The organism is Paraburkholderia monticola (assembly GCF_001580545.1).
Taxonomy (GTDB): domain Bacteria; phylum Pseudomonadota; class Gammaproteobacteria; order Burkholderiales; family Burkholderiaceae; genus Paraburkholderia; species Paraburkholderia monticola.
Genome location: NZ_LRBG01000022.1, coordinates 403,699 through 517,998, shown reverse-complemented (window position 1 = coordinate 517,998; position 114,300 = coordinate 403,699). Strand labels below are relative to the sequence as shown.

Sequence of the window (114,300 nt, the reverse complement as noted above, 5' to 3'; positions counted from 1 at the left end):
ATAACGCGCGGCATCCGCGTCGATGCGGCTCGCGTCGAACGGAAACTCGATGCCTCGCGGCACGTCGCGCGGCAGGCGCTCGAGGAGCGCGCGGAATGCCGCGTCATCGTCGGCCGGCGCCACGGCGAAGCGACGCGCGCCCTCGCCCGTCGTGGTCTTGCAATGGATGTATTCGACGTGCGGCGCAAGCTGCGCGGCGATCTCCAGCGGCGCGACGTCGAGCCACGCCCAGTTGCCGGTATCGAAGGTCATGCCGAGCACGCCCGCATGGCCTTCGCGCGCGAGTGCGTCGAACAGGCCGATGAACTGCGCGGGCGCACCGCCCTGCGCCAATTGCCCGTTTTCGACGACGAGTCGGGCAGACGCGTTGCCCGTGGTGTCCGTGGTGCCCGTGGTGTCTGCCCTGCTCGCGACCTGCGCGGCGATTGCCGCGCCCTCAGCCTTCCCAGCGAAGCCGCCGAGTTGCAGCTTGACGAAGCGCGCGCCGAGCGCGGCTGCTTCGTCGAGCGCGAGACGCAGGGCATCGGTGTCGAGCTGGCCGTCAGCCGCGTACAGCGATGCCGGTGTCGAAAACACCGACCACAAGCCGAGATCGGCCAAAGCCGCGCCGAGCGCACGCAGCCGTTCCGGATGGGCCTCGGCATCGCTCGCGAACAGCTCGCGGCGCACCTCGAAACCCGCCGCGCCGGCGCGCCTCGCGCGCTGGGCCCATTTCAGATGGCCGTCGGCGCGCACCGCGTTCACACCGAACGCGCTGGCGACGATCACGATCTCGATTGCATCAGCCATGTTGAATTCACCCAATTCTGTCGTGAAACCCGCGTTTGGAACCGGTTCCAAACATGCTTCGAAAAAAAGCGCCGAGGCGCTGCGATGTGCGAATAGTGCGCGGGACAGCCATCTAGCACCATAGAGGAAATCCCCAGGCGCGCCAGGCATGCGGCGAGCATGACGCGGGACACGCCTGCCAGACCCGTGCGCGGTGTGCATCCGGATTCGCGCAGGCTACGGGCTGCCTAAGCGAGTCAAGCGCCCTCGCCTGCGATACACATCGCCAGAAACTGCTCGACCACCCGCGACGGCGCACTCGCATGCGGCACCAGAATCGACAGGCGCCGCGTCAGCGGCTGCGGGCTCAGCGATAGCATGCGCAGCGCGCCGTTCTCGTGCCGCATCGACATCGCCGACACGAAGCCGACGCCCATGCCGGCCCGCACGGCCTCCTTCACCCCTTCGACTCCCGCGATTTCGAGCGCCACGCGCATCGGCACGCCCGCGCGCGCGAACTCGCGCTCGACCGTCTGCCGCACGCCCGAGCCTTCCTCGCGCAGCACCAGCGGATACGCGCCGAACGCGGCCAGCGCGATGCGCCCTTCGCGTTCCGCCTCGGCGAGCGGATGCGTGCGCGGCATGATCGCGACGATCTCGTCCTCGCGCCAGGCATGCACGGCGGTGTCCGGCGGCAGATCGGCGCCCGCGGGACCTTCGATCATCGCGATATCGACCGAACCGAGCGCGCCGACGATCTCGGTGGTATTGCCGTTGGCGGTATGCACGATCACGTCCGGATAGCGGCGATGGAATTCGGCGATCAGATACGGCAGCAGATAGCTCGCCGGCGTGGTGCTCGCGCCGATCCGCAAGGTGCCCTGCTCGAGTCCGCGCAGCGCGTCGCGATAGGCATGGGCCTGCCGCCAGGTGTCGCGCAGCCGCGCCGCATAGCTCGCGAGCTGCTCGCCGGCCGGTGTCAGCCGCACGCCGCGGCCATCACGCTGATACAACGGCTCGCCGAACTCGTCCTGCAACTGCCTGAGCTGGCCGGACACCGCCGGCTGCGACAGATGCAGCGCCACCGCCGCCCGGCTGATGTTGCGATGTTCGGCGACGGCGGCGAAAGTTATAAGCTGGTCCGGGGTCATTTCGATTAAATATCCATTTAGCCGATACTTTACATTCTAAATCATGATTTTTCATATCGATATATCTAATTTAGGATTAGCCCCGTTGCAGTCAGTCATACATTCAGGCACCCGATCATGTCCACACCCACCGTCCCGCTCACCGCCGCCTCTCCCGCGTTGTCCACGCGTGGCCAGCTCAACGGCGTGCTGTTCGTCGCGCTGTTCGCCGCCGCCGTCACGCGCATCGCATCGATTCCGGCGATCGCCGGCCTCGGCCTGAGTCCGCTGATCGTCGGCATCGTCGCCGGGGCGATCTATGGCAACGCGCTGCGCGACGGCATGCCGGCCAGCTGGGCGGCCGGCGTCAACTTCTCGGCGCGCAAGCTGCTGCGCATCGCGGTCGCGTTCTTCGGTCTGCGCGTGAGCCTGCAGGAGATCGCCCAGGTCGGCCTGCCGGGTCTCGCGGAGTCGGTGCTGATCGTCGTCAGCACGCTCGTGATCGGCACCTGGGCCGGCATGAAAATCATGAAGCTCGATCGCGACACCGCGCTCCTGACCGCAGCCGGCAGCGCGATCTGCGGCGCGGCCGCGGTGCTCGCGTTCGAATCGACGCTGCAATCGAAGCCGCACAAGAGCGCGATGGCGGTCGGCAGCGTGGTGCTGTTCGGGACGTTGTCGATGTTCCTGTACCCGGTGCTGTTCAACGCCGGCTGGCTGCATCTCGACACGCTTGGTGCGGGTCTGTTCTTCGGCGGCACGATCCACGAGGTCGCGCAGGTGGTCGGCGCGGCGAGCAACGTGAGCCCGGAAGCGACGCACATCGCGACGATCGTCAAGATGACCCGCGTGATGCTGCTGGTGCCGGTGCTGCTGGTGGTCGGCCTGTGGGTGAACCGTGCGGCGCGCCGCAGCCAGGACGGCAACGCGGACGGCGCCGCCCCGCGCAAGCTGGCGATCCCCTGGTTCGCGCTCGGCTTTCTCGCCTGTGTCGTCGTCAACTCGCTGCATGTGCTGCCGGAAAGCACCGTCTCGACGCTGAACATGATCGATACCTTCGTGCTGACGATGGCGATGACGGCGCTCGGCATCGAAACGCGCGTCTCGCAGATTCGCGAAGCCGGTCCGCGCGCGCTCTCCACCGGCCTGATCCTGTACGTCTGGCTGTTCGCCGGTGGCCTCGGCATCACATGGCTCGTCCAGCACCTGTTCCACTGAGCCGCCGGCTCCCCCGCCTTGTCGCACACCCCGCCGCGCGCGGGGTTTTGCGCTTTCTGGCGCACCATCCGGGCCGATCACACGGCATACTCGTTGCTGCGAACTTTGCTCCCGCAACCCGCCCGCGCGCGAGCTCCGATGGCAGCGGCGAAAACGCCATCCGGCGGCGCGCCCGGGCGACCGGAATGAGGATCGATCGATGAGCCTGGAACTGTACTACTGGGATGGCCTGCAAGGCCGCGGCGAATTCGTGCGGCTCGCGCTGGAGGAAGCCGGCGTCGACTATGTCGAGGTCGCGCGCGGCAAACGCGCGAAGGGCCAGGGCACACAAGCGATGATGGCGGTGATGCAAAGCCCCGACGAGCCGTATCCGCCGTTCGCGCCACCGTTTCTGAAAGACGGTGACCTGGTGATCTCGCAGACCGCCAACATCCTGTTCTATCTCGGCCCGCGACTGAATCTCGCGCCGAAGGTGGACAGCCTGCGCTATGTCGCGAACGGCCTGCAACTGACGATCGCCGACGTCGTCACCGAAGCGCACGACACCCACCATCCGCTCGCGAGCGGCCTCTACTACGAGGATCAGAAAGACGCGGCGAAGGTGCGCGCGCACGATTTCATCGGCGAGCGGATTCCGAAGTTCATGTCGTACTTCGAGCGCGTGCTCGCGCAGAATCCGGCGGGCGAGCGCTTCATGGTCGGCGACACACTGACCTACGTCGATCTGTCGATGTTCCAGTTGATCGACGGTCTGCTGTACGCATTCCCGCGCGCGCTGAAGCGCTTCGGCGAGCACTATCCGCGGCTCGCCGCGCTGCACGACAGCGTGATCGCGAGGCCGAACATCGCCGCGTATCTGGACTCGGACCGGCGCATCGGTCATAACGAAAGTTGCATCTTCCGGCACTACCCTGAGCTCGACGAGGCGGCGACTTGAAGCGCGCCGCCCTGCCCTGTCCGCCCGCCGCCGCGCGCCCGCCATTCGAGGCGGGCGCGCGGCTGTTGAGCGGCGGTTTTTTCAACCTTCCTTCACGCCCCGTACCGTCGACGTGCTTTCATTCCTGCTGAAGCTGCGCACCCGCGCCCAACGCCTGTTCCGTCTCTCCGAAGCGCACACGATGCTGGTCTGGTCGGTCGTGGTCGGCATTGCCGGTGCGTTCGCCACCGTCGTGTTTCGCCGCTGCATCGAACTGCTGCAACTGGCGATGACCGGCCGCTCCGGCAGTTTCGTCGAACTGGCGCGCAGCCTGCCGTGGACCATGCGCATCTGGCTGCCGGCCGCGGGTGGTCTCGTCGCCGGCGTGTTTCTGCTGATCGCGCGGCGTCACGCCGACCCGAACACGCACACCGATTACATGGAAGCGGTCGCGATCGGCGACGGCGTCGTGCCGGTGCGCCTGAGCCTATGGCGCAGCGTGTCGTCGCTGTTTACGATCGCGAGCGGCGGCTCGATCGGCCGTGAAGGTCCGATGGTGCAGCTCGCGGCGCTCGCCTCGTCGCTGATCGGCCGCTGGGTCCATTTCGATCCGCCACGGCTGCGCCTCTTGGTCGCGTGCGGGGCGGCGGCCGGTATCACGTCCGCTTACAGCGCGCCGATCGCCGGCGCATTTTTCGTCACGGAGATCGTCCTCGGTTCGATCGCGATGGAAAGCTTCGGGCCGGTGCTGGTCGCAGCGGTCGTCGCGAACATCACGATGCGCGAGTTCGCCGGCTACAAGCCGCCCTACGAGATGCCCGAGTTTCCGGCCGTGACCGGCCTCGAAGTACTGCTGTTCGTCGCGCTCGGCGCCTTGTGCGGCGCCGCCGCGCCGCAATTCCTGCGGCTGCTCGATGCATCGAAGGCGGCCTTTCGCAGGCTGTCCGTGCCACTGCCGCTGCGGCTCGCGCTCGGCGGTCTCGTGGTCGGCGTCATTTCGGTCTTTGAGCCCGAGGTGTGGGGCAACGGCTACAGCGTCGTGAACTCGATCCTGCATTCGCCGTGGACGTGGTCCGCGCTCGTGCTGGTGCTCGTCTGCAAGCTCGCGGCGACCGCGGCGACGGCCGGCTCCGGTGCGGTGGGCGGGGTCTTCACGCCGACGCTGTTCGTCGGCGCGGCGGTCGGCTCGCTGTTCGGCCAGGCCATGCACGCGTTGTGGCCGCATGCGACCTCGGCCGCTTACGCGTATGCGATGGTCGGCATGGGCGCGTTCCTCGCGGGGGCGACCCAGGCGCCGCTGATGGCGATCCTGATGATCTTCGAGATGACCTTGAGCTATCAGGTCGTGCTGCCGCTGATGCTGTCGTGCGTGGTCGCGTATTTCGTCGCGCGCGCGATCGGCAAGACCTCGATGTACGAGATCACGTTGCACCGCAATCGCGAGGAGCAGGAGCGCTCGCGGCTGCGCGCCACCCAGATGCGCGAGCTGATCCGCCCCGCGCAGACCGTCGTGCCGCCGAACGCGACCGTGCACGACATGACGCGCGTGTTCCTCGAATATCCGGTCAAGTACCTCTATGTCGCGAACGACTCGGGCGCGTTTCTCGGCGTGGTTGCGCTCAAGGACATCACCTCCGATCTGCTCGAAGAGCGCGACACGTCGAGCAAAACCGCCGCCGATTATCTGCAGCCGCATTTCGACGTGCTGACGCCGGACATGTCGCTCGGCGTCGCGTTGCAGCACTTCATGGCGTTTCAGGGCGAGCGCTTGCCGGTGATCGAAAGCACCGCGCATCCGAAGCTCACCGGTGTCGTCTACAAGACCTCGCTGCTCGATGCGTACTTCCGCATGAATCCGTCGCGCTAGGTCTTTCGCCTGCCCTCGGCGGCCGCGCGCTTCGCGCGGCGCGATGCAAAGCGCCGCGGATTCTCTACAATGAACAGACCGTCGGCCCTTCATGCGGCCGGCACGCGTCACGCCAGCGTGGGCGCCGCGACGGCGCCCACCTTATCGTCGAAGCTAAGGTCGGAGCGAAGATGAGCGAACCGTCTACCGAGGCCGTCCGCCGCGATCAGGCCGGCTGGATTTTCGTGCATATCGAAGGCGAGCCGTACGATCGCGGCGAGCAGCACGGCCAGTTACTCGCCGACGAAATCCGCAACGCGATCCGCACCGCGCGCTATCTCGCGAAATGGGACACCGGCGAGGAGTTCGACACGTTCGTCAACGCCGCGACGAGCCAGTTCGCGAGCAAACTCGACACCGAATTCGCCGACGAAATCCAGGGCATCGCCGACGGCGCGAAGCTGCCGTTCGCCGAGGTGCTCGCATGGAACGGCTACATGGATCTGCTGCAAAGCTGGTGGCCGACCCACGCGGCGCAGCAGCAGCCGCAACTGGGCGCGAAACTGTGGCGCGGCCGGCGCGGTCACCACTGCAGCGCGTTCATCGCGACCGGCAACGCGACGCGCGACGGCCGCATCGTGATGGCGCACAACTCGTGGGACCGCTATGCGGCGGGCGACGCGTTCAACGTCGTGTTCGACATCGTGCCCGAGCGCGGCAACCGCATCCTGATGCAGGGCTTGCCGGGCTGCATCTCGAGCCTGACCGACTTCTGGGTCACGGCGGCCGGCCTGATGATCACCGAAACGACGATCTCGAACTTCGCGGGCTACAACGCGGCCGGCGCGCCCGAGTTCTATCGCTCGCGACGCGCGTCGCAATACGCGAACAGCATCCAGGAATGGTGCGACATGTTCTCGCTCGCGAACAACGGCGGCTACGCGAACAGCTGGCTGCTCGGCGACACGAAAACCGGCGAGATAGCGCGTTACGAACTCGGGCTGCACTATTCGGGCTTCGAGACCACGAAAGACGGCTTTTACAGTGGCTACAACACCGCGACGGATCTGAAAATCCGCAACCAGGAATGCACCGGCGAAGGCGAGGACTATACCGACGTGCGCAAGAACGGCGCGCGGCGTCTGCGCTTCATGCAGCTCGAAGAAATGCATCGCGGCAGGATCGACGTCGAGCTGGCGAAACAGATGATCGCCGATCATCACGACGTCTATCTCGATCGCAACGACAACCCGTGCTCGCGCACGATCTGCGGGCATCTGGAACTCGACGATGCGCGCTTCGGCGGCACCGATCACGGGCCGTTCAATCCGTGGGGCGCGAACGACGGCAAAGTGGTCGATAGCGAAATGGCGCGCGAGATGGCGTTCACGGCGCGCTGGGGTCATCCATGCGGCCGGCCGTTCGACGCGCAGGCGTTCATGAAGCGGCATCCGCAGTGGAACTGGCTGAACGGCTATATGCGCGACCGACCGTCGTGGCCGTGGACGCGCTTCGACGTACTGCGCTAAGGTGCGGCCGACGCGTGAGGCCGGTTCGTGCCATCATGGAATCTACAATACGGTTTTGTCGCAAATGGGCGCGCTTTGCAGTATTTGCCATCTAAGATGGTAAAGAGCATGGGCCACGACGCGCCACGTGGCCGGTGGCTTGCACCGTTCTTTCGACGCGGGACGGCACAGGGTTTGCTTCATTGTCAGCGCCGCATGAGCTTAGGAGGTCGGGAGATGAAAACCTCGACACTGTTGACCATGGTGACGCTGTCCGCCTCGTGCTTTGCCGCGCCGGTCCATACCGCGTCGGACAGCACGGATTCCCCTTTGCTGGCCCAACGCGCAAACGCCGCGCCGGTCGCGCCACCTGCCCCCGACGTCTCGAGCACCGACGCCAGCCGTCCGCAGCAATGGGAGCATATTGCGTTGCCGAAGTCGCGGCATCTGGAACGCAGTTTGACCGGACAGCACGAGCATCTGACCACCTGATTGCGGGCGCGACGGCGGGCAGCGGCGCAGCCGCGATGGTGCGCCGGCTCGATTTGCGGCGGCTTCGATGGCGAGGGGATGGCGATGCGCGGGACGGCGAGACACTCACCGCGACGGGGCGCTGACCTTTCGCGGCGGCGATAACAACGTGACTAACTTGAGCTCGACAGGAGCACGCGCATGACGGCCTCGGACATCCCCGGCGAATCGATCGACCTGCAGATCGCCGATCTCCTCAGCGAAGTGCACTTTCCGACCAACAAAGATGCGCTCGTCGACGCCGCGCGCGAAGCCGGCGCGAGCAACGAAGTGCTGTCGATGCTCGATGGCATGCCAGAGCAGGATTATGTCGATATCGAGTCGGTCACGCGGCTGATCGGCGGCAATTATGGGCCGGGCTTAGGGATTTGAACCCGGATCTGAACCGGGCTCTAGCTGCGACTCGACTCACACCTCCACTGTCACACATCAACCCACCCGTCAGAACTGCGACGCCGCAATTCGCGGGCGCGGCACACGCGCCACACGGCGCGTCGTGCCGCCGCTCCCGAGCGGGTCGTCGGTGACCTCGGGCGCGCTCAGATCATCAGTTGCGCTCACCTCCGCCACCGCCCGCCTCTGCGCCGCGCCGCGGGCATCGCGCGCCGACCCGCTTCCCGGCTGAAAATGTTCGACCAGATGGTCGATAAACGTGCGCACCTTCGCCGGCAGATGCAACCGGCTCGGATACGCAATGGTGATTTCGATGGGCGGCAGACTGTATTCGTCGAGCAGCCGCACGAGCCGCCCGGCCGACAGATCGCGCCCGATCAGGTAGCTCGGCAGAATCGCCACGCCCATTCCCAGCAGCGCGAACTGCCGCAGCATCTCGGTGTTGTTCGCCGCGATCGCGTTGCTCGGCCGCACCCGCACTTCGCCATCCGGACCGGTGAACACGCGTTCCTCGCCGCCGCCCTGTTCGGTCGGCCGGCTCAGGCAGGAATGTCGGAGCAGATCCTCCGGACGCGTCGGGGTGCCGTGTCGCGCCAGATAGTCGGGCGTCGCGCAGACCGTCATGTAGCCCGTCGTCAGCCGTCGGGTGACGATGCTCGCGCTGCGCATGTGCCGCGCGACCAGAATGCCGACGTCGAAGCCCTCTTCGACGAGATCGACGTGGCGGTCGGCCAGCGTGACATCGGGCACGACGTCCGGGTAGCGCTGCGCATACGACTGCACGACCGGCGCGAGGCTATGGAGTCCGAACACGACTGGAGCGACGATGCGCAGCGTGCCGACCGGCTCGTGATTGCGCGCCACCACCATCTGCTCGACGCCTTCGAGATCGGCGAGGATGTGGCGTACGCGCTCCAGATAGGTCGCGCCGGATTCGGTCAGCGAGAGACGGCGCGTCGTCCGGTTCAGCAGTCGCGTACCGAGCCGCGCTTCGAGATCCGCGACGTGCCGCGTGACGACCGCGGTGGACAGATCCAGCGCGCCCGCCGCGCCGACGAAACTGCCCAGGTCGGCCACCTTGACGAACACGCGCATCGACTGCAGTTGATTCATGGGACGACTCCTGCCTCGGTAAAGCCGGGCCGGCGCACCGTTGGCGCCTGTGTCGACCCGCGCGACACGGGGTCGTGCGGGGCTGCCCAACGCTACCGATTCTAGCCATCCGACATGTCCCAACCCTGACCCAGACATGACATTCCGGTCAGATTCCACGCCCCGTGTCAGTCGCGCCACTATTGCGGCGTCTATTGTGGATTTTGGCTAGGTATAAACCCTAGTCTATTGGTAAAATAGCGGGCAAAGGACATTCCCGCTCTACCGCCATGCCACATCGTTTTCACATTCTGGAAAAAATCGCGTTTTCGCTGGTTTGCTGGTCGGCCGCCGCGAGTTCGGCCTATATCGGCTACGAGCGCTGCCCGGACATGAAGGTCGCGCTGCACGCCGGGGAGAAGATCCTCAGCTATGGCGGTCAATACGCGTTCGCCTGCGCGGCACCGGCCGCCGAGATCTGCGCGCAGTTGCCGACCGACTGATTTTTCCCGCTTTGCCGTATCTGACGCGCGATCCGCCCGGGTCGCGCGTTCGCGCGTTCGCGCATCTGCGCCTCGAGGCTCGAGGTTCCAGGTTCGACGCCGCCCCTCACGCATCGCGCCCAAACACCACGCGCGAGAAAAACCCCGCCAGCACCATTTCGACCATCTCCGCCGGCACATTCTGCGGATCGACCGTGTAGAAAAACTGCACCCCGTCGCACAGCCCCATCAGACCGATCGCGAACTGCTCGGGCGGCATCGACATCGGGGTGCCCACGCGCTCCGAGAACTCGCGCACATAAGCGCTCAATTGCTCGACCTTCTCGTGCATGAACGCGTTAAAGCGCGGCCGGAAGCGCCCGTCGCGCACCGCGAGCAGCTTCGCTTCGGCCCACAACAGAAAGCACTTGTTCTCACGATACAGCGAGCTGTAGTAGCGCAGCACACGCGCCTCCATCTCCTCACGCGATGCCGCGTCATCGAAGATCGCATGCAGGCCCGCCTGCATCGCTTCGTGATCGCGATGTAACAGCTCCAGAAACAACTCGCTCTTGCTGCGAAAGTTCGAATAGAACGCGCCGCGTGTATAACCGGCGGCCGCCGCGATGTCCTCGACGCTCGCCGCGACGAAGCCTTTTTTCATGAAAATCGCTTGCGCGGCATCGAGCAGGCGCTCGCGCGTCTGGTCCTTGCTTTGCTCTCTTGTCAGTCTTTGACGTTTCATGGCAGCCAGTCTAGCACCGGAAAGAATTCAAATTCACTCGCACATCCAGATACAGGAGTGTATTAGAATGCATTTCGTCATTCAAAGCCATACCTGTATGCCATTAGCATGGCGCGGCATGCGGGTCTTCGCTGGCGGGCCGTGCGGCTTGCCGTGTTCGTTCGCTGTCTCCAGTTGGGGCTTATTGTGAAGCGTCCCGGTTCTCGCGCATCGTCAGCGATGCGCCAGCAGTCTTCCCCATCTCCACATCGCGGTTTCTCCCGACAGACGTGCGCGCTGGCGCTGGCCGGCGTGCTCGCGCTTGCGGCCTGCTCGAAGAAGGAAGCCGCGGCGCCCGCGCCGCGCCCGGTGGTCGCGCTCGCCGTGCATGCGGACGGCCACCCGTTGCAGGCGGCTTCCCTGCCCGGCGAAGTGCAGGCACGCTACTCGACGCCGCTGTCGTTTCGGGTCGCCGGCAAGATCATCGAGCGGCGCGTGCGGCTCGGCGATACCGTGAAAAACGGCGAAGTCGTCGCGCTGCTCGATCCGGCCGATGCCCAGAAAAACCTCGCCAGTACCCAGGCGCAACTCGACGCCGCGCAGCACAACCTCGTCTATGCGCAGCAACAGTTCGAGCGCGACAAGGCGCAGGCCAAGGAAAACCTGATCGCACCGGCGCAGTTCGAACAGACCACCAACGCGTATTCGTCCGCGCTCGCGCAGCGCGATCAGGCGCAGCAGCAGGCGGCGCTCGCGAAGAACCAGCTGCAATACACGACGCTCGTCGCCGGTCATGCGGGCGTCATCACCGCCGAACAGGCGGACACGGGCCAGAACGTGTCGGCGGGTCAGGCCGTCTACAACCTCGCCTGGAGCGGCGACGTCGACGTGCTGTGCGACGTGCCCGAGAGCGCGCTCACCGCGTTCGCGGTCGGCCAGAACGCGAGCGTCACGCTCGCCGCGCTGCCGGGCCGCAAGTTCAGCGCGCGCGTGCGCGAGCTGTCACCGGCCGCCGATCCGCAAAGCCGTACGTGGCGCGCGCGTCTGACGCTGATCGATGCGGGCTCCGACGTGCGCCTCGGCATGACCGCCGACGTCACGCCGGCCGTACCGCTCGCCACGGCGGCCGCACAGCACGGGGTGTTCACGCTGCCGGTCACGGCGCTGTTCCACGAGGGGCGCGAGCCCGCCGTGTGGGTCGTGCGTGCCGCGGACAATACGCTCGAGCTGCGGCGCGTGACGGTCACGCGCTACTACGAGCGCACGTTCATCGTCAGCGCTGGCCTCAAAGATGGCGAAAGCGTCGTGCTGCAAGGCGTGCACACCGTGAGCGCCGGGGAGAAAGTCCGCGCGATCGCGCCGCTGCATCCCGAGGACTTTGCTTCATGAGCACGCCGCACGAAGAGGGACGCTTCAATCTGTCCGCGTGGGCGCTGCGCCATCAGGCGCTGGTCGTGTTCCTGATCGCGCTGGCCACCGCCTTCGGCATCCTCGCGTACACGCGGCTCGCGCAGTCCGAAGATCCGCCCTTCACGTTCCGCGTGATGGTGATCCGCACGTTCTGGCCAGGCGCCACCGCGCGCCAGGTGCAGGAGCAGCTGACCGACCGCATCGGCCGCAAGCTGCAGGAAACGCCTTACATCGATTTCGTGCGCAGCTACTCGCGTCCCGGTGAATCGCTGATCTTCTTCACGATGAAGGACTCGGCGCCGGTGAAACAGGTGCCCGAGACGTGGTACCAGGTCCGTAAGAAAGTCGGCGATATCGCGGCGACCTTGCCGCCGGGCATCCAGGGCCCGTTCTTCAACGACGAATTCGGCGACGTCTACACGAACATCTACACGCTCGAAGGCGACGGCTTTTCCGCCGCGCAACTGCACGACTACGCGGACCAGTTGCGCTCGGTGCTGTTGCGCGTGCCGGGCGTCGGCAAGGTCGATTATTTCGGCGACCCCGATCAGCACATTTACATCGAGATCGCGAACACGCAGTTGACCCGGCTCGGCATCTCGCCGCAGCAACTCGGCCAGGCGATCAACGCACAGAACACGATCGCGCCCGCGGGCACGTTGACCACCACGGACGATCGCGTGTTCGTGCGCCCGAGCGGCCAGTTCAACGATGTCAACGCGCTCGCCGACATGCTGATCCGCATCAACAATCGCACGTTCCGCCTCGGCGACATCGCGACGATCCGGCGTGGCTACGACGACCCGGTCGTCACGCAGATGCGCTTCGGCGGCAAGCCGGTGCTCGGCATCGGCGTGACGATGCAGCCGGGCGGCGATGTGATCCGCCTCGGCCGCGCGCTCGATCAGCAGATGACGCAACTGCGCGCCGCGCTACCCGTCGGCTTGCATCTCGTCGAAGTATCGAGCATGCCGCACGCGGTCGCGCGCTCGGTCAACGACTTCCTCGAAGCGGTCGCCGAAGCCGTGGCGATCGTGCTGATCGTGAGCCTCGTGTCGCTCGGCGTGCGCACCGGCATGGTCGTCGTGATCTCGATTCCAGTGGTGCTCGCGGTCACCGCGCTGTGCATGTACCTGTTCGACATCGGCTTGCACAAGGTGTCGCTCGGCACGCTCGTGCTCGCGCTCGGGCTGCTCGTCGACGATGCGATCATCGCGGTCGAGATGATGTCGGTGAAACTCGAGCAAGGCTGGAGCCGCGCGCGCGCCGCGGCCTTCGCTTACACGAGCACCGCGTTTCCGATGCTGACCGGCACGCTCGTGACCGTCTCGGGCTTCCTGCCGATCGCGCTCGCGAAGTCGAGCACCGGCGAGTACACGCGCTCGATCTTCGAGGTCTCGGCGATCGCGCTGATCGCGTCGTGGTTCGCGGCCGTCGTGCTGATTCCGCTGCTCGGCTATCACATGCTGCCGGAGCGCAAACGGCACGCACATGAGCCCGACGACCACGAGCACGACATTTACGACACGCGCTTCTACACGCGCTTGCGCGGCTGGATCGGCTGGTGCATCGAGCGACGCTTCGTCGTGCTCGCGATCACCGTGCTGCTGTTCGTGCTCGCGATGGCCGGCTTTTCGCAGGTGCCGCAGCAGTTCTTCCCCAGTTCGGACCGGCCGGAATTGCTGGTGGATGTGCGGCTGCCCGAAGGCGCGTCGTTCGATGCCACGTTGCGCCAGGCCCAACGCCTCGAAAAAGCGCTGCAGGGTCGTCCCGAGATCGATCACACGGTCAGCTTCGTCGGCACGGGCGCGCCGCGTTTCTATCTGCCGCTCGATCAGCAATTGCAGCAGCCGAACTTCGCGCAGTTCGTGATCACCGCGAAGTCGGTCAAGGATCGCGAGAAGCTCGCGCAGTGGCTCGAACCGGAACTGCTCAACAATTTTCCGGCGATCCGCACGCGCCTGTCGCGCCTCGAAAACGGGCCGCCGGTCGGCTATCCGGTGCAGTTCCGCGTGAGCGGCGACGACATCGCGACCGTGCGCGCGATCGCCGAACGCGTCGCGGCGACCCTGCGCGCGAATCGCGGTACGCGCAACGTCCAGTTCGACTGGGACGAACCGGCCGAGCGCTCGGTGCGCTTCGAGATCGACCAGAAACGCGCGCGCGAGCTCGGCGTGACTTCGGAGGACATCTCCAGCTTCCTCGCGATGACGATGTCCGGCTACACGGTCACGCAGTATCGCGAGCGCGACAAGCTGATCAGCGTGGATCTGCGCGCGCCGCGCGCGGAACGCGTCGACCCGTCGCAGCTGACCGCGCTCGCGATGCCGACGCCGAATGGCCCGGTGCCGCTCGGCACACTTGGGGCTCTGCGCAACGACCTCGAATACGGCGTGATCTGGGAGCGCGACCGTCAGCCGACCATCACCGTGCAGTCGGACGTTGCGGCCGGCGCGCAAGGCATCGACGTCACGCACGCCGTGGATCGCGCGCTCGCCCCGATCCGCGCGTCGCTGCCGGTCGGTTATCGGATCGAGATCGGCGGCTCCGTCGAGGAAAGCGGCAAGGGTCAAACGTCGATCGTCGCGCAATTGCCGATCATGGTGATCGCGGTGCTCACGCTGCTGATGATCCAGCTCCAAAGCTTCGCGCGGGTGCTGATGGTCGTGCTGACCGCGCCGCTCGGCCTGATCGGCGTCGTGCTCACCTTGCTCCTGTTCGGCCAGCCGTTCGGCTTCGTCGCGATGCTCGGCGTGATCGCGATGTTCGGCATCATCATGCGCAACTCGGTGATTCTCGTCGATCAGATCGAGCAGGACATCGCCTCGGGGCACAAGCGTTTCGATGCGATCGTCGGCGCGACCGTGCGGCGCTTCCGGCCGATCACGCTGACCGCCGCGGCCGCCGTGCTCGCGCTGATCCCGCTGTTGCGCTCGAACTTCTTCGGGCCGATGGCAACCGCGCTGATGGGCGGCATCACGAGCGCGACGATCCTCACGCTGTTCTATCTGCCCGCGCTGTACGCCGCGTCGTTCCGCGTGCGCGCCGACGAGCGTGAGCCGCACGCGCCATCCGGTTCCGGCGCCACGCACACGGGTAACTGAGCATGAGCACCAGCATGACTACTGCCGCCCTTTCCCGCCGCGCGCGCTTCGACGCGCTGGCCCGCGCCACGATCGCCACCAGCATCGCGAGCCTGACTTGCCTCGTCGGCGCTTGCTCGTTCGGGCCCAACGGCGACGCGCCCGCGATGCCGCAGCCCGCGCACTACGGCGCCGAAGCGCTGCCGACGCAAACCGTGCCCGCGCAAGGCGTCGCGCAGCAGTTCGTGAGCGGCGCGCAGCCGGTGCCCGAATGGTGGAAGCTGTACCGCTCGGACGCGCTGAACGCGTTGGTCGACGAAGGCCTGCGCAATAGTCCGACGCTCGCCGCGACCGACCGCAGTCTCGCCGCCGCGCGCGAGCAGTTGCGCGCGCAGGTCGGCAGCTCGCTGCTGCCGAGCATCGACGCCGGTGGTCAGGCCACCCGCAATCGCGCGCTCGCGATCCCCGAGATCGGACCGAACACGTTCCTGTACAACGTGTTCGTCGGCCAGTTGCAGGCGCACTACACGTTCGATCTGTTCGGCGCCGCCCGACTCGCGAACGCGTCTCTGGCCGCGCGCGTGAACGTGCAGGTCTACCAGCTCGATGCGGCACGGCGCGCTCTGGCCGCGAACATCGTGACCGCGACGATCACGAGCGCGGCGCTGCACGCGCAGATCGATACGACCGAGCGGCTCGTCACCCTCGCCAACGATCAGGCGCGCGATACTCAACGACGCTTCGAACTCGGCGCGGTATCGCATGCGGACCTGATGAATGCGCAACAGAGCGCGGCGAGCGTGTCGGCGAGTCTGCCGGCGCTGAAGCAACAGTGGCTGACGACGCGCCACGCGCTCGCGGTGCTGCTCGGTCGCACGCCCGATGCCGCGCCCGACGATATCGATCTCGCGCAACTGCATGTGCCCGAGCAGGTGCCGGTCGTCGTGCCGTCGGAGCTGTTGCGCACGCGGCCCGATATCGAGGCCGCCGACGCCGCGCTGAAGGCAGCCGCGGCCGATGTCGGCGTCGCGACCGCGCAGATGTTCCCGAGCCTGTCGCTGTCGGCATCGATGGGCCAGGGCGGTTTTAGCTGGCCGGTCGCGATGTCGGGTGCGGGGGCGATCTGGAGCATCGGCGCGTCGCTGTCGCAACCGCTGTTTCATGGCGGTGCGCTCCTCGCGCAGCGCCGCGCGGCGCAGCACACGTACGAGGCGAGCGTGTCGCAGTACAAGCAGACGGTGCTGGCCGCGTTCCAGAACGTCGCCGACACGCTTGCCTCGCTCGAACACGACGCGCAGTCGCTCGATGCCTCGAACGTGGCCGCGCGCTCGGCGCAAGCTGTGTTCAACGACACCTCGGCGCGCTATCGGCTGGGCGCGCTGCCGGTCGCATCGACGCGTTCGAGCGAGCAGCAATGGCGCAATGCGCAGCTCGACGAGATCCGCTATACGAGCGCGCGGCTCACCGATACGGCCGCGCTGTTTCAGGCGATGGGGAATCCGCCGGTCGATCAGGGCGGGACGCCCGGCGCTTCGGGGGCGACTGTTCCTGCTCCGGCTTCTGCTTCTGGGTCTGTCGGTTCAACGAACACAACCGCGTCCAACTAAGACAGAACCTATCAGTTCGGCCCCACCATTAAGCACGATAAGACCTGACGCTCGGGCAACGGAGAATTGCTCCAGTCGGCCAGGTTTCTCTTCTGGAATCCTTCCACGGATGGATACATTGAGTGCTGCGTTTTTTAAGGCGAAAAGCAATTCGTCTGTGTTCGGCGCCAAAATTCCGTTCGAGCACCTCGTATCGCACGGGCTTGCATACGCTGAACGCCGAATTCCATTCGATGGTTTTGGCGCGTACCACGAGCGCCCCTGAACATGCTCGGCCTATACCATCAAACTTGCCTGAAAATGGTTTGTTCGCAGCGGTCGCGCTGATAACGAAGCTTCCGACCAGGAGCGGAAGTATTCCCTTCATTGCGTACGTGTGGGCCCGCACGACCTCAAGGGTGTTCATTGATCGCTGAATCGTGCTATCAGATTCTTGCACGCTTGAGGCGCCAACGAACGTGCCCATATTTCTGAGCTCCTGAACTCAGGTTCAAGACGAGCAAGCGCCTCTGTGAGCCATTGCGACCGGTCTGCTTCGAGAGGCAGGTGGTCGGTCTCAGATCGAATAACAACGAAGGCATCAAAGTCGGGATCACGATCAGCAACCCCGTCTAACTGATTCTTAAGAGCGAGTATCTGCGCTGCTCCCTCAAGAAACGATAGATCGCCAGCTAACATGGCCTGTGCCATTGCCACTAAACGGCGGCGGGTCAAGATTTGATTTTCGTTCATTTCACACCGTCGTTTATTTCGCATCTCGAGTACGGACAAGGACATGAGTGTGTCGCCGTTCTAATTGAAGTCATTGCCGGGACCGGCAGCGACCAAATAGATATCGTGCGACACGATTGTCCGTACATGGGCGACGGCCCAAAACCGCGGCCAACCAAACCTGGGATTCCGTACGGAATGCAGCGCACTTATCCCCAGTTCGTGTTGATGAGCCTGTTGAAAACTATCTGAAAAATGGGCTAACGCATTGAGCGTGCGAGGATTTGTCGATGAGGTGCGAAATCGCACAGCGTGTGCCGCATAACGGCTTTGTTCGTCGCGCAAGCGCCTGGGATCCCTCAACGTTATCCCCAGTTTGTGTTGACAGACTTGTTGATAACCCTGGGGCGAAGCGCCTAAGTGCTTGAAGCGAATAGCTTTGTCATGCGCGTCACGCGAGGAAGCAATTTCGGGGCAACCGAGTCAATGAAAGGTCAGTTCATGCGCCGGCAGAACAAATATGCGTGGTCGTTCGTCAAGTGTGCCCGCCCGCGGCAGCCTCGATTTCTGCGGTATCCCACCGACCTCGGCGCGTTGCTTCGAGCAGCATGCCAAGCGTCAATGGGACCAGCGGCACGCGCCTGAGCCGTTTCGAGAACAGCCCGAGGAATGACGATAGCAACGCTTGCCCCTCCGGGCTGAAGTATCGACGGAACGGGAAACCACCGACGTCGACGTGAAACTCCTTCGCCCAGTTCTCGATGAACTCCGCACCGTCCTGTCCCGTCACCCCGAGATCCTGCTCCAGGCGGGTCTCCGGCTTCAGCTCCAACCGCCCCCCAAACAGTGGCCGGCCCAGTTCTTCCCGGGCGAACGCTTCAAACTTCACCCAAGTATCGTCGCTCATCCCAACACCCGATCCGCCGGTTGAACGAGTCTGTTATAAGCCCTGATCGATTGGCGCAGAATCTGAAATGCCTCGGCCGCCATGAACGCCTCGCCGACGATCGGAATAGTGCGACCAACCCACGCGCCCAGGTTTCGAGTGAATGCAATTTTCATCCCCCGCAAACCGACACCCGTAATCATCGGCAAGCGCATCGCAACGCGATTCGGCAAAACACGCCGTGACACCATCGATGCAACGGACGTTCCTTCGGTCGCCCCGGCGACCTTGCCCGATACCGGGACGTCTGCCTGACCAAGCAATATCGCCGCCACGGCCGCCAGATCCGTCAATCCAAGCTCCCTGCGCGCCTCCTCCAGAGTGACATAGAAGAAAAGTTCAGGGGGAGTCAGGCCCGTGTGTATCCCGTATGTGTAACGATTGTTGCCCATTGCTCTTCCTGTTATGAACCCAGCGCGCGACGCTTTGCCGGGTCTTGCGCTGTAGACCGTCAAATAGTCAGCCAAACTAACAGGCAGCGGGGGGACAAGGAATGGGCGACGGATGATTTTCAGGCGCCGATGCGATCGCGCACGGATCGCGCAAGAAAAGATCAGGTCAGGAATCCGACCAGGAGGGGTCAACACGTGCGCGGCCTGCCGAAGCCCACCGCGCACGCACTGCAAAAAACATCAAGGCTTGTTCGACTCGAACAGATCCATGATCTGCTTCTTCTCGGTCGTCGACACGCTCGGCGGCGGCACCACCGGCGGCGTCATGCCGGCCGGTCCGACACCGCCTAGCGCGTCGGTCGCGCCGGCCATCGGATTGCCCGAATCGAGACCGATGCTCGCGACGAAGCCTTGCCCCGGCAACCTGTCGCTGAAGAACAACTCGCCATCCACCACCGTCACGCCGTCGGGTTGCTGCGGCTCGGCCTGCGGCACGCCGCGCAGCGCGCGCTGCATGTACTCGACCCAGATCGGCAGCGCGAGCTGTGCGCCGAATTCGCGGCTGCCGAGACTCTTCGGCTGGTCGTAGCCCATCCACGCGACCGCCACCAGCGTCTGCTGATAGCCAGCGAACCAGCCGTCCTTCGCGTCGTTGGTCGTACCGGTCTTGCCCTGCAAGTCCGAGCGATGCAGCACGTTGGTGCCCGCGCCCGTCCCCGCGGTCGCGACCGAATGCAACAGGCTATTCATGATGTACGCGTTACGCGGCTCGAGCGTGCGCGGTGCGTCGCGTCCAGCGACGAGCGGCTGCGCGCGCGAGATCGCGACGCCATGCGCGTCGGTCACTTCGGCGATCAGATACGGATTGATCCGGTAGCCGCCGTTCGCGAACACCGAGTACGCGCCCGCCGACTGCAACGGCGTGACGAGGCCCGCGCCGAGCGCCATCGGCAGATACGGCGGAGTCTTGTCGGCATCGAAGCCGAAGCGTTGCGTGACGAAGTCCTGTGCGTACTTGGTGCCGATGAACGAGAGGATGCGGATCGACACGAGGTTCTTCGACTTCTGCAACGCGAGGCGCATCGGCATCGGACCGTCGGGCTGGTCGTCGTCCTTCGGTTCCCACGCGTCGCCGCCCGGCGTGCTCGGCGGGAAGTACAGCGGCGCGTCGTTGATGATCGTTGCCGGACCGAGGCCCTTTTCGAGCGACGCCGAGTAGATGAACGGCTTGAAGCTCGAACCCGGCTGGCGCCAGGCCTGCGTCACGTGGTTGAACTTGTTCTTGTTGAAATCGAAGCCGCCGATCAGCGCGCGAATCGCGCCGTCCTGCGGCGTCAGCGACACCAACGCGCCCTCGACCTGCGGCAGCTGCGTGATCTGCCAGTTTCCCTTGTCGTCGGCGACGAGGCGCACGATCGAGCCCGGCCTGATGTGCAGCGTCGCGTTCGCGCGCGCGCTCAGCGCCGCGGCGACGAAGCGCAAACCGTCGCCCGAGATCGTCACCTGGGTGCCGTCGACCAGTTGCGCGACCACCTGCTTCGCGCTCGCGTCCGTCACCACGGCGGCGATGATCTCGCCGTTGTCCGGATGATCGGTCAGCGCGTCGTCGATGGTCTGGTCGCGGTCGTCGCCCGGCTCGGGCAGTTGCACGAAGCCTTCCGGTCCGCGATAGCCGTGGCGTCGCTCGTAGTCCATCACGCCCTTGCGCACCGCGCGATAGGCGGCGTCCTGATCGGCCGAGTCGATCGTCGTGGTCACGTTCAGACCGCGCGTATAGGTTTCATCCTTGTACTGCGCGTACATCATCTGCCGCACCATTTCGGCGACGTATTCGGCGTGCACGCTGTATTCGTTGCCCGGATTCTTCGTGTGGATCTCTTCCTTGATAGCCTCGTCGTACTGCTGCTGCGTGATGTAGTTCAGTTCCAGCATGCGGCGCAGGATGTACTCCTGACGGATCTTCGCGCGCTTCGGATTGACGACCGGGTTATACGCGGACGGCGCCTTCGGCAGACCCGCGAGCATCGCGGCTTCGGCCAGCGTGATGTCCTTCAGGTCCTTGCCGAAGTACACGCGCGCGGCCGCGGCGAAACCGTATGCGCGCTCGCCCAGATAGATCTGGTTCATGTACAACTCGAGGATCTGGTCTTTCGTCAGTGCGCGCTCGATCTTGTACGCGAGCAGCATCTCGTAGACCTTGCGCGTGTAGGTCTTTTCGCTGGAGAGGAAGAAGTTGCGCGCGACCTGCATCGTGATTGTGCTCGCGCCCTGCGACGCGCCGCCATGCGCGAGGTCGGCGAAACCGGCGCGCAGAATGCCGACGAAGTCGACCCCGCCGTGTTCGTAGAAGCGGTAGTCCTCGATTGCGAGTACCGCTTTTTTCATCTGGTCGGGGATGTCCTGGAAGCGCACGAGGCTGCGGCGCTCCTCGCCGAATTCGCCGATCAGCACGTGATCGGCGGTATAGACACGCAGCGGCACTTTCGGACGATAGTCGGTCAGCGCGTCGAGCGACGGCAACTGCGGCCCCATCACGACCAGCGCATAGCCGACGATCAACGCGCCGACCACGACGAGGGTCGCGATCAGGCCGACGAACCACAGGACGAGCGATGCGCCGATCGAGCGGCGGCCGCTGCCGGCGTCGCGCGAAGCGGCGTTGCGTCCAGGCGTGCGTTGGTGGGAGTCCCGGTCTTCACCGGCTGGAGAGTTCGAGGAATGCGGTCGTTTGATGATTGGCATGACTGGAATATTGGGCCCGCAACTGCGCGCCTGTCTGCACGCGCTCGCGGCGCGCGCATGGGTCGTGTTCGACATCCTGGCCGGGACGTACGTCGCCCTGCGGACCTTGCCCCCGGCCGGCCGCACGGCACGCCTCGGACCATGTCCGGCGCAACGTAACAGCGCATTTTAAAGAAATCGGCCGCGCTCCAACGCAGTTTTTTTGTAAGAATTCCCTTCGCCGACCGCCTTTTTCCAGTAAGGGTCTGTAATTTCGCGCAACCTGCGGCGCAGCGTGCGCGCGAAGCGCGGCTTATGCGGGGTTATCAACATTTTCTGTTGAAAGGTTTGTGGACAAACCGCCCGCAAACACTACAACTCATTGATGTCACGGGATTTTCGCGCCGCGCCTGTTCCGTGGCGGCGCAACTCGTCATATGATGAACCCCGCGCGAGCGTCCCTCGATGCGAGCGACGGGGACCCAGCGGCGGATTCCAAAGGCAGTTCCGAAGACGCGTTCCGACACCGTATCCGGAGCCACGCGCCGGCCCGCCCATGCCAACAAGACTGCGAGGCGATCATGTCCAAGCCCAGCGAGCGCATCGTCGTATTCGTCACGACCGCGCAGAAACGTGCGATCACCGCGACCGCGGAGGATCTGGGCATCAGCGTCAGCGAACTGATGCGCCGCGCGGTGCTGAGCTTCGGCGCGACCAGCGAGCAGGTCAAGGCCGCGAGTATCGTCGACCGGCTGCGCGCGCCGCGCGCGCCCGATGCGCTGAACGCGGCGCTGCAGCGCGTCGCGCGCGGGACGCGTCATGCACGTGCCACGCTGCCGGTGTCGTTGCAGGCGCACGAGACTGATCGCGCGGATGCGCCTGGCAACACCGCTGCGTCCGACGCGGCCGCGGGGGCGACGGATGCCGATCAGCCCCCCGCTCCTCTGCTTCCCGCGGGCGTCGCCGCCGCGCTCGCGGCCGAGCAGGACGAACAGGCCGCGGCCACGGCCGAAGCCGTCGCGCGTCTGACGGCAGCGCGAGCCGCCGAAAACGCGGAAAACGCGGAAGCGGACGCCATCGACCATGCGGCGTCGAAACGGCAGCCGGGGCGTCTGCGCAACTCGTTGAAGCGCCGCAGCGCCGACAAGGCCGCCGAAGACGACGAACCCGACGGCGATCCCAGCCCCGAAGGCAGCCGCTACGCGTGACTGCGGCGTGACGGAAAGTTACCGTTCATCGAGCCGCGATCATCGCGTTCGAGCGTCTGGTCAAAGGCATGCAACGCGCCTGCTGTTGCATATCGTTACATCAGTGACATGCGCGTGAATCGCCGTTCGATATCGCCAGCGAACCCGCGCAAACAGTGGCTTTTTCCGCATCGCGCGCATCCTCGGACAGCCCCATCGTTTAAGCCATCTTTAAGACAGCCGATGGTGTAATATCCGCCGTCAAGTCCATACCCGTCGCGGCTTTCCATCATCTACACCAACCTCGATCCGGCATTGCGCCCCAACAAAAACGCTCCGCGCTATTGCAATTGGCAAGTCCGTCCCGAACTCCGGTCCGAACGTTGCGCAACGCGCGCGGCGGCGGCGTAAAGTAGCAGTAGTTCAAGGCAGTCAGGCGTGCACGCATCGTCGGCGCCGCTTACATTCTCTGGAGGTTTTCATGTCGCTTTTTGACAGCATTTCGCGCACCGTCAAAGGTCTTCTAAACGATGCGGCCGACTCGGTGCAGGATCCATCGCGCGACTCGCGCCAGATCGTGCGCGAACTCGACGACAGCATCGGCAAGGCCGAAAACTCGCTGATCGAGATTCAGGCGCAGGTCGCCACTCAGCAAAGCAAGCGCGATGTTGCCGCGGACAAGGCGAAGAAGTATGAAGACGGCGCCCGCCGCGCGCTGCAGTCCGGCGACGAAGCGCTCGCGCGTGAAGCGCTCAGCGCGCAGGCCACGGCCGAAGCCGAACGCGATGCGCTGACGAAGGAACTGACTTCGCTGGAGCCGTCGGTCGCGCAACTGAAGAGCCAGATCGACGACATGCGCACGCGCCGCAACGACCTGAACGCGCGCTCGAATATCCTGCAGGCCAAGCAGCAGATCGCGCAGGCGAAAGATGTCGCGGCCACGGCGCTCGGCGGCATCGGCGGCAAGAACCTGTCCGAGGATTTCCAGAAGCTCGAAGACAAGGTCGCGCTGTCGAACGCGCGTTCGGACGCACGTCTGAACTCCGCCGACGAGAAAACCGGCAAGGCGCTCGACGACAAGCTCGCCGACCTGAACCGCGGGCCTTCCGTCGACGATCGCCTCGAAGCGCTGAAAAAGCAGCTCAATACACCGGCCCAATAAATGCGGGAGAGGTGTACCGTGAGGTACACGCCGCAATCGCGACAGTAGTAGCAGTAGCAGTACATGTCGGTGCGCTCGCGGCTGAGCGCACCGGCATACCGGCCGCCACAAGCAGCCACCGCAATCGACTGATGGAGACGGGCGCAGCGCGCCCGGTCCGCAAATGAAAAAACTTTTCGCAACGGCTTTCGCTTCGCTGCTGCTGGTGTCGGCCGCGGCGTTCGCGGTGCCGACGGCTCAGCAGATCGAATCGGCGATGTCGCAGGGCAACTGGCAGCAGGCCGACGCCGGCCTCACCGAGGTATTGCAGGCCCATCCGAACAACGCTCGCGCGCACTATCTGTACGCCCAGGTGCTCGATCGTGAAGGTCGTTCCGCCGAGGCGCTCGCGCAGCTGCAACAGGCGAAGACGATCGACCCGCAGATCCGCTTCACCGACCCGAGCCGTTTCGCGCAAACCGAAGCGCGCCTGCGCAGCGACGCGCAACGCGCGGGCGGCAACGTTACCCGTCACGCCGCGAATCCGTTCGCGCAGCAGAATGCGCCTGCTGTGCAGCAACAGTCGGCGATGGCGTCACAAGCGCAACTACGGCATGGTCCGGGGGTAGGTATGTGGATCGGTATCATTGTTCTGATCGCGGCGATCGCGCTCGTGCTGCGCTGGACTTTGCGCCGCGCGCGCAGCCAGGAAGATACGCGCGCCGACGAGGATCGTCGTGCGCAATTGAAGCGCGCGACCGAGATGCTCAACACCGTGCGCTCGCTCAAGCTCGACGTGAAGCTGTCCACCGCGCCGGGTCACGAGTTGCTCGAGAAGGACGTCGAAGCGACTGAAGAGCAGTTGCGCGGCGCCGTCGAAACGCTGTCGAACGGCAAGAATCCGTTGCCACCCTATGCACTCGACGAGTTCGACCAGCGTATCGCCAGCCTGCGCGCTCGCGCCGACGGCCGGCCCGATCCGGCCGCCGCGTCCGTGGCGACCGGCCAATCGTCGTACGCACAGGAAGCCGAACGCTTCGGCAGCCCGCAGCCGCCTTATCCGCAGCAGGGTCCGTATCAGCAGCAGCCGCAGGTCATCGTCCAGCAAGGCGGTGGCATGGGTGGCGGCATGGGCGGTCTGCTGACCGGCGTGCTGCTTGGCGAAGCGCTGAGCCACGGGCGTGACCGTGTCGTGGAACGCGACGTGATCGTCGACGACGACGAACTGCGCCGTCGCGGCAACGACGCTGGCAACGGCGGCGGCCTCGACTTCGGTCAGGGTTCGAACGACTGGACCGACAACGGCGGCGGTGGCATCGACATGGGCAGCAACGACGATTCCGGTGGCTGGACCGATACCTGAGCGATCCACATCGTCAGTTTCCGCTGCACTTCAAAAGACAGGCTCCTGCACGGGGCCTGTTTTTTTGTCTGCCGGTTTTGCATTGCGCCGGCGCTGACCTCACGCCCGCGCAGACTCCGCCGCGCTGCCCTCGTGCTGCGCGAGCACGGCCGCTCCCGCAAATAGACGCACGATGAAACGCTCCGCGTAATCGATCAACGCGTCACGGCGTGCGGCATTCGCGTCGAGATATTCGGCGGATAGATGAAAGAGTTGCAGCACGATCTGCGTGCAGACTTCGTCGACGGTTTCGCGCGCGAGTCGCGGCATCAGCTCGAGCTGCACGACGTCGTCCGCCATTTCCGCCGACACCTCGTGCAGATTTGCCCGCACCGCTTCGCGCAATGCCGGCGAGGTGCCGTGGTATTCGGCAAGCGCGCTCAGAAACGCCTCGCGGTTCGCGAGCGCAAACGCGAAGAACGCGACGCATGCGCGCCGCGGCACGCCTTGCGCCTCGTCGTGCGCGGCAAGCCAGCGCTCGCGCCGCAGCATCGGCCGAAGCCGCCGGCTCACCGAGGCGACGGCTTCGCGCGCGAGTTCGTCGAGCGCGCTGAAATGGCGGTAGAACGTGTTCGGATTGAGCCCGGCCTCACGCGCGAGCTCGCGCAAGCCGAGGCTCGCGAAACTGCGGCCGCCGGCGGTCAGCCGCAACGCAGCTTCGATCAGCTTGCGCTTGCCTGGCGGCAACTCCGCGTCGGCGACGGAGGCTGCGTCGGGAACGGTGGTCATCGTGCTTTCAATCATCGCGCGGAAGACACGTTTAATCAGTGCACTCTAAACGATCTTGACGCGATGTGTACAGTTGTCTACCCTCGCTTCACCCGCCGCTTTCGCCCCTGCCGGAGACCATCGTGACGTCCGCCTCCTCCGCTTCATCCGCCTCGCCGCGCATTGCGATCGTCGGCAGTGGCTTTGCCGGGATCGGCATGGCGATCCATCTGCAGCAGATGGGCATCACGTCGTTTACGGTCTACGAGGCCGCGAGCGGCATCGGCGGCACGTGGCGCGACAATACCTATCCAGGCGCTGCCTGCGATGTCCCCTCGCATCTCTATTCGTTTTCGTTCGAGGCGAATCCGGCGTGGTCGCGCGCGTTCAGCAGTCAAGCCGAAATTCTCGCGTATCTGCAGCACTGCGCGCGCAAGTACGACGTCGATCGCTATGTGCGCTGCAACGCGAAGGTCAGCGCCGCGCGCTTCGACGAAGCGCGGCAGATCTGGCTGGTCGACCTCGACACGAACGGCGCGCGGGAAACCATCGAGGCCGACGTGCTGATCGCCGCGAGCGGTCCGCTGTCGCGTCCGGCGCTGCCGCGCATCGCCGGTCTCGAACGGTTCGAGGGCAAGCTGTTCCATTCGGCGCGCTGGGATCACGCCTATCCGCTCGACGGCAAACGCGTCGCGGTGATCGGCACCGGCGCGAGCGCGATCCAGTTCGTGCCGAAAATCCAGCCGCGCGTCGCGCATCTGGACCTGTTCCAGCGCACCGCGCCGTGGGTGATGCCCAAGCGCGACAAGCCGATCGGCCCGCGCGCGCAGTGGCTCTTTCGCACGTTGCCGTTCACGCAGCGGTTCGTACGCAGTGCGATCTATTGGCAGCTCGAATCGCGCGGGGTCGCGTTCGTCGTCAATCCGAAGCTGATGAAGAGGCCGATGAAGTTCGGCCTCAGCTATCTGGCGCGACGCGTCAAGGACCCGGCGCTGCGCGCGAAGCTCACGCCGAACTACCTTCTCGGCTGCAAGCGCGTGCTGCTGTCGAGCGACTATTACCCGGCCGTCTGTCAGCCGAACGTCGAGGTCGTGACGAGCGGGATTCGCGAAATCGTCGCGGATGGCATCGTGACGGACGACGGCGTGCATCACCGCGCGGATGCGATCATCTGCGGCACCGGCTTCCAGGTCAACGACGTGCGCGCGCCGTTCGAAGTGACCGGCCTCGATGGCAGCGACCTCAGCGCGCTATGGCTGCGCGATGGGCCCGAGGCCTATCTCGGCACGAGCATCGCGAACTTCCCGAACTTCTTCATGATCGCCGGCCCGAACACGGCGCTCGGCCATAACTCGATGATCTACATGATCGAGTCGCAGCTGCGCTACATCGTCGATTGTCTGCGCGTGCTGCGCAAGCAGAACGCCCGCACGATGACGCTGCGCGCCGACGTGCAGCGCGATTTCAACGCGCGCCTGCAGCAGGAGATGCAGCACGCGGTGTGGACGACGGGCTGCCATAGCTACTATCAGACCCGGAGCGGCAAGGTCACCGCGATCTGGCCAGGCTTCACGTTCAGCTTTCGCAAACGTACGCGGCGCGTGCGGCCACAGGATTATCGCTTCGCGCGTTGAGTCGGCTGACCCGTTCGCGGGCTGGCCCATGCACTACCCGCCGCCGCCCAGCAGCTGCAACAGCTCCCACAGAAACTTCACGATCATCACGATCAGTTCCCACAGCCGATAAAGCGGCTCCCAGTCCAGCACCTGCAGAAGGGACGCGATCATGGCGCTCGTCGCAAGAAGTGAAGACCGCGAGTCATGGTTCGATCAGGTGGTTCGAGCAGGCGCGACGCCTCAAACCGCCATCACGGCCCGCTTGCGTTCCGCGCGCTGCATGAAGAAGTTCGCCGCGACGACGCCAACGGTGACGACCGCGATGAACAGCGTCGCGAGCGCATTCATCTCCGGGTTCAGGCCGAGGCGCACACGCGAGAACACGACGAGCGGCAAGGTCGTCGAACCGGGACCGGACAGGAACGCGGACAGCACGAGGTCGTCGATCGACAGCGTGAACGACAGCAGCCAGCCCGACACCAGCGCCTGCGAGATCAGCGGCAAGGTCACCGAGAAAAACACCCGCAACGGCGTCGCGCCGAGGTCGAGCGCGGCTTCCTCGAGCGACGGATGCAGCTCCCGTACACGCGACTGCACGATGATCGCGACGTACGAAATGCACAGCATCACGTGACCGATCCAGATCGTGAAGATGCCGCGTTCGGCCGGCCAACCGATCCAGCGCGCCATTTCGATGAACAGCAGCAACAGCGAAATGCCCTGAATCACTTCGGGGATCACCAGCGGCGCATTGATCATGCCGGTGTACAGCGTGAAGCCGCGAAAGCGCCCCATGCGCGCGAGCACGAAACCGGCCCACGTACCGATGATCACCGACGCGAACGCGGTCAGCAAGCCGATCCGCAACGACAGCCACGCCGACGTGATGAGCTCGTCGTCGCTCAACAGCGCCACATACCAGCGGATCGAAAAGCGCGTCCACACCGTCACCAGTTGCGATTCGTTGAACGAATACACGACGAGGCTGACGATCGGGATATACAGAAACAGAAAGCCGATGCCCAGAGCGATCAGCTGCAGCATGCGATTCGGCTTCATTGGCGGCCCTCCTCCAATGCCTTCGCCTGCGCATGCTGGAACAGCGCCATCGGCACCAGCAGCAGCACCACCATCGCGCACGTGACGGCGGACGCCATCGGCCAGTCGGCGTTGTCGAAGAACTCATTCCACATCACGCGGCCAATCATCAGCGTGTTGGCGCCCCCGAGCAGCTCAGGAATCACGTATTCGCCGACCGCCGGAATGAACACCAGCAGGCAGCCCGCGACGATGCCGTTCTTCGACAGCGGCAACGTGATCTGCCAGAACGCCTTCCACGGCTTCGCGCCGAGGTCGTACGCGGCCTCGAGCAAGGTCAGGTCCATTTTCACGAGGTGCGCGTAAAGCGGCATCACGAGAAACGGCAGATACGAATACACCATGCCGATATAGACCGCCGTATTCGTGTGATACAGCTCGATCGGCGAATGGATCAGCCCGATCGACATCAGGAAATTGTTCAGCAGCCCGTTGTTCTTCAGAATGCCGATCCATGCGTACACGCGGATCAGGAACGACGTCCAGAACGGCAGCATCACGGCCATCATCAGCAGATTGCGGGTGGCCGGATTCGAGCGCGCGATGTAGTACGCCATCGGATAGCCGATCAGCAAACACAGCACGGTCGATATCGCCGCGACCACGACCGAATTCACATAGGTCGCGAAGTACAGGCTGTCGGTCAGCAAGAACGCGTAGTGCGACAGATCGAGCGTGATGTGCAGCGCGCCTTCCGCGAAGGTGACGATCTGCGTGTAAGGCGGAATGCCGAGCTGCGAATCGGCGAAGCTGATCTTCACGACCAGCAGGAACGGCACGAGGAAAAACAGCAGCAGCCAGATGAACGGCCCCGCCACCACCGCGGTCTGGCCGGTGAGCTTCAAGCGCCGCGCCGGCCATCCGAAAAACGAGGAAAGCGCTTCTTTCATGACGTCAGCACCACGCCGGCCGATGCGCTCCAGCGCACGTACACTTCGTCGCCCCAGGTCGGCGGATCGATCTCGGTGAGCGCGAGGCTCGTCACGTTCGCGATCACGGTCTTGCCGCCGTCGAGCTTCACGTGATACAGCGAATAGCCGCCCATGTACGCGATATTCGTGACGACGCCCTTGCCCCAGTTGTACGCGCCCTCGGGCGGCTTGCGCGTGAGCGCGATGCGCTCGGGCCGCACCGAAATCGTGACCGGCATGCCGAGCGGGCCGGTGATGCCGTGATTGACGTGCAAATGGCACGGCAGATCCGGCGTTTCGATGAACACGTGATCGGGTTCGTCCTCGATCGTACGGCCTTCGAACAGATTGGTCGAGCCGATGAACTCCGCCGAGAAACGGCTGTTCGGATACTCGTAGACTTCATGCGGCGTGCCGAGCTGCACGATCTGACCTTCGCTCATCACGGCGAGGCGGTCGGCCATCGTCATCGCCTCTTCCTGATCGTGCGTGACCATCATGCAGGTGACGCCGACCTGGTCGAGAATGTTGACGAGCTCGATCTGCGTGCGCTGGCGGATCTGCTTGTCGAGCGCCGACATCGGCTCGTCGAGGAGCAGGAGCTTCGGCCGCTTGACGAGCGAACGCGCCAGCGCGACGCGCTGCTGCTGGCCGCCCGACAGCTGATGCGGCTTGCGCTTCGCGAAGCGGCCCATCTGCACGAGTTCGAGCGCATTGTGCACGCGGTCTTTCAGCTCGGCCTTCGGCACGCCTTCCTGCTTCAGGCCGAACGCGACATTCGCCTCGACCGTCATGTGCGGGAACAGCGCGTACGACTGGAACATCATGTTGACCGGCCGGCGATACGGCGGCAGTTGCGCGAGGTCTTCGCCATCGATCAGGATCTTGCCCGAGCTCACCGTTTCGAGCCCTGCCATCATGCGCAGCAAGGTGGACTTGCCGCAGCCCGAACTGCCGAGCAGCGCGAACAGCTCGCCCTTCCTGACCGTCAGGCTGACGCCTTTGACCGCGACAGTCTCGCCGAACTTCTTCACGACGTCGACGATCTGGATGAACTGCTCGGCTGCGTCGCCCGTAACGGCGTTCGGGCCCGTCGACGGCACGGCCGTCCCGGCCAGCGCGCCCGGCTGGTCACTACTCATCATAATGCTGCTTCACTCCGGCGTTTGACGAACAAAGCCCCCGGTGATCACCGAGGGCTTCATGATGCTGCTTATTCGTTGTAGATTGCCGCGCTTAGCGGCCGGACTTGAACTCGGTCCACAGCCGCGTTTGGAGCCGCTGGATTTCCTGCGGCAGCGGCTTCAGCAGGAACAGCGTCTTGATGGTTTCCGGCGACGGATACACGGCCGGATCGTTCGCGACGTCCTTGTCCACGTATTTGCGCGCTTCCATATTGACGCTCGGGTAGTACACGGCGTTGGTGATCGCGGCGTGCACCTGCGGTGTCTCGATGTAGTTGATCCACTCGAGCGCGGCTTCCTTGTGCTTCGCGTCCTTCGGAATCGCCATCACGTCGAACCACACCGGCGCGCCGCCCTTCGGCACGAAGTACTCGATCTTGTACGGCTTCTTCGCCTCGACCGCGCGATGCTTGGCGATCACGACGTCGCCCGACCAGCCGTACGCGAAGCAGACGTCGCCGCCGACGAGGTCGTTGATATAGCCCGACGAGTTGAACTGCGTGATGTACGGGCGGATCTTCTTGAGCATTTCGAGCGCGGCGCGGTAGTCGGCCGGGTTCGTGCTCATCGGGTCCTTGCCCATGTAGTGCAGTGCGGCCGCGAACATCTGGTCCGGCGCGTCGAGCACCGACACGCCGCAGGCCTTCAGCTTCGAGATGTTTTCCGGCTTGAACAGAATGTCCCAGTTATCGAGCGGCACGTCCTTGCCGAGGATCTGCTGGACCTTCGTCACGTTGTAGCCGAGGCCGGTCGTACCGTACGCCCAGGGCACCACGTACTTGTTGCCCGGATCGGCGCCGGCGACGAGCGCCATCAGCGACGGGTCGAGGTATTTGAGGTTCGGCAGCTTCGATTTGTCGAGCGGCTCGAAGATGCCCGCGGCGATCTGCTTGCCCGCGTAGTTGCTGGTCGGCACGACGATGTCGTAGCCCGAGTTGCCGGTGAGCAGCTTGGCCTGCAGCGTGTCGTCGCTGTCGTAGTTGTCGTACTTGACCTGGACGCCGGTCTGCTTCGTGAAGTTCGGGATCGTGTCCTTGGCGATGTAATCGGACCAGTTATACACGTTGAGTTGCGTATCCTTCGCAGCGGCCGTCAGCCACGGCGCCGCGCACAAGACAAGCGCTGCCACCTGCCCCACTATCCGTTTGTTCATCCCGTTCTCCGATCCTGTCGTCCCTCAGCCGCGCCGTCGCGCGCACGGCCCCCTGAAAACCCCGAAAACTACCACCAATTATTGCCCGCTCCAAAAAAGAACCCGGAGCTGTCGCGCAAACGGTACAGGCTCTGCCCGCACCCTTGCAAAATGGGCGCAATTTTAACGGGTTATCGGCGCGTGTCTACCGAAAAATACGCGTGCCGCGCTCGCGCGTTTTACGTGTTGCGTGCGGGCCGCGCGGTTTTGTCGTGTCGCTGTCAACTCGTTGTCAGGTCGGCGTCGGCCCGCATTCCGGTGGTGCGACGCCAGGACCCGCGCGGGCGCGCGACGGTGCCTGACGATGCCGGGCTGCGTCGGCATCCGGCGCACCCTTTTCGGGATGCAGCGTCGCCGCGATGGTCAGAATGCTCCTATCATGGTCTTTTGATGCGCGCTGCGCGATAGCGTCGCGCGACGGCCGCGCCCATGCAATGGGCATGTGACTTGCAACAGGATGCGTTTCCGGGCAGCTCAGGCACGATGAATACCAATCCTTTCGCGATGCGTCCCAACCGGCGCCGGCGTCTGCCGGCCGATCCGACGCGTCCGGCGCACTGGTTCTCGTTCCTCGGCGCCGGCGCGCTGATCGCGGTCGGCTATATCGATCCCGGCAACTGGGCGACCGCGCTCGGCGCCGGCGCGGGCTACGGCTACAGGCTGCTCGGCATCGTGCTGCTGGCGAGCCTGATGGGGATGCTGATGCAATGGCTGTCGTCGCGCCTCGGTGTCGTGACCGGGCGCGATCTTGCCCAACTGTGCCGCGAACGCAATGGTCGACGCGCGACCCTGTTCCTGTGGCTGACCAGCGAAGTCGCGATCATCGCTTGCGATGTCGCCGAGGTGGTCGGCAGCGCCGTTGCGTTGCAACTGCTGCTCGGCGTGTCGCTGACGGTCGGCGTGCTGATGTCGGCGGTCTGCACGTTCGCGCTGCTCGCGCTCCAGCAGAAAGGCGGCCGCAGGCTGGAGGCGGTGATCGCCGCGTTGATCGGCTTCGTCGGCCTGTGCTTCGTCGTGCAGCTCGCGCTCGCGCGGCCCGACTGGCACGCGGCGCTCGCCGGCACCGCGCCGAGCATCGAGCTGATCAGAAACGCGGGCATGCTGTGGCTCGCGGCGGGCATCGTCGGCGCGACGGTCATGCCGCACAACCTGTATCTGCATTCGGCGCTCGTCAAGCATCACGCGCCGGACAGCAGCGACGCGCAGATCAAGGTCGCGCTGCACGTCGTCAATCTCGATACCTTCGGCTCGCTGGCGTTCGCGTTCGTGATCAACGCGGCGCTGCTGATCGTCGCCGCGGCCGTGTTCTATGCGAGCGGCCATCGCGACGTGACCGATCTGGCCGATGCGCATCGACTGATCGCGCCGCTCGTCGGCAACCGCTGGGCCGGCATCCTGTTCGCGGCGGCGCTGCTCGCGTGCGGGCTCAGCGCGACCGTCACCGGCACGCTGGCCGGACAGGCCGTGATGGAGGGCTTCTTGCGGCTGCGGCTGCCGCGCTGGAAACGCGCGCTGCTCACGCGCGCGCTCGCGATCGGGCCGGCGCTGTTCGCGGTGGGACTGTTCGGCCAGCATGGCTCGAACCAGTTGCTGGTCGCGAGCCAGGTCGTGCTGAGCCTGCAATTGCCGCTCGCGGTCGTCCCGCTGATCCGCTGTGCGTCCGATGCGACGCTGATGCGCGGCTGGCGCGTGCGCGGCCTGCCGCTCGCGCTGGCGTGGCTGTCGGCGGCATTCATCATTGCGCTGAATGCTGCGCTGTTGTGGCAACTGGCGGTCGGAGCGTGATGGCCCGCGTCGGGGCGATTCGCGCGTACTTCGCATGACGCTGACCAGCGCGTCGCAGACGCGTGCCGCGCATCGGTTAACATAGCGGGACTTTGCCTCCCCGCTCCAAGGTTTCCGATGACTTCGAATCTCCACGATCTTCCCGACAGCCCGTGCATCGGCGTGTGCTCCACGCTGTTCGACGAGGTCTGCAAAGGCTGCGGCCGCACCGCCACCGAAGTGTCCAACTGGGTGTTCCTCAGCGACGAGGAAAAGCGTGCGATCTGGGCCCGGATCGAACGGGATGGCACGGCGATGCGGTTTCAGAACGACAAGGTGTGAGCGTATTCGTCGCGCGCATGGCGGGTCGAGGTTGCTCGCCACCCTGAAGAATGCCGGGACTTGCCCGGCATTTTTTTGCTTCGGAAAACTTCGACTCCATGACCGCCGCCCGGGACTTCGTTCAGTGCCTCGCCGAATGGCGCCCAATGGCCAACGTGTTCAATCCATGGTCGCAGACCGATGAGCGCGATCAGCCCGGCATCGACGCACCACTGATTCGCCGGCAACAGCTTGCGGCCTACCTGCAAGCGCGCCGCACCAGCGTCAAGGTGATCCTGATTGCCGAGGCACTGAGTTGCCGCGGCGGGCGTTTCACCGGCATCGCGATGACCTCCGAGCGGATTCTGCTTGGCAACGATACGAAGCTCAACGGCTTGACCATGGGATCGGAGCGTAGCCCGCTACCAGCCCCCTACCTGCCCGGTGCGGCCGCCCGCACCAGTTGCCCCGCTGCGCTGTCGCGAATGACGGACCGCGAATACGGTGTCTATGAGAGAACCGCCTCGGTCGTCTGGCAGACGATGCTCGCCAATGGCTTCGGACCGACGGAGTTCGCGCTATGGAATGCGTTCCCGTTTCATCCGTTCGCGGACGACGATATCGAGAGCAACCGCCGCCCATCGAATCACGAGCTACAGGCGACGGGCCAGATTCTGACTGACTTCATCGACCTCTTCCCTCGATCCGTGAAGTTCGTCGCGCTTGGGCGGGAAGCGGAAAGCGCGTTGCGAAGTCACCCGATGCAGCCTCCACACGAACTCATGAGGCACCCCACGGCGAGGGCGGCGAAGCCTGCGAACGGGGCGGTTCCTGGACAGGCTCGCCCGATGGGCAAGCTGGATGAAGTCATTCGAAGGCTCGCGCTGGGCCGGTGAATGAAAAAAGTCCCACGCCGGCAGACTGCCGGGGTGGGACTTTGGGGATCGCTGAAGAGCAGCGACCAGCCGCTTACTGCACGCCCTGACTCGTCAGGAAGTCCTCGTAGTTGCCGCCGAAGTCGTTCAGCGTGCCATCGGTCTTCACTTCGATGATGCGGTTCGCGAGGCCGCTCACGAACTCGCGGTCGTGCGAGACGACGCCCATTCATGTTCAAAATCAAACACTTGGAGAACATGAATGGCCTCAATCAGCGTGCGTGGGACAAAATGGCAGGCAAAGATTCGTCGCAAGGGACAGCCGCAACTGTCCGCAACGTTCTCGACCGAGAAGGAAGCGCTCCGTTGGGCAGCGGAACATGAGAAGGCCGACACCGGGCCGACAGTGGGCGATCTCTTCAGGAAATACGTTGCACAGGTGGCCCCGCATCGTAGGTCGGGAGAATGGGAGCGTCGGGTTCTGCAACGGATGCTTAAGAAGGAGAAAGCCCTATGCGCCGTCCCGGTCGCCGCGTTCGGTAAGCCGCACCTTGCGGAATGGCGCGACCGGCGAGTCACCGAAGTTCTTGGAAGCACGGTTGGCCGCGAACTCGACGCCATCTCCTCAGTCTGCAAGGTAGCTATTGATGAATGGGACATGGGGCTGTCTGCGAACCCCGTACGCGGGCTGCGTAGACCTAAGCTCCCGCTGCCGCGTGATGTGCGCCTCTTGGCGGGTGACGACGAGCGGCTGATCGAGAAGGCCATCGACTTCAACCGCGAGATCGCTCCGGCCATCATCCTCGCCATCGAGACAGCCATGCGTCAGGGAGAGATAGCGAAGCTGCGATGGGAAAACATCGACGTGAAAGCTCGTACTGCCCTCCTCCCGATGACGAAGAACGGTACCGCGCGCAAGGTGCCGCTTTCCACTCGCGCAGTCGAGGCGCTGACGTGGTGCCCGCCCCCGCATACGGGCCGCGTGTTCAAGCTAACGCAGTCAGCCATGAAGTACGCCTTCAGCCGAGTGCGAGAGCAATGCGGCCTCGGTAACTTGCACTTTCACGATCTGCGCCATGAGGCCGCGAGCCGCCTGTTCGAAAAGGGGCTGAATGTCATGGAGGTGGCAACGATCACCGGGCACAAGAACCTGAAGCATCTCCAGCGCTACACCCACCTACGCGCTGAAGACTTAGCCAAGAAACTCGACTGACGGCCCTGCTGTAATCTCCGCTGCGGGCCGCACCTTTAAGCATGCGCGGCTCGCGTCGGCTTCGCCTCGCTCGGCTGACGCCCGCGCGCAACAGATGGCGAATTCTCCATGGCATACTGTATCCGCCGAGTGGCGGCGGCAATGACCGGCCTGCACCTGCACCCACTAAATCATGGAGTCAGGTATGGGTACTATTCAGAAGCGCCCCAACGGGTCGTACACAGCCAAAATTCGCCGCAAAGGTTTCCCCGGACTTTCACGCACTTTCCGCACAAGCGACCAAGCCGAAGCATGGATGACCGAGCAAGAAGCGGCCATCGCGAAGCGGGTTGCAGACATTTGCACCGTCGAGACGCAACAGCGCATCGCCGCGCAGTGCGATCAGAAGTACCGCGTGTTCGGTGATCTAATGCGCCGCTACCTTGAGGAAGTGACTCCTCACAAAACAGCATGCGGCGAAGAAGCCATTCGCATGCGCGGTTTGCTCAAACAGTCCATAGCTGACTGTCCCTTGGAAGGTCTGACAGGAGTCCGTGTTGCTCAATGGCGTGATGAGCGCATGCAGCGTGTCAGTGGCTCAACGATGAATCGCGACAAGAGTTTGCTTGGGCACGTCATCGAAATAGCGCGTGGCGAGTGGGACATGGACTTCAAAACGAATCCGTTCCAACGGGTCCGGGGTGCGCCGCAAGGGTTACCTCGCGAACGTCGTTTAAGCCGTGCCGAAGAAACTGCGCTGATGGACGCGTGTGAAGCGACAAAGAATCCGTACGTGCTGCCTATCATCGTTCTAGCGCTCGAAACCGCGATGCGTCGAAGCGAGATAGTAGGACTTGAATGGGAGCGAGTGCATCTCAAGGAGCCGTCCATACAATTGACGCGGACAAAGACAGGAAGGTCAAGGGGTGTCGCACTTTCGAGCCGCGCAGTTTCAACCCTTTTGACGCTTCGCCCGCCACACGATGATCCTAAAGGTGCCGTGTTTCCCGGCCTCACTCCGAACGCGCTGAAGCTGGCCTTTAGGCGTGCCGTCGAGCGCGCCGGAATCATCGACTTTCACTTCCATGATCTGCGCCATGAAGCTACGTCTCGCCTGTTCGAGAAAGGGCTGTCTGTTATGGACGTCGCCAGTATCACTGGGCACCAAGACATACGAATGCTGCACCGATACACCCATTTGCAAGTACGCGATCTTGCCCGCAAGCTCGGTTAGCAGTGAGGATGCAGGTAAGGCAGCGGCTTCTCACGAGGCCGCTGCCGCGCCACGCTTAAGGTGTGAAGTCCATCGCGCCAGTGCCGGATTGGTAACTGCCCAAGTCTCCGACCTTGCGCTGCTGGTACGCCGCGTCTAGGCGGTGCTTGTCCATCTGTGCGCCGACATCACGAGCATCGACGTAAATCTTCGCGTTGCTGCCGTCGCCCTTCGTCATCATTAGCATCATCCTGCCGTTGCCCATGTACATGCCGTACTGCCCGCTCCACTTATCAGCGTCGAAGTTCGACATGTCGCCGCCGTTCTTCGCGATCTGTGCCGTCAGTTGCTGCTTCACGATGTCGTTCAGCGCGTGCTGGTACAGCGTCGAGGTCTGCCCGTTGGCAGCGCCGCCGTTCTTCGCCACGAAGTCTTGGAAGCCGTTGCCCGGACCCCACTTCGCGCGATCCTCTGGCACGTACGTTCCCGGCATGAGGTCGGCGTTACCGAGGTACTGACGCATAGCTGACTGCGCCGCGTCGTCCTGCGACATCGACGGGAACGCCTTCATCTTCTGCGCCATGATCGGGCCGATCTCGTTCGACAGGTTGCCGATAGCCGCGTCGTTCAGGTGGTAGCCGTCAAGCTGACCTGACTTCCAGAATTGCCACGCGCTAGGGTCTTGCCCCTTGACGTACGCAATCGCGGCCTTCTTCTCCAGATCGGATGGCTGTGCGTTCTTGCCCAGCGCGATCTGCTGGCGGGCCGTGGCCATCTGCTCCGGGTCGCGGAAGTCCTGCACCGTGTCGAGGATAGCGAGCGCGCCCTCGGCCTGATCCCCGAAGTACGCCTTCACCGCCTGCACACCACCCGGACCATTGCGGAGGTTCTGCGCGATGGTGAGCGCCGACACTTGGCTGTTGGTCGCGGGACCATCGCCGTCGAGCAGGCCAGCAGTCTGCCGCTGGATGGTCTTCTGAAGCGCCGGGACCAGCAGGCCGGACTTGGCGTTCTGCGACGCCTGCGGCCAGAAGGCTTGCTGTGCAGGTGAGTCGGTGGGCTGCTGCACGGCGTTGTTGTAGATCGAGTCAAGCTGCTGATCCTTGACCCACGACGGATACGTGCCCTCGTACGCCTTCATGCTCGCGCCACCGTCGCCGCTGGTGAATGAGTTCGTCCACGCGGCCTGCGCCTGCGAGATGTTCTGCTGACCGAGCAACGCCTTCTGCGCGCCGAGCGCGCGGCGCTGGTTGTTCTCGTCCATCTGTAAGAGCGTCTGACGCATCTGCGTCTGCGTGAACAGAGGCGTGGCGTCACCGTTCTTGAGCTTCCACTGGTCGTTCATAGACTGCATCGCCTGAATCGCCGCCGCGTGGTCTGCCGGTGTCGAGCCGTACGGACTGATGCCCTTCGTCAGATGGAACACGAGCCCATCGCGGCTGTCTTGCAGAGACATGTTAGCGGGGTTCTTCTGCGCGGCCTGCGCCTCCAGCAGCGGAATCTTGTCCGTCAGTTCCGCCTGCATCTGCGGGTCCATCTGCTGATACTCAGGCATCTCCTGAATAGCGCGCACACCCTGCCAGTTACCATTCGTCGCATTCGAGATCGTGATGTCACGCAGCGCGCGTTGGTACGCGTTGGTCGTCATGTTGTCCGGCTTGGCCAACTGCGCACGGTAGTCCGCGTGCGCGGCGTTGATGTCATCGTCCGTCGCATTAGGACTTGCCGCCAGCGTGGACTGCATGGCCTTGGCCGCACTCGTCCCCATGTTCGCGAAGCCGTTGTAGTTCTGCTCCTGCGTGTACTGCACGTACTGCTGCATGTGCTGGTCGAGCATCTTCGGAAGCTGCTCTGCGAGCTTCTGCTGCACCATCGCATCGGTGAACTGGTCGCCCGTCGTCGGTGCTTGGCCCATCTTGTCCACGAGGTACTGCCGCACCTGATCGGGGCTGCGCTCGCGCAACTGCGGCATCGCCTGCATGAACTGCGTCTGCGCGTCGTTCATCGCGGCGTTGATGTTGAACATCTGCGCGCCCTGCACCGTGGCGTCGGGGCCGTAAATCTTCGTGTACCACGGCTGGTCGTTCTCGATGTCGATAAGCGACTTGCCCTGCGCCGCTTGGGCCATGCCCTCGGCGTACTGCTCCTTCTTCGCGCGGTCGATGTACGGCTGGATCATGCCCTGCGTCAGCTTGTTGAAGCTGTCGATGTCGATGCCCGAGCCGAGCACGCCCTGTCGCCGCTCCGCGTTGGCGAACGCGTTGATGTCCGTGCCGCCCTGCGCCATCGGCCCGCTGGATTGCGAGCCGCCGCTCACACCGCCGTTGAAGGTGGTGTTGCTGAAGCCCCCGCCCGCGTTCTGTTGTACAACTACACCGCCGTCGCTGTCGAGGCTGAAATTGATACCCATGTTCGTGTTCCTTTAGTCTGTTGGTTAGATCGACCATCCAGCCCGCCGCAGCAGGATCAGGAGGTCGGGGTGCTGTTCGCACAATTGAAAGATGCGCGAGCCGTGGACCGTGCGAAAGTCCGGGTTGTCGATGTGATGCGCGAGGCACCGCACGCTGAGGCGTCCCGTTGGATACTGCCGTGCGCTCCACTCGCCGCTGCTGTACTCGATGTATTCGCCCGCAGCTTCCCGCTTGCGCTCGGCGTTGCGCGCGAGCCACCCATCGCGGGACAGCTTCGCAGGAGGCAGCGCAATGCACCGACCCTTAGTGCCCGTTTTGAAGCCACGACCGATCTGTGTGCAGTCATAGCAGGCCACGTCATAAACGCGCCTGCGCGAGCCGCCACACTTCGCGCATTCCTTTCCGTCGAACCAAGTGCGGCCAGCGATCAGCGCGTCGATTCGCTGCGGGTAGATGGTCTGCTCGCGCAGAGCCCGAGCGAATGCATGATCCGCTTTCGCTGCGGCGCGGTGCGCGCGCGTCAGCTTCGACGCGTATGGTGCAACTTGCCAGAAGCCGCGTGCGCGAGAGTTACGTGCGCCCGTGGGCTTCACGGTTTGCCTCAGCCATGCGCTTGAGATGCTTCGCTCGGTTCCTGCGGTGGCGCTCGCATGCAATGCATCGACCATTCGCCGTCAGGCGCTCGCGGGTACCGCAGCGTGGATGCGCTGCGCCGAGGTAGCGGCTATCGTCACGGAGGAATGCGGAGAAGCGTGCAACGCCAAGCTCGGCCTTTAGTCTGTCGTGATAGGCCGGATCGGATTGCACCCGAGCCCGGTCTGTCGGCAGGACGCGGGTCAAGGTGTGTGCCATTACGCAGCCACCTTCATCGCGGCTTCGACGCGGGCGTGAATCAGCGCTCCACGCACTGTCGTAAGCACAGCGGTCTGCGAGGTGCCGAGGCGGTTCGCAATGTCGCCCACGCGATCCGCGCTAAGGAATGAGGCGATAATCTCGTCGCGTTCTGCTTGGGTCAGGCTCTCATAAGACATGGCTCGGTGTACATCGGCAGCGTGGCAACCCATGCGCTTCGCGGTATCGTTGAAGCGCTCGGTATCGAAGCCGATGCGGGACGCGCGGATTTCTTGTGCGGTCAGAAGTTTCATTCAATCTCTCGTATGGTAGGTGCCCTGCGGCGCGCGTACGGCGCTCGCAGCGGCTTGGGTCATGTTCGGTAACGCGAAGGGGCGGCTCGCCCCGCCCACGGCATAGCGGGCCTGTACAGCGTTAGTCGCGGTAGCCCCGGTTCACGTCGCGCACGTTGCGCAGCAGGGCATCCAGCGGCGTATCCGCGCGCCGCAAGACATCGAAGGGGATAAGCTCCGGGCGTCGGGCCACTGCGGCCAACAGAACGCGGCTCTGATTCGCCAGCGGGGCCGTGAACGGTGCGCCCTTGTACAGGCCGTGGACGTTGTAGGTCGGGAAGCCAGCGCGGTTATGCGTCGCGTCGCCGCTTACTGTGTTCTCAATCGCAGTGATCTCGTACTCGTCCACCTGCCGCTCGAAGTCCGCTCGCCGGATTCCTTCGAGGTTGTCGTTGAGGAACGCGGCTTCTGCCTCGGCTGCGCGAAGCACATCCTTTGCTGCCATAAGGCGGGTAAGCTGCTCGACAAGCGGGCGGGCTTCAAGGATCGCGCACGACAATTCCCGAAGACGTGCTTGTGCTGCATCGGTACTGATCGGGAGTGCGAATTGTTCTAGCTTCTTTGCTGCCATGTGGTGCTCCTAGTGATTGGTCTGTTGGTAGATGCCGTGGTGCGCCCACGGCGTGCTGCGCTACGCGTGCCGCCGCTCGGATGGGCCGGGCGTGCCCTTGCCTACACGCGCTCGCCACTCGGCGGCGTGCTTCTCTTGCCGCTGTTCAGCCAGCCGTACGGACAGCACGGTTGATGCCTTGCTTGCTGCGCGCTTTTCGCTGTCCGTCAGTAATTCGAGGCCAGCAAGAGCCTGATCGCGAGAGAGCACATTCATCACCAGTCGATGGCGTTCGACGGGTTGCCGAGCGGATTGTGCAGAGTCGGGTCCACAGGGCCGTGCATCGCACCGCGCCGTACGCCACTAATCCACGCTGCGGCTGCATCAGCCGCACTCCAGCCTAGTGCGATGGCTGCGCCAATAATGTCATTCGGCAGCTTGCCCGTTACCCGCGCCATCGCCGCAGCGTCACGCGGGTCAAGGGACTCGAGGCGCACCGTGCGCACCTCACCGTCCGTGTCGTTGTAGCTAACTGTGCGTGATCTCAGCAAGTGCGTCTCACCCTCGTACGTAGTGGCAATGCTGTTCGCAATCGTAATCGTCATGCTCTGCTCCTTTGATTAGCGCAAGAGGTACGTCGCAATTGCGAACCGGGCGCTTCGTCCGCGATAGTCGCTACCCGTTACTGGATGCCGTTCACTAGCCCAGTGCCAGCGACGAAGGATTCACTCGCGCCAGAATGCACAAAGCCCGCTCGCGGCGGGCCTCGTTCAGCTAACTAGCGATTATCGCCGCCGCTCAGTGCGCAATCATCGCGGCCTCGGCCACGTAAGCCGGTGCTCGTCCGCAGTCGCCTGCGTACTTGGCACGAATCAGTGCTTCCTCGGCGCGGTATCTGTCGCCAGCCGCCCCGGTCTCTTCTGCTCGCGCCTGCCATGCCGCAGCACCCGCCCAAGCCGCGCGGATCGCACGGAGCGCCTTTTCCCGGCTGCTAACCCTCGCCGCCCACGGCTTACCTTGGAGCATCCAGCCTTCCGTATCGGCCACGGTCCCGGCCTCTGCCAGCGCCTCGTATCCAGCTTCCCCGATGTCTGCAAGCTCAGTGGCCCGGTCCTCATAGCCGAGCAAGAACGAGAGGCGGGCATGCTCGTTATTCCATTCCGGGCACACACTGCCCGCGACGAACGCCCATGCCATCGCGCAGTGCTCGGCCATGCTCGACGGTCGGCACGCGGCATTCTTCTCTTTCAGCGCCCACGTCCAATCCGTGTCCGCGAAGAACGCGCCTTCCTCGTACGCGCCTGCGTGGACTTCCCCGCTGTCGATGTCAGCAGCGATACGGTTAGCTTCGTTGTTCAATGCGATGTTCGTGTTCATGATGGTCTGCCATAATGTGCGGGCGCGCTGGCCCGCGTGTGAGTTGGTTGCCCGGTCGATCCGCCAAGACTGTCCGGGTTGCTACGGTGTGCGGTGCCAGCGCCTTACTCTGCCGCCTCCTCCCTGCTCACCTTCAGAATGGTGTTCGGCGCTACGCCGTATTGCTTCGCCAGCGCTCTAGCGCTCGTGTCGCCTGCTGCTAACGCTGCCCGAATCTCGGCCTTCTGAGCGTCCGTGAGCGCGTCCGGTCTGCCACCCTTGCGACCCTCTGCACGGGCACGCGCCAGCCCCGCATGCGTCCGCTCAATCAGCAGATCGCGCTCGAACTGCGCCACTGCTGCTAGGACTGTCATGTGCAGCTTGCCTGCTGCGCTCGTAAGATCGACGCCTTCAAGCGCCAAGCAATGCAAGCGGACGCCCATTGCCGCCAGCCGCTCGACAGTCGCCAGCACATCGCTCGTATTGCGGCCTAGACGATCTAGCTTCGTCACGATCAGCTTGTCGCCATCGTCCAGCTTGTGCTCGACCAACGCCTTGAACTTCGGTCGATCCATCGCCGCAACGCTGCCACTGATCGTCTCCTCCACCGTGCGTTTGGCGTCCACCGTGAAGCCCTTGGTCTTCGCCTCATGTAGCTGGTTGGCCGTGGTCTGCTCGCCCGTCGAGACTCGGGCATAAAGGAATGTCCGACTCATGTTTGCGTCCTGTTCAACAAAGGTGTTCACATACTGCATGTGTTCAACAACTCTGTCAACGGTCTTTTTGCACACGCTCGCGGCGCTGTTGCATGTGTGCATCATTCGGTCGTTTATTGAACAGAATACGGGTGGCTCGGCCCTCGCGTCCGCGCCGCCTAAACGTTAGCTGCCAGTAATTGCCGCCCGCTCGCCCAATGCTGGCGGGCTTGTCCGTGCCTGTCGCGTAATTGAGGCTGCGGCCACCGCCACTCGTCGGCCAGCCCGTCACCAGCCATGCGCCGTCTGCCACCCACTCGTCACGGTGCCCACGCCACCCTCCGCTGGCTGGAAAGATGCGCGCAGGCGCCTACGGGGGCGCACGGGCGCGTGCGTGCGGCTTAACTCCCCGCGAATAAGCGCATCAATTTTGGGTTCGGCTCTGCTACGATGCCTCGCAAATAACCACAAGGGGGCCAAATGAAAGCCGCGCTATCTGTATCGTTGTCCGCTCTCATGCTCACGGCGTGCGTCTATGTTCCAGCGGAATACACGGCTGGCCCGGTGCACGGCGATCCCAAGAAGATCGTAGAACGCATCATGTATGAGCAACCTGAAAGCAAGCGTCCGCAGTACGTCGAAGTGCACGACGACTATCTGGAGTTCGGTGAGGGCTCACCGCCTGACTTGCCTATTTGCGGCTCTGTTGCAGCCGCGATGTTCACGGGTGGAATCTCGTGTCTGGTCCATCACGGACAGGACATAAATAAGAAGGATGTAACGCGGCTGTACTACCGCACGATGGTCGAGGCGAAGCTTCTGGATCGCACTTCTCTGAAAGGGCATTGGTACATCGTAGAGCCCCGCACAGCGCAAGGGCGGAAGCTGGCCGACGTGTACGTGGCTGACCGGAAGGACGCGGAGAACTTCATCGACGCCCTGATGGCTCTGCATGCCGCTGTACCGGCCACGGAGTAACGGCGCACGTGCTGTACGTCCCCGCGAATAATCGCAGCAAAAACGGCAAACCTAGGGAATTCCCTAGTGTAAATTTTACTTTTGGAGAGGTAGGCACGGCCGCCGCACATGGTATAGTGTGCGCACCGTCTTAGGACACAAGATCTAGTGTCCTTGGATGGGGGTCGCTCGCAAGGTCTCGAACACCCTGCGAGCGGATCAGCGGCTCCGAGAGCACGCCTGAACGCCGGAATTGTAACCGCCAGGGCAATCCAGCCCAAGCTCAGTTACAACTTCGTCTGCGCTCGAAGTCGCTTCATTCAACTGAAGGGCTTTAGTCATGAGCAAAGCAAAACCCAATACCCGTCCAGTGGACCGTAGTTCTGTTACCGGTCGGTTCGTAACTGAGCAGTACGCAAAGACACACCCGCGCACAACGGAGCATCAGCACGTGCCGCTTCCTAAGCCGCCCAAAAACGGCAAGTAACCAACCAAACGGGCCGCCCTTGCGAAGGGGCGGCCTTACAAGCAGTCGGAGCGTACGCGGTGTTTGACTGGATTAAAAGCAACTCGCAATGGCTATTTGATGGTATCGGTGCTGCGTTAGTAATGGCAGTGCTTGGATGGGTAGTTAGCTTCGTGTTCCGGCGCAAATCGCCTTCCGGGCAGCAACAACGCGGCGGAAAGAACTCAATCAATGTGCAAGCCGGTCGGGATGCAAACCTCGGCAATGTGAATAGGAACGATTAGGGCTATGCTGAACGGTCGGCAGGATCAGCAAGGAGGGGACAACGCAATCAATGCGCAAGCAGGGCGCGACGTGATTGTGCAAGGCGTGACGTATACCGAGGCACGTCAGATTGCCGTAGACGTGTATCGAGCAAATGCACTTGAACTGCAAGGCATTGCACAACGCATCGCCAGCGAACGCGCAGAGCATCTGGTAGACCAATTCTTGCAGAAGATGCAAGCGAATGGGTTCGAGCGCATCGAGCAGGCCGCTAATCCTGATTTCCAGCACACGCTCTTCGAGGCCCAAAAAGCGTATGCGCGGACTGGCGACGAGGTGACAGAAGCCGTATTGGTAGATTTATTAGCGGCACGGGCTGGCGAGTCTTCTAGAAGCCTTCGCCAAATTGTTTTGACCGAAGCCGTAACGGCAGTTTCTCGGTTGACGCCCTCGCAGATCGACCTCGTGACATTGATGTTCATGCTGCGGCACTGCACCACCAATGGGCTCCTACATCGTCAGCAGATTCTCCTCCCCATTGCTCAAACCCTGAGTCTCACGTATGCCTTACCTGAGACAAACACGGCCTATTCGTATCTCGTGTATGCGGGAGTCGCAACAAACACGGTCATGCAAGCCAACCTGCAAACGGTGCTCAAACATTCGTACCCGGGATTGCTGTCGAAAGGATTCGAGAGGTCCGCAGTCGAAAGCCTCATTACTGCGGAACCGGCGATTGAGCAAATGCTTATGCCCTGCGACGGCGACGCTACGCGTTTGCAAGTGCGCGGGCAAAACGAAGCGGCCATCACTGCTGCGTGCAATCGCCTTGGAATCTCGGAGCATGCTCGGTTTAATCTGAACAGAATGCAGCAAAGCTCCGTAATGCCGGACGACGAAATACAAGCCGTATTGACGCCGCTGGGGGAACCCGCAAGCAGACTCATTCGGCTATGGAATTCGACTGAGATTCAGCAGCATTCTCTTACCGCTGTGGGTCAAGCCGTTGGCCACGCGAATGCGTCGCGTCGCGGGTTGCTGGTCGCCAATCTGAGCGTGTGGATCAACTGACTTTGGAGTCCGCCCGCAAAGTTACGTGCAGGTCCGTTCTGCGCCCGATCAGCCATTGTCCCAATGGGACAAATCCGTGGGACAATGACGTCACATGAATGGGCGCTTCGGGACGCTTACTGCACGCCCTGACTCGTCAGGAAGTCCTCGTAGTTGCCACCGAAGTCGTTCAACGTGCCATCGGTCTTCACTTCGATGATCCGGTTCGCGAGGCCGCTCACGAACTCGCGGTCGTGCGAGACGAAAATCAGCGTGCCTTCGAACTTATCCAGCGCGATCTGCAGCGACTCGATCGACTCCATGTCCATGTGGTTGGTCGGCTCGTCCATCAGCAGCACATTGTGGCGGCCGAGCATCAGCTTGCCCCAGATCATGCGGCCCTTCTCGCCGCCCGACAGCACCTTGACCGACTTGCGGATATCGTCCGCATTGAACAGCAGACGGCCGAGCGTGCCGCGCACCATCTGCTCGTCGTCGCCTTCCTTGCGGTACTGGTCGATCCAGTCCATCAGCGTGACGTCGCCCGGAAACTCTTCGTACGTGTCCTGCGGCATGTAACCGATGTTCGCGTTTTCCGCCCACTTCACCTTGCCGTGATCGAGCTGCAGATTGCCGAGCAGCGAGCGCAGCAGCGTGGTCTTGCCCGCGCCGTTCTCGCCGATGATCGCGATGCGCTCGCCCGGCTGCACGCTGATGCTGAAGTCGTTGAAGATCGTGCGGTCGTATTTCTTCGAGATGTCTTCCGCGACCACCGCGATGTTGTGCAGCTTCTTCTCGAACTCGAAGCGGATGAACGGGTTCTGCCGCGACGACGGCTTGAATTCCTCGATCTTGATCTTGTCGATCATCTTCAGACGGCTGGTGGCCTGGCGCGCCTTCGACTTGTTCGCCGAGAAGCGTCGCACGAAGTCCTGCAGGTCGGCCACACGCTCCTTCGCCTTCGCGTTGGCGTTCTGCTGACGCTCGCGCGCCTGCGTGCTGGCGAGCATGTAGTCGTCGTAGTTGCCCGGGTAGACCTTCAGCGTGCCGAAGTCCATGTCGGCCATGTGCGTGCAGACCTGGTTCAGGAAGTGCCGGTCGTGCGAGATGATGATCATCGTCGAGTTGTACTGGTTCAGAACATCTTCCAGCCAACGGATCGAGTTGATGTCGAGGTTGTTGGTCGGCTCATCGAGCAGCAGCACGTCCGGCTTCGAGAACAGCGCCTGCGCGAGCAGCACGCGCAACTTCCAGCCCGGCGCCACGTTGCTCATCGTGCCATTGTGCAGATCGATCGAAATGCCGATGCCGAGCAGCAGTTCGCCCGCGCGCGCTTCGGCCGTATAGCCGTCGTACTCGGCGAACTTCGCTTCGAGCTCGGCCGCGTGCATGTAGTCGTCGTCGGTCGCATCGGGGTTCGCGTAGATCGCGTCGCGCTCGCTCATCGCGGCCCACATTTCCGTGTGGCCCATCATCACGACGTCGAGCACGCGCACGTCTTCGTACGCGAACTGGTCCTGGCGCAGCTTGCCGAGGCGCACGTTCGGCTCGAGCATCACATTGCCCGAGCTCGGCTCGAGATCCGAACCGAGAATTTTCATGAAAGTGGATTTACCGCAGCCGTTCGCACCGATCAGGCCGTAGCGGTTCCCTTCCCCGAATTTGACCGAAATGTTCTCGAAGAGGGGCTTCGGCCCGAATTGCATGGTGATATTGGCAGTAGACAGCACGGCGCGTCCCTTTGAATGTGATATCGGCGAAAAACCCACTATTTTAGCAGGTTTGAAGATTTCATCCCGAGACTTCGTCCGGCGCGGCCCGCGTCACCCGCCCGAGCCGCTGCGCGGCGTCTGCAGAATGTCGATGAAGGCCGAAAAATCCGCGTCGGCGAGCCCCATCGCGGCACCCAGTCGCAGCAATTGCTGCACGGTCGACGCGACCGGCATCGGCGTACCCGTCTCGTAGGCCGTCGCGGCGACCGTGTCGACGTCCTTCTGGAACGTGCGCAATGCGCCGATCGGCGCGAGGCCGCTTTGGGTCATGCGCGGTACGAAGGTCCGCAGCAGCACCGAATCGGCCCAGCCGCCGGCGAGCGCCTCGGGCAGCTTCGCGGCGTCGATGCCGCTGCGCTGCGCGAGGCTCACCGCCTCGGCGATCGCGGCAACGGTCGCCGTGACGATCGCCTGGTTGCACAGCTTCGCGGTTTGCCCCGCACCGACGTCGCCCATGTGCGTGACGCGCGCCGCGTAAGCGTCGAGCAAGGGGCGTACCGCGGCGAGATCGCTGGCGGCGCCGCCGGCCATGATCGCGAGCGTGCCGGCCGTCGCGCCGGCGACGCCGCCCGAGACCGGCGCGTCGATCCAGCCGATGGGGGCCGCGCTGTCCGCCGCCCGCCGCGCCAACGCACGCGTCGCGGCCGGCGGAATGCTCGAATGATCGACGATCCAGCGCAGGCGGCGCGACGCGGCTGGATGGCCGGCCCCCGGACGGCCGGCCCCCGGACGGCCGGCCCCCGGCTCCCCATCGAGCAACCCGGCCGGGCCGAACACGGTCTGTTCGACCGCCGCCGCGTCGGCGACGCACAGCAGCACTGCGTCGCAGCGCGCGGCCAGTTCGCGCGGCGTATCGACGACGTGCGCCCCCTCGGCCCGCAAGGCCTCGGCCTTGGCCCGCGTGCGATTCCACACATGCACGGTATGTCCCGCGCGCAGCAAATGCCGGATCATCGGCGCGCCCATCAGACCGGGGCCGCAAAAACCAGTTTCCACGTTCGAACCTCGTCGGCTATCAGATTGAATGGATTATGTTGCGTGCTCATGATAACGGCCGCGCCAGGCGGCGAGTTCGCGCGATACCGGGCATGGGACGTGCGGCACCAGCAGTGCTGGCGGCAACGTCTGATCCGCCTATACTTTTTTCCATGCGCGTTTTTCGAGCAGCGTTTTCCCGACCAGCGACGCACACCAAGGAGGACTTTCCATGTCAGAGCACGTTTACAAGAAGATCGAACTGACCGGTTCGTCGAAGAAATCGATCGACGACGCCATCACCACCGCGATTGCCAAGGCGTCGAAAACGCTGCGCAATCTGCACTGGTTCGAGGTCACGGAAACGCGCGGCCAGATCGAGGACGGCAAGGTCGCGTACTGGCAGGTGACGCTGAAGGTCGGCCTGCGCATCGAGGACTGAGCGGCAGCGAAAGCAGCACATAAAAAAGCTGCGTCCAACCGAGGCTGGACGCAGCTTCTTCAACATTACGCCGTCCGCGGCGGCAAACACCGCGGGCAAGTCAACGCGATTTACTTCGGCAGCGAGCCGTCCACCCCCTCGACATACCAGTTCAGGCGCTGCAACTCCGGATCGGTCAGCGTCTTGCCTTCAGGCACCTTCACCGTACCCGACTGATCCTTGATCGGACCCGTAAAGACGTCGCGCTTGCCGCTCGCGAGCTCGTCGCGCTTCGCGGCGACCTGCTTCTGCCCATCGGCCGGAATTACCGAGGTGTTCAGATCCTCGAGATTGACGGCCTTTTGCGGCAGGCCCCACCACACCGGATCGTTCTTCCACTTGCCGTCGAGCACCTGCTGGATCACCGCGGTGTAGTACACGCCCCAGTGCGCGACCACCGAACCGAGATGCGCGTCAGGACCGAACTTCTTCATGTCCGAATCCCAGCCGAACGCGTGCACGTGTTTCTCCGACGCGGTCGCGAGCGTGGCGCTCGAATCGGTGTTCTGCAGCAGCACGTCGGCGCCCTGGCCGATCAGCGTCTCGGCGGCCTGCTTTTCCTTGCCCGGATCGAACCAGCTGTTGATCCAGATCACCTTCGTGTGCACCTTCGGATTCACCGAGCGCGCGCCGAGCGTGAACGCGTTGATGTTGCGCACCACTTCCGGAATCGGCACCGACGCGACGAAACCGAGCGTGTTGCTCTTCGTCACGTAGCCCGCGGCGACGCCGGCCAGATACGCGCCCTGGTACATGCGCACGTCGTAGGTACCGAAGTTCGGCGCCTTCTTGTAGCCGGTCGCGTGCAGGAACACGGTGTCGGGGAAGTCCTTGGCGACCTTCAGCTGGAAGTCCTGGAAGCCGAAGCTCGTGCCGAAGATGATCTTGTTGCCCTTGTTCGCGAGGTCGCGGAACACGCGCTCGGAGTCGGCCGACTCGGGCACGTTCTCGACGCGCGTGATCTTGATCTTGTTGCCGAACTTCGCCTCGGCTTCCTTCGAGCCCTGATCGTGCGCGAAGGTCCAGCCGGCATCGCCCGGATTGCCGAGATAGACGAACGCGACGCCCGGCACATCGGCGGCCTGCGCGGTTTGCGCGAGCGGCGCGGCCAGTGCGAGCGACGCCGCGCCCCACGCGAATGCGGTCAGCAGATTTCTTCTCTTCATTTTCTTTCCCCTGTCGTGATGAGCGAATAGTGTTGAGCGGATCGATAAGAACGTGTGTTGCCGGGGGTCGCCTGGTGTCGCGTCAGCCCGCCGAGAAAAACGGCTTGCCGAGCGACGCCGGCGCATTGAGCCGGATCGTGTTCGGATTGCGCGAAATCAGCGCGAGCACGACGATCGTCGCGACGTACGGCAGCATCGCGAGGAACTGCGTCGGCACCGGCACGCCGATCGCCTGCGCGTAGAACTGCAGACCGGTCACCGCGCCGAACAGCAGCGCGCCGATCAGAAGACGACCCGGCCGCCACGTCGCGAATACGACGAGCGCCAGCGCGATCCAGCCGCGGCCCGAAGTCAGGTTCTCCTGCCACAGGTGCAGATTGACGATCGAATAGTAGCCGCCGGCCAGTCCCGCCATGCCGCCGCCGAACGCAACCGCACCATAGCGCACGCCGACCACCGGAAAGCCGACCGAGTGCGCAACCTGCGGCGACTCGCCGACCGAACGCAGCACGAGCCCCGCGCGCGTGCGATACAGGAACCAGCCGATGACCGCGAACATCAGGAACGCGAGGTAATCGAGCGGCGTGAGGGTGAACAGCGCCGGGCCGAGCACCGGAATTTTCGACAGACCCGGGATGGTCCACGTATCGATCGTCGCGCGCACCGCGGCCGACGTGTACGGCTTGCCGACATACGCGGACAGCCCGATGCCGAAGATCGTCAGCGACAGGCCGGTCGCGACCTGGTTGGCGAGCATCGTCAGCGTGAGGAACGCGAACAGCAGCGACATCGCGAGACCGGCGCCGATCGCGGCGAGCACGCCGAGCCACGGGCTGCCGGTGATCGACGTGACCGCGTAGCCGCTCACGGCGCCCATCAGCATCATCCCTTCCACGCCGAGGTTGAGCACACCCGATTTTTCGGCGACGAGTTCGCCGGCGCCCGCGAACATCAGCGGGATCGATGCGGTGATCGCGCTCGACGTGAGCGCGCTGGCTTGCTGGATATCCATAATTGGCGAGCTTAGTGAACCACTGCGGCCGAGCGGCGCCGCACGCGGTAATTCACGAACAGGTCGGCGCCGAGCAGGCAGAACAGCAGCAAGCCCTGGAACACGCCCGAGAGCGCCTGCGGCAACTGCATCGAGGTCTGCACCGCTTCGCCGCCGAGATACAGCAGCGCCATCAACAGGCTCGCGAGCACGATGCCAAGCGGATGCAGCCGACCGACGAACACGACGATGATCGCGGTGAAGCCGTATCCCGGCGACCACGTCGCCTGCAACTGGCCGATCGGACCGGCGATCTCGCCCATGCCGGCGAGGCCCGCGAGGCCGCCGCTGATCAGCAGCGAGGTCCAGATGGTTTTCTTGTCGGAGAAACCGGCATAGCGCGCGGCGAGCGGCGCCAGTCCGCCGACGTTCATCCGGTAGCCCGCGAAGCTCTTGCGCATGAACAGCCACACGAGCGGAATCGCGATCAGCGTCAGAAAGATCGAGGCATTCAGCCGCGTGCCGCGCAGGAATTTCCAGTGCCAGTCGCCGTACAGCACCGGATACAGCGCGTCGCCGCTGAACATCTCCGAGAGCGGAAAATTCATGCCCTGCGGGTCGCGCCACGGCCCGCTCACGAGATAGATCAGCAGCTGCGTCGCGACGTACGTGAGCATCAGGCTCACGAGAATCTCGTTGGTGTTGAAGCGGCTCTTCAGGAATGCGGGAATCGCGGCCCACGCCATGCCGCCGAGGACGCCGGCCACCATCATGGTCGGCAGGATCCACCAGCCGCTCGCCTGATCGAAATAGATCGCCACGCCGCTCGCCGCGATGCCGCCGAGCAGCATCTGCCCTTCGGCGCCGATGTTCCACACGTTCGCGCGATAACCGATGGCGAGACCGAGGCCGATCAGGCACAGCGGCGACGCCTTCAGCAGCAGTTCGGACCAGCCGTTGACGCTGGAGAGCGGTTCGATGAAGAACGCGTGCATCGCCTGCAACGGGTCGCGGCCGACGAGGCCGAAGATCAGGAAGCCGATCGCGAGCGTCAGCAACGCGGCGATCAACGGCACGGCGAGCTGCATCGTGCGCGACGGCGTCGTGCGGGCTTCGAGTCGATAAGGAAGCATCATGGGTAGCGTGGGTTCGTTCGGGTTCTATTCTTCAGGGTCCGCAGTCGCGTGCGTGGCTAGCGTTTCGGCTGAGGGCGTTGCGAGCGGGCTCGCCGCGGGCGCCACCTCGCCTCACGCATGCGCCGGCTGGTCCGCCGCGGGCGCCGCGCCCTCGCGGTCGCCGAACAGCCCCGCCATCCAGCGGCCGATTTCCTCGGCGTTGGTCGCGCCGGTCGCGCGCACCGGCGAGAGCCGCCCGCCTGCGAGCACCGCGATCCGGTCGCAGATATCGAACAGCTCTTCCAGCTCTTCCGAGATCACCAGGATCGCCACGCCCCGTGCCGACAGATCGAGCAGTTGCTGCCGGATGAACGCGGACGCACCGACATCGACGCCCCACGTCGGCTGTGCGACGACCAGCACCTTCGGCGCCTGCAGGATTTCGCGGCCCATGATGTATTTCTGCAGATTGCCGCCCGACAGACTTTGCGCGAGCGCGTCGGGGCCGCCGCAGCGCACGTCGAACCCGTCGATGCAGCGCCTGGCGAACGCGCGCATCGCGCCCGCCCGGATCCAGCCCGAGCTCACCATGCCCTGCCGATGCGCGGTCAACAGCGCGTTGTCCGCGAGGCTCATCGCCGGCACCGCACCGCGGCCGAGCCGTTCCTCGGGCACGAAGCCGAAGCCGAGCGCGCGCCGTCCGCCCGCGCCGAGGCGCGCGGCCGGCTTGCCGCAGATCGTGATCGCGTCGGCCGAAAGACTGCGCCTGTCCGCGCGTTTTTCTCCGGACAGCGCCGCCAGCAGTTCCGCCTGGCCGTTGCCCGACACCCCGGCAATGCCGAAGATCTCGCCCGCATGCACGCTGAACGACACGTCGCGCAACGACGTGCCGAACGGATCGTCGCTCGCCACCGACAACTGTTTGACGGCGAGCAGCACCGCGCCCGGCTTGTGCTCGCGTCGCGTGTAGTCCGGCAGCGAATGGCCGACCATCAACTGCGCGAGCGACGCATGCGTCTCGTTCTTCGGGCTCACGTGACCCGTCACGCGACCGCCGCGCATGACGGTGGCGGTGTCGCACAGTTCCTGGATTTCGTCGAGCTTGTGGCTGATGTAGAGGATGCTGCAGCCCTCGGCCGCGAGCCGGCGCAGCGTCGTGAAGAGCTTGCGAACCGCCTGCGGCGTCAGCACCGAGGTCGGCTCGTCCATGATCAGCAGACGCGGATTCTGCAGCAGGCAGCGCACGATTTCGACGCGCTGCCGCTCGCCCACCGTCAGGCTGTGCACGTGCCGCTGCGGGTCGATATCGAGCCCGTAGTCGGCCGACACCTCGCGAATGCGTTTGGCGAGCGTCTTCAGATCGAATGGTTCGTCGAGCGCGAGCGCGATGTTTTCGCCGACCGTCAGCGTCTCGAACAGCGAGAAGTGCTGGAACACCATGCCGACGCCGAGCTTGCGCGCGGCCGCCGGGCTCGCGATCTCGACCGTCTCGCCTTCCCAGCGAATCTCGCCGGCGTCGGGGCGCACCGCGCCGTAGATGATCTTCATCAGCGTGCTCTTGCCCGCGCCGTTCTCGCCGAGCACCGCGTGGATTTCGCCGGGTGCGACGACGAGCGTGACGTCGTCGTTGGCGCGCACGGCCGGGTACTGCTTCGTGATGCCCGTGAGCGCGAGCCGGGGCACTGCCCCGCCGGTGAATTGCGCGCCGCCGCTAAGTGGAGTGTCGCTCATGAGATTCCGTAGTGCGTTCGTGACGATCCGTCACCACAACCGGATGACGATACCTAATTCGACCCACTCAGTCGAGTTGCCAAAATTGCCGCAAACCCGCGCCACTGCAAGCTCTGCGGGTATGCCTCTCTTGACGCCGTTTTTCGTGCATATTAAAACGCATATACCCCCACGCCCGTTCGATCAGCCAGCACATATATTTCGGAGAGTCCATGAGCCAGCAACGCGAGGCGATCGACACGTACCTTCTGCGCGTGTTGCACACGTTACTGATGGAGCGCAGCGTCACGCGCGCCGCCGTCAAACTGAACCAGTCCCAACCCGCGATCAGCGCGGCGCTGCGCCGTCTGCGCGACATCACCGGTGACCCGCTGCTGGTACGCGGCAAGTCCGGCATGGTGCCGACCGAGTACGGCCTGCGCCTGCTCGAACCGGTGCAGAACGCGCTGCGCGAGATCGAGCGCATCAAGTTCCAACAGCACAACTTCGATCCGGCCACGTCGATCCGCTGCTACCGGATCGGCTGCCCCGACTACCTGAACGTGCTGTTCGTGCCGACGGTCGTCGAACGTTTCCGCCAGGCCGCGCCGAACGCGACGCTCGAATTCCATTCGCTCGGCCCCGCGTTCGACTACGAACTCGCGCTCGAGGACGGCAAGCTCGACATCGTCGTCGGCAACTGGCCCGAGCCGCCCGAGCAGTTGCATCTGTCGAACCTGTTCGTCGATCAGATCGTCTGCCTGATGAGCAACACGCATCCGTTCGCCAAACGCGGCGGCCTCACGCTCGACCAGTACCTGAACGCACCGCATCTCGCGCCGACGCCGTACTCGGTCGGCCAGCGCGGCGCGATCGACGTTCACCTCGCGCGCGAGCGCTTGAAGCGCCACGTGGTCGTCACGCTGCCCTACTTCAATCTCGCGCCGTACGTGCTGATCAAGTCCGATCTGATCTTCACGACGACGCGCCTCTTTGCCGACTACTACGCGAAGTTCCTGCCGCTGACCGTGGTGCCCGCGCCGCTCGACTTCCCGCCGATGCAGTACTACCAGCTGTGGCACGAACGCGTGCATTACTCCGACGAAGTGCGCTGGCTGCGCAGTCTGGTGGGCGAGGCGACCCGTACGCTGATCGACAAGCCGTGATGACCTGCCGGCGCCGCTGCGGCGCCTGCCGCGCTCAAGCCGCCGCCTCGTAGAGCTGCCGCGCCAGCCGGTTGTGCCGCTCGATCACCGGCCCGAGTTCGAGCGTCGCCAACTGCCCTTCCTTCACCACCACCTTGCCGTCGATCACGCTATAGCTGACCTGCGATGGCGCGCAGAACACCAGCGCGGCCACCGGATCGTGCAGCGCGCCGGCAAAGTGCGGCTGACGCAGATCGAACGCGACGAAATCCGCCGCCATGCCGGGCGCGAGCGCGCCGATGTCGTCGCGATTGAGCACCCGCGCGCCACCCAGGGTCGCGATTTCGAGCGCCTCGCGCGCGGTCATCGCATCGGGCCCGAAACCGACCCGCTGCAGCAGCAGCGCCTGGCGCACTTCGGCGACCATCTGCGCGCCGTCGTTCGAGGCCGAGCCGTCGACACCGAGCCCCACCGGCACGCCCGCGAGCCGCATGCGCCGCACCGGCGCGATGCCCGAGGCAAGCCGCATGTTCGAACACGGACAATGCGCGACACCGGTCCCTGTGCGCGCGAACAGCGCGATGCCCGCGTCGTCGAGTTGCACGCAGTGCGCATGCCATACGTCGTGGCCGACCCAGCCGAGATCGTGCGCATACTCGGCCGGCGTCATGCCGAACTTCTCGCGGCTGTACTCGACGTCGTTGACGTTCTCCGCCAGATGCGTGTGCAGCGACACGCCGTACTGGCGCGCGAGCAGCGCCGAATCGCGCATCAGATCGCGGCTCACCGAAAACGGCGAGCACGGCGCCACGACGACGCGCAGCATCGCGTAGCGGCCGTCGTCGTGATACGTCTCGATCAGACGTTGCGTGTCCTTCAGGATGTCCGCTTCGCGCTCGACCACCGAATCGGGCGGCAGGCCGCCGTCTTTCTGTCCCACGCTCATGCTGCCGCGCGCCGCGTGAAAGCGCATGCCGATGCGCTGCGCCGCGGCGATGCTGTCGTCGAGGCGGCTGCCGTTCGGATAGATATACAGATGGTCGCTCGAGGTCGTGCAGCCCGACAGCAGCAGCTCGGCCATCGCGGTCAGCGTCGATACGTCGATCATCTCGGGCGTCAGATTCGCCCACACCTTGTAGAGATTCGTGAGCCAGCCGAACAGCTCGGCGTTCTGCGCGGCGGGAATCGCGCGCGTGAGGCTCTGGTACATGTGGTGATGCGTGTTGACGAGGCCCGGAATCACGAGGTGGCCGCGCAGGTCGAGCACTTCGTCGGCCGTGGGCGGCAATTCATCCGTCGGCCCGACCGCGACGATGCGGTTGTCCTCGATATAAAGGCCCGCGTCGCGCAGTTCGCGCCGCTCGCCATCCATCGTGACCAGCACGTCCGCGTGCTTCACGAGCAGCGTTTTGCCGGGCTCTTTCACTACCTGATTCATCGTCATTCGTCTCTCCGCCTGATTGCCTGCATGCAAAGCCGTTCGAACGCGATGCGGCGGCACGCTCACCGTGCCGTCGCGTTCGCTTGAACGCCGTTGGCCCGGTTACCCAGCGTGATTCGCCGTCTTCGGGGTTGCCCGCGCCAAAGGCCTGCCTTTGCACGGGTGTTTCGCGCCGCCGGCATCAGCGAACCGTATCGGGTTCGCGTCGGCCGCGTCGCACAGCGCTTACCTTCGGTAGCCAAAATCCCGCTGGCAACACGCGCGGTTGCGATACCCGGGTTCACACCGCCAATATAGTGGCGCTTTTTTGGCGCCGGTAGGATCGGCCGACGAGCCCGCGCGCGCCGCGCGGCTTTCGACTGGCTGTCCATCATGCGCGAACTATTATCTTTCTTATCGGTAGCGCGCTGAACGGAGCATCCTTCTTACAATGGCTGCCACGGCGCTCGCTTCAAATCGCCGACGGGTATGTAGCCACTGACGTGGAGCCTCGATCCGCCGCAAACGTAATGGATCGGGCCGCCGCCGACACCTCGCATTCACACAAGGACAATTGCGAATGGGCAAGCTCACTACCCACGTGCTCGACACCGCGAACGGCCGTCCCGGCGCAGGCATCAAGGTCGAACTCTTCGCGCTCACGGGCGACACGCGCCGCGCGCTCAAAACTACTCACACCAATCACGACGGCCGCTGCGACGAGCCGCTGCTCGAAGGCGACACGCTCGTCGCGGGCGAGTACGAGCTCGTGTTCGCAGCGGGCGACTACTTCGCCTCGCTCGGCACGAAGGTGCCGGAACCGCGCTTCGTCGATCGCGTGGTGCTGCGCTTCGGCGTCGCCGATGCCAACGCGCACTATCACGTGCCGCTGCTGGTGTCGCCGTTTTCGTACAGCACGTATCGGGGCAGTTAGGTCGCCCCTCAAGCGCCCCGCGATACCCATAACAACTTGCGCGCTGCGTTGTTTACCCCGCAGTCGGCGCGATGACCGACGCCGTCGACCGTCATCGCGCGTACAACGAATCAGAAGTGGAGGAGTTTCATGGAAGGCTTTATCACCGACTGGTTGAATCTCGCGATTCGCTGGTTCCACGTCATCGCCGCCATCGCATGGATCGGCGAATCGTTCTATTTCGTCGCGCTCGACAACAGCCTGAAGCCGCCGACCGATCCGAACCAGCGCCGCCGCGGCGTGTTCGGCGAGCTGTGGCACGTGCACGGCGGCGGCTTCTACAACATGCAGAAGTACACGGTCGCGCCGCCCGAAATGCCCGACGACCTGCACTGGTCGAAGTGGCCGTCGTACACGACGTGGATGTCGGGCTTCGGGCTCTTCACCGTGCTGTATCTGTTCTCGCCGAGCACCTATCTGATCGACAAGAACGTGCTCGACATGGGCCCGGTGGTCGCCGTCGCGTCCGCGATCGGTTTTCTCGCGGCGGGCTGGATCGTCTACGACTCGCTGTGCCGCGTGCTCGGCACCCGCGACAAGCTGCTCGGCATCTGCGTCGGCGCCTATGTGCTGATCGCGGCCTACCTCGCCTGTCATATCTTCGCGGGCCGCGCGGCGTATCTGATCATGGGCGCGATGCTCGCGACGATCATGTCGGCCAACGTCTTCTTCGTGATCATTCCGGGCCAGCGCAAGATGGTCGACGCGATGTTGAAGGGCGACACGCCGAACCCGATCTACGGCAAGCGCGGCAAACAGCGCTCGGTGCACAACACGTATTTCACGCTGCCGGTCGTGTTCGCGATGCTGTCGAACCACTACGCGATGACCTATACGCATCCGTACAACTGGGCGGTGCTCGTCGTCATCATGCTGGCCGGCGCGCTGATCCGTCAGTTCTTCGTGATGCGCCATCGCGGCCAGGTCCTGTGGTATCTGCCGCTCGCCGGCGTCGCGCTGATGTGCACCGCGCTCGTGTGGACGATGCCGCGACCAGTCGTGGCGCAGGCGCAAGCCGCCAACGCACCGACGCTGAAGGTCGCCGACATCGCGCCGGTGCTGCAACAGCGCTGCGTGGCCTGCCACTCCGCGCATCCGACCATGATGGGCAGCGCACCGGCCGGCGTGCTGATGGATACGCCGGACGAGATCTCGCAGAACGCGCAACGCATTTACCAGCAGGCGGTGACGTTGAAGGCGATGCCGCTCGGCAACGTCACGCATATGACCGACGACGAGCGCATGAAGATCGCCGCCTGGTTCGAAGGCGGCGCGGCGAAGTAAGGGTGTCGGTAGAGGCTGCAAGGTGAAATAGCGGGCTTGTCGCGTGAGCGGCAAGCCCGTTGTTGTTTTTGTGGATCGATACATCATTTTGTAGCCTATCGGCTACAGAATTGGTCGAAAATGCAGAAAATGTAGCCCTGGAGGTACAAAAAACAAATCGGCTTCTTGTACCTCTTGGGCTACAATAAATATCAGATTCGTTGAATTTGATGCCCTGAGGCTACAAATGACCAACCTTGCCGATGTCTCGGACATGCTCAAAGCCGTACGACGCGACAGCAACCTTTCGCAGGAAGAGCTGGCGCGCCGTGCGGGCGTTGCACGCACGACCGTCGCACGGATGGAGACGCTCGCCAGGAACGATATGAGCGTGTCCGTGCTCGTGCGCCTGCTCGAAGCCGCCGGCTACGACCTCAAGTTCGTCGCGCACGGGCATGGGCGCACGCTTGAAGACATCCTCGCCGAGCAGCGCAGCCCGGACGCACAGCCATGAAGCTCGACGTTCAGGTGCTGGGCAAAAACGTCGCGACGCTGTTTCGCGAGCGCGATGACTATGTCCTCAAATACAACGGCGACGCGAGCGCGGCCGACTTCGTCAGTCTGACGATGCCGGTGCGCGAAGAGGCCTGGCGCTGGCCGCGCGACCTGCATCCGTTTTTCCGGCAGAACCTGCCCGAGGGCTATCTGCTGAATCTGATCCGCGAGCAGTTCGGGCCGCTGCTCGATGGCACCGATCTGTCGTTGCTCGCGGTAGTCGGTTCGATGGGGATTGGGCGGGTCACGGTCACGCCCGAAGGTGTCGCGCCGGGCACCGAACTCCAGGCGCTCGACGTTCAGGACATCTTGCACGGCGACAACTCCGCCGAGCATTTCGCGCAACTGGTCCGTGAATATGCGCGAGCGGCTATTTCGGGTGTCGTGCCCAAATTCATCGCGCCGGAGAAGCAGCCGGCCGCCGCGTCGACAGCATTACAGCTCGGCAAGCCGACGCTTCGAACGAGCCGTCACATCGTCAAAGGTTCGGACGACAACACGCCCTTTCTCGGCTTCAACGAGTTCTATTCGATGCGTGTGCTGGAGCGGCTCGGGGTCGCGCCCGTTGCCCGCACGCAGATGTCGGACGATGGCCGTGCGCTGATCGTCGAGCGCTTCGATGTCGACGCGCATGGACTGCCGGCGTACGGCGTGGAAGACCTGTGCGGCCTGCTCGGCTTGCCGCCGCACGAAAAATACAATTCGACCAGCGAGAAAATGCTCAACGCGGCCAGAGCGTATCTGCTCGATCGCGACACGATGCGGGTGCAACTCCAGCAGCTCGGCTGGCATCTGCTGACCAACTACGTGGTGCGCAACGCGGACTGCCACACGAAGAACGTCGCCCTGTTCTATACGTCGGTCGACGATGTGGCGTTCACGCCCGTCTACGATGTCGTGACGACGCAGGCTTATCCGCGCTTCGCAGCCAATCCGCCGGGCTTGCCGATCGACGGACGCAAAACCTGGGCGGCCGGTAAGACATTGGAGAGATTTTTCAACACGCGCATGGGCATCGCGCCGCGCCAATACGCTCAGATGGTCGAAGCGCTGTGCGACTCGGCTGCCGACGTCGGCCATGAGTTGATCGAAGCGGCACGCAACGAACCGCAGTGGCGCACGGTCGCCAAGCAGATGCTGCACGCGTGGGACGACGGCATGACCGCGCTGCGCTCGCCGAAGAAAAACCCTCAATTCAAGGGGCTCAAGCCGGCGATCGAAGCAGCGGGATTTTCGGCTGCCGAGCCGCCCGAACGGTCGAGGGAGGTGATCGGGCATTCGCCGCTGCTGGGCCGAAGACATTGATCGCTACCATGCAAAAAGCCCGCGACATAAGCTACGTCGCGGGCTTTGCTTTTCAACCACCACGCTACCGGCGACCCGGCAGCCGCCTTGCCATCAAACCGCCACCGCGCTCAATGCATCTTCGGTGAGCCACAGCGACTCCGCCAGATCCTGCTCGTTCAGATTGAGCCCCTCCCCGCCACGATCGACGACGACGAAGTCGCTCACCTCGCCCAGCGCGATCAGCGGATGGTGCCACACGCCTTTCGCATAGTTGACGCCCTGCCAGCCGCTCGTGACGAACGCGCGGAGCCGCGTCGCGTCGAGCTCGCCCGCGGGGGCCACGACGACCAGATACGGCTTGTCGTTCAGCGGCACGAACGCCTGGCTGCCCAGCGGATGACGCTCGAGCATCTTCACTTCGAACGGCAGCGTGCGCGGCTGGCCACGAAACAGATTGACGAGCGTGCGGCCGTGCTCGTCGGTCACGTCGACTTTCGCGAGGTCGTGATAGCGGATCGTCGTGCCGAGATTGATCGGAATCTGCTTCGCGCCTTCGAGTTCGATCACGTCGCCGAATGCGGCGAATGCTTCCTTCGTCAGCGGTTCGATAGCGAGCGTTTTCATTCGAGCGTACCCCACAGACGCAGACGCGACACACCGCCGTCCGGATAAATGTTGAAGCGCACGTGCGTGACGGGCCCGAGCGCCGCGATCTCGCTTTCGAAGAAATGCTGCTTGTCCATCTGCAGTTTCTGTTCGCCGAGCAGCACCGGCCAGAACATCGCCTGCGTGACGAGCGAGCTGTCGGTGCCCCCCTTCACGTACGCGGCCTGGATCGAGCAGCGATCCGGATAATTGCCCTTGAAGTGCGCGGTGTCGACTTCGATCTTGCGCATCACGCCCGGCTGCGCCAGCGCGATGATCGCCCAGTCGTTGCCCGGCTCGCGACGACGACGCGTTTCCCAGCCGTCGCCCATGTTCACGCCGCGGCCCGGCATCAGCAGCGTCGAGGCCGCGCCGAAGTGCTGGTTGTTTGCGCCGACCAGATACGCGCCGTTTTCCATCGCGGCGAGATCGAACTGCTCGGTGCGGCTCGCGCCGGCCCAGTCGACGTGCGGCTGACCGTACACACGCAAACGCGCGATGCCGCCGTCCGGATAGATGTTCACGCGCAGATGCGTGTATGCGCTCGCGTCGCCGACTTCGAGGTAGTGATGGCTATTGCCCTGCAAGGTCGTGGACGGCACGATCTCGGTCCATTGCGTCGACTGGTTCGGCTCGCCATCGACGACGCGCGCCGCTTCCACCGACGCCGCCGGCGGGAAGTTGCCGGTGAAGTGGCTGGTGTCGAGATCGAGCCCCTTGATCACGCCCGGCCGCGCGAGCTTGACGACGCACCAGTCGTAGCCGGTGGTGCGCTTGCGGCGCGTTTCCCAGCCGTCCATCCACTTGCCGTTGTTGTCGTACTTGCCCGGAATGAAGACGGCCGGTTCCGGATTCAGCATGCGGTCCTTCGACGCGAAGAATTCGTCGCTGGCCTCAAGCGCCTGCGCGCCCAGACGCGGGTCCGCCAGGTTCACATAACGGCGCGTGAATTCCGGTGCGTTGGGGTCGAGAATCGGAAGTGCCATCTTAGTCGTCCTTGATATCGATTGGTGCGGGAAAAACGTTGCGGCTCGTTGCCTGACGTGATGCGCGGACTGTGCATCATGCACGTCATGCGCCGATCAGGTCGTCGAGCCGGAAACGTGCAATGCGATAGATCTGATCGAGGCTCGCGCGCATTTCGTCGGCGCGGCCATTGTTCACGCGCGATTCGAAGTTCGCGATGATGCCGTGGCGGTCGTACCCGCGCACCGCGAGAATGAACGGGAAGCCGAATTTCTCGCGATACGCCTGGTTCAGCGCATGCAGCTTGTCGAACTCTTCCTGGGTGCATTGGGCGAGGCCCGCGCCGCTTTGCTCGCGGGTCGATTCGGCGGTCAGCTCGCCGCGCACCGCCGCCTTGCCGGCCAGCTCCGGGTGCGCGTTGATCAGCGCGAGCTGCCTGTCTTCGCCCGAGGTTTCGACGATCTGCGACATCCTGCGATGCAGCGCGTCGATGCTCGCGAACGGCCGCTCCTGCGCCGCGATTTCGGCGACCCACGGCGAGTGCTCGAAGATGCCCGACAGCGCCGCGACGAACGCGTCGGTCGAGATGCTGTTGAGTTGGTCCAGGGTGTATTGCATCGCCTTCATGCCGCAGCCTCGCGGTTGTCTTGTTGGTAAGGATGAGTTGCGTGCCAGTGCCGCGCGATATCGACGCGCCGTGACACCCACACGCGATCGTGCTGCTCGATGTGATCGAGAAAACGCTGCAGCGCGCGAAAACGCCCCGGCCGCCCGAGCAGCCGGCAGTGCATGCCGATCGACAGCATCTTCGGCACTTCGTCGCCCTCTTCGTACAGCACGTCGAACGCGTCGCGCAGGTAGGTGAAGAAGTGGTCCGCGGTATTGAAACCTTGCGGGGAGGCGAAGCGCATGTCGTTGGTATCGAGCGTGTACGGCACGATCAGTTGCGGCACGGTCTTGCCGCCCGCTACTTCGACGTCCATCCAGAACGGCAGGTCGTCGCCGTAGTAGTCGGAGTCGTACAGGAAGCCGCCGTATTCGGCGACCAGCCGATGGGTGTTCGGACTGTCGCGGCCGGTGTACCAGCCGAGCGGTCGCACGCCGGTGACGCGCTCGATCGCCTGCATGCCGTGGCGCATATGCTCCGCCTCCTGCTCCGGCGACATGTCCTGATAGTGAATCCAGCGATAGCCGTGGCACGCGATCTCATGGCCGAGCTCGACGAACGCCTGCGCCACCTCGGGATGCCGCTCGATCGCCATGCCGACGCCGAACACCGTCAGCGGCAGGTCGCGCTTTTCGAATTCGCGCAGGATGCGCCACACACCGGCGCGCGAGCCGTATTCGTAGATCGACTCCATGCTCATGTGCCGCGCCGGATACGCGGCCGCGCCGACGATCTCCGACAGAAACTGCTCGGAACCCGCATCGCCGTGCAGCACGCAGTTTTCACCGCCCTCTTCGTAATTGAGGACGAATTGCACCGCGATGCGCGCTCGCCCAGGCCAGTCCGCGTGCACCGGGTTGCGGCCGTAGCCGATCAGATCGCGTGGGTAGTTCGGGTCGAATGGCATGGTTTGACGGATGCGTAGTGACGGGACCAGGAATTCGCGTGAAGCTCGGGCTCGGCCCCCTCGGCGACGGCGGCGGGATCGGTCCGTGCAAGCGCTCGAACGACGGCTTCGGCGGCGGCCGCAGCCGCCGCATCGAGTTGAGCCAGTGTAGCGAAAACACCCCGGCGCGCCCATACAGCGGGGCAGATAGTGCGTGTTACAGCGAGTGTATGTGCGCGTCCGCCGACTCGGCGTTTACCCGCGGCGCGCCGGGGCTGAACGACGCGAGCGCGCCGTCGTAGCGCTTCGCCAGCGGCCGCGCGTAGTCGCCGCGCTTGGCCGTCGCGAGACGCAGCGCCACCAGCGCCTCGGTCCATTTGACGGCCGCCGTCACGCCTTCGATCACCGGCGCGCCCAGCGCGTCCTCGATCTCCCTGCAAAGCTCGGCCATGCCCGCGCAACCGAGGACGATCGCGTCCGAGCCGTCCTCGGCGAGCGCGCGCCGGCATTCGTCGAGGATGATGCGGCGCGCAGCCGAGCCCGGCTTGTCGAGATCGAGTACGGCGACGTCGGTCGCACGCACGTTGCGGCAAAAGCGCTTCATGCCGTAGCGCTCGGCCAGATGCCAGGCCATGCCGCAGGTGCGGGCGAGCGTCGTGACGACCGAAAAGCCCGGCGCGAGCACGCTTGCGGCGTGCATCGCGGCTTCGGCGATGCCGATCACCGGGCCGCGCGCGAGTTCGCGGGCCGCGTAGAGGCCGGGGTCGCCGAAGCACGCGATCACGTAGCCGTCACAGCCCTCCTGCTCGCCCGCCGCGACTTCGGCGAGCAGACCGGGCGTGGCGAGCGCTTCGTCGTAATAGCCTTCGATCGACGGCGGGCCCATCGTCGGATTGACGGCGATCACTTCGGTGCCGGGCGCGGCGACTTCGCGCGCGCAACGCCCCATCGCCTCGGTCATGCGGCGCGTGGTGTTCGGATTGATCAGTTTGATACGCATGGCGACTCCTGTTCGACTCGTTATTGCAGCGGCGAAAGCCCAAGACGCTCAGCGTGTGAGCAGCCGATAGAACAGCGCGCCGAGTCCCGCGCCGATGAACCACGAGAAATTCGCGCAACCGTCGAGCCCCGGCACCATCACGCAGATCACCGCGATCAGCGCGGCCGGCAGCAACGCGGCCACTGCCCGATAGTTGACGCCGTTGCGATACCAGTACGAGCCGTTCGGCGCGACCGTGTACAGATCGTCGAGCACGATCTTCTGACGCTTCACGAGGTAGAAGTCGACGATCAGGACGCCGTACAAAGGTCCGATGAAGCTGCCGAGCACGTCGAGCGTGTAGTGGATCACGGCCGGATTGTTGAACAGGTTCCACGGCGTGATGAAGATCGACGCGACGGCCGCGAGCATGCCGCCCGCACGCCAGCTGATCAGGCGCGGCGCGACGTTCGAGAAGTCGAAGGCCGGCGACACGAAGTTCGCCACGATGTTGATGCCGATCGTCGCGATCGTGAAGGTCAGCGCGCCGAGAATCACGGCCATCGGATAGTCGATGCGGCCCACCGTTTCGACCGGGTCCGTGATCAGCTCGCCGAATACCGGCAGCGTGGCCGCGGTCGTGATCACCGTGACGAGCGAAAACGCGAGGAAGTTGACGGGCAGGCCCCAGAAATTGCCGCGCTTGACGCTGCGAAAGCTCTTGCCATAGCGCGAGAAGTCGCCGAAATTCAGCATCGGCCCGGAGAAGTACGACACCACCAGCGAGATCGCCGTGATCATCACCGGCACCACTTCCATGCCGTGATATTTGACGCCACCGAGGTTGATGCCGATATTGCGCCAACCCGCGCGATACACCATGTAGCCGGCGAGAATGAACATCACCACGTACACGGCCGGCCCCGCGAAGTCGATGAACTTCTTGATGGTCTCCATGCCGTGCCAGAACACCAGTGCCTGCAGCACCCACAGCAGCATGAAGCCAGCCCAGCCGATCGTCGACAGACCGAACAGGCCATGCCGGTGCACGTCCGCATAGGGTAATAATTGCGGCATGAACTTCAGCACGACGATCACGAGCGCGCTCGACGCGAGATAGGTCTGGATGCCATACCATGCGACCGCGATCAGGCCGCGGATCACCGCCGGCACATTCGCGCCGAGCACACCGAAGGTCGCGCGGCACGCAACCGGATAAGGCACGCCGTTCAGTTGGCTCGGCTTGGCGATCAGGTTGCACAGCACGTTCACGAGCGTGATGCCGATCAGCAGCGACACCAGCACCTGCCAGCTCGTCAGGCCGAGCGCGAACAGACTCCCCGCGAACACGTAGCCGCCGACGCTATGCACGTCCGACATCCAGAACGCGAAGATGTTGTACGCGGTCCAGTTCTGCGCGCGTAGCGGCGCGAGGTCCTCGTTGTAGAGCCGCTCGCTGTAGCCGGCCGGCATCGACGGATCGGCGTCACTCGTACCGTCCGGGTAGTTGGAGATGGGGTGACTGCCTGGCGCTGCACTGAACTGAGCCATGATTCCTCCTTTGGATTGGGACCATCGATAAAGCATCGACGGACATTGCATCGGCCATGCCAGTTGCTCGTTTCTCGCCCTGCGTGGGTCGAAGAAGTCGGCGTCGTGGTCCCGGGCCGTGCCGCGCGTGTCTCCGTACTGATGTACTTGTGGTTGTCGCATCGCCGGCCGCCGCGGATTCCCGGCGATGCGTCGCTACCCGAGCGTCCGTCGTCTCGAGACGGACGTGCGTGTTCAGGCCGGCGGCGCTCGCGCGAGTCCGCCTTGCCGTGCATCGATTAGTTCAGTTCAATTCAGTGCGGCGCGCACCACGAACGGGCGCTCGCCTGCTGTTTGCCTCAGCCTGGGTTGGTGTCGGCTGTGGCTGTCTACGAGGATGCTTCTTTCGACGCGAGCGCGCCGAACACTTCATGCAGGTCCGCTGCGCCGCGCGCGGGGCGTTCCAGCATCTTCAACTCGACGCTTTGCAGATGGCGCGACATCAGCGCGGCCGCCTGCTTTCCATCGCCGGCGTCGAGCGCGGCGAGAATCTCTTCGTGGTCCTCGAACGAGCAGGAACTGCGTCCGAGCGACTCGTACAGCGCGGAAATCAGCGTGGAGCGCGCGACCAGTCCGTTCAGGCAATCGCACAGCACCGTGTTGCCGGTCAGGTTCGCGAGTTCCGTATGAAACTCGCCCGACAACCGGATCCACGCCGGAAAATCCCGCGTTTCGAACGCTTTGCGTTCCCGGCCGATCATGCCGCCGATGTTTTTCAGGCGCCGCATGCCGTGTCCGCTACAGATCTTTTCGACGACGGCCAGCTCGATGATGCGGCGCATTTCGAACACCTCGTGCACCTCCTGCAACGACGGACTCGCGACGAACGCGCCGCGGTTCGGTTCGAGATCGACGAGCCGCTCACCCGCCAGCTGCGAGAGTGCCTGCCGGATCGGACCGCGCTTCACGCCGAATACTTCGCACAACTGCGCTTCGGTGAGCTTCGCGCCGGGCGCCAGCCGGTGCTCGAGGATCGCCGCGCGGATGCGCTCGGCGATGGCTTCGGGCTTCGAACTGTTCGCGACGGATTCGGTGTCGGACATGATGTGCGTCTCGGTATGTTGGTCATCATAGGATGGACACAAAGATTGTCAACAATTTTTGTGTCGATTTTCGACAGTTTTCGTGGTGCGTCGCGGTAGAGTTGCCGGCGAGCCAAGCTGGGTGGCTGTCTGGCGGGAATCTTACCCCCTTTTAATGTTGCGAGGCCCATTGCTGGCAGCTAGTTTTTGTCAACAAAAACTGAAAACATTGGCGGCGGGTGTGTGAGGTGGGGTGAAACCAAATCTGGGCAGTTAGTTGCATTTATGAGGCCTAAAAAAGCGGGCGATCTGCCCGCTTCTCCCCTACCTCGCGCACGCTTCAGCCAAGGCTCGGATAGCCCGACGCCGTCAGCTTGAACCCCTGCGCATTAGCGACCAGACGCGCCTGCGCCCCGACCGGCAGCGTCACCATGTTGTGAACGTGCCCGAACTGCAGTCCCGTCACGACGGGAATGCCGATCAGCGAGCGCACCTGCTCGACCATCGCGTGCAGGTCATAGCCGTTGTCGTATTCGTAAGGCTTGCCGCCCGTGAAATCGCCGAGCACGAGCGCCTGCTGCTGCGCAAGGATGCCGGCCAGATGCAGTTGATAGATCATCCGCTCGATGCGAAATGGCTGCTCGTTGACGTCCTCGACGAACAGGATGCCGCCTTGTACCGGCGGCATGTACGGCGTGCCGACCAGCGACGCCAGTACCGCCAGATTGCCGCCCCACAGCGTGCCCGATACGTCGACGTTTTGTGCCTGCGGCGTGTTGCTCGCGATCGTGATGGTCGGTTGAGTCACTGCCGACCAGAAATGCCGCATCGTGAACTCGCTCAGTTCCTCGGCGCCGAAGTCGCTCATCAGCATCGGGCCGCCGAAGGTCTTCACGCCGGCGCGCGCGAGCAGCGCCATCTGGATCGCGGTGAAGTCGCTGTGACCGACCAGCGCGATCGGTTGATCCGCCAGCCGCCGCTGCAGCCCGTCGTAGTCGAGACCGTGGAGAATCCGCACCGCGCCGTAGCCGCCGCGCACGGCCAGCACGACATCGGGCAGCTCGCGTGACGGATCGGCGAGCCGGTTCAGATCGGCCGCGCGCTCGCCGTCGGTGCCGGCGAAGCGCTGAAAGCGGCGCTTCGCCGCCTCTTCGCCGTCGACCCGATGCCCTTGCGCGCGCAGCCGATGCAACGCGCGATGCAACACCTCCGGATCATGCGGATAGCCGGATGGCGCAATCAGTTCGATGGTGCGATGAGCGGTCATGGCGAGACCCGTTGGGTGTTGTTGTTTTAGAGCGGCGTGGTTGAGGGCGGTTCGCTGCTGGACGGTGTGGCGGTGTTGGCGGCCGGTTCCACGGCGGCGTGACCCGCCTGTTCCGCAGCTTTTCCCCGCGCTTCCGCGGTGATTTTTTCGCCTGATTCACCGCGCGCCGCCGCGCGCGCTTCGCGACTCGCGCGACGCCGCTCGGCGAAAAACGATCTGAGCGCGGCGCCGCATTCGGCTTCGAGCACGCCGCCGCTGACCGTCGTGTGATGGTTCAACTGAGGATTTGCGAACGCATCGACGACGCTGCCGCACGCGCCGGTTTTCGGGTCACGCGCGCCGAACACGACACGGGCGATGCGTGCATGCATCAGCGCACCGGCGCACATCAGACAGGGCTCGAGCGTGACATAGAGCTCGCAGCCCGGCAGACGATAGTTTTCGAGCGAACGGGCGGCGGCGCGCAGCGCGACCATTTCGGCATGCGCGGATGGATCGTGCGAGCCGATCGGATGATTGAAGCCCGTGGCGATGACTTCGTCACCGCGCACGAGCACCGCGCCGACCGGCACTTCGCCGGCTGCGCGCGCTTCTTCGGCGGCGGCCTGGGCGAGCGCCATGAAGCGAAGGTCGCGTTCGGAGATGATGGGAGGTTCGGAATTGCCGGAAGCCATGGCGGGAGCGCCCGTGGCCTGATCCGCCGCCTGCGGGCGGACCTCGCCGGCGCTAACGGCGACGGACTTCTCGCCGTCCTCGGCCGGCGCCGAAGAACCCACCGCGCAGGCACACACGAGCGGCTCGCTCACTGGGAACCCGCACTGGCCGCATCGACATTGCCGACGCGCTCCGACAGCCGTTCGGCGATGCGGCGGCAATATTCGCGCGGCAGGACCATCGGGCCGCCGCGTAGCGATTCGAGCGCCATGTCGAGCGCGAGCATGCGCGCCTGGAGACGGCAACGGGTCGCCTGATCGGTCACGGCATTCAGCTCCGTTTGCAGGTCGCGCAACGCGCGAAGCTGCTCGACAGCGGGCGGCACGAAGCCCGCGTTTTTTAGAATGCGGTTGGCGACGCGTACTTCTTGCGGCACCAGCGCATCGTCGTCGAGGGACAGCGGCGCGCCCGCTCCCGGCAAGTCTTCGAACTCTCCGCGCGCGGCGGCGGCGGCAATACGCTGTTCGACAAGCGCATCAAGCAATTTCATCTGCAATCCACTACGTTGCGGCCCGAGCATTCTATCAGGGCGCGCAGGGGTGTTCCGTGCCGAACGGCGGGCAAACAACCACGGATCGGCGCTCTATTCGGCATTTGACGGTGCTTCGACGTGGACTTAGAGTCTGTCCTCAAGTCGTACGACGTGCACGGCGCTCGCGTGGCGTGGCACGTGGACGTTTTCCTCTCATCGAAGTTGATGCCGCAATGCCATCTAAACCGACCGCCGACTGCAGTACTTTTCCCCTTGTGACTCCGCGCCCGGCCCGCACCCGTCAGCCCGTGCGCATGGCACTGGCCGCGCTTGCTGCGGCGGCGTTGCTGTCCGGCTGTGGGGTGTTTTGCGGTGGCGCGGCCGCAAGCGGCGGCGCTTATGCCGGCGGCTGCGGGACGAGCGTGCATTTCTAGCCGACACATGGCGAAACAGTTGCGGGCTTGAGCCGCCCCTGCCCCTCAGTTCTGCCCCACCAACGGCCACCGCGCGAGCACGATATGCCTCGTGCGTCCCAGCAAACTGTGCACCAGCGCAAACTCCCGCACATTCCAGCAGGCCGGCTCGGCCGGACGGCGCTCGATCCACGGCATGCCGTACGCCAGCGTCAGGTGCGGCGTGAAACGTTCGTCGGGCTCGATGCCGTCGTCCCGTAACCTCGCTTCGAGTGCATCGTGAAGCGCCTGCAGTCCGCGTACACCGTGCTCGCCGACCAGCACCGCCGGCCCCGGTCGCGGCTTTTTCGCGAAGCTGGCGAGCGCATCGAATTCGACCGTAAACGGCGCCATGCTGACCGACGCCGCCGCCCGCTTCGCCGCCTCGAGCACATCCGCCGGCAAGCCGCCCGAGAAATTTCCAAGATGCCTCAGCGTGACGTGCAGCCGATTCGCCGCGAGCGGTTTGCTGCGCACGCCTCTGCGCCCGCCACCGCGCAAGTCATGATCCGCGCAAAGCTGCTGCGCGAACTTCGCGATGCCGGCCGCGGTGTTGGAATCGGGATAGACCGCGAAAAAGAGCCCGTCGGTGAGCGGCGGCGGCGCCTCGAGCCCGGGCAACCACAGTTGTTCAGGCATCGCGCCTCGTTCCCTCGCTGGTTCTTTCTGCCAATCCGCACACGCCGCACGGGCGGCCCATTGCAGCCATCATACTGTATATTCATACAGTATGACAGGCCACGCGCAAACGCGGCCGCTATAAATCGGCCGGCTTGCCGATGCGCTTGTACCAAAGCTCGATAAACGACTCCGCCGCCGGCGACAGCGAATGCTCGGCACGCCGGATCAGATTCACGTCGCGCGTGACGAGCGGCGCTTCGAGCCTGCGCGCGACCAGATCGCGATGCGGAAACGAGCCGAGCAGAATGCCCGGAAAAATCGCCACGCCGAGACCCGCCTGCACCATCGAGAGCCCCGTCGTCATATAGGACACCTCATACTCCACCGCCTTGCGCGTGCCAAGCGTGAACAGTGTTTCGTCGATCAGCTTGCGGATCCCGCTCGTCGACTTGATACCGATCCACGGATACTGCAGCGCATCCTTCCAGCTCACGCGCCGCTTTTTCGCGAGCGCCGAATCCTTGCGGCAGATCGCACACAGATTGTCGCGCGCGAGGCATTGCAGCGTGATGCCCTCGGGCCGGTCGCTGATCGTGCCGATGCCGAACTCGACGTCGCCCGTCAGCGTCGACGCGGTCAGGCGATCGGGCGCGGCGTCGTCGAGCGAGACCTCGATGTTCGGGTACAACGCGCGGTATTCGGCGAGCAGCTTCGGCACGATCGCCGCCGCGATCGACGGCGTCGCCGCGAAGCGCAACTGACCGCGCTCGCGCCCGGCCAGCTCCTTCACGCTCGACTGGATCGACTCCAGGTCGCGCAGCATCCGCTCGACGGTCGGCAGGATTTCGTGCGCGGCGGCGGTCGGCCGCATCGAGCGCGAGGTCCGGTCGAACAGGCGCAGGCCGAGCGCCTCCTCCATTTGCCGGATCAGAACACTGACCGCCGGCTGCGTGATGAACATCTCGTCGGCCGCGCGCGTCAGCACGCCGAAGCGGCACACGAGCGCGAACGCGCGCAACTGCTTGATGGTTGGCGTCATGAAAGCACATTCATAAAGTTACTTTATGGGACCATTGATTTTGTTCGATTGTTTTCATTCGAACAGTACCCTACATTGCTTGCCTACGCAGCCCGCAGCCGTTCAGAAAATGACGGGCCCAACGACAGGAGACAGTCGTGACAGCAATCGATTCGCGCAAACGCTGGGTCGGCGCCATGGCGTCGACGCTCGGCAACGTGCTCGAGTGGTACGACTTCGTGGTGTTCGGCTTTCTGTCGATCATCATCGCGAAGCAGTTCTTCCCCACCGACAGCGAGTACGCCGCGCTGATGCTCACCACCGCCACGTTCGGCGCGGGCTTCGTGGTCCGCCCGCTCGGTGGAATCCTGCTCGGCATGTACGCGGACCGCAAAGGCCGCAAGGCCGGCCTCACGCTCGTCATCGCGATGATGACGGTAGCCGCCGCGATGATCGCGCTGACCCCGGGCTTCCGGCAGATCGGCCTGATCGCGCCGGCGATCGTGCTGTGCGCGCGTCTGTTGCAGGGCATTTCGGCCGGCGGTGAATTCGGCACCGCGACCGCGATGTTGATCGAATACGCGCCGAAGACACGGCGCAATCTGTACGGCAGCTGGCAGATGTTCGCGCAGGCCCTGGGCGCGTTGCTCGCGGTCGCGATGGGCAGCGCGCTCACGCATCTGTTCACGCATGAGGCGCTCGAATCGTGGGCGTGGCGCATTCCGTTCCTGCTCGGTCTGCTGATCGGCCCGGTCGGCTTCTACATCCGCCGCAATCTGCCCGAAACCGAGGCGTTCCAGAAGCTCGGCCCGCGCGTGAAGGTGCCGCTTTCTCGCGTCGTGGCGCAATTTCCGCGTGAGCTATTCATCGCGACCGCGCTGTCCGCCGCGCTCAATGTGATGGCCTACGTGATCATCACGTATCTGCCGATTTACGCGGTGCAGAACCTGCACATGCCGGTCACGCTGCCGTTTACCGTCCTGCTCGCGAGCGTGCTGCTGCGCGTGGTGACGATCCCGCTATTCGGTCATCTGGCGGATCGCATCGGCGGCGAGCGCATGATCCGCGTCGCGCTCGCGCTGTTTCTCGTCGTGCTGTATCCCGCCTACTACTGGATCGTCAACGCACCGTCGTTCGTGTCGGTGATGACCGTCGAGCTCGGCTTCGCGCTTCTCATCAGCGCGTCGAACGCGCCGATTCCGACCGCGCTCGCCAGCCTGTTCCCGACCGAAGTCCGCTCGACCGGCCTTGCGATCTCCTACAACATCGGCGCGGCCGTATTCGGCGGATTTTCGCCGATGGTGCTCACGTGGCTGCTGCACGTGAGCGGCAACAACATGATGCCCGCGCACTTCTGCGCGGTGTTCTTCGCGCTGGGGCTGATCGGCGCGTTCATGCTGAGGCGCCGCGCGTCGCCGATGAACGAGTTCGCGACGCAGTAGTCCGCTCATCCCCGCTTCCCTCTCACCCGCACTTTTCCCGGGAGATCCCGCATGCCTGTCATTGACGTTCATACCCACATCTTCACGCACAAATGGCTCGATCTGCTGCGCCAGCGCGGCGGTGCTTACAACATCCAGACGCGCCCCGACGGGCAGCAGGAAGTGTTTCGCGGCAACACGCCGGTCGTGATTCCGCAAAAAGGCCACTTCGATTTCGACATGCGCATCCGTCAGATGGACGAATCGGGCATCGACATTTCGGTCGTCTCGCTGACCTGCCCGAACGTGTACTGGGGCGATCGGGAAACCAGCTGCCTCGCCGCGCGCGAATCGAACGACACGATCGCCGAAGCGCAGGCCAAATACCCCGAACGCATTCGCTGGTTCACGTCGCTGCCCTGGGAGTATCCCGAGGCGGCGCTCGAAGAACTGCGCCGCACCTGCGAGAACGGCGCGAGCGGCGTGATGGTGCTCGCGAACATCGCGGGACGCAGCCTCACCGATCCGATGTTCGCGCCGATCTGGGCCGAGATCGACCGTCGCGCGCTGCCGGTGCTCGTGCATCCCACCGATCCGCCCGGCGTCGACCTGATGGACATGACGAAGTTCGATCTGAGCTGGGCCGTCGGCTTCATGTTCGACACGACGCTCGCGATCACGCGAATGATCTTCGAAGGCTTCTTCGATCAGTATCCGAATCTGAAGATCATCGCGTCGCATGCGGGCGGCGCGCTGCCTTATCTGGCCGGTCGCTTCGAGAAAGGCAACGAGGTCGAGATCCCGCAGCGTCGCAAGATGAAGCGCAAGCCGATCGACTATCTACGTCATATCTACTACGACTGCATCACCTACAGCCCGGCGTCGTTCGATTTTCTCGTCTCGGTGGTCGGCGCGGATCGCGTGATGTTCGGCACCGACTGGCCGCACCAGGTGTACGACATTCGCGGCGCGTTCGCCAACACCGCGCGTCTGCCGAAGGAGCAATGCGACGCGATCCGCGGCAACAACGCGCTGCGGGTGTTCGGGTTCTGATCCCGCTTGGGGCCGTGCGGGGACGTGCGGGGACGTGCGGGGACGTGCGGGGACGTGCGGGGACGTGATGCGCCGGATACACTGGCACCTCTGTCCTCGCCACGACCCACACCCATGAAACCGAGCCGCACCCTTTCGACCGTCGAAGTCCATACCGGCGGAGAAGCGTTCCGCATCGTCACGAGCGGACTGCCGCGCCTGCCGGGCGACACGATCGTGCAGCGCCGTGCCTGGCTGAAGGACCACGCCGACGAAATTCGCCGCGCGTTGATGTTCGAGCCGCGCGGCCACGCCGACATGTATGGCGGCTACCTGACCGAGCCGATTTCGCGCGACGCCGATTTCGGCGTCATCTTCGTGCACAACGAAGGCTATAGCGACCACTGCGGACACGGCGTCATCGCGCTCGCGACGGCCGCCGTCGAACTCGGCTGGGTGCAGCGCACGAGTCCGCGGACGCGCGTCGGCATCGATGCACCCTGCGGCTTCATCGAGGCCTTCGTCGACTGGGACGGCGAGCACGCCGGCCGCGCGCGCTTCGTCAACGTGCCGTCGTTCCTGTTCAAGCGCGATGTGACGGTCGACACGCCGTCCTTCGGCAAGGTCACGGGCGACATCGCCTATGGGGGCGCGTTCTATTTCTATGTCGACGGGGCGCCATTCGATCTGGCGATCCGCGAGTCCGAAGTGGAACGCCTGATCCGCTTCGGCGCCGAGGTGAAGCAAGCCGCGAACAGCGCGTTTGCCGTGCAGCATCCGGACATTCCGGAGATCAATCACATCTACGGGACCATCATCGCCAATGCGCCGCGCCATCCGGGCTCGACGCAGGCGAACTGCTGCGTGTTCGCGGATCGCGAGGTCGATCGTTCGCCGACCGGTTCCGGCACCGCCGGCCGCGTGGCGCAGCTTTACCAACGGGGTCAGCTGGGCGCGAACGACACGCTCGTCAATGAATCGATCGTCGGCACGATATTCAAGGCGCGCGTGCTGCGCGAAACGTCGGTCCACGGCATACCGGCCGTGATTCCCGAGGTGGAAGGCGACGCGTATATCTGCGGGTTCGCACAGTGGATCGTGGATGAACGGGATCCATTGGCTTATGGCTTTTTAGTGCGATGATCAGGCTGGGTCGCGCAGACTCGTTCTCGCGCTGCGCGACGGCTACCGCTCGAGAGGATCACTGACTATCTCGCCGGGCAGCGCGAGGTCGAGCCCTGGCGTGATTGATATAGTCAGGCAAGCAGATCGAAATCGACGATCACCGCACCGCTTTCTTTCATTCAGTCAACACCGGTCTTACACATTAGCCGGCCTTGTGACGCCATGCTTTCATGAGGTCTACGAACGGTCGATCGAATCGTCGGTCCGCCCGTCGTGCGGCCCCAGTCGCCTTGGGTTAACCGTCATTGCGGACAGTCCGGATTCGTTGCATCGTACGCGCTGCACGGCCCCCATCGCCACGAACGAACAACGGGAGAAGCAAGCTCAATCGCCACCCCACTCATGGGATTCAAAGCATCTCGATCGACGCAGCCAACATCCTGGTCGAGCAGGCTATCGACGCCATCACCCCTCGCCTGCCGACGTTATCTCCGATATGAATAGCCCATGAACAACGTGCATACCCTGCAGGCTTCGCCGTCTTCGCATCGCGCGACAGGAACGGCAGCGCTCGCACTCTCCGCGCTCGGCATCGTGTTCGGCGACCTCGGCACGAGCCCGCTGTACGCATTGCAGGCCGCGTTCAGTGGCTCGCTCGGCGTCGCACCGACCCACGCCAACGTGATCGGCATCGTCTCGCTGTTCCTGTGGTCGCTGATATTGATGGTGAGCGGCAAGTACGTGCTGGTGCTGATGCAGGCCGACAACCGCGGCGAAGGCGGACTGCTTGCGCTGCTCGCATTGCTGGTCGGCGAGCGCACCGGACGCGTGACCCGCGCCGGCGCGTTGCGCTGGGTATTCATGGCGATGTTCGGGACCGCGATGCTGTATGGCGACGGCGTGATCACGCCCGCGATCTCGGTGCTGAGCGCCATCGAAGGGATCGAAGTGGCGACGCCCGCCTTCGCGCACTACACGGTGCCGCTCACCGTGGTGATCCTGGTGGCGCTATTCGCGGTACAGCCGTTGGGCTCCGGACGCGTGGGCGTCGCGTTCGGTCCGATTCTCGCGGTCTGGTTCGTCGTCATCTTCGGGTTGGGGCTGGTGTCGCTCGTGCAAACGCCGGCGATCCTCGCCGCCTTCAATCCGCTGAACGGCATCGAGTTCTTCGCGCACAACGGCTTCAAGGGCTTCGTCGCACTGGGCGCCGTCGTGTTGTGCCTGACCGGCGGCGAAGCACTGTACGCCGACATGGGCCACTTCGGCGCGCGGCCGATCCGTCTCGCGTGGTACGGGCTCGCGTTGCCCGCGCTGACCGTCAACTATCTGGGTCAAGGCGCGTTGCTGCTGCGCGATGCCAGCGCGGCGGCCCGCCCGTTCTATACGACGGTGCCGTCATGGGGCCTGTATCCGATGGTGGTGCTGGCCACGCTGGCGACCATCGTGGCCTCGCAGGCGCTGATTTCCGCGGTGTTCTCATTGACGCGCCAGGCGGCGCAGCTCGGCTTGTCGCCGCGCGTGACGGTCAGACACACGTCGTCGAGCACCGAGGGGCAGATCTATCTGCCGGGACTGAACTGGGTGCTGATGGTCGCGACCATCGCGGTGGTGCTCGGCTTCCGCAGCTCGGACAGTCTCGCGGCCGCTTTCGGTATCGCGGTATCGACGACGATGTTGATCACGACCATGCTGTTCGCCGCTTTCGCGCGCGTGCGCTGGAACTGGCCGATCTGGCGCGTCGCGCTCGTGGCCGGACTTTTCATGGTGGTGGACGTGGCGTTCGTCGCGGCGAACGCGATGAAGTTTGCCGACGGCGGCTGGCTCCCGCTCACGATCGGCACGCTGACCTTCCTCGTGTCGACCTCGTGGCTGATCGGGCTGCGCGCGCTGACACGCGCCCGCATGGACACGCAGTTGCCGCTCGACGCATTCGTGTCGAGCATTGCCGTGTCTCCGCCGCACCGTGTGCATGGTACGGGCGTGTTTCTGATGGGCGCCGGAAACTCGGTGCCGACCACCATGCTGCACCACCTGAAGCACAATCAGGTACTGCATGAGCAGGTGGTGCTCCTGACCTTGCTGACCGAGGAAACGCCACGCGTCGAGGAAAGCAACCGTTTCGAGGTGCAGCGCCTCGACCAGGGCTTCGTGCGGATCATCGGTCGTTACGGCTACCTGGAAATGCTCGATGTGCCGCAACTGCTCGAACAGGCGCTGCGGCACGCGGGATGCACGGCCTATGACCCGATGACGACCACGTTCTACCTCGGACGCGAATCGCTGACGGTGAAGACCAGGCACCATCCAGCACGCTATGTGCTGCTAAGCCTGTTCTCGCTGCTGCGCAAGAACGAGCTGAACGCGACCGCTCATTTGGGCTTGCCGCCGAATCGTGTGGTCGAGATGGGGGCGCGGCTCGATCTGGCCTGAAGTGACACACCGGGAACGAGGCGTCATGAGCAGCCACGAGGTTTCACCTCTTTGCCGCGATGCGCCTCCCTCCCGGTATTCAATTCGACGTCATGGCAATAGCACGGTGTCGACCACATGAATGACGCCATTGGACTGCATGACGTCGCCGATCGTCACGTGCGCGACGTCGCCCTTGTCGTCGGTAATGGCCCAGCCGCTGGCGTCCTTGCTGACGATCAGCGAATCGCCCTCGACAGTCTTCAGGCTCGCCTTGCCACCTCCCTGGTCAACTGCCATGGCGAGATCACGCGCGGTGAGACGGCCCGGCACCACGTGATACGTGAGCACCTTGACAAGCATGGCCTTGTTCTCGGGTTTGAGCAGCGTCTGCACCGTGCCGGCGGGCAACGCGGCGAACGCCTCGTTGGTCGGCGCGAACACCGTGAAGGGGCCGTTGCCCGATAGCGTATCGACCAGACCGCCGGCTTTCACCGCGGCGACCAGGGTCGTGTGGTCGTTCGAATTCACCGCGTTCTGGATGATGTTCTTCGACGGATACATGGCGGCGCCGCCAACCTCCACGGTGTTGTCCGGGGACATCGAACCGGCCGTCGCGGCCATCGTCGTTCCCAGCGCCAGAGCAATGACGAGCGCTGCGCCGGCCGTTTTCATCTTGCTGCAGGATTCCATCTGCGTTCTCCCGAAAGATCGATGCTTCCGGACTGGAAGCAAGCGAAGATACGGGTCAAACGAAGCTACGGATGCACGCCTTATCGCGCGCATGTCGAGCGACCATGGACGCAGGGATCGTGGAGCGCGCTCATGCGCCGCCCACGACGCCTTTTGCCAGCACCGGCCCGGTCGGTTGCCCGCTCGGCGATCCTCCATGCGGTTCCAGCGATACCGCGAGGGTCGCTCGCTCGTTCAGCAGCGCGAGCCGGGTTTGCGGTAGCGCTACGATGGTCGGCCGGTCTACTGCAATCACGCCGAGCGACACGGGTCGCTCGCCCGGCGCAATCAGCCACAGTTCGGTGGAGCGGTCTGCCGCAACCGGGTTGCCGTATGCCGGAACGATCACCATGCGGGCACGCTCGACGTCGACGATCGCGGTCCATCCTGCGGCGCCTCCGTCCCGCACGATGCTGGCCACCTTGTAGCCATCGTGGCTGGGGCCAACGACGGGACCATACCGGACCGGCAGGATGAGAAGAATGACGAGCGCCATGGCTGCGAAACTGGAACCGATACCGATCCAGCGCCACCAACGGACATCATCCCAGAGCCTGACGCGAGGCCGCGGCGCTTCGACTGGCGCGAAGCCCAGTTCGGACTGGATGCGCGCCCACACATAGCTTGCTGGCTCGATCTCGCCGATATCTTCGTTGAGCGGCATCAAGCGGTTCTGCCAGCGTGCGACGCTTGCGGCCAGTTGGCGATCGTGCTGCAGTGCCAGTTCGATCTGCCTGCGCCCGGCCGCGTCGAGAACGCCCAGTACGTATTCGGCGCACCGCAGATCGTCAGGGCTGGAGAGTGGCGTATTCATTGTTCGAGACACGCTTTGAGCTGGAGCAGACTGCGCCGGATCCAGCTTTTCAGGGTTCCCAGCGGGACGCTCAATCGCTCCGCCAGTTCGGCATACGTCGCGCCCGTGAAGAATGCTTCCCGAACGACACTACCGTGCTGGGCCGGCAGTCCTTCCAGACAACGCTCGAGGCGTCGTCGCTCCTCGCTATACTCGGCGATCGCGGCGGGCGACGGACTGTCATCGACGATCTCTTCCCCTATCGTTTCGTCCAATGGTTCTTCGCGGCGCGTGCGCAGGCGGTCGATGGCCCGGTTGCGCGCGATGGCGGCAAGCCACGTGATCGCGCTGGCGAGCGTCGGGTCGAACGTCACGGCGCGGCGCCATACGGTGACATAGACGTCCTGCAGCACCTCTTCGGCTTCGCCGCGATCGCGCAGCATCTTCAGGCACACACCGAGGAGCTTCGCGGAGGTGCGTCGGTAGAGTGTGGCGAAAGCAGCCCGATCGCCCGCGCCAACGTCGAGCAGGAGCAGGTTCAGTTCATCGCGGCGACGGGTTTCGGGATCGTCGGTCGGCCGATCGCCATCGGTTGCCGGATTGCCGCTCATGTCATCTGCGCTCCCTGTGGATCGGCCGTGCGGGATCTGGAATACCTGAGTAGCCGCCGTGCGGTGGCCGCTCGAAACGAGCGTCTTCCGCGGCCGTGACCATCGCATCGGTTGGCCCTCCCGGGGTGGACCGCAGGCATGTTCCGGCCACGTCGGTGTCGGCCAATCTGGCAGTTACGGAACAGATGGGTGCCTGGATGCACTTGTTGCAAAAAATTTTAGCGCGTTGCGGCAAGGAAACAGGTGATGTCGCAGCGGCTATCAGTTTTTCGGGCCGGTCAATTTACGCCGACTGGCGCGCTACCGCACCTCGTTACCGCGGACGAACAATAAAGTTCAGCACCACGATCCGCACCGCCAGGCGGCGGCGCCATTGAAGAATCGGAATCAGGCGTTCCGGATGCATGGAAACGGCTTCGCGCTATGCCGCCGCTGCCTATGTATATTGCCGCTCAGGTTCGGGGCCGTTTCGATCCTTACGTTTTCTACGCGTCTTTCAGCCAGGGCATTTCCACGGGTGACACCACAAGCCGTCGGGACTCGCGCTGCAGTTCGAAGATGAACCCGACCAGGATCATGGAATCGGCATAGGGGATCGGGAATACGTGAGGATTTTCCGCTGCGCGCAGTGGGCGTGTGGGCGTGTCCGCCGTGGTCGCGGCGTTCTCGCGGACGCTTTCCAGTTCGTCAGCCATTGCCTGCCCACTTACTTTTACGACGCGGCTACGTAGGTCGCTGAAGGGTTCGATGCGCGCACCGTCTTCGTTGTACTCGGGCACTTCATAGATGAACCAGGACATTTGCTTCTCCCAGGAAAAGGGCCGCCATTCTAACAGTGGGCATCATCGACGAACTCCGGCCGCCCAACCCTACTCCCCCCTTTATTCACCGTCAAACGAACACAACGCAATGGGCAACCCCGTGAAACAGTCGCCGGTGTTGCTCTATTGGCGTTCGCGCCATGCTATATAATTTTCCGACCTCTTTTTGACTCTGGGCGACGCGGCTGTGAAAAAAATCATTCTAACCCTGGCCGCCTCGGTGGCCGCCTGCGCTATCTGGTCTGCCGGCGCACACGCACAAGACCGCGAACTGGTTGTGGCATCGAGCGCGACCTATACTCCTTTCGCATTTCAGAACAAGGACAATCAGATCGTCGGTTTCGACATCGACATCATCGATGCGATCGCCAAACAGCAGCATATGAAAATGCGCATCGTGAATACGCCGTTCACCAGCATCTTCGCCTCGCTCAACAACGGCGATGTGGACCTGGTCATTTCCGGCGTCACGATCAACGACAAACGCAAACAGAGTTTCGACTTCTCGGCGCCATATTTCGATGCGCGCCAGTTGATTGCCGTGCCCAAGAACAGTACGGTGAAGTCGCTGAAGGACCTGGACAACAAAAAGGTTTCCGTGGTCAGCGGTTCGACGGCCGACGATGTCATGAGCCGTGAAGTGGGCAAGACCAACCCGAATATCCGTCGCTTCGAAAGCACGCCACTCATTATTTCCGAACTGGCTTCGGGCGGCGTGGACGCGGCCATTGGCGATAACGGCGTCATTGCCTACCGCGTATCGCAGACCCCAGGCCTCAAGACCGTGGAAGATGCGAATTTCCCCAAGGAATACTACGGAATCGTGGTGCGCAAGGGCGACAAGGCCTTGCTGGACAAGATCAACGCTGGCCTGGCTGCGATCCGCGCAGATGGCACCTACAACGTGATCTACAAGAAGTGGTTCAACCAGGACTTCAAGCCGCAGTAATAGCAGTCGTGGCTTGATGCAGTCGCGCGCGCCGTGCCAGTCCCTGGCCACGGCGCCGAATAGCCCTCGGCCGCGCTTCGGCCTTCCGTTTTATAGAAAGCGAGCATGGAAGACAGCAATCCGGTCTTGTGGTTCGGGTGGTTCCGCCCCGACATCCTGGTGGAATACAGGCAACTGTTCTGGCAAGGTGCGTTGGTCACGGTTGGAACGACTGTGGTCTGTGTCATCATGGGCTGCGCGCTGGGCCTGATAGTGGCGCTGGCGCGGTTGGCTGACGCGAGACATCAGCCGTGGCAGGCAGTGTGCAAGTATTTGCTGCGCTGGCCGTCGACGGCCTATGTGAGCTTTTTTCGCGGCACGCCGTTGTTCGTGCAAATCCTGCTGATCCATTTCGCGGTGATGCCGGTGTTCATCCACCCGGTGCACGGGCTTTTGATCAGTGGCGATCTCGCTCGTAGCCTGAAGCAGAATCACGGGGCGCTGATCTCGGGTGTCACGGCGCTGACGCTGAACTCCAGCGCCTATATTTCGGAAGTGTTTCGCGCGGGCATCCAGTCGATTGCGATCGGCCAGAGGCAGGCGGCCCAATCGCTCGGCATGACGCATGCGCAGATGATGCGTTATGTCGTAATCCCTCAGGCATTTCGGCGCATGCTGCCGCCGCTGGGCAACAACGTGATTTCGCTGCTCAAGGACACGTCGCTGATCTCGGCGATCGGCCTGGGTGAGATGGCGTATGCCGCGCGCACGGTGGCCGGCGCCTACGGGCGCTACTGGGAACCTTACCTCGCTATCGCCGCGGCGTATTGGCTGATGACGTTGGCGCTGGCGATCGGTCTGCGCAAGCTCGAGGACCACCTGGCGCGAACCGATCGTGTCGCGCGCTAACCCGTAAGAGCGGCGGCTGATCCGACCGCCCATCCTCGGGGCTGACCAGGTATTCCCGACGGCGAGATTCCGATTTTTGGCTTCCGCAGTGAGCCCCATCGAGTTGATCAATCCCGGCGAACGGCCATTTCTCATTCACTTGCCCTTGCTGTCGTCCACCGGCAGCAAGCCCAGTGCGGTCCAAAGCTTATCCCCGGCCTCCTCGGACATCAGTTCCCGTAGCAGCACCGGCAGCGGCTTGCTGCCCCATTCGAGCGCGCGCTGGATCATGTAAGGCACGGGGCTGTGCGGCTCGTAGCGCATCAGGTACTCGGCGATCAACGCTAATTGCCGATACGCATCCTCGCGGCTTTGCGGCGCGCCGGTCGCGCCGTTCACGCTTCCCGCATGGGCCGCATGGGCCGCTTGCGGCGCAACGGCATTTCCTTCGGTTGCCGGTGCGGCCACCGGCGGCTTCGAATCCGGATGCATGCCGAGACACTCCATCAAGACAGCTTCTATGCGGTCCAATACATCCGCGAGTGGTGCAAAGCTAGGCGCCTCGGCGCCCAACCGCGGCGTGCACCAGGCGTCGAGCTCGACGAGCAGGGGACGCGCGGCATCGATTGCGGCAAGCCGCCAGCCGAGGCGCTCTGGCGAAGTCGCTCGCGCCGCTTCTCGCAGGCGGGCAGCCGTGCGTTTCGCCTCTTCCCGTTTAGCGGCCGGCACGTCCTGACGGTCGCCGACAGCAAGCGCGTCTCGTCGCACGGCTTGCCACTGTGCGAGCGTTCCCTGTGCCCCCTCAGGCCCGTCGAACAACTCGATCCGCGCCGATAGCAATTCGGTATAGGCACTGGCAAGCCAGGCGATGGGCGCAGCCCGGAAACCAAGATCGCCATCGCGCGGCAAGGGATGCACATCGTCCCAGAAGCGGGTACACAGGGCCAGCACCAGCTCGAAGCAGGCAGGCAACGCGGGCAGGCCAAACCGATGCAGCCAGCTCTCGCCAAGCCACGCGGCCACCGTCAGGTCCTTGGTGCGCTCGATCAGCAACTGCCGGCACCCCGCTTCGACCGAGGTCCAATCCGCCACCTTCAGGTCCGTTTGCCAGATGCCGGTCGGCAAGCTCGGATCGTCCTCACGTCGCGCAATCCTCAACGCGTCGAACGCCGGATCGTGCAGCAACGACAGCCCACAACGCGCATCGCCGGGCACCGGAAGCAACAGCGCCGCGATGTCCAGGTCCGGGGTCATTCGTGCCCCGCCATGCTGGTGCGGGCCGACGCAGGATAGTTGACGACCGACGTCCCCGGCCCAATCATTCCTGGCGTCGCATACGGCAGATCAGGAATGGCCTGCGGCGTTTTCGCGGCGCCGACGTATCCGACCCGCATGAACATCCGCGCAGTCTGAATGGCTCCGCTGCGGTCGCGCACCGGTATCGTCAACAACATGCGCGGTGGCTGGCCCGCGCTCGCCGTGGCCGCATCGACCGGCATTTGATGCAGCCGCACGACGCGCAGTAATGCCCATGCGTCACCCGCACTCCAGGTCGCCACGCCGCCCTCGCTGGAAAGGGTCGGCTGTGCGGTGTCGAACATCGGCTGCCAGGGGCCGTCCTTCGCCCAGCGAAGGCTCACCGCCACCGGCAAGCTGGGCGACCAGCGCGCCGGCGGCCCCCCGGATGAGGGATACGTGACGGCGTCGTTGCCGCTCACGAGCTTCCATTCGATCACCTGATCCGCACCGATCTCGTCGGCGCGGTCGACACGCCAATCGACGCTCACCTCGATCCCTTGCAGCATGCCGTCCGCGCCGCGTGCGACCAATGCATCGAGCCATGGCTTCGCGTTCACCAGCTTCGCGACGAATTGCTCGCTGTCAGTGGACCCGCGCCCGATTGCGGCCGCCGCCGCAAGTCCGCGCTGCGCATCCGCGAGATGGCGGTCGAGCAAGGCGACGAAGGCCGCGGTTTGCCGCAGGTCGGCGGCTGGCGCGCCCGCGTCGGCCGCAAACGGAAAGCGCCCTGCCAGATAGCGCTCGAAGTAGCTGCGGATCTGCTCGTACGCCTGGGTCCCGTTGCCCATCTGCAGCCTGAAGCACTGCTCGCGTGCCGACGACACCAGACGCGCGCCCGTGCTGGCGACGATGTCGCCCGCCGCGGGCACATCGATCTGGTCCAGCGATGCGCTGCAATTGGCGAGGTCCAGCTTGTCGAGCCGATCGGAGATGATCGACGGCACGGCCATCATGGCGCTCGTCGGACTCTTCGCGCGAAATTGCACGAGATCGGTCGTCAGCGCCTGCCAGCGGCTGACCATGCGCGCGTCGGCCGGGGCGAGCGGCGGCTTTTGCGCATTGAGCCAGTCGAGCGCGCTGGCCGCGTTGGTGGCCGTGTCCGCCACCGCCGCGGATTGCGCCGTGAGATAGGATTGCAGCGCTTGAGGTGTGGTGGCACCGAAGGCGCGCAACGCTCCGCCTTGACTGCCGTCCCAGCTGGAAAAGTCGCCGTGCAGCGGACGAAATGGCGCAAGCGACTGGAGCTGCGCGTCAGCGGTGCGCAGCACGGCCAGGGCGGCGTTGCTGACCTGCAGCGCGACGCTCGTAGCAAGATCGTGGCGGCCCAGCGAATCGAACGCCGTGATCAGATCCAGCGCGTTCTTGCGCAACGTGTCGAACTGCTGCGCGGCGTCCGCGGGCGAACTGGGGTCGTGCGAGAGGGTGGTCAAGCCCGGCGTGGAAAGCGCGCTCACCATGCTGGTCACCGCGCTGTTGCCCGCCGCGGCAAGCAGTGCGCCGCGATACGCATCGGGTGCCTTGGCAAGCGGCTCCGCGACGTATTGCCGGTAGCCGGGCAGCACCGCGAGTGCCTGCTGCACCGTGCTCACATCAACGTTGCGAATCCCCGCATTGCTGTCGTTCGACACCGCAGCAAACGGTTGTGCGAGCAAGGTGCGCAACGAATCGCGCAGCGGCGGCAGATCGGCGGCGAGCTGGAGGCCGTTGGATGGCGAGGCGCTGAGGACCCCGGGCAGATTGCCGCTCGCCAGCCAACGCGCGGAAAATGCATTCTGTGCCGCCTCCTCGTGCGCCAGCACCGCTGCGACGGGCCCCTCGCCTATCAGACGAAGACGCTGCGCCGTATCGAACGTGGCGGTCAAGCCCGGCACCAGTTCCTTGCCACGCGCGCCGGCCCAGCCGTGATCCGCGGCGTCAACCTGCGTCGCGAGCAGATCGATGCGCTCAGCGAGCTCGGCGAGCGATGCGTTGGTCGGCACCGTGCCGGGCGTTTTCAATTCCGTCAGAGCGGCTTGCACCTTCCCCGCGTTCACGCTCAACGTCGAATCCGAATACACATGGTCGAACCATGTGTCGAACAGTCCCTCGAAACACACGCTCACGTTCTGGCGCGCCGCCGACACGTCTCTGCCCACGAGCGACACCATGCCGCCTTCGGTGCTCGACGTGCGCACGGCATCGTCCATTCCCTCGCGGTCCGCGATGCGCTCGAGCGACAGGTTCACGTCGACGGCCTCGCGCATCAGTTGCGCGAGCATCGCGGCATTGCCGCTGCCTGCCTGCACGAGTTTGTTGTAGATGGCGATCATGTGCTCGACTTGCGCGGCGTTGGCCACGAGTTGAGATCCCGTTTTGAATTCCGGCAGATCCTGCGGCTGCCGCGTGGCCAGCGCCGCTACGTCTGTGTTGGCGTCGTCATGCGTGGTGCACGTCATTTGCGCGAGCCTCGCGACGAGACGGTCGTGCAGCGGCATGAAGACCAACCCGCGCAACATGTGCAGCTGCGCGTCGCCCCATTCGTGCCCCGACGACAGATACGAAAGCGGCATGAAGGGGGAAGTCAGCCGCCAGCGAGGCACGTCCATCAGCGCATTGGCGACGGTGTCGATCGCCCCCGCGGCGGCCGCCCTGCTCTTGTCCGATTCGCGGTACGTGGTCTGCGCCAACGTCAGCGAGTCATAGGCGGACGCGAGCGCAAGCCCATCGCCGCGCATGCGCCAGAACGACACGCCGAGCCCCACGCACCAGCACACCGCAAGCACCGCCGCGGCAACGGTCGCCACGCGGTAGCGCCGCATGCGTAACGCCAGCACGCGCGGGATCGGCGATGCGAGGCCCTGCCCGGCCAGCAGCACGTCTTGCCATAACCGTGCGGCAAACGCCGGCGCCGGGGTGCCCGTGTACGCGTCGCCGGGCGCGCGTGTGGCAATGGATGGCGAGCGCCGGTTGGGCACCGCGCCGACACAATAGATACCGCGCAAGAATGGCGCGGTGCCGTCGGCCGCACCGCGCAGCGTCGGTTCGATGCGGTCCCGCAAGGGCATGCGCAGGGTATCGATACGTTGCGGCAACAGGAACAGGCTCGCGTCGAGCTTGCCGTTGAGCGTGCCCAACTCGGTGATCGTTTCGGTCAGCGCGGCACGCATCGATCCGAAAGCCTCGTCGATCCACGACTCCGCATAGATTCGTTTCGGCGCGTAAGGCGAAGCCCAGCCGAACGGCGTGCTGCCCTCCGTGCGCCCCAATGCCGCGGCAAGCGCGTCAAAGCCGGGCACCGAGTCGCAACCGCTCACCACGACGTAAAGCGGCAAGGTCATGCCGAACTGCCGCTGCAGTGAGAGAACCGTGCGCGAGGTTTCGATGGCTTCGACGCCGGCTTCGCGCGGCTTTCCGTCGTCGCCGATCAGCGTATCGGCTGCAATGACCCACAGGATGGCGTCGAGGGGACGGCCCGGCCGATTGCGCAGCAGCGCGCGCAGCAGCCTGCGCCATGCACCGACCTGGCGGCCGGCGGAGGTGGCCGCGAGCATGTCGTGCGGCTCGGTCACGAGCAGCCCTTCGGCATCGTGCCAGACGCGTCCGTACCAACCCGGCTCACTGTCCGGCGAGAGGCGCCAGTTGCGGCACAACGCGTCGAGCGCGGCCGGGGCGCCGGTTGCGAGCACGCGTGGAACCGAATACGGATCCTGCACACCCATCGCGCGGTGTGCGACACGGATCGCCGCGCTGAACTCGCGTAACGGCCTGCGATCCTGATGTTCCCGCCACCAGTAGATCGCCGCGGCAATGACGAGCCCGGCAAGCAGCAGCGCGATCAGTACCAGCAGCACCATGATGAGCGTCATCGCCGCACTCCGTCAGATGCAACGATGTCCCCGTCGTCCGTGGGCTCGCGAGAGCCCCTCGCATTCTGCAATTGCGCGGCCGGCCCGGAGAGTCCCGAAGACATTGCTTCCCTGTTCTGCCGCGACTGCGCAGCTCGCATGACGAAGGGCGCCAAGCCGCCTCCGCTCACTTTTGATGACGGCACCACCGTACCGGATGTACCGGATGCACCACTTGCGCCCTCCGGCGCCGTCGTCCGCGCATCGGCCAGCGACACCGTCTCGTATTGCGCGATCGACTGCCGCGCATGAGCGGTGGCAACCAGCCACAACACCTGCGACACGCCGAGCAGCAAGCATAGGCCCGCGCCGATCACCAGAGCGAAACGAGCCAGGTCGGGAAACATCTGTGTCAGCACGGATGACTGCCGCGGTGCGACGGCGGTGCGTTCGAGCGGCGCCGCGAGATGCGTTGGCTCGGCGTCGCGCTGCATCGCAAAAGCAAACAGGGAGTGGCGCAATTGATCGTGCCGGAGCGCGCCCGCTTCACCGCGCAAGCGTCCCTTGAAGCCGAGCGTCAGACACGCGAGATAGACGTTCGCGAGATCGCGTCGGGACGGGTCGCGTTGGGCAAGCAACGCCTCGATGGCGTCGGGCAATTTCTCGCCCGCGTCACGCGTGTTGAACACCCGCACTTCGAGGGGCCGCGTTTCCCAGACTGCGGCGCCAGGCCATTCGGAGAACAGCAGCAGCTCGTCGAGCAGCGCGACGAACGCATATTGCGCGGCGGCAATATCCGCGTCGCCGGCCGCACCTGTCCAGGCCATCGCCTCGCGCGCGAGCTTGCGCGTCGTCATCGCCAGTTGTGCGGCGAGCGACTCCGCCTGCTCCGCCGGATCGAGCGGTTCGTCCGCGGCATGTTCGAGCGCGACGCGCAGGTCAGTCGCGTGCTCGAAGGCCGTGACGAACGCCTGCGTCAACGGCCAGCGCTCGTCGTCCGAATGAGCGGTGTAGTCGGTCATTTAGCGCCTCAGTTCGCCTGCCCAGCACCACTCGCCGCATCGTCTGTCGGCGTGAACAGCTGCACCGCCCAGGGCGCGGCGGTCTGCACCCCCGCGCGCGCCGCGATGTGCAGCGGTTGCGCACGATCGAACCATGCATTGTCGAGCGTGATCACGAACATCGCCGTATCGTCGCCGGTGCTGTAGGCAGCCCGTTGCTCTCGCGCGAGAGGCCGCCGCGCGAGCCCACGCATCCGTTGCCTTGTGAGCGTCGGGAGATACGGCCGCGATGCGATCACCGTTTGATCGAGCCATACGCTCGCATCGTGTTCGCCCGTGTCAGCGGGCATCCGCAAACCGACGATCAGTTCCTGCTGGGTGGACGTGCCGCTGTCGAACGGCGGCGCGATCCAGAATCCCCCCGCTTCTTCGGTGAACTGCCGCACCCGATATCCCTGACGGATCGTCGACAACAGATCGTCGATCCACTGCAGAAGCGGATCGAACGATGCCAGTAGCTCCATATAGTCGAATGGCGCGAACGTCGGCACGCCGTGTTCCGGCCGCAAGCTCGCGAGTGCCCCCGCCATTCCGGCGACGAGGCAATACAGATCGAGCGGATGCACCGCGCGCGACGCAAGGGCCGCCTCGACTTCAGGCAGGCGCATCCACAGCGCGGCAAGCTGGCGCTCGATATGCGCCACATCGTCCAGTTCCTCGGCACGCCGCGCAGCTTCGAGACGCCCTGACAGAAACACGCACTTTTCGCGCACTCGCAGCGCGATGCGCATCATACGTTGTCCCAACAATGAATCCGGCTTCACGAAAGGACACGGCGCAGCGTATTCGGTGATCGCCACGCCGCCGCCCTGCTGCCTCACCCGCATCAACGGCAAGCGGTCATATTCCTGATTGCCGAGGTTGGTCATCAGATGAAGCTTCGGTCGCCATGTCGTGATCGATGCGGGATCCTCGCCACCCGTCAGGTCAGGAACGTCGTCGCTTTGTTGCTGCTGGTACCGCCCGCCGCGCTGGTCGAGCTGGCCGCCACGATAAAGCGGCGCAACCGCCAGATAGACCGTAACCGTCTGCTCGGGCGCACTGAACGCTTGCCGCACATCGATCTGCAATACCGGATCGTCCGGCGTGTGGCGAATCGCGAGGCCATCGGCCAGAATCGCATCGAGCGCCGTGATCCGCACGAGCCCCTCCGCGAGCCCTGCCTGCTCCTGCTCGAGCGCGAGCACGCCCCAGTAGTGCGGACGCGAGGCGCTCGTCAGCAACGCCGCGTGACCCGCCGTATGCAGTGCCTGGGTCTGGAAATGCTGTGGCAGCAACGGCATGCCTTCGAACCAGCAGATCGCATCGGGAAATTGATTGCGCATGAATGGTGTGCGGCTAGTCGGATTGTCGTCGCACGATGGCGCGATGCGTGACCGCATGCGTGCAACCGTGGCCAAGGCGCCCGGATGGGCAGCGGGTGTCGAGTGTGCGGGGCTTCATTGCTTGCCTGGACCCGACCTGAGTTGCAAGTCCTGGTCTCCGAGCAACAGCACCGCATTCGCGGGACCTCCATCGAGTCGCACACGGTGCGCGCCAGGCGTCTGGTAGTCGGCGAACACCAGCACGCCGGCCGCGCGCTGGCCTTTGAATGCAAAGGGTGCGGCAGGAATCATCTGCCCGGGCACCACTTCGTACGAGACGACGTTGAGATCTTTCGGGTGGTCACGCCGCAACTGCTCCCGCTGCGCAAACCATTTTGCGGAAGGCAGGCCGAGCAGCATGTCGAGCAACTGCGCATTGCCCACGAGTACGGCGTCCACGGCAATCGGCGTATCGAGATTCGCCTGCGCCGTCACATTTATCTCGAGCGACGCGACGCTAACGCGTGGTGGCGACGACGAGCATCCAGCCACGCACAGCATCGCGAGTAAGGGCATGGAACGCCAAACGGCTACCGCGTCATGCCGGACGCCGGCAAGTCGTAACGCGCTGATCACCTCGTCGCTCCTATCGCTGTGTGTTCGGTTTCTTGCGATACGTTTTGTGGCCGCCGCTGGATTCGGCGTTATTCCTCTTTAGGAGCATTGCGCTGCCCCGACAGCTTCCGCCACGCCGCGCGTAGCATGCCAGTATTGCTATCCAGAAAGCATTGCCTTCGACTGAAATTCCCGTTCACGCGCGCCTTTTAACAAGACGCCGAAAAAATGATAAGGACCTCTGAAAACCGTTCAATCGCGCGTTGCCGGGTGCAACAGAAAATAAGTTTGAAATTCGTTGTGGACTATCGTAGAGTATTTTCGTCAGATCGTCATGTCGTCAACGGAATTTTTCAAGAGCATTTTTGAGTTTTTAAGCGGCGGCATTCCTGATGCGGAGTGCATGCCGTATTGGACGCAAGGGCACATGATGACCACGGCGTCCGGGATCGTATTGCCCAGAACATCCGTCATAGCGGTGTTGCGGGACACCTTTGCGTTTCCGTTCAGTTGAGTTGCGGCACGCCGTGTGTATTCGGGCAGCCGGAGTCAGCAATAATAAAATCAAACAACCGGTGACGCGAAAGGCTTAAAAGAATAAGAAAATAGCCAGAGAAAGCTGCATGAAAGAAATCGGTTTCACTTAAAACTCATCGCTTAATTCACGCTTCGAAAAGAAGAATTTTGCTGAGGTGACTGACCATGGCCGACAGTACGCAGCATTGGTTCGAAAGGAACCGACCACCCCGCGTCCAGATCACATACGACGTCGAAACGGGTAATGCGATCGAAAAACGGGAATTGCCTCTGGTCGTCGGCGTACTCGCCGATCTGTCCGGCAATCCCGAAACGCCATTACCGAAAATGACCGAACGCCGGTTCGTCGAGATCGACCGCGATAATTTCAACGACGTGATGAAATCGATCGGTCCACGCGTCGTGCTTCAGGTCGACAATACGCTTGCCAGAGACGGCAGCAAGGTCAATGTCGCACTCGAATTCGAGCACATCGACGATTTCGATCCGGTCCAGATCGTCCAGCAGATCGCGCCGCTCAAGCAGCTCTACGACGCGCGACTCAGGCTGCGCGACCTCCTGACGAAGCTCGACGGTAACGACGAGCTCGACAAGCTGCTCCAGGAAGTGGCGCACAACACGCAGGAGCTGGCCGAAATCAAATCGGCCCATCCGCAGGACGCTCCTGTCGCACAACTGCCGCCCCCGGACGGCGGTGAAGCCGCCCCCGGCACACCTGCCAACTAAGCCCCGCTTCCGAGGAGACGCTGATGTCGGACATACAATCCGCGGCCGCGGCCGCGCAGACGGAAACGATTACGCTTCTCGATCGTATCGTTCATGAAGGGCGCATGGCCCACGACGAAGAGCAGCAGCAGCACGCGCGCGAACTGCTCGCCGAGTTCGCGCTGCAGGTGCTCGACAAGAACATGACGGTGAGTCGCGACACCGTTGCGATGATCAACGATCACATCCGCAAGATCGACGAGCTGATCAGCGAGCAATTGAACGAGGTCCTGCATCACCCGGACCTGCAGGCACTCGAGTCGTCGTGGCGCGGCCTGCATTACCTCGTGAAGAACTCCGAGACGAGTACGCGGCTGAAACTGCGCCTGTTGAACACGTCGAAAAAGGATCTCCAGAACGATCTCGAGAAAGCCATCGACGTCGACACGAGCGCCCTTTTCAAGAAGATCTATGAAGAGGAATACGGCACATTTGGCGGCCACCCCTTCAGTCTGCTGATCGGCGACTATTATTTCACCCGTCAGACGCCCGACATCAGCCTGCTCGAAAAGCTCGCCTCGGTGGCAGCGGCAGCGCATGCGCCTTTCATCTCGGCCGCGCATCCGCAGCTATTCGACATGGGCAGCTTCACCGAGCTCGGGGTGCCGAGGGATCTGTCGAAGGTGTTCGAGACGATCGATATGGGCCGCTGGCGCGAATTCCGCAAGAGTGAAGATTCACGCTATGTCGCGCTCGTATTGCCGCACGTGCTGATGCGCCGCCCGTATCATCCAGACAGCAATCCCGTCGAAGGCATGAATTTCGTCGAGAGCGTCGACGGCACCGATCACTCGAAATATCTGTGGGGCAACGCGGCCTACGCGCTCGGCCAGCGCATCACCAATGCGTTTGCGCAGTACAGCTGGTGCGCGGCGATTCGCGGTGTGGAAGGAGGCGGCGCGGTCGAAAAGCTGCCCGACCACATTTTCCAGACGGCCGCGGGCGACAAGGCAATGAAGTGCCCGACCGAGATCGCGATCACCGATCGCCGTGAGAAGGAGCTCGATTCGCTCGGCTTCATCGCGCTGTGCCACAAGAAGAACGAAGGGCTTGCGGTGTTCTTCGGCGGACAGACGACCAACCGGCCGGTGAGCTACAACACCTCCGAGGCCACGGCCAACGCCCGGATTTCGGCGATGCTGCCCTATGTGCTCGCCGCGTCGCGCTTCGCCCATTACATCAAGGTCATCATGCGCGACCGGGTCGGCACCTTCATGACGCGCGATAACGTGCGCGCTCATCTGAATACGTGGATCGCCGACTATGTGCTCGTCAACGACAACGCACCGCAGGAAATCAAGGCGCAGTACCCGTTGCGCGAGGCGCGTATCGACGTGACCGAAGTCGCCGGCAAGCCCGGCGCTTACCGGGCGACGGTATTTCTGCGGCCGCATTTCCAGCTCGAGGAACTGACCGCCTCGATCCGGCTCGTGGCATCGCTACCACCGCCGGCGGCGGGCTGAACATCACCGGCCGCGTGCCGGCCTCAAGATCGCGATCTGACTGCGCGGCTTTTCGAAGCCGCGCAACTTTCTCACGGACGAGGAGCACCCATTCATGGATTCGATCATTCTCGACCTCGGCAGCGACATCAAGGGCGAATGCACGCTCGAGGGCTACACAGACAAGATCGAGTTGATGTCCTACAGCCATAACGTGGCCATGCAGGTCACCAACGACGTCAGCAATTCAGAGCGCACCTCCGGCAAGCCGCATGTCGGTGAGTTCACGGTGACGAAATTCGTCGATGTCGCTACGCCGACGCTGAACGAATACTGCTGCGGCGGCAAGGCGATCGCCAGCGCGACGGTCGTCGTGGGCCGCAACGCCGCCGAAAGCGACGGCAAGATCATGCCGTTCATCACCTACACGCTCAACAATGTCGTGCTGAGCAACGTCAGCGTCTCCGGTGGGGCGGGCGGCAAGCCGGTGGAGACACTGTCGCTGAACTTCACGAAGATCAAGTGGGAGCTGACGAGCCAGAAGGATGACGGCTCGAAGGAAGGCACGGCTGCTTCGACGTGGGATATGGCCGCTAACAAGGTCGTCAAGGCGGCCAGTTAGCGCTCGCGCCCGACGACATGCCGCCCTTCGCACCGATGCCGCTCTTCGAGCGGCTAGAAGACGATGCCCCCTTTCTCGCAAACGAAGTGCCGGTGCAGCGCACGCTGTCCGCCGATGCGCTGCGCGCATCGGTGCGCGACGAATTGCTGCGGCTCCTGAACACGCGGCGCGGCACTGCGAAAGTGCGCCGCTCGCCCGACGTGCTGCTGTACGGGCTCCCGGACTGGAGTGCGTACTCGGCCTCGCGCGCAGCCGATCGGGCCAGTCTGGAGCGTCACGTCGTCGAAGCGGTGCGTGCGTTCGAACCGCGCCTGCAACGACCGCGCGCGCAAGTCGAGCCCGATCCCGAGGTTCCGTGGCGACTGCGACTGACCATTACCGGCAGCCTGCGGACGGAATACGGCGAATGGCCCGTCACGTACGTCGCACAACTCGCGGATGGGCAGTCGATTGGACTAGTCGATGAACGACTCGCATGACGACCTGTTGCTCGACTACTACCAGCGCGAGCTCACCTATCTGCGGCGCGCAAGCGAGAGCTTTGCGGCCCGCTATCCGAAGATCGCCCACCGGCTCGAACTCGGCCCCGGAGAAAGCGCGGATCCCCACGTCGAGCGCCTCCTCGAGAGTTTCGCGGTCTTGACCGCGCGCATCCAGCGCACCCTCGACGACGAATACTCCGACCTGACCGACACCCTCCTCGAACAGTTCTATCCCTATGCATCGCGGCCCCTGCCGTCGATGACGATCGTGCAGTTCGAAGCCGACCCCACCCAAGGCAGTGTCGCGACCGGGTACAAGGTGCCGCGCAACACGCCGCTCTTGCACGTCACTTCAGCAGGTGAAACGATCCGCTGGCGGAGCGCCGCCGACGTGACGCTGTGGCCCGTCGCACTCACCGCGGCGCAGTTGCTGAACGCGGAGGAGGCGCAGGCCGTCACGGGAGAAGCATCGTTGCAGGCGGCGTTGCGTCTGTCGCTGTCCTGTACGGGCAAGCATAGGTTCGGGACGCTGCCGATCCAGCATCTGAGGGTGCGGCTTGCGGGCTCGCCCGTCACCGCGGCGGCGCTCTACGATCTGCTGGCCGCGCATAGCGCACACACCTGGTTGCAGGCCCCGAACGCAGCGGCGGCAACGCAGCCGGGGCGCCCCGAGCCGGTTGGCTTCGGCGACGCCGAAGCATTGTTGCCGCTCGAGGACGGCGCGCATCCCGCCTGCCGCCTGCTCGTCGAATACTTCGCGTTTCCCGAGAAATTCGCGTTCTTTGATCTGCCCTTCGCGCCGCCCGCTGACGCCGGCGACCAGCTCGACCTGCTGATCGGCTTTTCCAGGGCGCCGGGCGGCCGCGTCACGCTGCACACGCACGACTTCGAGCTGGGCTGCGCGCCGGCACTGAATCTTTTCGCGCGGACATCGGAGCCGCTGCGCCCCGACGGCACGCAACGAGAGATGCGCGTGAGCCCGGACGCGCACCGCGAGACCACCACCGAAATCTATGCGATACGCAGTGTACGCACCGTATCTGGCCGCGACGTAGTCGAAGTGCCCCCCTACTATGGTGCGCAGCACGGCGTCGAGTCGTCGCTCTACTGGCATGCCCGCCGCGTGGAGGGCATGCACGGGTCGCGCCCGGGCAGCGACATGATGCTCACGTTCGTCGACACCCGCTTCGATCCGGTGCATGCGCCGGAGCGCACGCTGACGGCCGAACTGCTCTGCACCAACCGCCACCTCGCCCATACGCTGGAGCCCGGCGCCCCGTTGTCGTTCGAAGAACCGGGGCCGGTCGCGAGCGTGCGCATTGCGCATCGTCCGACCCGGCAGATGTCCGCCCTGCTCGATGGCAGCTCGCGCTGGCGCCTCGTGTCGCAGCTGGTGCTGAACCACGCGTCGATCGTCGCTGGGCCGCAGGCGTTGCAGACACTTCGCGAGATGCTGGTGCTGCACGATCTCGGGACCAGCGCGGCGGCACGAAGACAGATCGGGGGGCTGACCGCGGTCACGAGCGAAGCCGTCGTTGCCCATGTCGGTGAAGATCAATGGCGCGGCTGGCGCAATGGGCTCCTCGTGCGGATCGAGCTCGACAACACCTGCTTCGCCGGCAACAGTCCCGTGATGTTCTCCGGTGTGCTGGCCCATTTCTTCACGCTCTATGCGAACGTCAACCGTTTCGTGCATACGGCGATCATGCGCGACGGCAAGGAGATTCATACATGGCGGCCGAGAGAGAGCAGCCCGCTCGTTCTGTAGCGCAGCGGCTGTTCGACGAGCCGTACGCCTTCGAATTCGTGCAGGCGGTGCGGATCCTCGAGCTGCTGAGGCCCGACTCCGTGCCGCTCGGCACCGGCCTCGACCCGCGCAGGGAGGCGCTCGCTCTCGCCGGCGCACTTTCGCCGGCCTTCCCGGTCAGCGCGATCGGCCCCCTGCGGCGTAGCCCGCCGCGCTCGCTCGCACTCCGTCTTGACGAGGCCGCGCCTCAGCCTCAGCTGCAGGTCAACGGGTTCGGGCTCGGCGGTCCCGACGGCCCACTGCCCGGCGCATACCAGGAATGGCTGCAGAACCGTTTGCGCAACAAGGACACCTCGGCGGCCGCCTTCCTCGATATGTTCCAGCATCGGCTGCTCGCGCTCCTCTATCGCGCACGGCGCAAGTATCGTGTCGCGGATCCGTTGCCGGGCGCGGCGCGAAGCCCGGCCGACGTGATCCTGCGTGGCATCACCGGCCTGCAGCTGGGTACGCGCCAGCCGGCGACGCCGGACGCCGATTCGCGCGCATTGCTTGCGCGCACTGGCCTGTTCGCCAACCAGCGCCGCTCGCTTGCCGCCTTCGACGTCCTCGCGTACCACCAGTTCCGCGTGCCGATGCGCACATCGCCATTCGCCGGCGGATGGCGCACGCTCAGCGAGGCGAATCGCACCCGCATCGGGCAGCGCGGCGTCAACTACCGGCTGGGCCAGGATGCGGTAGCGGGCAGCCGAATCTGGGACGAGCATCGCGGCATCCGGATCCACGTCGGTCCGCTTTCGCTCGGCCAATATGAGGCATTCCTGCCCGGGGGCCCGTGTCACGCGGAATTGAAGGCACTCGGCGCCGCGTACTTCGGCGCTGACCTCTATCAGCACGTTGAATTGAATCTGGCGCGCGGACAGCAGCCGCTCGCCCGGCTGTCGGCGAAGGCCCCGTTGCGGCTCAGCTGGACCGCATGGATCGGCCGAGGCGAAACGGCGCCCGCCCGCACCGCCCGCCTGCGCTTCACAGAAAGCGACTGCCGCGCAGGCGCATCATGGCCATCGACCTGAAGACACTGATCGGGAAGCTGGACCGCCCAGCACGCGCCGCCCTGGAGCGGGCCGCACAGCGCTGCCTGCGTCAGACTCACTTCGCTGTCGAGATCGAACATCTGCTGATCGAGCTGCTCGACATCCCGGGCGGCGATTTCGCGTGTGTGCTGCCGCACTTCGGCCTCGAACGGGATGCATTGATCGCCGAGATCAACGCCGCACTCGAGCACTTCAAGCGCGGCAACACACGCACGCCGTCATTTTCGACGCAACTCGTCCTGCTGCTGCATGACGCGCTCGTACAGTCGAGCATCGTGCTGCAGGAGCCCACCGTCGGCTCGGCATCCCTGCTGCTCGCCCTGCTCGAAAACGACGCAATCTGCGCGCAGCTGTCAACCAGCGTGCCAACCATCCTGCGCGTATCCAGCGCCGCGCTGCGCACGAATTACAGGGAATGGCTCGCGCCTTCCTCCGAGCGCGGCGGCGCGGTCGTGCACGCGCCGCTTTCTGCGAGCACCGGCGCGGAGCCGAACGCGGCCGCGATACTCGATCAGTACACCCAGGATCTGACCGGCGAGGCACGCGCAGGGCGTATCGATCCCATCATCGGACGCAATGCGGAGATCCGCCAGGTCATCGATATCCTGTTGCGGCGCCGGCAAAACAACCCCATCCTCGTCGGCGCGCCGGGTGTCGGCAAAACCGCGGTCGTCGAGGGCCTCGCGCTGCGCATCGCAGCGGCAGACGTGCCACCGCCGCTCGCCAACGTCACGCTGCGCGTGCTCGACCTTGCCCTGCTGCAGGCGGGGGCAGGCGTCAGGGGAGAATTCGAACAGCGCTTGAAGAGCGTGATCGACGAGGTCAAGCGTGCGGCGCCTCCGGTCATCCTCTTCATCGACGAAGCGCACACCATGATTGGCGCAGGCGGCGCCGAGGGCGGCAGCGACGCGGCGAACCTGCTCAAGCCGGCGCTCGCGCGCGGTGAGTTGCGCACGATTGCCGCCACGACCTGGCTCGAATACAAGAAGTACTTCGAAAAGGATCCGGCGCTCGCGAGACGTTTCCAGCTCGTGCAGATCGAGGAGCCGGACGAGCAGACGGCCGTCGTGATGCTGCGCGGCGTCGCGCAGAAGTTCGAGTCGCACCACGGCGTCGCGATTCTCGAAGCGGCGCTCGTCGATGCCGTCAAACTGTCGCATCGATACATTTCGGGCCGCCAGCTCCCGGACAAGGCGATCGCCGTGCTCGACACCGCTTGCGCACGGGTCGCGCTCGCGCAGCACGACACGCCCCCCCAGCTCGAGGCTGCACGGCATCGGGAACGGGCGTTGCATGATGAAGTGACGCGTTTGCGCCAGGAAATGGTGACGGGCGCGAACCACGTGGCGCGGCTCGCCGTGCTCGAAGACGAACAGGAGCGCAACACGGCGCTCGTACGCGAGCTCGATGCGCGCTGGCGGGAAGAATCCGCGGCGGTCCGCGAGATTCTGGATACGCGCGCGAAGCTGGTTGCCCTCGACAACGCGCTGCGCAGCCGGGCCGATGCTGCCGACGAATCCCAGCGCGAACAGCTCGAAGATCTTGCTGCCGAACTCGCGCGGCTGGAAAGCGGTCTCGAGGCGATTCGTGAAGACGACCCGATGGTGCCCCTCTCTGTCGACTCGAAGGCTGTCGCCGCCGTCATCTCGAGCTGGACCGGCATCCCGGTGGGCAAGATGCTCGCTGATGAAATGCACGCGATCCGCACGCTGAAAACGCGCCTCGCGCAACGCATCATTGGCCAGGACGCCGCTCTCGAGCGCATCACGAAGCGGATCCAGGCTTATCGCGCCGGACTCACCGACCCGCTGAAACCGGTCGGCGTGTTCCTGCTCGTCGGACCGACCGGCGTAGGCAAGACCGAGACGGCCTATGCGCTCGCCGACGCGCTCTATGGCGGCGAGCGCAACCTGATTACGATCAACCTGTCCGAGTACCAGGAAGCCCACACCGTCTCGCAGTTGAAGGGCGCACCGCCCGGCTACGTCGGTTATGGTGTGGGCGGCATGCTGACCGAAGCGGTACGCCGCCGTCCCTACAGCGTCGTCCTGCTCGACGAGATCGAGAAGGCGCATCCCGATGTGCTCGAAGCGTTCTACAACGTATTCGACAAAGGCATGATGGAAGACGGCACGGGCCTCACCGTCGACTTCCGCAATACCGTGATTCTCGCCACCAGCAACGTGGGCGCCGAATTGTTGCTCAATACGCCGGCCGCGACGCTCATGACCGATGCGTTCGCGAGGAAGTTGCGCGAGGTGCTCCTCGGCGCCTTCCGGCCGGCCTTTCTCGCACGCATGACCGCGGTGCCCTATCAGGCGCTCGACGACGCCGTGCTGCACGGCATCATCGGCATGAAGCTCGAGCAATTGAGAACGCGCTACCGCGAATCGACCGGCAAGCAGTTCGCCTTCGACGCGGCCATCGTCGACGCGGTACTGGCCCGCTGCCGCAGCGCGGGCGCACGGGAAATCGACAACGTACTGATGAACGAACTGGTCGGCACGCTCGCGCAGTGGGCGCTCGAATGAGCGCGCCACGGGCAGTCGCCCCTCTTTCCGCTACCTCATCCCGCCTATGTCCCGCCCGACACCGACCGCCGATTCGACGCGCATCACCCTCGCCAACGCCCCCTTCGATGCGCTCTTTCCGTCCAGTTTCACGGGCCGCGAGGCACTCAACGCGACCGCGGAGTTCCGCGTGCGCGCCATCGGCGCGGCACCGCCCGTCGCCCTGTCCGGCATGACCGGCCAGCACGCGACACTGTCGCTCGTGTGGGGCGAGACGCCTCGCGTCATCGACGCGGTGTGCACGCGGGCCGCCCTGCTTCCAGGGACCGTCGATGCCAGCCACTATTCGCTGGAATTGCGCTCATGGTTGTGGCTCCTCACACTCGCGACAAACAACCGGGTCTTCCAGGGCAAGACGACCCAGCAAATCATCGAGGCGGTGTTCAAAGGACACAACGCCATCGATTACTCGTTTTCGCTGACCGGCAACGACGAGGCCCGTGACTGGTGCGTGCAATACGCCGAGACCGACTTCTCGTTCGTGAGCCGCCTGTGCGAGGAAGAAGGCTGGTTCTATTTCTTCAAGCACGAGAGCGGCAAGCACACGCTCGTCATCGCCGACAGCAACGACGCGTTCGAGCCGCTCCCGGGCTCGGCCACGCTGGCCTACACCCCGGGTACGAGCGGCCTCGTCGAGACAGGCCAGATTCTCTACTGCGAAATCGTCGAACAAACCGCCACAGGCGTCCTTGCGCATTCCGACTACGCGTTTCTGACGCCTGCCTCGCAGCTCTATTCCCAGGCTCAGGCCGATCCTGACGCGCCGACGGTCTATGAGTATCCCGGCCGCTACGACACCAGCGCGGCCGCATCGGCGATCACCAAACGCCGTATCGATGCGCTGCGAACCGTCACACGGCGATTGATCGGAGAGAGCGATTGCCGCGCGCTGATGCCGGGATACAAATTCACGCTAACCGGACACGACTCGGAAGACGCCAACATTTCATGGGTCGTGGCGAGTGTCGTGCACGATGCCGATCATCACCGCTACGGCAACCGCTTCGAAGCGTTCCCCGCCAGCACGACATGGCGCCCGGAACGCGTGACCCGCCGGCCCCTCATGTCCACGCAGACCGCCACCGTGGTGGGCAAGGACGGTGAGGAACTGTGGACCGACCAGTACGGGCGCGTGAAAGTCCAGTTTCACTGGGACCGCGATGGAAAGAACGACGAACAAAGCTCGTGCTGGATTCGCGTCGCGCAACCGTGGGCCAGCAAACGCTTCGGCATGCAGTTCATGCCGCGGATCGGTGACGAAGTCGTGGTGACGTTCGTCGACGGTGATCCGGACCGTCCCCTCATTACGGGCAGCGTGTACAACGGCGCGAATCTTCCGACGTACACGCTGCCGGACAATCAGACGCAGTCGGGCATCAAGACGAATACCCCCAAAGGCGGCAACGGATTCAACGAATTGCGCTTCGAAGACAAACAGGATAGCGAAGAGGTTTTCCTCAAGGCGCAAAAGGATCTGAACGTGAACGTTCTGCATGACGCGGCATGGACCATCGATCACGACGAAACCAGCACCATCAAGAATGCCCGTACGCACACGGTCAAGGAAGGCGATGACACGCTCGTGGTCGAACAAGGCAATCGAAGCGCCACGCTGAAGACCGGCAATGAGACGATCGACATAAAAGGCACCCGCACGGTGAAAGCGGGCGGCGATGAAACACGCACAGTCGGCGGTGATCTCGCGCAAACGGTTACCGGCAATATGACGCTGAGCGTCGACGGCAACCTGACGATCAAGGTCACCGGCACACTCACGCTGCAAAGCTCGGGTGACCTCACTGCGAAAAGCGACGCCTCGATGACTCACAAGGCAGCGATATCGCTGACCAATCAGGCCGGAACGTCGCTCACCAACAAGTCGGACGGCACGCTGTCGAACGAGGGGCAAAGCGTGACCAACAAGGGGGCCGTCGAGCAGACGGTGGATGGCGGCGGCCTGTTGACCGTCAAGGGCGGCATCGTGAAGATCAACTGAGCGCGCCATGGAACGCATGCAAACCGTCACGGTCGAGCGCGGCGACTCCCGCATCGAAGGCACGACGCTCGACGGCGCATTGCACGGCCCCGTGCGCATCGAGGCAGACGGACGGATCCTGGCCATTCTGCGGTACGCCAACGGGATACTGAAAGGTCCCGCGACCTACTTTTACCCGGACGGCACCCCTTCCGCGCAGGTACAGCATGCGAATGGGAAACTCGACGGCAAAGCGAGTTTCTATTACCCCGACGGCCAGATCCAGCGCGAGGCGCACTACGCGGGCGGCGTGCTGCACGGCGTATCGCGCACCTGGCTGCCGGATGGCACGCTGCTCGAAGAAGCGACTTACCGAAACGGCAAATTGCACGGCCTGCTGCAGCGCTTCCATCCCAATGGACGTGTGGCCTCGAGGCAGCCGTTCAGCGAAGGAAACCCGCTCGAAGACGCGAAACGCTACACCGTCGATAGTCGTCCCGTTGCGGCGAACGGCAAGCCCTTGCCGCGCTGGAAACAATGGTGGCAATCGAGGACCGACCCGTCGTCGGCTTGAGTCGTCGGCTTGAGTCGTCAACGCCATCGCGTTGATCGGCGAATGGATTGATCGAACCAACATGTCAGGAGCCGAACCATGAGCATCCCCCAGGTCTGCGCCGGCGCTACGCTGCAATGTTCGTTTGGTGGTGCACCCGGCGTGCTGAACGTTTTGCCTGCCAACCGTGTTCTGGCAGGCGGTGCGCCCGCGGCGACGCTCGCCGACTCAGCGCCTGTCGTCAACATTGCGCCGTTCGCGCTCTGTCAGAGCCCGTCGAATCCAGTCGTGATTGCCGCCACCGCAGCGAAGCTTGGGGTCTTTACTCCGATGCCTTGCGTGCCCGCGACTCCGGCGCCATGGATTCCCGGCGGCGCGCCGACTGTGCTGATCGGTGCCGCGCCGGCGCTTGACGCTCAGTCGACGCTGACCTGCCTATGGGGCGGCGTCATCAAGGTCGTCCAGCCTGGTCAGGTGTCCGTGCTCATTCCCTAGTTTGTCCAATCGGATCCGGAGCCTGCGATGAACGTCGAACACCTCCACATCATCACGATGAATACCGACGACATGGTGCGCAAAAGTGCCCTGGGATTCCTGTACAAATATATGATGCGCGCGGACATCAAATCGATCACGCTCGTGCACCTGGAAGGCGCGACTGGCGAGCACGTCTTCTTGAACCATTTCACCAGACATGCAGACGGTATTCGTTGGGTTGACCAGCCTACCGGCAAATGGCGGGACTCCGACAAGGAATTCGACGCTTCAGTCCATCCAGAGCATGCCGTCGAACTCGAAAAACTGATCGTTCAGCGAGTCCAGGCCGAAAAAAGGGCTGTGGAAGAGCAGAAGCCGACCTATCAAAGGAACCATAAGAATGGCGCCATCGTCGTGGTTCATGGCACGACCACCGACATCAACGGGATTCAGCCTGAGCTGCTCGCCAAGGTCTTCGTCAAGCTCATCAATGACAAGGTATTCCCGATATTCGACAAGATAGTTTTCAATGCTTGCCGCATCGGAAAGACGCTGACCCAGAAGACTCAGGTAGAAGGTCGGCTGGCGTACTGGGACTATACGACCAGGAAGGGGCAAAAGAGAACGCGCGATAAACCGGCCGTGCAGCCTTCTCACGTTTTCACATTCAATCCGCAGACGACAAAGGAGTATGAGGCGCCTTTTGCCACGCCTGAAGACTTGATCCCGGTGGAAAATGATCTGTTGGTCACGCAAATCACGATCGATATGGGGTTCTACAACTGCGTGTATCGCTTCCTGAATGTCTACGGAAAACTGTGCGGCAACGATCAGGTCATGGTTGCAGGCTACGACGATGCGTTGACTGCCGCGCACCCGCAGAAAGGCACCCGAGTCCCGGAATATTCAGCACTGGAAAACAGCGGGCGAAAATATCTGCTGGAACCGTCGAGCAGCGTGCCACAGTCCTGGATGACGCCTCAGCACAAGGTTGCCTACATGTTCACGAGGAATGCGGATGGCTCGATCATCTCGGAACTTAAACCCGGTGGGTGGAGTGACAAAGCAGTCAGACAGTGAGCAACGATGACGCGCTCAACCGCACGGCACGCATGATCCTGGAACATGGAGGAACGAGATGTTCTTCGACCAGCAGATGATTGACGACCAGGCCGGCTATCCGGCTCTGCAACGGGCCATGCAACGGGTCAATGAGCTCGTTCAATGGTTGGCGAATGGCAGATGGCTCACGCAACAGGACGCTTTTATCAAGGAGCAGGCACTCGCCCTGCTTCTCGCCGACCCCGCGCAATTTCTCAATGTGCTTCGCCTGGTATCGCTGACGCCGAGGCGTTTATTGCCTGACGCCCGCAACGTACCATCCTGTATCCAGTATCTGAGCACGGCCTTTGAAACGCAGCGCATCGATTTGAAGCAGGAGCTTCCTGAGCGCCCATCGAACATCGGAAAAGTAGACATCAATCGGTACAGCGGATACCCGGATCAGATCTACGCCAATCTCACCAGTTCGAAAGCCACCGCCCGAGCGCACGGCATCGAGACCATCAGAGGTTCCGACAAAATATACTCCACCCAGCAAAGCCTCATCTTCGCCCCGATCATTCTAAGGAACCGCCTCGCGCTTCAGAATCTTGTGCAAATGACTTCTTCCTGCACTGCAGTATTCGGTCTGGAACGGGGAGGTGCGCTCTGGAGCGATTACATTGGGCTGATGACCCGAGGCCAAACCGGCAGCATCAAGCTTCCCAAACCGCCGAAAAATCCGACCCGCGTTTTTGTCGAGAACATCGAAAAATATGTCACGGCATGGCAAGCATCGAATACGACGAATCCCCAGGCACGACTGACGATAGGCATTGCGGAAACCATGGTCAGCGGCGGCTCGGCGAACCGTGTTCTCAAGGCTGCGAGGACGATTGCAAACGCGCATTCCAATGTCAATCTGAAATTGCTTTTCGCTCGCCATACTCATCATCGCAGCGGGGATGAATTGACCGACTTTTTCAGCCTGAAGGTGAAGCAAAGTCGAAAGCTATCGCTTTTCCGTGATGCAGAGGACGAAGTGCTGTCGCTACCCGGAATCAGGAGGGATGGCGGCGACGTGGAGATGTTTATCGCCAATGCGCAATACCTGCTCGGCGAAGATATCGATTACCAATTGACCTACAACGGGCAGTCCGCCGATAAACCATTGGTTATCTTCGACAAGGTTCGAGATCAAATAAAGGCAGTATGCATCAGCCCTAGTGGCGGCCACACGGCTCGCGAAATGCTGATTCGGCTGGTATTGGGCTGCTATGACGAAACGCTCGCGGAGTTCGGGATTCGGCTGTAATGGCATCCCTTTCACTGGCGCTTGCAGGCGATAGATGGGGAATGCAAAAACAAAAAGACGCCGCGCAAGGCGCGGCGTTTGCTGGGTTCTCCGATAGTCGCCGATAGCGGACGACTAACGGTGAATCACTCCCACTCCCTCATCAATGAGCCTTGTAACAAGGCTGATTTTAATGAATTTTACGTGGACCACTTTTTCCGATGCCACGCAAAATACCATGATGGCAGATTGCCGGTTGTTGCCTGCCGCTGCCAGTCATCTCTAGAGTCATACAGCCCATCTTAGCGTCAACGCACTGCGGCAAACTTGCCCGATGCCCGACCGGCGATCAAGGGGAACTTAGATGGCGAACGGCTTCAATGATGTGGGCTTTCTTGGCGATGATCTTGATGGATGGCGGGAAACTGTTCGCGCCGAGTTCCCGGAATCCTTCGCCATTGCAGACCGAATGAATCGCATGGGAATGAGGATGATCCATGAGTTCCCGGATGGCGAGTTGCCAGAGGCACGAGTCCTTGCAATCGCAGCCTTCTACCGGGCGCTACAGTCGTTCCAGTCCGTAATCCTCCTTGCTGAACGTGGCGCACTGGCCGAAGCTCGCGCCCTCGCCCGCCTATGCTGCGAAGCTGTGATCGTGACGGGTGGACTGTTGAAGGTCGAAGGAACGCTCGAAAAACTGTATGAGGACCATGCGAAGCATTGCTTGTCCTTAGCCAACTCGATAATCGAGATGAACCGCGCCGCGCAGACTGGCAGAGACTTGACGCAGTTTGAGCAGGAGGTAGCGCGGGTAAAGACAGAGTATCCGCAAGAGCGTGGGCCACAGTCGATCAAGTGGGCGCCATTGGCCGTCCAATCTGGCCTGAACAATCTTTACGAGCTATCGTACCGTTTCCCGTCCGGCGACGGCGCGCATGTGACGCTCGGTGCGCTTCATAGACACTTCGACAAGGACGAACAGGAAGACTTTGTCGGGATAATCTTCCATCCCGACAAGTCAGATTTGCGCGATACCTTGCTTGCCGCAAATGCTGCACTCATCCACCTGCTTGGCCTCGCCCAAGAGTTCATGGGCCTGAACCACTACGAGGCAGAGATGCACGACCTTCTGCTGCAATGGGCAGTTAGCCGTGAGGAACTTGGGCTTCAGTAGCGAACAAGTCGGCTGACTCGCCGCGACGGGGCTGGTTCTTTAGGAAGCACGACCCTTCTTATATTCGGCCAATATCTTGCTCGCAGGGCTCGTCGGCTTTGTCCCGGTGTGCCCTTCGAAGTCCGCAAGAAATGCGCGAAGCGGAGCCTCTAAGTACGCGACGCCTTGCTTGCGCACGACGAAGATCGTGACCATTATCAACCGGTGAATGTAGCCGACCAATTGGGCTCGCCATTCCTCAATTCGCGGCGTACCTAGCATTCCAGACATATGAAAACGCGGCGGGTTTCCACCGAATAGCTCCATGATGTGTGGGTATGCACCGTGTACATAGCCAGAGAACGCCTGCTGCACCGTGCGAAGAAGTTCCTGCGCATCTGATGGGTTCAGTTCACCACCGGCCAGCTTGCCAAAGGTTGCATGAATCTTTTTTGCCGGAACAGTATCTCGTTTTTGAGGCGAGCGAAGTGGATCATCGGGGCGCTCGAACTCCTCTTGATAGAAATTTTCCAAGAATTTGACTTGGTCATCGCTGTAGCCGTCCTTCCCCTGCGGGACCAGCAAAAATAAAATCTCGTTACAAAAATCATCGGCCATCCGACAGAGCGCACCGACCTCCTGTGTGTAGCCGTGACGCAGCAGTAGCACGCATGCGCGAAGCGTCGAGATGGTCTTGATGCCTTTCAAGTAGCAGGCCAGAGCATCAGTGAGAGCCACATGTCGAAACTGGTGATGGGGGCCAAGGTCACGATAAAGCACAGCGCCCGCAGATGGCTGCATCTCGGCATAGAACTGCTCAAGACTACCGAGAGTCTGATCTAGGAAATCTTCGATTGGCATCTTGCAACCCAGCGTTGGTTCGACCGCGCCTGCGGCATGCGGATCGTTAAGGCCGGATGCCGCGCTAACTGAAAATTTAGATTCTTTTCAGGGCGATCCGTATCTTAACCCTCAGCCCCCGCTGAGAAGATTCCATGCTGTTGCTGCCACAAGCGGAACTTGGGCGTTTCCAAGCCTCTCAGTTCGGTCCACCCGATCGGGAATCCCATCATCCACTCGATGTATCTTGGATTCGGCCTCATCCCAAGGATCGGCTTTCCAAGGATTTTCGTTGTGATGCAATCGTTTCTCAATTTCCCTTCTGTTGGATTCGCAAAACCCCTGCTGACCCTTGGGGTGGGCAACAATCCAAATTCGATTCCTGAGGTGATTAGCGCCAAGGGCGGCCGCTGGTATATCGCCCCATTGAACATCGAACCCCAACGCGGCAAGATTTCGGGCCTCTATTTCGTGGCACGCGACGATGCCACTCGCCGATTTCGATACCACGATTCCGATGTGTTGTTTTTTGGGCTCAAACCCTTGCTGAGTATGGCTCAGGCGGATTTCGATACCGCGCAAAACCGGATCATCAATGGATGGCACCGGTGCGCTTTCTAACGACGCCAAAATTGATACCTTCTGTAGTGCCACGAATAAAAAGTGCTTGACCGTGCTTTTCGGCAGTTTTACCGCCACCAAAGGCCACTCGCGTGACCTACCTGATGATGTGAAAAAGCCCGCGAAATCGCGGGCTTATGTGGGTTTAATGCCTGTATCTGCTTGGCTTTGCTAGATTTTGCACCACAATGGTGCCCGCTCCCACTCGATCGTCAATTGCTGACTGGGACCCTTGTGAGACGGCCACTACGTCGAGTCGGATAGCGAAGATACCGTCAGCGATACCGACAAATTCAATCAGCAGTTATCAGCTCTGGCCAGACTGCGTCGGAGCATCGACTTGCTCTCCTGTTAGAACTCTCTCGAACATCGAGCATCTGAATACGACTTCTGCACGGATACCGTCATCGATACCGTGCGGACGCCTGACGCCGCAAATGACAGCTTTCGGCTGCCGCTGGCGCGACCATCGGTCAACGACCGCTATGGTCAGCGTCGGTGACGTCGGAATAACCATCAGTTGGAACGGCACTTTTACTTCGGTTTGAGGAGAGCAATCGACCACTGGAAAATAGCCGACCTCTCAGCTGCACCAGGCCGATCAGCGCACACATCTGCGTAGTCTTCCCCACACCATTGTGACCGATCAACGCGACTATCTCTCCCCGCTCCGATGTCTTGGAGACGCCATCGAGCCCTTTGCGCCCGCCATAGCTTCTCTCGATGCCGGACACCTGTAACACGGGTTACCGCAACACGACCTTGAGGGCTGCGTCGATCTTCCGAAGTGCGTCTTCGATAATCAGACCGTTGGAAAACTTCGCAACGGTAGACGGCCCCATGCATTGTGCCATCCCGATTTGCGGGCGGGATAAGAAACGAGGCAAATGCTGTTTGATGATCGCTTTCGTCGTGTTGTTGTCGAGCAAGTCGTGACCGTCGATTCAATGGAATAGGATTTCGATAGCCTCATTGGCTGTGATTTTCGGAGTGGGACGACTGCGCATCAGCGGACGCGCGAATGGTCAGCAGCGGTTCCGGTCCGTGCGGATTCGCGGTCTGACGGGTTGTCAGCGACGATAGTGCGTCGAAGCGTCCCTGTCGTTTTCCATGCCAGGCTGAAATTGCCTCGGCAAGATCTTTGGTGTCGAAGATTGCGCTCTGCAACAATGCCATATGTCGCAGAGATTCGGACGTACTATGGTCGCGCGCGAAGTTGATCGCAGTCTTGCACCCGGCAACGGCCAGCGGGGACTTCGACCCGATGGTTCGGGCCAGCTCCATCGCGTGTCGGAGCAGCGCCTCGGCATCGGGCAACACGGCATTCACCAACCCGACGGCCAACGCGCGCTTCGCGCTCAACCGTTCACTGGTGTAGGCCATCTGGCGAGCCACGCCGGCGGGAATGATCTTCGGCAGACGCTGGAGCACGCCGAGGTCGGCCGTCATGCCGATCTGGGTTTCCTGCAGGGCGAAGAATGCATCGGTCGTGCAAACGCGAATGTCGCAAGCGACGGCTAGATCAAGGCCTCCGCCGATGCAGCCGCCCTGAATTGCGCAGATGACGGGAAACCGGACCTGATCGAGCGTATCGAAGCAATCCATCAGATTTCTCAACGCGTGCTGGAAGCTCAACCGGGCCCGCGGACTGCTGTTGTCAATTGCATCCGTCATGCCGGTGAACACGTCGAGCGCCATGCCGGACGAAAAATGCTTTCCTGTAGAACTGATGACGAGGGCACGAGTGTCGCCCGCGTCATCGAGCGCCAGCACGGCGTCGCGCAACCCGCTGAAGAAAGCCAGGTCCATCGTATTGAGCCGCTCGGGACGGTTCAGCTGGAGATGCGCGATGCCGGATTCAGTGCTGGTCTGAAAATATTCGTTATGCATGTATTGCCTCGCGGACAGTTCGCTGTTCATTTCCAATCCCGCCAACGCCTGAATGGCCAGTTGAGTGCGCTCACTCTCAGGCAGCTTCGCTGCCGCGTCAGCGGATCGACTCATGCACGCACCACGACTGAAAAAATGGGCTGCCATTACTAGCCATGACAGCGCGATCAGGCGTCTCGCGTGTTAGCCTGGTTTGAACCTCGACAGCGGTTGTTTCGCCTCAACGATAGCGTAGCGCCGCCATACCGCGTTCACTCCGACGGGCCCGTCGCAGGAAACGGACTGCGCAAGTCCATCCAGTCGTATGAGTCGCTGTGGTGCGTCAATGCCCAACTCCTTGGCGGAGTAGGATTGACCACCTCGACAACATGGTTCGACGCCGAACCCACGTCGCTCCGATCATTCGTACCGCCTCGGTGATTGATATTTTGCGAATTCGTGTGGTCGTAAAACATGGTTATCTCCTTTGTGGCCTGACATACACAACTGCCCGCGCCAACCGTATAAGACTGAAGCGTTCTGTCGGGTCGCCGAGTTCGGCCGACTGACAGGCTGAGCGGGGTACAGCGCGTTGCCCAGACAGTTGACTTCAATATCATCGTGCCGGACCCTGGTCACGGATATTGTCGACGCCCGAGACGGGCATCCGGCGTTCCCGGCCTCGTTCTGGCACGCCCACGCGATGATCGGCGCGCGGTACTTCTTCCGATTGCCGTCACAATACGCACGAAAGAAAATCGGCAAACACGGTCTGCATCACCTTGTCGCTCGCGGTCTGCGGATCGAACACTTTGCTGCGCGACCGGTGACATGACGGCATGACTAACGGCTTTCCCGGGCGTGCAAGCAGCTCAGGCGTGCGCGGTCATACCGGACTGTCGGGTCAGAGAACATCAACGCTGGGCGCCATTGCAGACGCATGTATCGCTACAGGTCATACTCGATCGTGAAGTCGCGGATCGCAGCCAGGTCCAGAGGGCGAAAAATAACGTCTATGTCTTCAATGAGCATTTCAACCCCTCGATTGACGCGTCGACGACCTGTGCCCGCTAGAACGTATAGGCGACGTTCACGAAGACGTTAAGCGGATTGAGCCCGAGCGTCGACTTGGATACGATCTGAATTCCCGTTGCGGTCTGCCCGTATAAAGTAAGGTGGGTCTTCACCGGAACGTAGCCGAGAGAGGTTCCGACCGACCAGTGTTTTGTAATCGCGTAATTTGCCCCGACCTCGAATACAGGATTCCATGATGAACTGAGTGTCGCACGTGCCGAGCCGCCTGGACCAAGGCTATCAGTGACAAACTGGCTATTGGTTGTCCGAACCTGGGTGAACCACGTATAGTTCACGCCGATCCCTATGAACGGGCGGATTTTCGTTTCGGCTGAAAACAGATGGTATCGAAGTTCGATGGCGGGCGGCATCGGCTTTGTCGTGCCGAGATTGCCATACTTCTGCAGCGTCCCGTCGCCAACCAGATTCACCTTCATCGGTAGCCCAAAAAGCATGGCGACACCAATGTTGTCCGTGACGTAGTACTCGGTGGTAATTCCCACCGTATCCGTTGAGCTCGCATGCGCTCCGCTACCGGATAGCTGCCGATTCACAGCTACGCCGCCAATGCTTTCCACGGTTAGCGGCGTTGCGTCACCCTGTGGCGCAATGTGAAGCCATCCTGTCGACAGCGTTATGCTTCCCGCAGACTGCGCATGGGCATTGTCGATAACCGCGGCCGAGCAGATGCACCCACACACACCGACCAAACTGATTGCGCGTTTGTAATTCCTCATGTCTCTTCTCATGTCGCTATCTCTGGAATTTTTATGAATCATTGGTGTTGCGGATGAATCTGCTCAATTGATTGCTTCCTTCCTTTGGTAGAGCTACACATGCCACACACTCCAATCGCTCTGCACCCTAGTAAGCGTGCATGGCCAGACGTTCCGTCTCAGGCGGGAATACGCACCACGTACCGTCGCGGTGCCGGAAGAAAAAGAGTCAAAGCGGGCCTGTCGGCAGCAGTAGCTCGATACGCACGCACGGTCTCTGATTCGAACGTGCGCGGCTGAATCGGGTAACCCGAACCGGCCTCGAAGAGGTCGGTCCGAGCCACTTTTCAACCTGCGAACGCAAAGACCTTTCTAACGTTATCGCCATCCCTTTCTCCTCCAACCCATTCGGCTTCCTAATTTATAAAGACCCGACAGGCGTTTGAATCGTGATATCGCGGCGCGTACGCCTGATTAACCTTTAATCCGGGCGCATGACCGAACGCGTCCCTTTGATGTCGTGGCTCATCTCACGTTGGCCTGCCCTGCGCACCTGTTGCGGCCGGGTCCGTGTCCGTCGGTTGCTGCGCCCGCGACGGCCTCGCGGCGGCCGAGATCGAAAATGCGAACGGAAAGCGTCCGAGTGCCGAAGTCGCCAATGCTTCGAACGCGGAGTCGCCAAGTTCGACGTGAAGTGAAATTCCACGCGAGGGGTCATCAAGGAGGCTAACGGTTGCATCCTCGACGCCAGCCTCTGCGAGGGCCGACTCCAGGGCGTCTGCCGTCTCGCGCCGTTTCAGCGCCGGCTTGAAGATCTTGCCGACGCCCGTCAGCGGCATCGCATCCACGATCCGTATCCCCTTTGGCAACGCGGCACGTTCGTTGATCTCGCGACGCAGAAACTCGGCCAGTTCCGCTTCGGTGGCGGTTGTGCCTGGCTTTAGCTGGACATAGGCAACCGGCAACTCGCCCGCATGCATATCGGGACGTCCGACGGCTGCGGCGATCTGGACCGCGGGATGGCGATGCAGCGGTTCTTCGATTGCCGCAGGATCGATGTTGTGTCCACCCCGGATAATCAGTTCCTTCTTCCGGCCGGTGAGCCAGAAGTAACCGTCGGGGTCGCAGCGTCCGAGGTCGCCGGTATTGAGCCAGCGCCCGCCGTCACCACCTTCCATCCAGATGCCAACGTTCTGCTCCGGCCGGACATAGCCAGCGAACACGTTCGGGCCGGAGATAACCAGCTGGCCGACCTCATCCACAAGGCAATCCCGTACATACCGGCCGTTCTCGTCGACCACCACTGCTTTCATTTCCTGGCCGGGCAGACGAAGACCAATCGAACCGACCCGGCGCTCGCCAAGCGGCGGGTTGACGCTGCTCACGCAGGTCCCTTCCGTGAGACCGTAGCCCTCAAGGATTCTTATTTCAGTACGAGCCTGGAAGGCGCGAAGTAATTCCACCGGCAAGGGGGCGGCGCCGCACAGGCCGTATTCGAGCGAGCTGATATCGTGATCGCCAACCGGAACGTCCAGCAGTGATCCGAAGAGTGTCGGGACACCGCTGAAAAAGTTGATGCGGAAATGTTCGACCATTTCCCAGAAGCGCTTGACAACGCCTTCGCCCCGATAACCTTGCGGTGTGCCGAGCACGACGTGGGCACCACGCGAGAACGCCAGCAGACCTGTCACCATCACGGCGTTCACGTGGAAAAGCGGCAGTCCGCAAAAGATCGTTTTCCCCGGACCAATGCTTTCGCCAAAAAACTGACCCGCGTTCCGGGCATTGGCCACCTCGTTGCCGTGCCGCAGGATCGCAATCTTCGGCAGTCCGGTGGTGCCGCCCGTGCAGAAGAAGGACGATACATCATCGATTTTGATTCGACGCGTGCTGCTGAGCGCCTTCCCGCACTCTCTCGCCATGTCGGTGCTGAAATCGTGGATGCCGACATGCGCAGGAACGGCACCGTGAATGCCGCCAGGCTCATGCAGGTTTGAACCGGTACCTGGTTTAGACACCCGGCCCACTAATCCCTTTTCTCCCGGCATTCGGTTGGCCGGATTCACGAGCACCAGATGCTGCAGGCAAGGAACCTTGTGCAGCACCGCTTGCACCTTCTGCCAAAGGTCGGTTCCAGGGAACGGCGCCAGCGTTACGAGCACGCTTGCGCCGGAGGCGTTGAGCAGTTCGCCGATCGCTTC

Annotated in this window: 104 protein-coding genes (2 of these 104 cut by a window edge); 47 read left to right on the top strand and 57 right to left on the bottom strand. The window is 63.5% G+C overall.

From position 1 onward, the window contains the following. Positions 1 to 789, bottom strand: partial view of a TIM barrel protein gene (locus tag CI15_RS19140; protein ID WP_062129844.1) — the 5' portion only. It extends 24 nt beyond the left edge of the window; 789 of the gene's 813 nt are visible here — the first part of the coding sequence; its start codon is at positions 787 to 789; its stop codon lies beyond the left edge, outside the window. A 236-nt stretch (positions 790 to 1,025) separates the two neighbouring features. Further along, positions 1,026 to 1,919 carry a LysR family transcriptional regulator gene (locus CI15_RS19135; protein WP_062129843.1) on the bottom strand — a complete coding sequence of 298 codons (894 nt, stop codon included), beginning with the start codon at positions 1,917 to 1,919 and terminating at the stop codon, positions 1,026 to 1,028. 117 nt (positions 1,920 to 2,036) lie between these two features. On the opposite strand from CI15_RS19135, the gene CI15_RS19130 reads away from it, so the two are divergent. The 6 genes from CI15_RS19130 (at position 2,037) to CI15_RS19105 (ending at position 8,289) form a co-directional block, all read left to right on the top strand. Next, positions 2,037 to 3,116 (top strand): YeiH family protein, encoded by a 1,080-nt coding sequence (locus CI15_RS19130; RefSeq protein ID WP_062129842.1) that lies wholly within the window; start codon positions 2,037 to 2,039, stop codon positions 3,114 to 3,116. A gap of 199 nt (positions 3,117 to 3,315) precedes the next feature. Beyond that, on the top strand, positions 3,316 to 4,053 hold the full coding sequence (locus CI15_RS19125; RefSeq protein ID WP_062129841.1) for a glutathione S-transferase: 738 nt from the start codon (positions 3,316 to 3,318) through the stop codon (positions 4,051 to 4,053). A gap of 112 nt (positions 4,054 to 4,165) precedes the next feature. Further along, positions 4,166 to 5,899 (top strand): ClcB-like voltage-gated chloride channel protein, encoded by a 1,734-nt coding sequence (locus CI15_RS19120; protein WP_062129840.1) that lies wholly within the window; start codon positions 4,166 to 4,168, stop codon positions 5,897 to 5,899. A 170-nt stretch (positions 5,900 to 6,069) separates the two neighbouring features. After that, positions 6,070 to 7,407, top strand: coding sequence for a C45 family autoproteolytic acyltransferase/hydrolase (locus tag CI15_RS19115; RefSeq protein ID WP_062129839.1), 1,338 nt, complete (start codon positions 6,070 to 6,072; stop codon positions 7,405 to 7,407). Between the two features lie 216 nt (positions 7,408 to 7,623). Then, positions 7,624 to 7,878: a hypothetical protein gene (locus CI15_RS19110; protein ID WP_062129838.1), complete on the top strand. Its 255-nt coding sequence runs from the start codon at positions 7,624 to 7,626 to the stop codon at positions 7,876 to 7,878. 180 nt (positions 7,879 to 8,058) lie between these two features. Beyond that, entirely contained in the window at positions 8,059 to 8,289 is a 231-nt protein-coding gene (locus CI15_RS19105) for a DUF2795 domain-containing protein (protein WP_062129837.1), read from the top strand. A gap of 69 nt (positions 8,290 to 8,358) precedes the next feature. On the opposite strand, the gene CI15_RS19100 is transcribed toward CI15_RS19105, so the two are convergent. Further along, complete coding sequence (locus CI15_RS19100; protein ID WP_062129836.1) at positions 8,359 to 9,423, bottom strand: LysR family transcriptional regulator; 1,065 nt, start codon at positions 9,421 to 9,423, stop codon at positions 8,359 to 8,361. Positions 9,424 to 9,692: 269 nt separating this feature from the next. On the opposite strand from CI15_RS19100, the gene CI15_RS19095 reads away from it, so the two are divergent. Continuing rightward, the gene (locus CI15_RS19095; RefSeq protein WP_062129835.1) at positions 9,693 to 9,905 is read left to right on the top strand and encodes a hypothetical protein; all 213 of its coding nucleotides are present in this window, start codon (positions 9,693 to 9,695) and stop codon (positions 9,903 to 9,905) included. Between the two features lie 106 nt (positions 9,906 to 10,011). On the opposite strand, the gene CI15_RS19090 is transcribed toward CI15_RS19095, so the two are convergent. Continuing rightward, entirely contained in the window at positions 10,012 to 10,629 is a 618-nt protein-coding gene (locus CI15_RS19090; RefSeq protein ID WP_062129834.1) for a TetR/AcrR family transcriptional regulator, read from the bottom strand. A gap of 219 nt (positions 10,630 to 10,848) precedes the next feature. On the opposite strand from CI15_RS19090, the gene CI15_RS19085 reads away from it, so the two are divergent. Genes CI15_RS19085 through CI15_RS19075 form a run of 3 tightly spaced genes read left to right on the top strand, consistent with a single transcriptional unit; the run spans position 10,849 to position 16,708 of the window. Next, positions 10,849 to 11,997 carry an efflux RND transporter periplasmic adaptor subunit gene (locus tag CI15_RS19085; protein WP_062129833.1) on the top strand — a complete coding sequence of 383 codons (1,149 nt, stop codon included), beginning with the start codon at positions 10,849 to 10,851 and terminating at the stop codon, positions 11,995 to 11,997. Then, entirely contained in the window at positions 11,994 to 15,122 is a 3,129-nt protein-coding gene (locus tag CI15_RS19080) for an efflux RND transporter permease subunit (protein ID WP_062129832.1), read from the top strand. Before CI15_RS19085 ends, CI15_RS19080 begins: the two co-directional genes overlap by 4 nt. A gap of 14 nt (positions 15,123 to 15,136) precedes the next feature. Then, positions 15,137 to 16,708 (top strand): efflux transporter outer membrane subunit, encoded by a 1,572-nt coding sequence (locus CI15_RS19075; RefSeq protein ID WP_062129922.1) that lies wholly within the window; start codon positions 15,137 to 15,139, stop codon positions 16,706 to 16,708. Positions 16,709 to 17,110: 402 nt separating this feature from the next. Here the strand turns inward: CI15_RS19075 and CI15_RS35465 are convergent, their stop codons facing one another. From CI15_RS35465 to CI15_RS19060, 4 genes are all read right to left on the bottom strand, one after another. Next, entirely contained in the window at positions 17,111 to 17,440 is a 330-nt protein-coding gene (locus tag CI15_RS35465; RefSeq protein WP_075643728.1) for a DUF2489 domain-containing protein, read from the bottom strand. 514 nt (positions 17,441 to 17,954) lie between these two features. Beyond that, entirely contained in the window at positions 17,955 to 18,326 is a 372-nt protein-coding gene (locus tag CI15_RS19070; RefSeq protein ID WP_062129831.1) for a DUF1493 family protein, read from the bottom strand. Further along, on the bottom strand, positions 18,323 to 18,757 hold the full coding sequence (locus tag CI15_RS37320; RefSeq protein WP_062129830.1) for an STM2901 family protein: 435 nt from the start codon (positions 18,755 to 18,757) through the stop codon (positions 18,323 to 18,325). Before CI15_RS37320 ends, CI15_RS19070 begins: the two co-directional genes overlap by 4 nt. A gap of 240 nt (positions 18,758 to 18,997) precedes the next feature. After that, positions 18,998 to 21,499 (bottom strand): penicillin-binding protein 1A, encoded by a 2,502-nt coding sequence (locus CI15_RS19060; protein ID WP_062129829.1) that lies wholly within the window; start codon positions 21,497 to 21,499, stop codon positions 18,998 to 19,000. On the opposite strand from CI15_RS19060, the gene CI15_RS36985 reads away from it, so the two are divergent. From CI15_RS36985 to CI15_RS19045, 4 genes are all read left to right on the top strand, one after another. Next, positions 21,498 to 21,671 (top strand): hypothetical protein, encoded by a 174-nt coding sequence (locus CI15_RS36985; RefSeq protein ID WP_161950043.1) that lies wholly within the window; start codon positions 21,498 to 21,500, stop codon positions 21,669 to 21,671. The two genes, CI15_RS19060 and CI15_RS36985, sit on opposite strands and share 2 nt — an antisense overlap. Before the next feature lie 388 nt (positions 21,672 to 22,059). Further along, entirely contained in the window at positions 22,060 to 22,686 is a 627-nt protein-coding gene (locus tag CI15_RS19055; RefSeq protein ID WP_062129828.1) for a hypothetical protein, read from the top strand. A 460-nt stretch (positions 22,687 to 23,146) separates the two neighbouring features. Continuing rightward, entirely contained in the window at positions 23,147 to 23,827 is a 681-nt protein-coding gene (locus CI15_RS19050) for a PspA/IM30 family protein (RefSeq protein ID WP_062129827.1), read from the top strand. A 163-nt stretch (positions 23,828 to 23,990) separates the two neighbouring features. Further along, complete coding sequence (locus CI15_RS19045) at positions 23,991 to 25,169, top strand: tetratricopeptide repeat protein (RefSeq protein WP_062129826.1); 1,179 nt, start codon at positions 23,991 to 23,993, stop codon at positions 25,167 to 25,169. Between the two features lie 99 nt (positions 25,170 to 25,268). On the opposite strand, the gene CI15_RS19040 is transcribed toward CI15_RS19045, so the two are convergent. Further along, positions 25,269 to 25,937, bottom strand: a complete 669-nt coding sequence (locus CI15_RS19040) for a TetR family transcriptional regulator (RefSeq protein ID WP_241495865.1) — start codon at positions 25,935 to 25,937, stop codon at positions 25,269 to 25,271. A 122-nt stretch (positions 25,938 to 26,059) separates the two neighbouring features. Here CI15_RS19040 and CI15_RS19035 point away from each other — a divergent pair, with 122 nt between their 5' ends. Then, a complete protein-coding gene (locus tag CI15_RS19035) occupies positions 26,060 to 27,550 on the top strand; it encodes a flavin-containing monooxygenase (protein ID WP_062129824.1) in 1,491 nt (496 codons plus the stop codon). 222 nt (positions 27,551 to 27,772) lie between these two features. Here the strand turns inward: CI15_RS19035 and CI15_RS19030 are convergent, their stop codons facing one another. From CI15_RS19030 to CI15_RS19015, 4 genes are all read right to left on the bottom strand, one after another. After that, entirely contained in the window at positions 27,773 to 28,591 is an 819-nt protein-coding gene (locus tag CI15_RS19030) for an ABC transporter permease subunit (protein ID WP_062129823.1), read from the bottom strand. Beyond that, the gene (locus CI15_RS19025) at positions 28,588 to 29,520 is read right to left on the bottom strand and encodes an ABC transporter permease subunit (protein ID WP_062129822.1); all 933 of its coding nucleotides are present in this window, start codon (positions 29,518 to 29,520) and stop codon (positions 28,588 to 28,590) included. Before CI15_RS19025 ends, CI15_RS19030 begins: the two co-directional genes overlap by 4 nt. Then, a complete protein-coding gene (locus CI15_RS19020; protein WP_062129921.1) occupies positions 29,517 to 30,683 on the bottom strand; it encodes an ABC transporter ATP-binding protein in 1,167 nt (388 codons plus the stop codon). Before CI15_RS19020 ends, CI15_RS19025 begins: the two co-directional genes overlap by 4 nt. A gap of 94 nt (positions 30,684 to 30,777) precedes the next feature. Further along, positions 30,778 to 31,878, bottom strand: coding sequence for a polyamine ABC transporter substrate-binding protein (locus CI15_RS19015; protein WP_062129821.1), 1,101 nt, complete (start codon positions 31,876 to 31,878; stop codon positions 30,778 to 30,780). A 522-nt stretch (positions 31,879 to 32,400) separates the two neighbouring features. Between CI15_RS19015 and CI15_RS19005 the strand changes: the two genes are divergently transcribed. From CI15_RS19005 to CI15_RS18995, 3 genes are all read left to right on the top strand, one after another. Beyond that, on the top strand, positions 32,401 to 33,702 hold the full coding sequence (locus CI15_RS19005; RefSeq protein WP_062129819.1) for an Nramp family divalent metal transporter: 1,302 nt from the start codon (positions 32,401 to 32,403) through the stop codon (positions 33,700 to 33,702). A gap of 117 nt (positions 33,703 to 33,819) precedes the next feature. Further along, entirely contained in the window at positions 33,820 to 34,023 is a 204-nt protein-coding gene (locus tag CI15_RS19000) for a DUF1289 domain-containing protein (protein WP_062129818.1), read from the top strand. Between the two features lie 50 nt (positions 34,024 to 34,073). Further along, positions 34,074 to 34,898: a uracil-DNA glycosylase gene (locus CI15_RS18995; RefSeq protein WP_241495864.1), complete on the top strand. Its 825-nt coding sequence runs from the start codon at positions 34,074 to 34,076 to the stop codon at positions 34,896 to 34,898. Positions 34,899 to 34,971: 73 nt separating this feature from the next. On the opposite strand, the gene CI15_RS38055 is transcribed toward CI15_RS18995, so the two are convergent. After that, positions 34,972 to 35,106, bottom strand: coding sequence for a hypothetical protein (locus CI15_RS38055; protein WP_277621041.1), 135 nt, complete (start codon positions 35,104 to 35,106; stop codon positions 34,972 to 34,974). A gap of 33 nt (positions 35,107 to 35,139) precedes the next feature. On the opposite strand from CI15_RS38055, the gene CI15_RS18990 reads away from it, so the two are divergent. Next, positions 35,140 to 36,090, top strand: coding sequence for a site-specific integrase (locus CI15_RS18990; protein ID WP_062129817.1), 951 nt, complete (start codon positions 35,140 to 35,142; stop codon positions 36,088 to 36,090). 184 nt (positions 36,091 to 36,274) lie between these two features. After that, on the top strand, positions 36,275 to 37,303 hold the full coding sequence (locus tag CI15_RS18985; protein WP_062129816.1) for an integrase: 1,029 nt from the start codon (positions 36,275 to 36,277) through the stop codon (positions 37,301 to 37,303). A 55-nt stretch (positions 37,304 to 37,358) separates the two neighbouring features. Here the strand turns inward: CI15_RS18985 and CI15_RS18980 are convergent, their stop codons facing one another. The 7 genes from CI15_RS18980 to CI15_RS18950 all read right to left on the bottom strand — a co-directional run bounded on the left by CI15_RS18980 (position 37,359) and on the right by CI15_RS18950 (position 43,499). Beyond that, positions 37,359 to 39,692, bottom strand: coding sequence for a hypothetical protein (locus tag CI15_RS18980; RefSeq protein ID WP_062129815.1), 2,334 nt, complete (start codon positions 39,690 to 39,692; stop codon positions 37,359 to 37,361). Positions 39,693 to 39,716: 24 nt separating this feature from the next. Further along, positions 39,717 to 40,361, bottom strand: a complete 645-nt coding sequence (locus CI15_RS18975; RefSeq protein ID WP_062129814.1) for a hypothetical protein — start codon at positions 40,359 to 40,361, stop codon at positions 39,717 to 39,719. Positions 40,362 to 40,544: 183 nt separating this feature from the next. Then, entirely contained in the window at positions 40,545 to 40,838 is a 294-nt protein-coding gene (locus tag CI15_RS18970; RefSeq protein ID WP_062129813.1) for a hypothetical protein, read from the bottom strand. Between the two features lie 121 nt (positions 40,839 to 40,959). After that, positions 40,960 to 41,448, bottom strand: a complete 489-nt coding sequence (locus tag CI15_RS18965) for a hypothetical protein (RefSeq protein ID WP_062129812.1) — start codon at positions 41,446 to 41,448, stop codon at positions 40,960 to 40,962. A 254-nt stretch (positions 41,449 to 41,702) separates the two neighbouring features. Further along, complete coding sequence (locus CI15_RS18960; protein WP_062129811.1) at positions 41,703 to 42,032, bottom strand: hypothetical protein; 330 nt, start codon at positions 42,030 to 42,032, stop codon at positions 41,703 to 41,705. A 193-nt stretch (positions 42,033 to 42,225) separates the two neighbouring features. After that, on the bottom strand, positions 42,226 to 42,804 hold the full coding sequence (locus CI15_RS18955; RefSeq protein WP_062129810.1) for a hypothetical protein: 579 nt from the start codon (positions 42,802 to 42,804) through the stop codon (positions 42,226 to 42,228). Between the two features lie 104 nt (positions 42,805 to 42,908). Further along, positions 42,909 to 43,499 carry a recombinase family protein gene (locus tag CI15_RS18950; protein ID WP_062129919.1) on the bottom strand — a complete coding sequence of 197 codons (591 nt, stop codon included), beginning with the start codon at positions 43,497 to 43,499 and terminating at the stop codon, positions 42,909 to 42,911. Between the two features lie 459 nt (positions 43,500 to 43,958). Here CI15_RS18950 and CI15_RS18945 point away from each other — a divergent pair, with 459 nt between their 5' ends. After that, entirely contained in the window at positions 43,959 to 44,456 is a 498-nt protein-coding gene (locus tag CI15_RS18945) for a hypothetical protein (RefSeq protein WP_153041141.1), read from the top strand. A 733-nt stretch (positions 44,457 to 45,189) separates the two neighbouring features. Then, a complete protein-coding gene (locus tag CI15_RS18940) occupies positions 45,190 to 46,236 on the top strand; it encodes an LPO_1073/Vpar_1526 family protein (RefSeq protein WP_062129808.1) in 1,047 nt (348 codons plus the stop codon). 116 nt (positions 46,237 to 46,352) lie between these two features. Here CI15_RS18940 and CI15_RS18935 read toward each other — a convergent pair whose 3' ends face one another. Together CI15_RS18935 and CI15_RS18930 are read right to left on the bottom strand one after the other, a co-directional pair. Continuing rightward, positions 46,353 to 47,945, bottom strand: coding sequence for an ABC-F family ATPase (locus tag CI15_RS18935; protein ID WP_062129807.1), 1,593 nt, complete (start codon positions 47,943 to 47,945; stop codon positions 46,353 to 46,355). 93 nt (positions 47,946 to 48,038) lie between these two features. Further along, positions 48,039 to 48,983, bottom strand: coding sequence for an NAD(P)-dependent oxidoreductase (locus tag CI15_RS18930; RefSeq protein ID WP_062129806.1), 945 nt, complete (start codon positions 48,981 to 48,983; stop codon positions 48,039 to 48,041). A 211-nt stretch (positions 48,984 to 49,194) separates the two neighbouring features. Between CI15_RS18930 and CI15_RS18925 the strand changes: the two genes are divergently transcribed. Further along, positions 49,195 to 49,404 (top strand): dodecin, encoded by a 210-nt coding sequence (locus CI15_RS18925; protein WP_062129805.1) that lies wholly within the window; start codon positions 49,195 to 49,197, stop codon positions 49,402 to 49,404. Between the two features lie 110 nt (positions 49,405 to 49,514). Here the strand turns inward: CI15_RS18925 and CI15_RS18920 are convergent, their stop codons facing one another. From CI15_RS18920 to CI15_RS18905, 4 genes are all read right to left on the bottom strand, one after another. Next, a complete protein-coding gene (locus CI15_RS18920) occupies positions 49,515 to 50,609 on the bottom strand; it encodes a BMP family ABC transporter substrate-binding protein (RefSeq protein ID WP_062129804.1) in 1,095 nt (364 codons plus the stop codon). A gap of 82 nt (positions 50,610 to 50,691) precedes the next feature. Further along, on the bottom strand, positions 50,692 to 51,621 hold the full coding sequence (locus CI15_RS18915; RefSeq protein ID WP_062129803.1) for an ABC transporter permease: 930 nt from the start codon (positions 51,619 to 51,621) through the stop codon (positions 50,692 to 50,694). A gap of 11 nt (positions 51,622 to 51,632) precedes the next feature. Continuing rightward, a complete protein-coding gene (locus tag CI15_RS18910; protein WP_062129802.1) occupies positions 51,633 to 52,736 on the bottom strand; it encodes an ABC transporter permease in 1,104 nt (367 codons plus the stop codon). Positions 52,737 to 52,847: 111 nt separating this feature from the next. After that, entirely contained in the window at positions 52,848 to 54,446 is a 1,599-nt protein-coding gene (locus tag CI15_RS18905; RefSeq protein WP_062129801.1) for an ABC transporter ATP-binding protein, read from the bottom strand. 212 nt (positions 54,447 to 54,658) lie between these two features. Between CI15_RS18905 and CI15_RS18900 the strand changes: the two genes are divergently transcribed. Next, a complete protein-coding gene (locus CI15_RS18900) occupies positions 54,659 to 55,591 on the top strand; it encodes a LysR substrate-binding domain-containing protein (protein WP_062129800.1) in 933 nt (310 codons plus the stop codon). Positions 55,592 to 55,625: 34 nt separating this feature from the next. Here the strand turns inward: CI15_RS18900 and CI15_RS18895 are convergent, their stop codons facing one another. Beyond that, a complete protein-coding gene (locus CI15_RS18895; protein WP_062129799.1) occupies positions 55,626 to 57,014 on the bottom strand; it encodes an 8-oxoguanine deaminase in 1,389 nt (462 codons plus the stop codon). Between the two features lie 556 nt (positions 57,015 to 57,570). Between CI15_RS18895 and uraH the strand changes: the two genes are divergently transcribed. The 4 genes from uraH (at position 57,571) to CI15_RS18875 (ending at position 61,086) form a co-directional block, all read left to right on the top strand. Then, entirely contained in the window at positions 57,571 to 57,924 is a 354-nt protein-coding gene (uraH, locus tag CI15_RS18890) for a hydroxyisourate hydrolase (protein ID WP_062129798.1), read from the top strand. Positions 57,925 to 58,053: 129 nt separating this feature from the next. Beyond that, entirely contained in the window at positions 58,054 to 59,247 is a 1,194-nt protein-coding gene (locus CI15_RS18885; RefSeq protein ID WP_062129797.1) for a urate hydroxylase PuuD, read from the top strand. 226 nt (positions 59,248 to 59,473) lie between these two features. Further along, complete coding sequence (locus tag CI15_RS18880; RefSeq protein WP_062129796.1) at positions 59,474 to 59,740, top strand: helix-turn-helix domain-containing protein; 267 nt, start codon at positions 59,474 to 59,476, stop codon at positions 59,738 to 59,740. Continuing rightward, positions 59,737 to 61,086 (top strand): type II toxin-antitoxin system HipA family toxin, encoded by a 1,350-nt coding sequence (locus CI15_RS18875; RefSeq protein WP_062129795.1) that lies wholly within the window; start codon positions 59,737 to 59,739, stop codon positions 61,084 to 61,086. Before CI15_RS18880 ends, CI15_RS18875 begins: the two co-directional genes overlap by 4 nt. 93 nt (positions 61,087 to 61,179) lie before the next feature. Here CI15_RS18875 and CI15_RS18870 read toward each other — a convergent pair whose 3' ends face one another. The 12 genes from CI15_RS18870 to CI15_RS18815 all read right to left on the bottom strand — a co-directional run bounded on the left by CI15_RS18870 (position 61,180) and on the right by CI15_RS18815 (position 72,388). Beyond that, positions 61,180 to 61,692, bottom strand: a complete 513-nt coding sequence (locus CI15_RS18870; RefSeq protein WP_062129794.1) for an ureidoglycolate lyase — start codon at positions 61,690 to 61,692, stop codon at positions 61,180 to 61,182. Then, positions 61,689 to 62,699: an allantoicase gene (alc, locus tag CI15_RS18865; RefSeq protein WP_062129793.1), complete on the bottom strand. Its 1,011-nt coding sequence runs from the start codon at positions 62,697 to 62,699 to the stop codon at positions 61,689 to 61,691. The genes CI15_RS18870 and alc overlap by 4 nt, the downstream gene beginning before the upstream one ends. A gap of 85 nt (positions 62,700 to 62,784) precedes the next feature. Beyond that, positions 62,785 to 63,306 (bottom strand): 2-oxo-4-hydroxy-4-carboxy-5-ureidoimidazoline decarboxylase, encoded by a 522-nt coding sequence (gene uraD / locus CI15_RS18860; protein ID WP_062129792.1) that lies wholly within the window; start codon positions 63,304 to 63,306, stop codon positions 62,785 to 62,787. After that, positions 63,303 to 64,253 carry an allantoinase PuuE gene (gene puuE, locus CI15_RS18855; RefSeq protein WP_062129791.1) on the bottom strand — a complete coding sequence of 317 codons (951 nt, stop codon included), beginning with the start codon at positions 64,251 to 64,253 and terminating at the stop codon, positions 63,303 to 63,305. The genes uraD and puuE overlap by 4 nt, the downstream gene beginning before the upstream one ends. Before the next feature lie 196 nt (positions 64,254 to 64,449). Further along, entirely contained in the window at positions 64,450 to 65,232 is a 783-nt protein-coding gene (locus CI15_RS18850) for an aspartate/glutamate racemase family protein (protein WP_062129790.1), read from the bottom strand. A gap of 48 nt (positions 65,233 to 65,280) precedes the next feature. Continuing rightward, positions 65,281 to 66,762, bottom strand: coding sequence for an NCS1 family nucleobase:cation symporter-1 (locus CI15_RS18845; RefSeq protein ID WP_062129789.1), 1,482 nt, complete (start codon positions 66,760 to 66,762; stop codon positions 65,281 to 65,283). A gap of 368 nt (positions 66,763 to 67,130) precedes the next feature. Next, positions 67,131 to 67,844 carry a GntR family transcriptional regulator gene (locus tag CI15_RS18840; RefSeq protein ID WP_062129788.1) on the bottom strand — a complete coding sequence of 238 codons (714 nt, stop codon included), beginning with the start codon at positions 67,842 to 67,844 and terminating at the stop codon, positions 67,131 to 67,133. Positions 67,845 to 68,163: 319 nt separating this feature from the next. Beyond that, positions 68,164 to 69,090, bottom strand: a complete 927-nt coding sequence (ldcA, locus tag CI15_RS18835; RefSeq protein ID WP_062129787.1) for a muramoyltetrapeptide carboxypeptidase — start codon at positions 69,088 to 69,090, stop codon at positions 68,164 to 68,166. A gap of 26 nt (positions 69,091 to 69,116) precedes the next feature. Beyond that, positions 69,117 to 69,764, bottom strand: coding sequence for a tRNA adenosine(34) deaminase TadA (gene tadA / locus CI15_RS18830; RefSeq protein ID WP_082814241.1), 648 nt, complete (start codon positions 69,762 to 69,764; stop codon positions 69,117 to 69,119). 128 nt (positions 69,765 to 69,892) lie between these two features. After that, complete coding sequence (locus tag CI15_RS18825; protein ID WP_062129786.1) at positions 69,893 to 70,294, bottom strand: DnaJ family domain-containing protein; 402 nt, start codon at positions 70,292 to 70,294, stop codon at positions 69,893 to 69,895. A gap of 461 nt (positions 70,295 to 70,755) precedes the next feature. Continuing rightward, the gene (locus tag CI15_RS18820; protein WP_062129785.1) at positions 70,756 to 71,367 is read right to left on the bottom strand and encodes a 2'-5' RNA ligase family protein; all 612 of its coding nucleotides are present in this window, start codon (positions 71,365 to 71,367) and stop codon (positions 70,756 to 70,758) included. Between the two features lie 118 nt (positions 71,368 to 71,485). Then, complete coding sequence (locus tag CI15_RS18815; RefSeq protein ID WP_062129784.1) at positions 71,486 to 72,388, bottom strand: LysR family transcriptional regulator; 903 nt, start codon at positions 72,386 to 72,388, stop codon at positions 71,486 to 71,488. A 137-nt stretch (positions 72,389 to 72,525) separates the two neighbouring features. On the opposite strand from CI15_RS18815, the gene CI15_RS18810 reads away from it, so the two are divergent. From CI15_RS18810 to CI15_RS18795, 4 genes are all read left to right on the top strand, one after another. Next, entirely contained in the window at positions 72,526 to 73,809 is a 1,284-nt protein-coding gene (locus tag CI15_RS18810; protein WP_153041139.1) for an MFS transporter, read from the top strand. Between the two features lie 51 nt (positions 73,810 to 73,860). Further along, on the top strand, positions 73,861 to 74,841 hold the full coding sequence (locus tag CI15_RS18805; RefSeq protein WP_062129783.1) for an amidohydrolase family protein: 981 nt from the start codon (positions 73,861 to 73,863) through the stop codon (positions 74,839 to 74,841). A 114-nt stretch (positions 74,842 to 74,955) separates the two neighbouring features. Continuing rightward, on the top strand, positions 74,956 to 75,963 hold the full coding sequence (lhpH, locus tag CI15_RS18800; protein WP_062129782.1) for a trans-3-hydroxy-L-proline dehydratase: 1,008 nt from the start codon (positions 74,956 to 74,958) through the stop codon (positions 75,961 to 75,963). Positions 75,964 to 76,452: 489 nt separating this feature from the next. Continuing rightward, positions 76,453 to 78,375: a potassium transporter Kup gene (locus CI15_RS18795; protein WP_062129781.1), complete on the top strand. Its 1,923-nt coding sequence runs from the start codon at positions 76,453 to 76,455 to the stop codon at positions 78,373 to 78,375. Between the two features lie 90 nt (positions 78,376 to 78,465). On the opposite strand, the gene CI15_RS18790 is transcribed toward CI15_RS18795, so the two are convergent. From CI15_RS18790 to CI15_RS18775, 4 genes are all read right to left on the bottom strand, one after another. Next, a complete protein-coding gene (locus CI15_RS18790; RefSeq protein ID WP_062129780.1) occupies positions 78,466 to 79,047 on the bottom strand; it encodes a fasciclin domain-containing protein in 582 nt (193 codons plus the stop codon). Between the two features lie 130 nt (positions 79,048 to 79,177). Beyond that, positions 79,178 to 79,900, bottom strand: a complete 723-nt coding sequence (locus CI15_RS18785; RefSeq protein WP_062129779.1) for an anti-sigma factor — start codon at positions 79,898 to 79,900, stop codon at positions 79,178 to 79,180. Continuing rightward, positions 79,897 to 80,490, bottom strand: a complete 594-nt coding sequence (locus CI15_RS18780) for a sigma-70 family RNA polymerase sigma factor (RefSeq protein ID WP_062129778.1) — start codon at positions 80,488 to 80,490, stop codon at positions 79,897 to 79,899. The genes CI15_RS18785 and CI15_RS18780 overlap by 4 nt, the downstream gene beginning before the upstream one ends. 485 nt (positions 80,491 to 80,975) lie before the next feature. Then, a complete protein-coding gene (locus CI15_RS18775; protein ID WP_062129777.1) occupies positions 80,976 to 81,290 on the bottom strand; it encodes a hypothetical protein in 315 nt (104 codons plus the stop codon). A 217-nt stretch (positions 81,291 to 81,507) separates the two neighbouring features. Here CI15_RS18775 and CI15_RS18770 point away from each other — a divergent pair, with 217 nt between their 5' ends. Both CI15_RS18770 and CI15_RS18765 read left to right on the top strand, forming a co-directional pair. Continuing rightward, the gene (locus tag CI15_RS18770) at positions 81,508 to 82,260 is read left to right on the top strand and encodes a basic amino acid ABC transporter substrate-binding protein (protein WP_062129916.1); all 753 of its coding nucleotides are present in this window, start codon (positions 81,508 to 81,510) and stop codon (positions 82,258 to 82,260) included. 105 nt (positions 82,261 to 82,365) lie between these two features. After that, a complete protein-coding gene (locus tag CI15_RS18765) occupies positions 82,366 to 83,148 on the top strand; it encodes an amino acid ABC transporter permease (protein ID WP_062129776.1) in 783 nt (260 codons plus the stop codon). 135 nt (positions 83,149 to 83,283) lie between these two features. Here the strand turns inward: CI15_RS18765 and tssA are convergent, their stop codons facing one another. The 6 genes from tssA to CI15_RS36980 all read right to left on the bottom strand — a co-directional run bounded on the left by tssA (position 83,284) and on the right by CI15_RS36980 (position 91,722). Continuing rightward, positions 83,284 to 84,381 (bottom strand): type VI secretion system protein TssA, encoded by a 1,098-nt coding sequence (tssA, locus tag CI15_RS18760; RefSeq protein WP_062129775.1) that lies wholly within the window; start codon positions 84,379 to 84,381, stop codon positions 83,284 to 83,286. Then, positions 84,378 to 88,271, bottom strand: coding sequence for a type VI secretion system protein (locus CI15_RS18755; protein ID WP_062129774.1), 3,894 nt, complete (start codon positions 88,269 to 88,271; stop codon positions 84,378 to 84,380). The genes tssA and CI15_RS18755 overlap by 4 nt, the downstream gene beginning before the upstream one ends. Next, entirely contained in the window at positions 88,268 to 89,272 is a 1,005-nt protein-coding gene (locus CI15_RS18750) for a DotU family type IV/VI secretion system protein (RefSeq protein ID WP_062129773.1), read from the bottom strand. Before CI15_RS18750 ends, CI15_RS18755 begins: the two co-directional genes overlap by 4 nt. 8 nt (positions 89,273 to 89,280) lie before the next feature. Continuing rightward, entirely contained in the window at positions 89,281 to 90,636 is a 1,356-nt protein-coding gene (gene tssK / locus CI15_RS18745) for a type VI secretion system baseplate subunit TssK (RefSeq protein WP_062129772.1), read from the bottom strand. A 114-nt stretch (positions 90,637 to 90,750) separates the two neighbouring features. Further along, positions 90,751 to 91,110, bottom strand: coding sequence for a hypothetical protein (locus tag CI15_RS18740; RefSeq protein WP_062129771.1), 360 nt, complete (start codon positions 91,108 to 91,110; stop codon positions 90,751 to 90,753). A gap of 444 nt (positions 91,111 to 91,554) precedes the next feature. Further along, positions 91,555 to 91,722, bottom strand: coding sequence for a hypothetical protein (locus CI15_RS36980; RefSeq protein WP_161950042.1), 168 nt, complete (start codon positions 91,720 to 91,722; stop codon positions 91,555 to 91,557). Positions 91,723 to 91,932: 210 nt separating this feature from the next. On the opposite strand from CI15_RS36980, the gene tssB reads away from it, so the two are divergent. The 13 genes from tssB (at position 91,933) to CI15_RS18670 (ending at position 107,000) form a co-directional block, all read left to right on the top strand. Continuing rightward, positions 91,933 to 92,493, top strand: coding sequence for a type VI secretion system contractile sheath small subunit (gene tssB, locus CI15_RS18730; RefSeq protein WP_062129769.1), 561 nt, complete (start codon positions 91,933 to 91,935; stop codon positions 92,491 to 92,493). 23 nt (positions 92,494 to 92,516) lie between these two features. Continuing rightward, positions 92,517 to 93,995 (top strand): type VI secretion system contractile sheath large subunit, encoded by a 1,479-nt coding sequence (gene tssC / locus CI15_RS18725; RefSeq protein WP_062129768.1) that lies wholly within the window; start codon positions 92,517 to 92,519, stop codon positions 93,993 to 93,995. Between the two features lie 94 nt (positions 93,996 to 94,089). Beyond that, positions 94,090 to 94,596 (top strand): Hcp family type VI secretion system effector, encoded by a 507-nt coding sequence (locus tag CI15_RS18720; protein WP_062129767.1) that lies wholly within the window; start codon positions 94,090 to 94,092, stop codon positions 94,594 to 94,596. 17 nt (positions 94,597 to 94,613) lie between these two features. Beyond that, entirely contained in the window at positions 94,614 to 95,075 is a 462-nt protein-coding gene (gene tssE / locus CI15_RS18715; protein ID WP_062129766.1) for a type VI secretion system baseplate subunit TssE, read from the top strand. Beyond that, positions 95,059 to 96,846, top strand: coding sequence for a type VI secretion system baseplate subunit TssF (gene tssF / locus CI15_RS18710; RefSeq protein WP_062129765.1), 1,788 nt, complete (start codon positions 95,059 to 95,061; stop codon positions 96,844 to 96,846). Before tssE ends, tssF begins: the two co-directional genes overlap by 17 nt. Then, positions 96,810 to 97,895 carry a type VI secretion system baseplate subunit TssG gene (gene tssG / locus CI15_RS18705; RefSeq protein ID WP_062129764.1) on the top strand — a complete coding sequence of 362 codons (1,086 nt, stop codon included), beginning with the start codon at positions 96,810 to 96,812 and terminating at the stop codon, positions 97,893 to 97,895. The genes tssF and tssG overlap by 37 nt, the downstream gene beginning before the upstream one ends. Then, entirely contained in the window at positions 97,880 to 100,447 is a 2,568-nt protein-coding gene (gene tssH, locus CI15_RS18700; RefSeq protein ID WP_206597774.1) for a type VI secretion system ATPase TssH, read from the top strand. Before tssG ends, tssH begins: the two co-directional genes overlap by 16 nt. A gap of 46 nt (positions 100,448 to 100,493) precedes the next feature. Continuing rightward, complete coding sequence (locus tag CI15_RS18695) at positions 100,494 to 102,482, top strand: type VI secretion system Vgr family protein (RefSeq protein ID WP_062129763.1); 1,989 nt, start codon at positions 100,494 to 100,496, stop codon at positions 102,480 to 102,482. Positions 102,483 to 102,489: 7 nt separating this feature from the next. Continuing rightward, positions 102,490 to 103,035 carry a toxin-antitoxin system YwqK family antitoxin gene (locus CI15_RS18690; protein WP_062129762.1) on the top strand — a complete coding sequence of 182 codons (546 nt, stop codon included), beginning with the start codon at positions 102,490 to 102,492 and terminating at the stop codon, positions 103,033 to 103,035. A 78-nt stretch (positions 103,036 to 103,113) separates the two neighbouring features. Then, complete coding sequence (locus tag CI15_RS18685; RefSeq protein ID WP_062129761.1) at positions 103,114 to 103,509, top strand: DUF4280 domain-containing protein; 396 nt, start codon at positions 103,114 to 103,116, stop codon at positions 103,507 to 103,509. 27 nt (positions 103,510 to 103,536) lie between these two features. After that, positions 103,537 to 104,571 (top strand): hypothetical protein, encoded by a 1,035-nt coding sequence (locus CI15_RS18680; protein WP_062129760.1) that lies wholly within the window; start codon positions 103,537 to 103,539, stop codon positions 104,569 to 104,571. Positions 104,572 to 104,629: 58 nt separating this feature from the next. Further along, complete coding sequence (locus CI15_RS18675; protein WP_062129759.1) at positions 104,630 to 105,847, top strand: hypothetical protein; 1,218 nt, start codon at positions 104,630 to 104,632, stop codon at positions 105,845 to 105,847. Positions 105,848 to 106,190: 343 nt separating this feature from the next. Continuing rightward, positions 106,191 to 107,000 (top strand): DUF5677 domain-containing protein, encoded by an 810-nt coding sequence (locus CI15_RS18670; protein WP_062129758.1) that lies wholly within the window; start codon positions 106,191 to 106,193, stop codon positions 106,998 to 107,000. Positions 107,001 to 107,039: 39 nt separating this feature from the next. Here CI15_RS18670 and CI15_RS18665 read toward each other — a convergent pair whose 3' ends face one another. The 7 genes from CI15_RS18665 to CI15_RS18640 all read right to left on the bottom strand — a co-directional run. Then, on the bottom strand, positions 107,040 to 107,840 hold the full coding sequence (locus CI15_RS18665; protein ID WP_062129757.1) for a hypothetical protein: 801 nt from the start codon (positions 107,838 to 107,840) through the stop codon (positions 107,040 to 107,042). Between the two features lie 111 nt (positions 107,841 to 107,951). After that, positions 107,952 to 108,518, bottom strand: a complete 567-nt coding sequence (locus tag CI15_RS36975; RefSeq protein ID WP_161950041.1) for a hypothetical protein — start codon at positions 108,516 to 108,518, stop codon at positions 107,952 to 107,954. A 395-nt stretch (positions 108,519 to 108,913) separates the two neighbouring features. Continuing rightward, complete coding sequence (locus CI15_RS35460; protein WP_241495863.1) at positions 108,914 to 109,174, bottom strand: ATP-binding cassette domain-containing protein; 261 nt, start codon at positions 109,172 to 109,174, stop codon at positions 108,914 to 108,916. A gap of 12 nt (positions 109,175 to 109,186) precedes the next feature. After that, positions 109,187 to 109,369 (bottom strand): hypothetical protein, encoded by a 183-nt coding sequence (locus CI15_RS36970; protein WP_062129755.1) that lies wholly within the window; start codon positions 109,367 to 109,369, stop codon positions 109,187 to 109,189. A 40-nt stretch (positions 109,370 to 109,409) separates the two neighbouring features. Next, complete coding sequence (locus CI15_RS18650) at positions 109,410 to 110,330, bottom strand: enoyl-CoA hydratase-related protein (RefSeq protein WP_082814239.1); 921 nt, start codon at positions 110,328 to 110,330, stop codon at positions 109,410 to 109,412. 1,049 nt (positions 110,331 to 111,379) lie between these two features. After that, a complete protein-coding gene (locus CI15_RS18645; RefSeq protein ID WP_062129914.1) occupies positions 111,380 to 112,120 on the bottom strand; it encodes an OmpW/AlkL family protein in 741 nt (246 codons plus the stop codon). Positions 112,121 to 112,629: 509 nt separating this feature from the next. Continuing rightward, a protein-coding gene (locus CI15_RS18640) for an acyl-CoA synthetase (RefSeq protein WP_062129754.1) crosses the window boundary here: on the bottom strand, positions 112,630 to 114,300 show its 3' portion. It continues 351 nt past the right edge of the window; the window shows 1,671 of its 2,022 coding nt (coding positions 352–2,022); its start codon lies beyond the right edge, outside the window — the gene reads right to left on this strand; its stop codon occupies positions 112,630 to 112,632.

What these genes read in the sequence shown, in the direction of transcription:
- CI15_RS19135 (WP_062129843.1), bottom strand. Translation starts at nt 1,919, where the DNA reads ATGACCCCGGACCAGCTTATAACTTTCGCCGCCGTCGCCGAACATCGC.
- CI15_RS19130 (WP_062129842.1), top strand. Translation starts at nt 2,037, where the DNA reads ATGTCCACACCCACCGTCCCGCTCACCGCCGCCTCTCCCGCGTTGTCC.
- CI15_RS19125 (WP_062129841.1), top strand. Translation starts at nt 3,316, where the DNA reads ATGAGCCTGGAACTGTACTACTGGGATGGCCTGCAAGGCCGCGGCGAA.
- CI15_RS19115 (WP_062129839.1), top strand. Translation starts at nt 6,070, where the DNA reads ATGAGCGAACCGTCTACCGAGGCCGTCCGCCGCGATCAGGCCGGCTGG.
- CI15_RS19110 (WP_062129838.1), top strand. Translation starts at nt 7,624, where the DNA reads ATGAAAACCTCGACACTGTTGACCATGGTGACGCTGTCCGCCTCGTGC.
- CI15_RS19105 (WP_062129837.1), top strand. Translation starts at nt 8,059, where the DNA reads ATGACGGCCTCGGACATCCCCGGCGAATCGATCGACCTGCAGATCGCC.
- CI15_RS19100 (WP_062129836.1), bottom strand. Translation starts at nt 9,423, where the DNA reads ATGAATCAACTGCAGTCGATGCGCGTGTTCGTCAAGGTGGCCGACCTG.
- CI15_RS19095 (WP_062129835.1), top strand. Translation starts at nt 9,693, where the DNA reads ATGCCACATCGTTTTCACATTCTGGAAAAAATCGCGTTTTCGCTGGTT.
- CI15_RS19090 (WP_062129834.1), bottom strand. Translation starts at nt 10,629, where the DNA reads ATGAAACGTCAAAGACTGACAAGAGAGCAAAGCAAGGACCAGACGCGC.
- CI15_RS19085 (WP_062129833.1), top strand. Translation starts at nt 10,849, where the DNA reads ATGCGCCAGCAGTCTTCCCCATCTCCACATCGCGGTTTCTCCCGACAG.
- CI15_RS19080 (WP_062129832.1), top strand. Translation starts at nt 11,994, where the DNA reads ATGAGCACGCCGCACGAAGAGGGACGCTTCAATCTGTCCGCGTGGGCG.
- CI15_RS19075 (WP_062129922.1), top strand. Translation starts at nt 15,137, where the DNA reads ATGACTACTGCCGCCCTTTCCCGCCGCGCGCGCTTCGACGCGCTGGCC.
- CI15_RS35465 (WP_075643728.1), bottom strand. Translation starts at nt 17,440, where the DNA reads ATGAACGAAAATCAAATCTTGACCCGCCGCCGTTTAGTGGCAATGGCA.
- CI15_RS19070 (WP_062129831.1), bottom strand. Translation starts at nt 18,326, where the DNA reads ATGAGCGACGATACTTGGGTGAAGTTTGAAGCGTTCGCCCGGGAAGAA.
- CI15_RS37320 (WP_062129830.1), bottom strand. Translation starts at nt 18,757, where the DNA reads ATGGGCAACAATCGTTACACATACGGGATACACACGGGCCTGACTCCC.
- CI15_RS36985 (WP_161950043.1), top strand. Translation starts at nt 21,498, where the DNA reads ATGACTGGAATATTGGGCCCGCAACTGCGCGCCTGTCTGCACGCGCTC.
- CI15_RS19060 (WP_062129829.1), bottom strand. Translation starts at nt 21,499, where the DNA reads ATGCCAATCATCAAACGACCGCATTCCTCGAACTCTCCAGCCGGTGAA.
- CI15_RS19055 (WP_062129828.1), top strand. Translation starts at nt 22,060, where the DNA reads ATGTCCAAGCCCAGCGAGCGCATCGTCGTATTCGTCACGACCGCGCAG.
- CI15_RS19050 (WP_062129827.1), top strand. Translation starts at nt 23,147, where the DNA reads ATGTCGCTTTTTGACAGCATTTCGCGCACCGTCAAAGGTCTTCTAAAC.
- CI15_RS19045 (WP_062129826.1), top strand. Translation starts at nt 23,991, where the DNA reads ATGAAAAAACTTTTCGCAACGGCTTTCGCTTCGCTGCTGCTGGTGTCG.
- CI15_RS19040 (WP_241495865.1), bottom strand. Translation starts at nt 25,937, where the DNA reads ATGACCACCGTTCCCGACGCAGCCTCCGTCGCCGACGCGGAGTTGCCG.
- CI15_RS19030 (WP_062129823.1), bottom strand. Translation starts at nt 28,591, where the DNA reads ATGAAGCCGAATCGCATGCTGCAGCTGATCGCTCTGGGCATCGGCTTT.
- CI15_RS19025 (WP_062129822.1), bottom strand. Translation starts at nt 29,520, where the DNA reads ATGAAAGAAGCGCTTTCCTCGTTTTTCGGATGGCCGGCGCGGCGCTTG.
- CI15_RS19020 (WP_062129921.1), bottom strand. Translation starts at nt 30,683, where the DNA reads ATGAGTAGTGACCAGCCGGGCGCGCTGGCCGGGACGGCCGTGCCGTCG.
- CI15_RS19015 (WP_062129821.1), bottom strand. Translation starts at nt 31,878, where the DNA reads ATGAACAAACGGATAGTGGGGCAGGTGGCAGCGCTTGTCTTGTGCGCG.
- CI15_RS19005 (WP_062129819.1), top strand. Translation starts at nt 32,401, where the DNA reads ATGAATACCAATCCTTTCGCGATGCGTCCCAACCGGCGCCGGCGTCTG.
- CI15_RS19000 (WP_062129818.1), top strand. Translation starts at nt 33,820, where the DNA reads ATGACTTCGAATCTCCACGATCTTCCCGACAGCCCGTGCATCGGCGTG.
- CI15_RS18995 (WP_241495864.1), top strand. Translation starts at nt 34,074, where the DNA reads ATGCCGGGACTTGCCCGGCATTTTTTTGCTTCGGAAAACTTCGACTCC.
- CI15_RS38055 (WP_277621041.1), bottom strand. Translation starts at nt 35,106, where the DNA reads ATGGGCGTCGTCTCGCACGACCGCGAGTTCGTGAGCGGCCTCGCGAAC.
- CI15_RS18990 (WP_062129817.1), top strand. Translation starts at nt 35,140, where the DNA reads ATGGCCTCAATCAGCGTGCGTGGGACAAAATGGCAGGCAAAGATTCGT.
- CI15_RS18985 (WP_062129816.1), top strand. Translation starts at nt 36,275, where the DNA reads ATGGGTACTATTCAGAAGCGCCCCAACGGGTCGTACACAGCCAAAATT.
- CI15_RS18980 (WP_062129815.1), bottom strand. Translation starts at nt 39,692, where the DNA reads ATGGGTATCAATTTCAGCCTCGACAGCGACGGCGGTGTAGTTGTACAA.
- CI15_RS18975 (WP_062129814.1), bottom strand. Translation starts at nt 40,361, where the DNA reads ATGGTCGATGCATTGCATGCGAGCGCCACCGCAGGAACCGAGCGAAGC.
- CI15_RS18970 (WP_062129813.1), bottom strand. Translation starts at nt 40,838, where the DNA reads ATGAAACTTCTGACCGCACAAGAAATCCGCGCGTCCCGCATCGGCTTC.
- CI15_RS18965 (WP_062129812.1), bottom strand. Translation starts at nt 41,448, where the DNA reads ATGGCAGCAAAGAAGCTAGAACAATTCGCACTCCCGATCAGTACCGAT.
- CI15_RS18960 (WP_062129811.1), bottom strand. Translation starts at nt 42,032, where the DNA reads ATGACGATTACGATTGCGAACAGCATTGCCACTACGTACGAGGGTGAG.
- CI15_RS18955 (WP_062129810.1), bottom strand. Translation starts at nt 42,804, where the DNA reads ATGAACACGAACATCGCATTGAACAACGAAGCTAACCGTATCGCTGCT.
- CI15_RS18950 (WP_062129919.1), bottom strand. Translation starts at nt 43,499, where the DNA reads ATGAGTCGGACATTCCTTTATGCCCGAGTCTCGACGGGCGAGCAGACC.
- CI15_RS18945 (WP_153041141.1), top strand. Translation starts at nt 43,959, where the DNA reads ATGAAAGCCGCGCTATCTGTATCGTTGTCCGCTCTCATGCTCACGGCG.
- CI15_RS18940 (WP_062129808.1), top strand. Translation starts at nt 45,190, where the DNA reads ATGCTGAACGGTCGGCAGGATCAGCAAGGAGGGGACAACGCAATCAAT.
- CI15_RS18925 (WP_062129805.1), top strand. Translation starts at nt 49,195, where the DNA reads ATGTCAGAGCACGTTTACAAGAAGATCGAACTGACCGGTTCGTCGAAG.
- CI15_RS18920 (WP_062129804.1), bottom strand. Translation starts at nt 50,609, where the DNA reads ATGAAGAGAAGAAATCTGCTGACCGCATTCGCGTGGGGCGCGGCGTCG.
- CI15_RS18915 (WP_062129803.1), bottom strand. Translation starts at nt 51,621, where the DNA reads ATGGATATCCAGCAAGCCAGCGCGCTCACGTCGAGCGCGATCACCGCA.
- CI15_RS18910 (WP_062129802.1), bottom strand. Translation starts at nt 52,736, where the DNA reads ATGATGCTTCCTTATCGACTCGAAGCCCGCACGACGCCGTCGCGCACG.
- CI15_RS18905 (WP_062129801.1), bottom strand. Translation starts at nt 54,446, where the DNA reads ATGAGCGACACTCCACTTAGCGGCGGCGCGCAATTCACCGGCGGGGCA.
- CI15_RS18900 (WP_062129800.1), top strand. Translation starts at nt 54,659, where the DNA reads ATGAGCCAGCAACGCGAGGCGATCGACACGTACCTTCTGCGCGTGTTG.
- CI15_RS18895 (WP_062129799.1), bottom strand. Translation starts at nt 57,014, where the DNA reads ATGACGATGAATCAGGTAGTGAAAGAGCCCGGCAAAACGCTGCTCGTG.
- uraH (WP_062129798.1), top strand. Translation starts at nt 57,571, where the DNA reads ATGGGCAAGCTCACTACCCACGTGCTCGACACCGCGAACGGCCGTCCC.
- CI15_RS18885 (WP_062129797.1), top strand. Translation starts at nt 58,054, where the DNA reads ATGGAAGGCTTTATCACCGACTGGTTGAATCTCGCGATTCGCTGGTTC.
- CI15_RS18880 (WP_062129796.1), top strand. Translation starts at nt 59,474, where the DNA reads ATGACCAACCTTGCCGATGTCTCGGACATGCTCAAAGCCGTACGACGC.
- CI15_RS18875 (WP_062129795.1), top strand. Translation starts at nt 59,737, where the DNA reads ATGAAGCTCGACGTTCAGGTGCTGGGCAAAAACGTCGCGACGCTGTTT.
- CI15_RS18870 (WP_062129794.1), bottom strand. Translation starts at nt 61,692, where the DNA reads ATGAAAACGCTCGCTATCGAACCGCTGACGAAGGAAGCATTCGCCGCA.
- alc (WP_062129793.1), bottom strand. Translation starts at nt 62,699, where the DNA reads ATGGCACTTCCGATTCTCGACCCCAACGCACCGGAATTCACGCGCCGT.
- uraD (WP_062129792.1), bottom strand. Translation starts at nt 63,306, where the DNA reads ATGAAGGCGATGCAATACACCCTGGACCAACTCAACAGCATCTCGACC.
- puuE (WP_062129791.1), bottom strand. Translation starts at nt 64,253, where the DNA reads ATGCCATTCGACCCGAACTACCCACGCGATCTGATCGGCTACGGCCGC.
- CI15_RS18850 (WP_062129790.1), bottom strand. Translation starts at nt 65,232, where the DNA reads ATGCGTATCAAACTGATCAATCCGAACACCACGCGCCGCATGACCGAG.
- CI15_RS18845 (WP_062129789.1), bottom strand. Translation starts at nt 66,762, where the DNA reads ATGGCTCAGTTCAGTGCAGCGCCAGGCAGTCACCCCATCTCCAACTAC.
- CI15_RS18840 (WP_062129788.1), bottom strand. Translation starts at nt 67,844, where the DNA reads ATGTCCGACACCGAATCCGTCGCGAACAGTTCGAAGCCCGAAGCCATC.
- ldcA (WP_062129787.1), bottom strand. Translation starts at nt 69,090, where the DNA reads ATGACCGCTCATCGCACCATCGAACTGATTGCGCCATCCGGCTATCCG.
- tadA (WP_082814241.1), bottom strand. Translation starts at nt 69,764, where the DNA reads ATGGCTTCCGGCAATTCCGAACCTCCCATCATCTCCGAACGCGACCTT.
- CI15_RS18825 (WP_062129786.1), bottom strand. Translation starts at nt 70,294, where the DNA reads ATGAAATTGCTTGATGCGCTTGTCGAACAGCGTATTGCCGCCGCCGCC.
- CI15_RS18820 (WP_062129785.1), bottom strand. Translation starts at nt 71,367, where the DNA reads ATGCCTGAACAACTGTGGTTGCCCGGGCTCGAGGCGCCGCCGCCGCTC.
- CI15_RS18815 (WP_062129784.1), bottom strand. Translation starts at nt 72,388, where the DNA reads ATGACGCCAACCATCAAGCAGTTGCGCGCGTTCGCGCTCGTGTGCCGC.
- CI15_RS18805 (WP_062129783.1), top strand. Translation starts at nt 73,861, where the DNA reads ATGCCTGTCATTGACGTTCATACCCACATCTTCACGCACAAATGGCTC.
- lhpH (WP_062129782.1), top strand. Translation starts at nt 74,956, where the DNA reads ATGAAACCGAGCCGCACCCTTTCGACCGTCGAAGTCCATACCGGCGGA.
- CI15_RS18795 (WP_062129781.1), top strand. Translation starts at nt 76,453, where the DNA reads ATGAACAACGTGCATACCCTGCAGGCTTCGCCGTCTTCGCATCGCGCG.
- CI15_RS18790 (WP_062129780.1), bottom strand. Translation starts at nt 79,047, where the DNA reads ATGGAATCCTGCAGCAAGATGAAAACGGCCGGCGCAGCGCTCGTCATT.
- CI15_RS18785 (WP_062129779.1), bottom strand. Translation starts at nt 79,900, where the DNA reads ATGAATACGCCACTCTCCAGCCCTGACGATCTGCGGTGCGCCGAATAC.
- CI15_RS18780 (WP_062129778.1), bottom strand. Translation starts at nt 80,490, where the DNA reads ATGAGCGGCAATCCGGCAACCGATGGCGATCGGCCGACCGACGATCCC.
- CI15_RS18775 (WP_062129777.1), bottom strand. Translation starts at nt 81,290, where the DNA reads ATGTCCTGGTTCATCTATGAAGTGCCCGAGTACAACGAAGACGGTGCG.
- CI15_RS18765 (WP_062129776.1), top strand. Translation starts at nt 82,366, where the DNA reads ATGGAAGACAGCAATCCGGTCTTGTGGTTCGGGTGGTTCCGCCCCGAC.
- tssA (WP_062129775.1), bottom strand. Translation starts at nt 84,381, where the DNA reads ATGACCCCGGACCTGGACATCGCGGCGCTGTTGCTTCCGGTGCCCGGC.
- CI15_RS18755 (WP_062129774.1), bottom strand. Translation starts at nt 88,271, where the DNA reads ATGACGCTCATCATGGTGCTGCTGGTACTGATCGCGCTGCTGCTTGCC.
- CI15_RS18750 (WP_062129773.1), bottom strand. Translation starts at nt 89,272, where the DNA reads ATGACCGACTACACCGCTCATTCGGACGACGAGCGCTGGCCGTTGACG.
- tssK (WP_062129772.1), bottom strand. Translation starts at nt 90,636, where the DNA reads ATGCGCAATCAATTTCCCGATGCGATCTGCTGGTTCGAAGGCATGCCG.
- tssB (WP_062129769.1), top strand. Translation starts at nt 91,933, where the DNA reads ATGGCCGACAGTACGCAGCATTGGTTCGAAAGGAACCGACCACCCCGC.
- tssC (WP_062129768.1), top strand. Translation starts at nt 92,517, where the DNA reads ATGTCGGACATACAATCCGCGGCCGCGGCCGCGCAGACGGAAACGATT.
- CI15_RS18720 (WP_062129767.1), top strand. Translation starts at nt 94,090, where the DNA reads ATGGATTCGATCATTCTCGACCTCGGCAGCGACATCAAGGGCGAATGC.
- tssE (WP_062129766.1), top strand. Translation starts at nt 94,614, where the DNA reads ATGCCGCCCTTCGCACCGATGCCGCTCTTCGAGCGGCTAGAAGACGAT.
- tssF (WP_062129765.1), top strand. Translation starts at nt 95,059, where the DNA reads ATGAACGACTCGCATGACGACCTGTTGCTCGACTACTACCAGCGCGAG.
- tssG (WP_062129764.1), top strand. Translation starts at nt 96,810, where the DNA reads ATGGCGGCCGAGAGAGAGCAGCCCGCTCGTTCTGTAGCGCAGCGGCTG.
- tssH (WP_206597774.1), top strand. Translation starts at nt 97,880, where the DNA reads ATGGCCATCGACCTGAAGACACTGATCGGGAAGCTGGACCGCCCAGCA.
- CI15_RS18695 (WP_062129763.1), top strand. Translation starts at nt 100,494, where the DNA reads ATGTCCCGCCCGACACCGACCGCCGATTCGACGCGCATCACCCTCGCC.
- CI15_RS18690 (WP_062129762.1), top strand. Translation starts at nt 102,490, where the DNA reads ATGGAACGCATGCAAACCGTCACGGTCGAGCGCGGCGACTCCCGCATC.
- CI15_RS18685 (WP_062129761.1), top strand. Translation starts at nt 103,114, where the DNA reads ATGAGCATCCCCCAGGTCTGCGCCGGCGCTACGCTGCAATGTTCGTTT.
- CI15_RS18680 (WP_062129760.1), top strand. Translation starts at nt 103,537, where the DNA reads ATGAACGTCGAACACCTCCACATCATCACGATGAATACCGACGACATG.
- CI15_RS18675 (WP_062129759.1), top strand. Translation starts at nt 104,630, where the DNA reads ATGTTCTTCGACCAGCAGATGATTGACGACCAGGCCGGCTATCCGGCT.
- CI15_RS18670 (WP_062129758.1), top strand. Translation starts at nt 106,191, where the DNA reads ATGGCGAACGGCTTCAATGATGTGGGCTTTCTTGGCGATGATCTTGAT.
- CI15_RS18665 (WP_062129757.1), bottom strand. Translation starts at nt 107,840, where the DNA reads ATGCCAATCGAAGATTTCCTAGATCAGACTCTCGGTAGTCTTGAGCAG.
- CI15_RS18650 (WP_082814239.1), bottom strand. Translation starts at nt 110,330, where the DNA reads ATGCATAACGAATATTTTCAGACCAGCACTGAATCCGGCATCGCGCAT.
- CI15_RS18645 (WP_062129914.1), bottom strand. Translation starts at nt 112,120, where the DNA reads ATGAGGAATTACAAACGCGCAATCAGTTTGGTCGGTGTGTGTGGGTGC.